Origin of the sequence: Mycobacterium sp. M26 (assembly GCF_001494595.1) — a bacterium.
In the GTDB taxonomy this organism is placed as follows: Bacteria; Actinomycetota; Actinomycetes; order Mycobacteriales; family Mycobacteriaceae; genus Mycobacterium.
Genome location: NZ_LN929907.1, coordinates 1121148 through 1235004, shown reverse-complemented (window position 1 = coordinate 1235004; position 113857 = coordinate 1121148). Strand labels below are relative to the sequence as shown.

Sequence of the window (113857 nt, the reverse complement as noted above, 5' to 3'; positions counted from 1 at the left end):
CAGTGCGAACCGGCGACACCGGCGGCGATCATCGCCTTCTGCAGTTCGTAGACGTTGAGCGCGCCACCGAAGCCGGCCTCACCGTCGGCCACGATCGGGGCCAGCCAGTTCTCCACCGAGGTGTCACCCTCGACCTTGGCGATCTCGTCGGCGCGCAGCAGCGCGTTGTTGATGCGACGCACCACCTGCGGCACCGAGTTGGCCGGGTAGAGGCTCTGGTCGGGGTAGGTGTGGCCGGACAGGTTCGCGTCACCGGCGACCTGCCAACCCGACAGGTAGATGGCCTTCAGGCCGGCACGAACCTGCTGGACGGCCATGTTGCCGGTCAGCGCACCGAGGGAGTTGACGAACTCCATCTCGTGCAGCTGCTTCCACAGCACCTCGGCGCCGCGGCGGGCCAGGGTGGCCTCCTCGACAACGCTGCCCTGCAGGGCGACGACGTCGGCCGGGGTGTAGGTACGGGTGACACCCTTCCAGCGGGGGTTGGTGTCCCAGTCCTTCTGGATTTCTTCTGCGGTCTTCGGCTGGCCAACGTTGGACATCGCCTACTCCTTTTGCTAACTCCGGTACAGCTGGGCTGTTCTGCTGCCATGAGCATGCCTCGGGGCATTAGTGCACTTCAAGCGGTTGCGCCTGCCAATTTTCGCCAAGCAGTACGCTCATCTTGCGAAGTTTGCGAAGGTCACCACGGGCTGAACCGGTTCAGAAGTTACCGGCGGGTAACGCCTTTTCGCAGGTCAGTACGCTTGTACTGTTAAAACTCCCGGATCAGAGTTGGAAGATCGAGGCGAGGGCTTTGACTTCGTCGCCGACGACGTATGTGAGCGTTCTAACAGTCCGGTCGGTGAGCTCCGGACCGAACTTGTCGGTCGATCCGGGCGGGTACACGTGCGAGAGGATCTCCAGCTTGTCGCCCAGCGCGACGGGGGCGTCGTGCTCGATGGTCACGCGAAGCGGGGACTCGAACAGTTCCGGGTAGGGCGCCAGGAACTCCTCGACGACCTTCCAGTACACCGAGTTGTTGACGTGGTCGAACAGGTCGATATCGCTGACCCGGATCGGGAAGTCGCGGATCTCGTCGGCGTCCTCCCGCGACCCGGCGCTCAGGTAGGACTTCCAGCGCAGCCGGTTGACGTCGGTGGTGCGCTGCAGTGCCTCCATGAAGTCATCCGCGATGCGTGACGGGCCCTGCGTCTCGCGGTTGATGTTGATCCAGAACGCCTCGGATTCGATCAATCCGCCCTTGCGGCCGTCGATGCGGACCCGCATCTCACACCACCGGTTGGAGGTTCCCGAGCACCAGCGGCGCATCCGCAGCATGTCCTGGAATTCGATCGGACGGATCAGGTCGACCATGGTGCGCCGGACGATCCACAGCGGGTGAGTTTCCTCGTGGCCCATCTCGCGCAGCTGGTCCTGGCCGATGTCCTGGATGTGACGGCAGGCGGCGTCCAGTCGCAGGCGGCCGGCCCGGTCGATGTCGCCGACCCGGAGCGGCCACTGCCGATCGAAGACGTCAGGATGCGGATCGGGAACGGGCATCAGCACCTTGGCCAGACCGGTTCCGGCCGTGTCGTTCTCGGTGGTACTCATCTCGCCTCTCCCAGTCCTCCCCCCACGCGCGATCATGCCAAAGGCCCCAATGAATGCCAACCAGCGTGCTTGCCAATCCTGCGAAGCCCGCCTTAACAGCGCCGGTACGCTGGGTAGCGTGTCCAAGACGTTCGTCGGGTCCCGCGTTCGTCAACTGCGAAGCGAACGCGGATTCAGTCAAGCCGCGCTGGCCCAGATGCTGGAGATCTCACCCAGCTACCTCAACCAGATCGAACACGACGTCCGGCCGCTGACGGTGGCGGTGCTGCTGCGGATCACCGAAGTGTTCGGTGTGGACGCCACGTTCTTCGCATCGCAGGACGACACCCGGCTGATCGCCGAACTGCGAGAAGTCGTGCTGGACAAGGATTTGGCCGTCGACGTGGACCCGGCCGAGGTCGCCGAGGTGGTCAACACCCACCCCAACCTGGCCAAGGCCATGGTGAACCTGCACCGGCGCTACCGGATCGCCACCACGCAGCTGGCCGCGGTCACCGAGGACCGCTTCAATGACGGCAGCGGCGCGGGCGCGATCACCATGCCGCACGAGGAAGTGCGCGACTACTTCTATCAGCGGCAGAACTATCTGCACGAACTGGACACCGCCGCCGAGGATCTGACGGTGCGGATGCGTCTGCACCGCGGCGACCTGGCCGGCGACATCGGACAGCGGCTGGCCCAGGTGCACGGGGTCCGCCTGGTGCGACGGGTGGACCTCGGCGACACGGTGCTGCACCGCTACAACCCGGAAACCAAGACGCTGGAGATGAGCGCGCACCTCTCCGGTGGCCAACAGGTGTTCAAGATGGCTGCCGAGCTGGCCTACCTGGAGTTCGGTGACCTCATCGACGCGATGGTCGAGGCCGGCACCTTCACCAGTGACGAGTCGCGCCGGCTGGCCCGGCTCGGGCTGGCCAACTACTTCGCTGCGGCAACGGTGTTGCCGTACGGGCAGTTTCACAACGTCGCCGAGAACTTTCGCTACGACATCGAACGGCTCTCAGCGTTCTACCAGGTGAGCTACGAGACGATCTGCCATCGCCTGTCCACCCTGCAGCGACCGTCGATGCGCGGGGTACCGTTCTCGTTCGTCCGGGTGGACAAGGCCGGGAACATGTCGAAACGCCAGTCCGCCACCGGTTTTCACTTCTCGTCCTCCGGCGGTACCTGCCCGCTGTGGAACGTGTACGAGACGTTCGCCAACCCGGGCAAGATCCTGGTCCAGATCGCGCAGATGCCGGACGGGCGCAACTACATGTGGGTGGCGCGCACCATCGAGCGCCGCGCATCGCGGTATGGCCAGCCCGGCAAGACCTTCGCGATCGGGCTGGGCTGCGAGGTGCGCCACGCCACCCGACTGGTGTACTCGAAGGGACTGGACCTGTCGTCGGACAGCGCCACCCCCATCGGCGCGGGCTGTCGGGTCTGCGAGCGCGACAATTGCGCCCAACGCGCCTTCCCGGCCCTCGGTAAGGCGCTGGACCTCGACGAGCACCGCAGTACCGTATCGCCCTACCTGGTCAAGGAGTCCTGATGGCAGAACGCATCCCGCCCGGCGGCCGCCGTGAACTCGGCGTGGTCAACTGGGGCATCGCCCGGGCGGGCGCGCGGGCCATCCGGGCACCGCGGATGCATCTGTTCGAGGTTCTCGGCCAGCATCGGCTGCTGTTCCTGTCATTCCTGCCGTACTCCCATGTGCTGCTGAATGCGGGCAAGCTGTCCAAGCAGGACAAGGAGCTGGTGATCCTGAGGGTGGGACATCTGCGCAATTCGGAGTACGAGTTGCAGCAGCATCGCCGCCTGGCCCGCTCGCGTGGTCTCGACGCGGCGTTGCAGGCCAGGATCTTCGCCGGCCCCGACGCCGACGGCCTCACCGACCGCCAGCGCGCACTACTGCGCGGGGTGGACGAGTTCATCCTTGAACGGGACCTCACCGATGACACGTATACCGAACTCGCGCGGCACCTGAACCGTCGGCAGGTCATCGAATTCTGCGCGCTGGCAGGCCATTACGACACCATCGCCGCGATACTGACCACGCTTCGGGTGCCGATGGACTTCCCGGACTAAACCGCTAGCCGGGGGTCGCGGCGCACCCGCGGTGTCGCGTCGTCGATCAGAACGCCGGGCTCGGCCTGACATACCGGCTCGATGGCGTCGATGACCGAACGCACCGACATCTGGGTGACGGGATTCGGCGGCCCGGAGATCTCGTACTCCAGTTGGGAGCGCAGCGTCGTCGTCTGGTTTCGCACCTCGATGGTGTAGGCGATGAGACCCTGGTTCCAGTTCTCGAACGGCAGGTCCTCGCCGCGGAATGCGTTGGGCGGCCCAAGGAACCACACCTCCTCATTCGTGGCCACGCACGCCGGTCCGACGAAGGCACGGCTCACCAGGTGCAGCGCTCCGACGGTACCCTCCTCGACGGTGATCTGCGGCAGCTCCAGGCGACACGTCGACGGACGGCCGATGAGTTGGCTCTCCACCCGGATGTCATCGCTGGCGGTCAACGAGAACGCCAAATTGGCCACCATGTCCGCGTAGTAGGTGTCCCCGTACTTCGCCAGCATGTTGTCCGATCCGAGCGAATTCGGGTCGGAGCCGAAACCGATCGCGGCCAGGCCGCCCCACATCTCGACTGGCGCCAGGGAAAAGTCCAGTGCCTCAATGGTTCTGACGTGGTCGACGGTGCCCAGTCCGACAGCCAGAGCCATCGCGACCCGCTCGGTCATATAGGACGGATGCACACCCGCGCCGTACAGCGACGCCTGACCGGCGAGCGCGGCCTGCTGCAATCGCTCGGGCGGCGGCCGGTGTGCGGAGGTCCAGTTTGGTCGGGTCACGTCGTGGTACCCGACGGTGGAGATGACGTTCTTACCCGACTCCAGCATCGCGATGACGTCGTCGTCGAGGCCCTCGGTGAGGGCCGAGGCCGCACAGGTCACCACCACCACGTCCGCGTCCAGGGCCAGCAGATCGTCACGTGACCGGGTGGCCGGCACACCGCATGGGTCGAGGCCGACCAGTTCGCCGGCGTCACGTCCGTCCTTGGCCGCGCTGAACACCTTGACGCCGACCAGGTCGAGTTCCGGGTCAGCCAGGACGGCCGCCACAACACCCGCGCCTACCTCTCCCGGTCCCCAGACGATGACTCGACGACGTTTCGACATACATCCTCCAACTTAGTTGTTCTTATACGAACAACTATAAGGAGCCGACCCCCGCTGGGGAAGAGGCTCCGCCGGTTACGGACGCAGCGTCCGGTCGAGGGTGGCGGTCCACGTGTCCAACGTCGCCGGCAGATCGAACCCGTCGGGGTTGACCGTCCAGAGATAGGCGTAGCCGATCACCGTGGCGAGCATGTCCTGGCTCTGTACGCCCGGATCCACCCCGTCTGTCACGGTGCCGTCCCGCTGCCCCGCGTCGAGCGCCTGGCGAATCTGGGTCACCGAGTCAGCCAGCCAGTGGTTGACCCGTTGGCGCAGAAGATCATCGGCCTGGGCGGCCTCGAAGTTCAGCACGAACATCGCCCGCAGCAGCACGGGGTCCTCGACGGCAAAGGCATGAAGCCGCCGGACGACGGACAACACCCGGTCCAGTCCGGTGGCGTGCGGGTCGTCCTCGCCGCGCAGCCGGCTCTCGTACAGCGTGGTCAGGATGGAGTCGACGAGCGCCTCCTTGGTTCCATAGCGCACTCTGACCATGTCGCGGCTGTACCCGGCGCGCAGCCCGATCTGTTGGGCGGTGGTGGCGGCGTAGCCCTTCTCCGCGATGAGCGCGATGGCGGCGTCAGCCAAGCGGCGCGCCGACTCCTCGACTCGTTGCTTCTGCGTCCTCCGCTGTCTCTCCATGGCTCACAGGTAGGTGACGCCGAGGACGATCAGTGTGAACACCACCGGCGAGATCGGCAAGCAGGCCAGAAAAGCCGCCTGCACCAACCGCTTTCGCTGATACAACCGCCAGGCCAGCCATCCGATGACGGCGGACGCGACAGCGATCAGCGCGGCCAGGATCAGCACCCAGAAGTTCACCCGGTAGGCCGACGTCGCGATGGAGATACCGATCAGCCACAGGATGTGACCGATCACGAATCCGCCGATCGCGGCGACGATGGTGGACGGACTCAAAAGTTGATCATGTGGCCGGCGAGGCCGTGGAAGCATTCCTGGAGCGCCTCCGACAGCGTCGGGTGGGTGTGCACGTTGCGGGTCAACTCGTTGACCGTCAGGTCCCACTTCTGCGCCAGGGTGAGCTCCGGCAGCAACTCGGAGACGTCCGGGCCGATGAGGTGGGCACCGAGCAGTTCGCCGTACTTGGCGTCGGCGATCACCTTGACGAAGCCGGTGGGGTCGGCCAGCCCGTGGGCCTTGCCGTTGGCGGTGAAGGGGAACTTGGCGACCTTCACGTCGTAGCCCTCGTCCCGCGCCTGCTGCTCGGTGAGGCCGAAGCTGGCCACCTGCGGCTGACAGAAGGTGGCGCGCGGCATCATGCGGTAGTCACCGAGGGCCAGCGTCTCGGCGCCGGCGATCGTCTCGGCGGCCACCACACCCATCGCCTCGGCGACGTGGGCGAGTTGCAGCTTGCTGGTGACGTCACCGATGGCGTAGATGTGCGGCACGTTGGTGCGCATGTAGTCATCGATGGCGATGGCCTTGCGGTCGGTCAGCGCGACGCCGGTCGCCTCCAGGCCGTAACCCTCGACATTCGGGGCAAAGCCGATGGCCTGCAAGACCTTGTCGGTCTTGATCTCCTCGGACTTGCCGTCCTTGCTGACCACGACGGTGACCGTGGCGCCGTCATCGGTGATGGACTCGACCTTGGTGCCGGTCAGGATCTTCACGCCCAGCTTCTTGTACTGCTTCTCGATCTCCTTGGAGACCTCGGCGTCCTCGTTGGGCAGGGCGCGGGGCAGGAACTCGACGATGGTGACGTCCACGCCGTAGTTCTTCATGACGTAGGCGAACTCCATGCCGATCGCGCCGGCGCCGGCGATGACGATCGACTTGGGCAGATCGCGGGACAGGATCTGCTCTTCATAGGTGACGACGTTCTTCGACAGCGAGGTGCCGGGGACCAGCCGGGTGCTGCTGCCGGTGGCGATGATGGCGTTGTCGAACGTGACGGTTTCGGTGCCACCCTCGTTGAGCGCCACCGAAATGGTGTTGGCGTCGGTGAAGGTGCCGTAGCCGTGGATCTCGGTGATCTTGTTCTTCTTCATCAGGAAGTGCACGCCAGCCACTCGGCCTTCGGCGACCTTACGGCTGCGGTCGAAGGCGGCACCGTAATCGAAGGTGGCCTCACCGCTGATGCCGAACGTCTTGGCGTCCTTGGTGAAGATGTGGGCGAGCTCGGCATTGCGCAGCAGTGCCTTCGAGGGGATGCAGCCCACGTTGAGGCACACCCCGCCCCAGTACTTGGGCTCGACGATGGCGGTGTTCAGCCCGAGTTGGGCCGCGCGGATCGCCGCGACGTATCCACCGGGTCCGGCTCCGAGAACGACGACGTCATAGTGGGTCACGCAGATAACCCTAGCGTGGCCGGAGGGCCGACGATCAGCCGATCGTCGGGCGGGTGACCCATTCGAAGAAGTAGGCGCCGTGCAGCACGGCCGCGGCCGCCACCGATGCCATCGGGGCCGACATCAACGCGATGGCCAGCGCCGTCACAGACGGCCGGTTGGGCACCATCGACACCAGCATGCTGGCCACCGCGCAGGCGATCAGATACAGCAACACCCCGAACACCGCGGGCGTCTTGTCCAGCGAGGTGTACCACCAGAAGTAGAAGCCCAGCCCGGCGGCCGCGGCCAGCACCCACACCGCGGCCACGATGAAAACGAACTGCCAGCGCTTGACGTAGACATGCGTGCTGTCGATGACCGCCGGGGCGGGCGGGACGACCACCGGCTCGGCATGCACCAGACCACTGAGCGGCTGCATGAAGGCGTCGGTGTCGAAGTTCTCGAGCTCGCTGAAGGCATGCGGGGCCGACGGTGCGGATTCGGGAACCGACTCACCCAGCGCCCGCAGCGGATCGGGGTGCGGGCCGGTGTCGAAGATCGGCGCGTGGTGCGGTTCGGTCGAGGGAAGAGAGACTTTGTCAGCCACCGGACACCACCTGAATGAGGACGAGGGTCGCGAGCCACCCGGGGGCCATGGCCAGGATGAACGCGCCCACCGTCGTGAGCCAGCGCCGGCCGGACAACAGAATGGTCAGCATGCCGATCGCACCCGGTACACCGATGACCAGGGCGACCACCAGGTCGGGACGAATCGGGGCTTTGACCAGCAGAGTGGTCACGACGGCGGCGATCAGGCCGGTCACACAGCCGACCAGCAACGCACTTGTGAGCAGCCATGCCCGAGGCAGGGGTATCACCCTTATGACGATACGTGCCTTGCCGCGGACTACGGCTGAACGGCTCCGGCGCGCCGACCAGGGATTGGGCAGGCGTCAGCGGCCTCGGCCACGACGAGATCGGTCCGTTCCGGCGGGCGGGCACCTCGTTCGTAGTCCGCTCCCGTCAGTGGCGGGGAGGCGGTCAGCAACGCGTTCTCAGCGTCGGTGAAGGCTCGCCCGCGGCTGAGAAAGCGCATGCCCTCCGGTGTTTCGAGGCTGAAGCCGCCGCCCCGGCCCGGCACGACGTCGATGACGAGTTGGGTGTGCTTCCACGCCTCGAACTGGGGTCCGGAGATCCACACCGGGGCACCCTCGAGCGTCCCGAGCAGGACGTCACGATCCCCCACGATGAAATCCCCGTCCGGGTAGCACATTGGCGAGGACCCGTCGCAGCACCCGCCGGACTGGTGGAACATCACCGGTCCGTGGCGGGCCTGCAGACGGTGCAGCAGGTCGGCGGCCGCCGCGGTGATCAATGCCCGCGGCGGCGCCGATTCGTTGTTCGTCAGAAGAATCCCTGCGCCTTGTTGCTGTAGGAGACGAGGAGGTTCTTGGTCTGCTGGTAGTGGTCGAGCATCATCTTGTGGTTCTCCCGGCCGATGCCGGACTGCTTGTAACCGCCGAACGCCGCATGCGCCGGGTAGGCGTGATAGCAGTTGGTCCACACCCGGCCGGCCTTGATGTCACGCCCGGCGCGGTAGGCGGTGTTGCCGTCGCGGCTCCACACTCCGGCACCCAGTCCGTAGAGGGTGTCGTTGGCGATCCGCATCGCATCGTCGTAGTCGGTGAACGAGGTGACGGCGACGACGGGTCCGAAGATCTCTTCCTGGAAGATCCGCATGGCGTTGTTGCCCGTGAAGATCGTCGGCGCCACGTAGTAGCCGCCATTGAGGTCTCCGCCCAGTTCGGCGCGCTCCCCGCCGGTAAGGACCTGGGCGCCTTCGCTCTTGCCGATCTCGATGTAGGACAGGATCTTCTCGAGCTGATCGTTGGAGGCCTGCGCGCCGATCATCGTCTCGGTATCCAACGGATCACCCTGACGCACCGCCTTGGTACGGATCGCCGCCATCGCCAAGAACTCGTCGTAGATATCGGACTGGATCAGGCTGCGCGACGGGCAGGTGCAGACTTCACCCTGGTTGAGGGCGAACATCGTGAAGCCCTCCAGCGCCTTGTCCTGGTAGTCGTCGTTGGCCGCCATCACATCGGAGAAGAAGATGTTCGGGCTCTTGCCGCCCAACTCCAGCGTGACCGGGATCAGATTCTGGGAGGCGTACTGCATGATCAGCCGCCCGGTGGTGGTCTCCCCGGTGAACGCGATCTTGGCGATCCGGTTCGACGACGCCAGCGGCTTACCCGCCTCGACACCAAATCCGTTGACCACGTTGACCACACCATCGGGCAGCAGATCAGCGATCAACGAGATCAGATACAGCACCGAGGCCGGGGTCTGCTCGGCGGGCTTGAGCACCACCGCGTTACCCGCGGCCAGCGCCGGCGCCAGCTTCCACACCGCCATCAGAATCGGGAAGTTCCACGGAATGATCTGCCCCACCACACCCAACGGCTCATGGAAGTGGTACGCGACGGTGTCCTCGTCGATCTGTGACAGCGACCCCTCCTGGGCGCGCACCGCGGCCGCAAAATACCGAAAATGGTCCACCGCCAACGGAATATCGGCCGCCAGGGTCTCGCGGATCGGCTTGCCGTTGTCCCACGACTCGGCCAGCGCGATCGAGTCCAGGTTCGCCTCGATCCGGTCGGCGATCTTGTTGAGAATCACCGCGCGTTCGGCCACCGAGGTCTTGCCCCACGCCGGCGCCGCGGCATGGGCCGCATCCAGCGCGAGTTCGATATCGGCGTCGGTGGAACGGGCCACCTCACAGAACACCTCACCGGTCACCGGCGTCGGGTTCTCGAAGTACTGCCCACCCACCGGCGCCGTCCACTGCCCGCCGATGAAGTTCTCGTAGCGCGACTGGAAGGACATCAACGATCCCTCCGAACCCGGCCGTGCGAACACTGTCATAAGTCCTCCTCTACGAGACAATTTCCTGATAACGAACAGCGCGGACCGCGGGTGCGGTGGACGCGGGCAACACCATCGACAGGTCCGTGGGATAGCGCACGGTCACGTCGATTCCGCCGGCGAATCGATACGGCTGGGCGGCGAGCATGCCGGCGAACTGCTTACGCAGCCGGGACAATTCAGCGCGAACGGTGACCACCCGGGTTCGGTCACCGTAAAGATCGGCGGCCAACTCCGGGGCGGTGCGGCCCTGCGGGTTGCGCGCCAGAATGAGCAGGATCTCGGCATGGCGCAGCGAGATGTCGTGGCGCCAGCGACCGAACTGTCCGGACATGTCGAGCACAGGTGCCCCGCTGAGGTCCAGCGACACCTGAGCCGGTGCCGGCGCGTCGTCGTCCTCGGTGGGGCGGACCAGCCACCCGCCGGGCAGCACGTCGACGTCGCACATGCCGAAGGTGGGGATCCACAGCCGGCCCGGTTCGACGAGATCGGGCAACAGGATCCTGTTGTGCAGCGGCAGCGAATCGACCGCAGCCACCCAGCCTTCCGAATCGACGGCCAGCGCCGGCTTGCCGATGCGGGCCAGGATGGGTGCGGCCACCATCCGCAGCCGGTTCAGGGTCCGGTCGTGCTGCTCGCGCAGATGCGACTCGGCGAGCCGGGCGACGGCGTCGACCAGAGCGACCGTAGTGGGGTGCACGGTCGCCGCGGGACCCGAGACGTCGACGACGCCGAGCATATGCCCGGTCCGGGGATCCCGGATCGGCGCCCCGGCACACGTCCAGGAGTGGTGGCTGCGGACGAAGTGCTCGGCAGAGAACACCTGGACGGCGCGGTTGGACACCAGCGCGGTCCCGATGGCATTGGTTCCGACCTTGCCTTCGGCCCAGCGCGCACCTTCGACGAACCCGAGCCGGTCGGCGTTGCCCAGCACCGCCGGTGAGCCGGACCGCCACAGCACGCGGCCCTGCGCGTCGGCGATGACGAGGATGTTGGTGCCGTCGGCGACGATGGATTCCAGTCCGCGCGAGACCTCGTCGAGCACCGCCATCAAGCCCGAGGCCCGGCGCAGTGTCTCCACACCGCTGGACTCCACCACCGGCGGGGTGCGGCCGTCGGGGTCCACACCGGCTGAGATCAACCGGCGCCACGACTCGCCGATGACGTCGCGGGGTCGCGCCGGTGCGCGGTGACCCGACATCGTCGCGTCGTAGACAGCCGACATCAACCGCGCGTAACTACGCGGGTCTTCGCCGACCGCGACCGCGGGCTCAGGCACGTACGCCCCTTGCATCACTGCCGATTGTGCTCCGCATCTCAGCGGTAAACCAGGCCGCCGTCGATTAGACCAGACTGCCCCGTCATGTAGTCGGCATCCGGGCCGGCCAGATAGGAGACAAATCCGGCGACGTCATCCGGCGTCTCGGCCCGGCCGAGCGCGATGCCCCCGACGAACTTGTCGTAGGTCTCGCCCTCGGCGGCCCCGGTGAGTTCGGCGAACCGCTTGTCGATCTCGACCCACATGTCGGTGCCGACGACGCCGGGGCAATAGGCATTGACGGTGATCCCGTCGGCGGCGTGCTCCTTGGCCGCGGCCTGGGTGAGCGCCCGCACCGCGAACTTCGATGCGCTGTAGACACCGAGCATGGCGAAGCCGTCATGCCCGGCGATCGAGGAGGCGTTAATGATCTTGCCCGGCCGGCCCAGTTCCTTGAACTTCGCCGCGGCCGCCTGAATGCCCCACAGCACCCCGTTGACGTTGATCGCCCACACCCGGGCCGCCTCATCGGGGGTGACGTCGGCGATCGGACCGACCAGGGCGATGCCGGCGTTGTTGACCATGATGTCGAGGCCACCGAGGGCCCCTGCGGCATGCTCGACGGCGGCGAACACCTTGTCACGATCGCTGACGTCAGCAGCGAATGTGGTTGTCTTGCTGCCGATATCGGCGATCTCGGCGGCCACGGCATCGATGCCGTCGGTGCGCAGATCGATTAGTGCGACGTCGGCACCGTCACGGGCCAGTCGCAGCGCGATTCCCCGGCCGATTCCGCGGGCCGCCCCGGTAACCAGGGCGACTTTGCCTTCCAATGTCATGGTGATGCTCCGTTCAGATCGTGGGGTCGACGAGGACTTTCATCTTCTTGCCGGCGTGCAGGGCTTCGAACCCTTCGTCGACGACGTCGTCGATCGGGATGCGGGTCACCCAGCCGGTGGTGTCATAGGCACCTTTGGCCATCAGGGCGATGACGGCCTCGAAGTCGGCGCCGGTGTAGCACAGCGAGCCCTGGATGCGACTCTCGTTCATCACGAGGTTCAGAAGTGGTGTCTCCAAGGGCTTTTCGTAGATCGCCACGCTGATCATCGGTTTGCGTGAGCCCACGCAGGCCAGCGCCGTCGTTACCGCCGGCGTCACCCCTGCCGCGTCGAAGACGGCATCGGCACCTGCGCCGCCGGTGTAGTCGGCGATGAACGCCGGAACATCCACGGCGGTGGGATCGAGCGTCCTGGCCCCGAGTGCCTCGATGGCGGCGCGCCGGGTCGGCGAGGGTTCGACGACGAGCACGTCATCAAGTCCCTTGCCGCGCAGGGCGAACCAGAGTCCGATACCGATCGGGCCGGCGCCGAACACCATGGCGGTGTCCCCCGCGCGTACGTCGCCGAGGGTGGCCGCGTGGTAGGCCACCGACATCGGTTCGACCAGAGCGCCGAGTTCGAGCGAGACGCTGTCGGGCAGTTTGTGCAGCATGCTGGTGGGCACCACGGTGTACTCAGCCATGCCGCCGTCGGACATCAGCCCGTGGAAGCCGATCTGCTGGCACACGTTGTAGTTGCCGGCGCGGCAGGGTCCGCAGTGATCGCATTTGTAGATCGGTTCGACGGCGACGCGGTCGCCCTCCGCCCAGCCGGTGACGCCGTCTCCGACCGCGGTGATGGTGCCGGAGAACTCGTGGCCGATGGTCAGTGGCAGTTGAGCGCCGGTGAGCGGGTGGGGTTCGGTCGGCACGAAGATCGGCCCGGCGTAGTACTCGTGCAGATCGGTGCCGCAGATCCCGTTGAACCCGACCTTGAGTTTGACGGTGCCCGGCGCGGGCTCCGGCTCGGCGATGTCGTCGATCTCGACCTTGTTCGGCCCGTAGTAGACAGCTGCTTTCATGGGGCAGTTCTATGTGACCGCGACCACACCCCGAAAGAGTTGCAGAGGGTTGCAGGCCGGGGTTGCAACGCTTCGCAACTCTTGCCGGGCTCCCGGACCGGGGTGTGTCCTGCCTCACATGACATCAACACTGGAACCGCAGACGGACCTCACCCCGCAGCAGCGGGTAGACGCCTGGCTCGCCGACTTCGAGGCCGCCCTGGCTGCCCGCGATATCGACCGCGCCGCAGCGAAATTCGCCACCGACAGCTTCTGGCGCGACCTCGTGTCGTTCACCTGGAACATCAAGACCGTCGAGGGGCGCGACGCGATTGCCGGCATGCTGACCGCCCGGCTCGATGACACCGACCCGTCGGGTTTTCGCACCAGCGAGGAGCCCACCGCCGATGGTGACGTGACCTCGGCGTTCATCGAGTTCCAGACCGCGGTGGGACGCGGGACCGGGCACCTGCGGCTCAAGGGTGACCAGGCCTGGACACTGCTCACCGCACTGCAGGAACTCACCGGCTTCGAGGAGGCCAAGGGGCCGTCCCGGGTGCTGGGCGCGGTGCACGGCGATGATCCGGACCCGCGGTCGTGGGCTGAGAAGCGTGCGCAGGAGGACGCTGAGCTCGGCCGCACCGTGCAGCCCTACGTTCTGGTGATCGGCGGGGGCCAGGGCGGGATCGCGCTCGGGGCGCGGCTGCGCCAACTGCGGGTCCCGGCGATCGTCGTCGACAAGCACGAACGACCCGGCGATCAGTGGCGCAAGCGGTACAAGTCGCTGTGCCTGCACGACCCGGTCTGGTACGACCACCTGCCTTACCTGCCGTTCCCGCAGAACTGGCCGGTGTTCGCGCCCAAGGACAAGATCGGCGACTGGCTGGAGTTCTACACCCGCGTCATGGAGGTGCCGTACTGGTCGAAGACGACGTGCCTGTCGGCGTCCTATGACGACGCGGCCGGCACCTGGACGGTCGAGGTGGACCGCGACGGGGAGCGGCTGACGCTGCACCCGACGCAGCTGGTGCTGGCCACCGGGATGTCCGGCAAGCCGAGCGTGCCGACGATCCCGGGCCAGGACATCTTCACCGGCGATCAGCACCACTCCAGCGCCCATCCCGGCCCGGACGCCTACGTCGGCAAGCGCGCCGTGGTGATCGGGTCGAATAACTCCGCACACGACATCTGCAAGGCGCTGTACGAGAACGGCGTGGACGTGACGATGGTGCAGCGGTCCTCGACGCACATCGTCAAGTCGGACAGCCTGATGGAGATCGGCCTGGGCGACCTGTACTCCGAGCGCGCACTGGCCGCGGGCATGACCACCGAGAAGGCCGACCTGACGTTCGCGTCGCTGCCCTACCGGATCATGCACGAGTTCCAGATCCCGCTCTATGACCAGATGCGCGAACGGGACCGCGAGTTCTACGACCGTCTGGAGGCAGCTGGCTTCGAATTGGACTGGGGCGCAGACGGTTCCGGGCTGTTCATGAAGTACCTGCGACGCGGTTCGGGCTACTACATCGACGTCGGGGCGTGCGATCTGGTGGCCGACGGCAAGATCAAACTGGCCCACGGCCAGGTGGCGCGGCTGACCGAGAATGCAGTGGTGCTGGCCGACGGCACCGAGTTGCCCGCCGACCTGGTGGTGTACGCCACCGGCTTCGGTTCGATGAACGGCTGGGCGGCCGACCTGATCGGCCAGGACGTCGCCGACAAGGTGGGCAAGGTGTGGGGGCTGGGTTCAGACACCCCGAAGGATCCCGGGCCCTGGGAAGGCGAGCAGCGCAACATGTGGAAGCCGACCCAGCAGGACAACCTGTGGTTCCACGGCGGCAACCTGCATCAATCCCGGCACTACTCGCTGTATCTGGCGCTGCAGCTCAAGGCGCGCTACGAGGGGATCCCGACCCCGGTGTACGGCTTGCAGGAGGTGCATCACCTGAGCTGAGGTGGCTGGCGCTCAGGCGGCGGCCGACGACCGCCGGATCTGGTTGCCGCCTGCGCGCTTAGCCCCATACATCGCCATGTCGGCGGCGGCGATCACGCCCTCGATCACCGTGCGGACGTCCCGAGCGTTGTTGGTCACCGTGACATCGGCGACGCCCAGACTTGCCGTGACGCCCCACGGGTTGGCGGCGATCGCCGCGCACAATCGACGGGCGAGCATCTCCACCTCTCGGGCCGACGACGCCTGAGCAATGAGGAACTCTTCACCGCCTACCCGGGCGGCAAGGACGCCCGGCCCCCCGACCGCCTGAATCGTGGCCGCCACATCGACGAGCACCTGGTCGCCGACCGCGTGACCCAAGGTGTCATTGAGGCGTTTGAAGCCGTCGAGGTCGATCATCACCACGCTGAAGCAGATCGGGCCGCGCCGCGCCCCGTCGACGATCAGTGCACGGGCCGAGCGGCGAAACCCTCGCCGGTTCGCCAGGCCGGTCAGCGGATCGGTCGATACGGCGTCGTTCCACAGCAGTCGGACCAGGATCTGCCCGCCGAACGGGACGGTCAGCAGTCCGCCGGTGGCCAACACGAACGTGGCGATCGCCATGGACACGTCGCCGACGGCGACCATGCGCACCGCGCACGCGGCGGCTGTTGCCAGCGCGACGCCGACCGTGAACACCAGCAGGCGTGGGCTGTGGCAGCACGCCACGTAGGCAGCCAGCCCCAAGAAGGCCCAGCAGGTCAGGAGTCCGGCGTGCTCTTCGGTCTGAGTCAGCGCCACCACGGCGACACCTACCGTGCCGAAGACCGAGAATCCCGCCGACACCCGTCGGGTGGGCCATCGCGCGGCGTAGACAACGGCCATCCCGGCAAATGCCGCAGCGATCACCAGCGCGACACCGCGAGCCACACCGCGCGGGCCGACCGCACTGAACGCCATCAACGCCACCGCTCCGGCGAGCACGCCCAGGATCACCGCCAATGCGCCGCGCGCGATTCGGACGAGCCGGCGTGACACGAGATAGTCGGAGAACCACTGATAGCGGTCCGGCTGTTGCCACCAGTCGCGGATGTGCTCCATCTGCGCCCCCGATGCTCGCCTGAGGCGATAGTACTCAGCCGACCCGTCGCGGAGCCCCAGTCGAAAAGAACCAGAGCAGGTGCGCAGAATGTGGGCGTGACCAACTCGCCTGAAACATCGGACCCCTACCTGTGGCTCGAAGAGATCGCCGGCGACGACCAGCTCGACTGGGTGCGCAGGCATAACGAGCCGACGATCGCCGAGTTCCATGACGAGACGTTCGAGCAGTTGCAGGCCGAGGCGCTGGAAGTTCTCGATACCGACGCGCGGATTGCGTATGTCCGGCGCCGCGGCGAGTACCTGTACAACTTCTGGCGTGACGCGGCCAACCCGAAGGGCGTGTGGCGGCGGACCACTCTGGACAGCTATCTCACCGAAGACCCGGAGTGGGACGTCATCATCGACGTCGACGAGCTGGCCCGCACCGACGGCGAGAACTGGGTGTGGGCCGGGGCCGACGTCATCGAACCCGACCACCGCCTCGCGCTGATCAGTCTGTCCCGAGGCGGTTCGGATGCCGCGGTGGTGCGCGAATTCGACATGGTGGAGCGGGAATTCGTTGTCGGCGGCTTCGAGCTGCCGGAGGCGAAGTCCAACGTCACCTGGGAAGACCACGACACCGTCCTGGTCGGCACCGACTTCGGACCGGGTTCGATGACGGAGTCCGGGTATCCGCGAATCGTCAAGCGGTGGAAGCGGGGTCAGCCGTTGAGCGAGGCCGTCACGGTGTTCAGCGGCCCGGTCACCGACGTGATCGTGTCGGCCTCGGTGGATCGCACGCCCGGCTACGGACGCACCCTGCTCTACCGCGCCATCGATTTCTTCAACGACGATGTGTACCAACTGCGTTCGGGTGAACTGGTCCGGATCGATGCCCCGACCGACGCCAGCTTGTCCGTACATCGCGAGTGGCTGCTCATCGAACTGCGCACCGACTGGCACACCGGCAGCGGGTCGTATCGGGCCGGTTCGCTGCTGGCCGCCGACTTCGAGCGGTTCCTGGACGGCACCGCGGAACTGACCGTCGTTTTCGAACCCGACGAGCACACCTGTCTGCACCAGTACTCGTGGACCAGGGAACGCCTGGTGATGGTGACGCTGGCCGATGTGGCCAGTCAGGTCGAGGTGGTGACCCCGGGGACCTGGACACGCGAGCCGGTCCCGGATCTGACACCGAACACCAACACGGTGATCGTGGCCGCCGACAGCGACGGCGACGAAATCTTCTTGGATTCCAGCGGTTTCCTGACGCCGTCACGGCTGTTGCACGGCACCGCGGGCAGCGCACTGACTGAGGTCAAGCGGGCACCGTCGTTCTTCGACGCCGCGGATCTCACGGTGGCACAGCACTTCGCTACCTCCGATGACGGCACGGCGATCCCCTATTTCGTCGTCGGCCACACCCACTCGAAGTCACCCGGGCCCACCCTCCTGGGCGGCTACGGCGGGTTCGAGGTGTCCCGGACGCCGGGATACGACGGGGTGCTGGGTCGGTTGTGGTTGTCGCGCGGCGGTACCTACGTGCTGGCCAACATCCGCGGTGGCGGCGAGTACGGACCGTCGTGGCACACCCAGGCGATGCGGGAGGGCCGGCACAAGGTGGCCGAGGACTTCGCCGCGGTGGCCCGCGACCTAGTGGAGCGCGGTGTTACCACCGTCGCGCAACTCGGCGCACAGGGTGGCAGCAACGGCGGATTGCTGATGGGCATCATGCTGACGAAGTACCCGGAGCGATTCGGGGCGCTGGTGTGCCAGGTGCCACTGCTGGATATGAAGCGGTTCCATCTGCTGCTGGCCGGGGCGTCGTGGGTGGCCGAGTACGGCGACCCGGACGACCCAGAGGACTGGGAGTTCATCTCCGAGTACTCGCCGTATCAGAACGTCACGGTCGACAAGCGTTATCCCCCAGTGCTGATCACGACCTCGACGCGCGATGACAGGGTGCATCCCGGCCATGCCCGCAAGATGACGGCGCTCCTCGAGGAGACCGGCCACGACGTCTGGTACTACGAGAACATCGAGGGCGGACACGCCGGGGCAGCCGACAACGCGCAGACCGCCTTCAAGTCGGCGCTGAGCTACTCGTTCCTGCACCGGATGCTGGCTCCTCGGGTGAATTGACCAGCAAACGATCCGTAGTACCCTCAAGCTAACAGCTAACTTCGGAGGGGTACAGCGGTGCAGGTCGACGTCGGTGAGATGCGGTCAGGTGCAAACCGGTCGTACAACGCGGCCTGGCTCGCTATGGAGGGTGCAAAACGGCTGGCACGTGGGAACGTGGCGGCGGGGATTTTCGGGGACTTCGACGCGGCCGAGACACTCTGCGGGGCGCTCGACGATGCGCACACCGCTCACGTGCAACGCCTGCGCGATCAGGAGAATCGGCTCGGGGTGCTCGGCGACAAGGCGCACACCACCGCCTCGGCGTTCGTCGCGATGGAGGAACGCAACGCCGAAGCGCTGCGTTCGGTGCTGTGAGCGGATACCCAAGCCTGACGCACATCAGCGTCGCAGCGCTGATCGGCGAGGCCGGCGGCGACCCCTGGAAAGTCGACGCGACGGTTCAGAGCGGAGATCCCGGGGCGATTTCGCAACTGGGCCGCGCATTCTTTGACGCCGGTGCCTGCACGGCCGAGACCTACAAGGAGTTCAGCGAGGCGCAAGCGCGGTTCCGCGCATCGTGGAACCGCGAGGGCGGCGAGCACCCGATCAACGACAGCGCCGAGGTCCAGCGGGCGACGACCCGCTTGATGGTCCAGCAGGACCAGTTGCCCGCGATCGGCGCGGATCTGGCTGGCATCGCGGCGACTCTGGCTGAGACACAACGCTTTTCCGGTATGGAGGTGGAGAACCTCAATACGCAACTGCACTACATCGATGCGTTGATCGGCCAGGCGTTGGCCCATGATCAGGACACCTCGGGGTTGGAGGACAGTGCGATCGCCGCCACGGCCGCCGTCCTGCAACAGGTGACGACGTTGCGTGACGACTACTCGGGCAAGCTCGATGCGTCGCTGACAGAATTGCGCGCCGACCACGGTTACGACCCCGCGCCCATCGAGGATGTCGACGGTGATGGCGAGTTGGGGCCGGAGCAGCGAGGCCGGGAGGCCACCGACTGGTATGAGGCCAACCAACGCGCCAAGGACGAGGCCCTGGCGAATGCCGGTGGTCCGATGACGCCGGAAAAGGCAGCGGCCGCAGCACGATTGCGCGATCTGGCCGCGACCGCCGATCCCGCTTCAACCCCCGATGCCCGACGGCTGGCCGGTGAGCGACTCGACGACTTCCGGATGGCCAATTTCGTGGGTCCGCTGCCGACGGACTCTGTGCTCGGTGGTGATGCACGGAGTCGGGCACGATCGCGGCTCGAGATGCAGCAGCGTCTGGAACAAGGAACCTACGGCCTGCCGCCGATGACAGCAGATCAGGCGACACAGGCACTGGACGAAGGTGAGCAGTTTGGGCGGGTGGTCGCGGTCGATCGTGCGATGGCCGCGCTGAGAAGTCAGGGGATGTCGGAGGACGGCGCCAAGCTGGTGATCGGCGATGTGCTCAAGCGACTGGGCGGTGTCACTGACATAACTGGACCGATATCCGAGGGCGTCGAGGCCTACGCCGAGCGGATACCGAGTGGACGCCACGCCAAACTCGAGGACCTGCTATCGCCCGCCGACGCCGAGAAGTGGGCTCATATCGCTGGCAAGGTAGGAAAGATCGGCGACGTGATCGAACTAGCTACGGCAGCAAACGATTTTACCCACGGCGGCAGCGCAGAAGAGTTTGGCAGCGCACTCGGTGGCGTCGCCGGCGGTTCCGCGGCGGCATGGGGCGCTGCAGCGCTGGCCGGATCGTTCACCGGCCCGTGGACCACCGCGGCCATTGTTGTTGCTGCCAGCGTGCTCGGCGGTCTGGGCGGCGAACAGCTGGGCGGTGGAATCGGGGCAGCATTGGATCCCGCCGGTACCGGCGGCTGATAAGGGCGGTGAGGGTGCAAGAGATCTTCCGGTATCTGACACTTGGCGCACTCGGTTGCGCCGCGATACTCAGCGGCTTCCCGCTCTGGAAGAGCGCGACACTGTCGCCAGACTCGATCAAACGGCGAGTATGGTGGACCTGCTGCTTAGTCGCGGTGGGATCTCTTTTCCTCTCGCAATGGCCTGCCTGGGGGCGGGGATTCTTCGGGTCAATCATGTTGGCACTAGCGCTGATCGCCGTCGCTGGCCGTTGGACGACTTTCATTAAAATCAACGGACGGATCTATAGCGCCTCTAGCCGTCCTGACCGGCCGCCGGTGCTTGAGAACCCAGACCACGCCGAGTAGGTAAGAAGCCACGCGCCGGTACAGAGGAGCGCGATCGCCCGGGAGTGATCGCTTAGCTCGACTTCGCCAGCCCCGCCAGCAGCGTCACGATCACCCCGATCACCACCAGTCCCCCACCGACGATCAGCGAGATGTTCAGCCACTGATGCATGCTGTTGACCGCAGCGCTGACCATCGCCTCGGCGATCCGCCGAACATTGCCCGAGGAATTGTCCAGCACCGTGTTGAGGTGCCGCCGCCCGAATTCGATTGCCGCCCAGCCTAGTCCGCCCACCAGCAGGCCCGAGACACCCAAACCGACCAGCATCTTGCCGCGGCTTCGGGCCATGAACAGGGTCAGTAGCGCCGACAACGCGGTCAGCACGGCCAACCCCACACTGGCCCAGGGTCCGAAGGTGGCCACCTGTCGCAGCGCACCCGGGCGCAACATCGATGGGGCGTTGTCCGTCAAGGGGATTGGCACTGAGGTCGGCACCGTGATGTTGTAGTCGCTCAACGTCTCCTTGAACGACGCATCGGAGAGCATCGGCGCGAAGTCGATCACCCACCGCCCCTGCGGGTCGACGCTGGATTGCACCGAATCGGTGAACAGCCATCGGTGCGCGAAGCGGTTCGCCTCGGCGAACTGCCCGGGGAATGCCGAACTCGCGGTATAGGTGGCCGCCACCAGGCTCACGGTGCCGGTATTGACGCCCGTACCGAGCCGCGCCACCTGGGTCGTCAGCTCACCGGCCACGGCCGACTTGAGGCCGGGATCGGCGGCGGCCTTCTGCGCCAGCGCGGCATACCCGTCGCCGTCGACCAGATGCTGCTGCACCCACGCCGCCGGCACCGCAATGGCCAGCAGGACAGTGGTGACGAGCCACATCAACAGTGTGGCCACAAACCGCACGCGTCCTCCTTATGGACGCGCCCGGTCTCAGTCGGAATGAGACGTCGCGCGGCCCACGATCAGGGGATCAGGATTGCCGACCACTTCATGATCCTTGTTCTCGTAGTTGAACTTACTCAGGACATGCCGCATGGCGTTGATTCGGGCGCGCTTCTTGTCATTGCTCTTGATGACCGTCCACGGCGCGATCTCGGTGTCCGTCCAGGCGAACATGTCTTCCTTGGCCGCCGTGTAGTCGTGCCATTTGTCCAGCGACGCCAGGTCGGTCGGCGAGAGTTTCCACTGCCGCACCGGGTCGACCTGCCGGATGGTAAACCGGGTGCGCTGCTCGGAGACCGACACCGAAAACCACAGCTTGGTCAGGCTGATGCCGTCGTTGACCAGCATCTGCTCGAACAGCGGCGCCTGCCGGACGAACTCCGCATGCTGCTTGGGCGTGCAGTACCCCATGACCCGTTCCACCCCGGCCCGGTTGTACCAGGACCGGTCGAACAGCACGATCTCACCTGCCGCCGGCAGGTGGTTGACGTAGCGCTGGAAGTACCACTGGGTGCGTTCCTTCTCCGTCGGCTTCTCCAACGCCACCACCCGGGCGCCCCGCGGATTGAGGTGTTCCATGAACCGCTTGATGGTGCCGCCTTTGCCTGCGGCGTCGCGGCCCTCGAAGACGATCACGTGCCGATGCCCGTGTGCCTGGCTCCATTTCTGCAGCTTCAGCAGCTCGATCTGCAGCAGGCGCTTCTGTTCCTCGTACACGCTGCGCGACATCCGCTCGTCGTACGGGTAGTTCTCCCGCCAGGTGTCGACGGCCATCCCGGCAGCGTCGAGCAGCACCGGATCGTCATCATCGTCGTCGTAAACCTTGAAGCCGTTCATCTCCAGTGTCACCGGCGCAAATTAGCTCCTGCGGCCGACGCGGGGGTGACGACGGAGTGAACGAGCGGTGCTCGATGAGTGCGGCGACGCAGACCACCGACGATCCCAGCAGCAGCGCACCCAACGCGTCGGTGAAGTAGTGGTAGGACACCGCCTGGCCGACCACACCCAGCAGCGCCCAGACCGACGCTCCGATCATCGCCCACAGCCGCGGACCCACCAGCACGATCACCATGCCGAGCACCACCACCATCAGCGTCGTGTGACCGCTGGGATAGGCCAGCGCCCCTTCCTTCTCCCGCTCGAACAGCCGCTTGAACGCACGTGCAATCATCACCGCCGCAACGGGACTCACCATCATCAACAGCGCGAGCAGCCATCGTTTGGTCACCAGCGCCGCGCCGACGGCGATCAGCAGGATCACCGCCATGGTCCGCAGATCGGTGAAGAACAGCAGATGCCCCAGAGCGCTGCCGCGCGCCCGTTGGAACCAGTCGTCGACCGGCGTCGACCCGTCGCCCACCGCGACACCGAGCGCCACCATCAACGGGACCGCGATCAGCGGCCACCACGTCAGCGCCCTCAGCGGGAGATCCCCCGGACGTAGGCAGCCTGACCAAGGTGCTGCATGCAGTCGTCGAAAATGCTGACCAGCCGCACGCTCGCCGTCACCGGCGGGTCCCAGTTCTCGTCCACCACGCGGGCCAGTTCTTCGGCGCTCACGGTGGCGATGTACTCCAGCGTCATCTTGTGCACCGCGTGGTAGTAGCCGGCCAGCAGGTCCGCCGGGGCGCGCACCTTCCCGACCTCCTCGGGCGTATGGCCGTACCCGTGCGCGTCGCGCGGCAGGTCGAGGGCGAACTGGTCCACCCATCCCCCGCTGAACCACACCTGGTCGGTTCCGGTGATCGCGGCAAGCTGAGCGTCCTGGATGCGCGCACTGTGCCAGATCAGCCAGGCGATGCTGTTGGCCGTCGCAGTGGGGCGGAAGAAGGACACCTCGTCGGTCAGGTCATCAGTGAGGTCGTCGACATGTTCGATGATGCGGGTGAATGCGTCGCGCAGCAGTTCGCGCGCGGCGCCGGCATCGGTGGGTGAGTCGGCCATGCTCTCGACGCTACGCGGAGTTGGTCGCAACCTGGGCTGCGGGCTGGGCGCCGTGAAAGACCGCCTCGACATTGTTGCCGTCGGGGTCGCGGACGAACGCGCCGTAGTAGCCGGGGTGGTATTCAGGCCACAGCCGCGGCGCGTGCAGGGATTCCGCGCCCAGGCTCACCGCGGTCTCGTGGAACGCGTTGACCGCATCTTCGTCGGCGGCGGCGAAGGCGATATGTACCTCACGATTGGGGCCCATTCCCGCTCCGTCGGCGATCCAGAAGCTGGGATGACCGTCGCGGCCGTAGCCGATGGCGGGGCCGACGTCCATGGTCCGCTGATACCCGAGCACCGACAGCACCCGGTCGTAGAACTCCTGTGCTGCGGCGTAGTCCACGCAATTGATTCCGAAGTGATCGATCACAGCCTCCATCATGCAGGCCGGGACGACGTAATCTCGATGCCATGACTTACGACCTCGTCATCCGCAACGGCCTCATCGTGGACGGTCTGGGCGGCGAACCCTTCCCCGGTGACGTCGCGGTCTCCGATGGCGTCATCGCCGCGGTGGGCACCGTGCCGGAGAAGGGCACCCGCGAGATCGACGCCACCGGCCTGCTCGTCACCCCCGGATTCGTCGACCTGCACACCCACTACGACGGCCAGGCGATCTGGTCGGATCGGATGACGCCGTCATCCGCGCACGGGGTGACCACCGCGGTCATGGGCAACTGTGGCGTCGGCTTCGCACCGTGCCGACCGGAGGACCACGACGTCCTCGTCGATGTCATGGCCGGAGTCGAGGACATCCCCGGCGTGGTGATGGTCGACGGACTGCCGTGGACCTGGGAGACCTTCCCCGAGTTCCTCGACGCACTGGATTCGCGGCAGCGGGATATCGACGTCGCCGCATTCCTGCCACACTCGCCGCTGCGGGTGTACGTCATGGGTCAGCGCGGTGTCGACCGTGAGTTGCCCACACCCGAGGACCTGGCGATGATGCGCAAGCTCGCAGCCGAGGCGATCCACGCGGGTGCCCTGGGCTTCGCGTCATCCCGGCTCACGCTGCATAAAACCTCTGGCGGACAGCCGATTCCGAGCTACGAGGCGCAGTACGAGGAGATCGAGGCGATCGCCCGGGGCGTCGACGACGCCGGCGGCGGGTTGCTGCAGTTCGTCCCGGATCTGATGGCCGGTGACTACGAAGGAGCGCTCAGCGCGGTATTCGACGTCGCCTCGGAGGTGGGTCTGCCGGTGACCTTCACGCTCGCGATCGGCAACGCCGGACCGCCGATTCACCTCGACGCACTGCGGATGGTGGAGAAGGCCAACGCCAACGGAGGCGACGTCACGGGGCAGATCTTCCCGCGGCCGATCGGCCTGGTTCTCGGTTTGGACCTGTCCGGCAACCCGTTCGTCATGTACCCGTCCTACCGGGAGATCGCCGATCTTCCGCTGGCCGAACGTGTCGCCGAGATGCGCAAACCCGAAGTGCGCGAACGCATCCTGAACGATCAACCGGCCAGCGACGGCCATCCCCTGATGTTCGCCGCGCAGGCATGGAACTACATGTTCCCGCTCGGCGATCCGCCGAATTACGAACCTTCGCCCGAGGATTCGATCGGCGCACGAGCCGCTGCACGTGGCGTCAGCCCGCTCGAGGAGGCCTACGACCGACTGCTCGACGATGACGGTCATGCCATGTTGCTGGTGACACTGGCCAACTTCCGCGACAACTCGCTGGATACGGTGGCCGAGCTGATCCAGCGCGACGATGTCGTCCTGGGCCTGGGCGACGGCGGGGCGCATTACGGAATGATCTGCGACGCAAGCTTTCCCACCTACATGCTGACGCACTGGGTCCGCGACCGGTCGTCGGGCCGGCTGTCACTGCAACGGGTGATCCAGGAACTGACGTCGGTACCCGCGCGGATCGCCGGGCTGGCCGACCGCGGCCGGCTCGCGGTCGGCTACAAAGCCGACCTCAACGTGATCGATCCCGACGCGCTGCGGCTTCACCGGCCGACGGTCAAATCCGACCTGCCTGCGGGCGGCCGGCGGCTGGACCAGACGGCCGACGGCTACGTCGCGACGATCGTCTCCGGTGAGGTCATCTCCGAGAACGGGGTGCCGACGTCGGCGCGGCCGGGCAAGCTGGTCCGCGGCCGTCAGCCTTCGCCGACCTCGTGAGTCGGGTCGCGCCGCTCGCTCAGCCGTGGAGTGATTCCGACGCCGCCGACATCGGTAGCTGGGGTCACCCAGACCGCAGCTATGAGCCGCTGCTGCTGGTGCGCTGCCTGCAACGACACCCCGATATGGCGCGCAAGTTGCGCAAGCTGGGCGAGTCGCTCTATGTGGACACCAAGCTGCCGCCACGGGTGCGCACGGTGGCGATCCTGCGCATCTGCGGTGTGCTGCGCTGCGCCTACGAATGGGGCGGACAGGCGGCGTTCTGGGGTCCGCTGACCGGGGTGAGTGGCGAGGAGGCTGATGCGCTGGCCGTCGGCGCCGCCGACGATCCGCGGTGGAATACCCAGGAGCGCACCCTCATCAGTGCGGTCGACGAACTGGAGCACACCGGAACCTGGTCGGCGCACACGTGGGCCGCGCTGGGCGAGACGCTGGACGACGAGCAGCGGATGGAACTGCTGATCGCCGTCGGCTGGTACCGCACCGTGTGCACGCTGTGCAACGGTCTCGACCTGCCGGTCGAGGGCTGGATGCGGGCGTGGCCCGAGTTATCGACGTGAGATATCGCGCTTGAGCGCCGGGTGCTGACTGGCCAGCAGCGGCAGCAGAACCCGGTGTGGCAGCGCCTGGAAGATGCGCGTACTGACCACGTTCTGCACGCCGGCGATGACGTCCCCGCGATCCCCGGCGAGGGCGTCGATGCCGATCTTGGCCACCGTGCGCGACGGAATCCACATGAATTTCGGGAATGCTGAGGCGAATTCGCGTTCGTCGATGCCGGCGGCTTCGAGGAACTCGGTGCGCACCGGGCCGGGGTGCAGCACCGCCGCGGTGACACCGGTACCGGCGAGCTCGCCGCGCAGACCTGCGGTGAAGGATCGCACGAACGCCTTGGTGGCGGCGTAGCCGGCCTGGCCGGGGAAGGGCTGGAAGGCGGCCGTCGAGCCGACGTTGAGGATCGCGCCGCGCCCGCGCGGGACCATCTGCTGAACAGCCCGCGAGGTGAGGTCGATGACGGCCTCGACATTGACCCGAACCTGGGCGATCTCGTCTTCGACCGGTGCGGTGGCCACTGATCCCACGACCCCGATGCCGGCGTTGTTGACCAGGATGTCAACGGTCAGGCCGCGGCGGGCCACCTCGTCGAGCAGGGCGGCGCGGGCCTCCGGGTCGGCGACGTCGCAGGCGATGACTTCCACGCGCACCTGCGTGCCGAGTTCGTCGGCGAGTGCGCGCAGCTTGTCCTCGCGGCGGGCGACGAGGGTGACGCCGTGGCCGCGGGCGGCCAGCTCACGGGCGAGATCGGCGCCGATTCCCGAGGAGGCGCCGGTGACGACGGCGGTGGATGTGGGCGACGGCGTAGGCAGCGGCATGTCGTCGACAACCTCTCTGTTCGACGGTGGTATTCCCGCCAGAAGAGAAACACTTTGCGTTGTCAAAATGTACAGTTGCCGCACCGCGGCGGAGGGATTGGCTCAGATGGGGATTGCTCAGGTTTGCGCCGGAGTGGCTGTCGGCGCTCTGGTTGCCGCCACAGCGGCCGGGGTCACGCCCATGGGCCCGCACCAGATGGACCGCGAGATTGCACTGACCGCCAGCACGTTTCCGATCATCGATATCGACCAGACCTTCGGTCCGCTGAACCTGGTACGTCAGCTGACCGCCGGTTTCGACTTGCCAAGTTCTGAGCAGGCCGTTGCCACCTTGGAGGCGGTCAGCAAGACCACGCTGACCGGTCCAGACGATTTCTCCGCCAACCTCGACTGGACCGCCCACCTGCCTGTCACGGCAACCTGGAGCCCGAACAACGCGGCCTTACTGCTGTTGTCTCCGTCGCTCAGCGGAGGCTACGGCCTCGACGTCGGCGGCTCCAGCGTTTCAGCTTCGGGCAGCATCTCAAGCCAACTCACCCCGAGCGTGTACCTCGGCGGCGGCAATGGCTACGGAGTGGGTTTCTCGGGTTACCCGGTGTATGGAACGGTGAGCACTACGGTCGACATCGCCGATATCGCCTCCGCCACTGTCACTTTCGGCGGATACCTGCTGTGGGTTCCCGGCGCTAATGCAGTCGTGACGCCGAGCGGCGGGCTCCGAGCGGCCCTCGCCTTTGTCCCGGTATCGGGTGGGACGAACTCCACGGTCACGATGGGAGACACGACACTTTCGGCCTACGCCAGCCTATATACGCTCGGCAACGCCACCCTGTGCACGCGGTCGGCAGACTGTGGCGGGGTGATCGCTCAAAGCACGGCGAACGTCCAGCTCTTCGGCGCTCTCAATCTGTCCCGCCCAGGGGACGTGATCGCCACGGTGCAGATCAGTGTTCCGGACTCCATCTCGGTGGTACTCAAGCCCGACCGCCTGTCGATCACCGGGCAGATCGGTGGAACCCTCACCGTCGGATCCACAACCTTCGGGAACGTCGTGCCGATCGACGTGCAGATCCCCTTCCCCGCCGCCTTGCCGGTGGCAGCTGTGGCACCGGAAAGCCGCACGGCGACAACGTCAATCACCGCGGCCACTGTCCGCGCGGCGGCCGCCGAGGAGGCCACCACCGACGAGGCCGTGATCCAGGACGGCGCCGGACAGGAGCGGTCCACGGCGAAACCGCGGGCCGGCTCACGCGAATCGCACGCCGCGAAGGCAGACACCACGCGCCAAGACAGCGGCAGCACCGGCCGATCGGCGCGAGCCCAGCGCTAGCCTGGCGGGATGAGCATTCCCGTCGAGATCGAGCGCCTCGCCGAGGCGTTGACGGACTTCACCTTCGCGTACCTGATCACCGTGGGTGACGACTTCCGCGCGCATGCGGTGGCGGTGGACCCGTTGCTGGGCGATGGCAGATTCACGATCGACAGCGTGGGACGGACCACTCGGCGCAATGCAAGCGCGCACGCTAACGTCACGCTGGTGTGGCCGCCGTCGTCACCCGGCGGCTACTCGCTGATCGTGGACGGCCGCGGATCGTGTGCGTCCGACGATGCGCCGCTGATGGTCGTTCCCGGCCGCGCTGTGCTGCACCGGCCTGCGGTACCCGGCGTGCCGACGGCATCGGGCTGCGGCGACGACTGCGTACCCCTGTAACTCGCGAGCGTGGGCCCTATGCACGGGAATTCGCCAGTTTCTGTGCACAATGCCCACGGTCGTCGGCTAGATGGGGCAGCCCGCCGCGCGCAGTTTGGCGCGGACACGGTCGACGATGACGTGCGGCCTCGCCATCATCTCCGCGCTGACCCGTACCACCACCCAGCCTGCCGCTTCGAGTAGCGCGATGCGGTCGATATCCCACGACCGCTGCCGGCCATTGCTCCAATGCTGCACCCCGTCGTACTCGACGGCGACTTTCCATTCCCGCCAACCCATGTCGACCCTGATACGCAATTCGCGGAACTGAATCTGGGTTTCCGGGGCCGGTAGTCCGCCATCGACCAGGATGAGGCGCAGTCTGCTCTCTTGGGGAGACTCCGCTCCGCCGTCCACCCGTTGAAGAGCCCTGCAGAGGGTGGCGACACCTCGACTGCCCGGATGCCGACTGGCCAGTTCGACCACATCGGCGGGTTTGATTCCCGTGGCATTCAAGAGCGCATCCAAAACCGGAATCGGCTGCGGATGCAATCGGCCGATGTCGAACGCGGTGCGCGCAGGTGTAGTGGCTCGCATACTTGCGACTAGGCCCACCTCTTCGGGCAGCACGCTCCACGAGCGCACGACGATCCCTGGCGGTGCATGCCGGTCGGCGCGCAGAATTTCCGCCGGCGTGGACGGGTCGAGCCACTTCGTCAGATGTGCTGCAGCAGCAGACAGACCGCACAATGGGGCACCGGTCGATAGCCACGCTGCTCGCGCGCGGAGATGGGCGGTCAAGGTGACATCCCGTCTCAGGTAGACGTCGCGATAGATGGGTGTGTAATCCCGGGCAAGCCCGCGCCTAGTGATGTCGCCGCCGCGCACTGCAGCACTACCGATGATGAGTTCCATGGGCCGACCGTCACGGTCAGTGCCGACGAGTGTGGGCCTCGTGCACGGCTTTCCGGTCAATCCTGTGCATAACCCCCACAGTGGGGATAACGAAAAAGCCCCGGCGTGCGGAGCACGCCGGGGCTTTTCTCGTACAGGGACTTAGAAGTCCATACCGCCCATGCCACCGGTGGGGTCGCCGGCGGGTGCGGCGGCCTTCTCCGGCTTGTCGGCGACGACGGCCTCGGTGGTGAGGAACAGCGCCGCGATCGACGCCGCGTTCTGCAGCGCCGAGCGGGTGACCTTCACCGGGTCGGCAACGCCGGCCTTGAGTAGGTCCTCGTACTCACCGGAAGCGGCGTTCAGGCCATTGCCGGCGGGCAGGTTCGAGACCTTCTCGGCCACAACGCCCGGCTCCAGGCCGGCGTTGAAGGCGATCTGCTTCAGCGGGGCCGACAGCGCGACGCGCACGATGTTGGCACCGGTGGCCTCGTCACCGGTCAGCGACAGCTCATCGAGAGCCGGAGCCGACTGCAGCAGAGCCACGCCGCCACCGGCGACGATGCCCTCCTCGACCGCGGCCTTGGCGTTGCGCACGGCATCTTCGATGCGGTGCTTGCGCTCCTTGAGCTCCACCTCGGTGGCAGCGCCGGCCTTGATCACCGCAACACCGCCGGCCAGCTTGGCCAGGCGCTCCTGCAGCTTCTCGCGGTCGTAGTCGGAGTCGCTGTTCTCGATCTCGGCACGGATCTGCGCCACGCGACCGGCGATGGCCTCGGAGTCACCCGCGCCCTCGACGATGGTGGTCTCGTCCTTGGTGACGACGATCTTGCGGGCCTGGCCCAGCAGCGACACGTCAGCGGTCTCCAGGGACAGGCCGACCTCTTCGCTGATGACCTGGCCACCGGTGAGGATCGCCATGTCCTGCAGCATCGCCTTGCGGCGGTCGCCGAAGCCCGGGGCCTTGACGGCCACAGACTTGAAGGTACCGCGGATCTTGTTGACCACCAGGGTCGACAGGGCTTCGCCCTCGACGTCCTCGGCGATGATCAGCAGCGGCTTGCCGGACTGGATGACCTTCTCCAGCAGCGGCAGCAGGTCCTTGACGGTCGAGATCTTCGAGCTGACCAGCAGGATGTAGGGATCCTCCAGGACGGCTTCCTGACGCTCGGCGTCGGTCACGAAGTAACCCGAGATGTAGCCCTTGTCGAAGCGCATACCCTCGGTGAGCTCCAGCTGCAGGCCGAAGGTGTTGGACTCCTCGACGGTGATGACACCCTCGTTGCCCACCTTGTCCATGGCCTCGGCGATCAGGTCGCCGATGGTCTGGTCGCCCGCGGAGATGCCGGCCGTGGCCGCGATCTGCTCCTTGGTCTCGACCTCCTTGGCGCTCTTCAGCAGCGTCTCGGTGATCTTCTCGACGGCCTTCTCGATGCCGCGCTTCAGACCGAGCGGGTTGGCGCCGGCCGCGACGTTGCGCAGACCTTCACGAACCAGAGCCTGGGCCAGAACGGTGGCGGTGGTGGTGCCGTCGCCAGCGACGTCGTCCGTCTTCTTGGCGACTTCCTTGACCAGCTCAGCGCCGATCTTCTCGTACGGATCCTCGAGCTCGATCTCCTTGGCGATGGACACACCATCGTTGGTGATCGTGGGGGCGCCCCACTTCTTCTCCAGGACGACGTTGCGGCCCTTGGGGCCCAGCGTCACCTTGACCGCGTCGGCGAGGCTGTTCAGGCCCCGCTCGAGGCCGCGGCGAGCCTCTTCGTCGTAAGCAATGATCTTGGACATTGCGAAGTAATCCTCCGGTTGGGGGTTACACGTTTCTGGCCGGACGCAGTGCCCGCGACGGACGACCGCTGCTGTGTTGGCTGCGGTCTCACCGTCCCGACCTAGCACTCACCGGTCGCGAGTGCCAACGTCATTCTTAGCACTCGACCATGGCGAGTGCAAGGTTGCGCGGAGGTTGTTCACGCTGCGCGTAGACCGTCGAGGACCACCTCGATCAGCCGGTCGGCCGCGGCTTCGTTGTAGCCCTGCATGGCCTGCAAGCCGACCAGGAGCGCTTTGACGTCCGCCACCCCGACATCGGCCCGCACCACGCCGCCCTTCTGAGCCGCCACGAGAAGATCGGCCAGCAGGCCCAGGAAGTCACTCTCCGCCTCGGGCATGACGGCCTTGATGTCGACGCCCATGCCGCCCAGCGCCTCGCTCAACCCGCGATCCGTCGCCCCCCAGGTCAGCACCATCGAGCGGATGAAGGAGAACAGCGCAGCACCGGGATCCCCGGCGGCCAGCAGCCCGCGCCCCTCCTCGACGATCTCGCCGAGTCGGTGTTCGACCACCGCCCGGTACAGGTCTTCCTTGGTCGGGAAGTGGCGGTAGACAGTGCCGGCCCCGACCCCGGCGCGACGGGCGATCTCGTCGATGGGCACCGACAGTCCATCGGCGGCGAACGTCTCGTAGGCGACCTCGAGCACGCGGGCGCGGTTGCGCATCGCGTCGGCTCGCATGGGCCTGGACAATGGTCACCACCTCGGGGAATAGATAAACGGGGCGCACGTTCCGTATAACTGAAGCAACCGGAGCGCCCGCCCCGCATAATCCATCGTAGGAGACCAGATGAGTACGTGGACCGCCGCCGACATTCCCGACCAGAACGGCCGCACCGCCGTGATCACCGGTGCCAACACCGGCCTGGGCTACGAGACCGCCCGCGCGCTGGCCGCCCACGGCGCACGCGTCGTCCTCGCGGTGCGCAACATCGCCAAGGGCCAGGCTGCCGCCGATCTGATCGGCCGCCGCACCCCCGGCGCCGAGGTCACCGTCCAGGAACTCGACCTGACATCGCTGGCGTCGGTCCGCTCCGCCGCCGAGCAGCTTCACGCCGACTACGACCGCATCGACCTGCTGATCAACAACGCCGGCGTGATGATGACGCCGCGCGAGACCACCCAGGACGGTTTCGAGCTTCAGTTCGGCACCAACCACCTGGGCCACTTCGCCCTGACCGGGCTGCTCCTCGACCGGCTGCTCACGACGCCCGGCTCGCGCGTCGTGACGGTCAGCAGCATGGGCCACCGGCTGTTCGCCCACCGCGGCATCCGGTTCGACGATCTGCAGTGGCAGCGCAGCTACAGCAGGGCCGGCGCCTACGGCCAGGCCAAGCTCGCCAACCTGATGTTCACCTACGAACTGCAGCGCCGGCTGGTCGGCACCACCACGATCGCCGCGGCCGCCCACCCCGGCGCCTCGCGGACCGAGCTGGCCCGCAACCTGCCGCCGCTGATCGACCGGGCGTTCCGGCTGTTCCCGCTGTTCCAGGACACTGAGATGGGAGCCCTGCCGACGCTGCGGGCGGCCACCGACCCCGGCGTCATCGGCGGCCAGTATTACGGCCCCGACGGTCTCGGCGAGCAACGCGGCAACCCCAAGGTCGTGTCCTCCAGCGCCGCCTCCCATGACACCGCCGCACAGCGCCGGCTGTGGTCGATCTCCGAGGAGCTGACGGGGGTGGTCTTCCCGGTGTGACGGCGGCAGACTGGGTGGGGTGTCACTGATCGTGCCGCCCTACCCACCGCCCCGCTACACCGAGGACGAGCCAGAGGTCAGCGCGTGGCTCAAACGCGGTGACGAACCCCCGGACTACGACGCGTTCGGCGTGGTGAAGTACCACTACCTCGCCAGCCAGCAGGCCACCGGCGGCGACTACGGTCTCTACCGCGTCGAGATCGCCCCGCGCGGCGGCGGACCCGGGCCGCACTTCCACCGCGCGGTGTCCGAGGCGTTCTTCGTACTGTCGGGCACCATCTCGCTCTACAACGGGACCGACTGGGTCGACGGCAACCCCAACGACTTCCTCTACGTCCCGCCGGGCGGCATCCACGGCTTCCGCAACGAGGCTGACGCACCGGCCTCCATTCTGATGGTGTTTGCTCCGGGCGCGCCGCGCGAGTACTACTTCGAGGGCCTGGCCACGCTCAGCGAACTGTCCGACGACGAGCGCCGCGAGTTCTTCATCCGCAACGACAACTTCTTCGTCTGACGACACGCCGCACCGAGGTGCGTGGGCGGATCCGCTTGCACTAGAGTCCATCTCGGTCAGGAAGGAGTCCCACGGGTGCGGGCAGAGGATGCGCCCAGCACCCAGGCTTTGCGGGGCTGGCAGCGGCGAGCGATGGTGAAATACCTGACCGCCAAGCCGCGCGACTTCCTCGCCGTGGCCACCCCCGGGGCCGGAAAGACCACCTTCGCCCTGCGAATCGTCGCCGAACTTCTGGCCGAGGGCACCGTCGAGACGGTCACCATCGTGGTGCCCACCGAGCACCTCAAGATCCAGTGGGCTCAAGCCGCCGCCCGGCACGGCATCGCGCTGGACCCCAAGTTCTCCAACTCCAACTCCCGCACCTCCAGCGACTACCACGGTGTCGTCGTCACCTATGCGCAGGTTGCCAGCCACCCCACCCGACACCGGGTGCGCACCGAGAACCGCAAGACCCTCGTCGTCTTCGACGAGATCCACCACGGTGGTGACGCCAAGAGTTGGGGCGACGCCATGCGCGAGGCGTTCGACGACGCCACCCGCCGGCTGTCGCTGACGGGCACGCCGTTCCGCAGCGACGACAGCGCCATCCCGTTCGTCACCTACGAAACCGGACCCGACGGGTTCGCCCGCTCGCAGGCCGACCACGTCTACGGCTACGCCGAGGCGCTGGCCGACGGCGTGGTGCGCCCGGTGATGTTCATGGCCTACTCCGGAGAGGCCCGATGGCGTGACAGCGCCGGCGAAGAACACGCCGCCCGCCTCGGCGAACCGCTGACCCAGGAGCAGACGGCGCGCGCGTGGAAGACGGCGCTGAACCCGGCCGGTGAGTGGATGCCCGCGGTGATCGCCGCCGCCGACACCCGGCTGCGCGGTCTTCGCGAGCACGTCCCGGACGCCGGCGGCATGATCATCGCCTCGGATCAGACCGCCGCGCGCGCCTACGCCGACCTGCTGCTCAAGATCACCGGCGAGACCCCGACGCTGGTGCTCTCCGATGACCCAGGCTCCTCGGAGCGGATTTCCCAGTTCTCCGACGGCACCTCCCGCTGGCTGGTGGCCGTGCGCATGGTGTCCGAGGGGGTGGACGTGCCCCGCCTGGCGGTCGGCGTCTACGCGACCAGTGCCTCGACACCGCTGTTCTTCGCCCAGGCGATCGGCCGGTTCGTGCGATCCCGGCGGCCCGGCGAGACGGCCTGCATCTTCCTGCCGTCGGTGCCCAATCTGCTCCTGCTCGCCAGTGAGATGGAAGCCCAGCGCAACCATGTGCTGGGCAAGCCGCACCGCGAGACCGAGGATGATCCGCTCGACGCGGAGCTGGCGGCCCAGAAGCGCGACGAGCCCGACGACACCGAGAACAAGATCGAATACCTCGGCGCCGATGCCGAACTGGATCAGGTGATCTTCGACGGCTCGTCGTTCGGTACCGCGACCCCGGCGGGCAGTGACGAGGAGGCCGACTACCTCGGTATCCCCGGCCTGCTCGACGCCGAGTCGATGCGAGATCTGTTGCGGCGCAGGCAAGAAGAACAGCTGACCAAGCGGACGGCCAGCGGTGAGGTGCCGCGACCGTCGACGCACGGCCAGCTGCGCGATCTGCGCCGCGAACTCAACACCCTGGTATCGCTGGCCCACCACCGCACCGGCAAGACGCACGGGCAGATTCACAACGAATTGCGGCAAATCTGTGGCGGGCCGCCGGTCGCGGCCGCCACCCGTGATCAGCTCAAGGCCCGCATCGAGGCGGTGCGCGGTCTGACCGCGCGGCCCGGCTAAAGGCCCAGCAGCCCGGGCAGGTCGGCCACCGAATCGACGACGTGGGTCGGTTGCATGGCGAATTCGTCTGCCGCCCAACGGTCCAACGTGTCCTGCCGGAACTTCCCGGTGCGCACCAGCACACCGGTCATGCCGACCACCTGGGCGGCCAGCACGTCGTTGTTGAGGTCGTCGCCGACCATGTACATCTCATCGGGGTCCACTCCGAGCCGGGCGGCGGAGGCCAAGAACCCGGCCGGCGCCGGCTTACCCACCGCGGTGGCCTTGCGCCCGGAGGTCTGCTCCATCCCGATCAGATACATGCCGGTGTCGATACGCAGTCCCTCGGTGGTGTTCCACGCGGTGCTGCGATGCATGGCCACCACCGGCACGCCCTGGGCCATCCACTCGTAGACCCGCGACAGCGTGCGGTGGCTGTACTCCGGCCCCGCCCCGCCCAACAGTATGACATCGGGCGTTCCGGGGTCCACCCCGTCGTCGTAGATCACCGAGTCGATGATGTCGATGCCCGGCATGTCGTCGGTGATCTGCCCGTTGTTCACCAGGAAACATCGGGCGTCGGGATAGTTGGCCCGCACATAGTCGGCGGTCAGCACCGCGGCGGTGATCACCTCGTCGGGCCGCACATCCATCCCCGCCTGGCACAGCGCCGAGGCGATCTGCTGACGGGTGCGGGTGGTGGTGTTGGTCAGGTACGACCGCGCGACCTGATGGTCAGCGAGCACCGCCAGGGCCTCGGCCGCACCGGGAATGGGTTCCCAGGACGTGACCAGGACGCCGTCGATGTCGAACAACACCCCACCGATCGCCATACCGCGACAGTAAACGGCCCCAGCATGGATGCAAGTTGGACCGACGTATCGTCTGACACATGACCGGCAGCAGATGGACCGCGGCCGACGTTCCCGAGCAGCAGGGGCGCGTCGTGGTGATCACCGGCGCCAACAGCGGGATCGGTTTCGAGACCGCCACCGTGCTGGCCGGCCGAGGCGCGAAAATCGTGATGGCGGTGCGCAATCTCGACAAGGGCCGCGCGGCGCGCGACCAGATCCTGGCGGCCAGCCCGGGTGCCGACGTGGCTCTGCAGCAGCTGGACCTCACCTCGCTGGAGTCCGTACGCGCCGCCGCCGGCGCGCTGCGGTCGGACTATCCGCGCATCGATGTACTGATCAACAACGCCGGCGTGGCGTGGACCTCCAAGCAGACCACCCGGGACGGCTTCGAGCTCCAGTTCGGCACCAACCATCTGGGCCACTTCGCGTTCACCGGGCTGCTGCTCGACAGCGTGCTGGCCGCCCCGGACTCGCGGGTGGTGACGGTGTCCAGCCTGGCTCACGGCACACTGGCCGACATCGACTTCGACGATCTGCAGTCGACCCGCCGCTACAGCCGCATCCCCGCCTACGCCCGCTCCAAGCTGGCCAACCTGCTGTTCACCTACGAACTGCAGCGCCGGCTCCAGCAGGCGGCCTCCGACACGATCGCGGTCGCGGCACACCCCGGAGTCTCCTACACCGAGCTGGGCCGCAACCTGCCGACGCTGCTGCAACCGGCCACCCGGCTGATCGGTCCGATGATCCTGCAGAGCGCCGCCATGGGTGCGCTGACGCTGCTGCGCGCCGCTACCGACCCGGCCGTCAGCGGCGGTCAGTACTACGGCCCGGATGGCTCCGGGGAGCGGCGCGGCTACCCCGTCGTCGTGCAGTCCAGCACCCAGTCCCACGATGTCGATCTGCAGCGCCGGCTGTGGGCGGTGTCCGCAGAGCTCACCGGAGTGAGGTTCCCGATCTGATGCGCACCGTCGAAGAACATCAGCGAGTCGTCGCCGAGCTCATCGCGGCCGGGCGACCGGTCACCGTCGGGCTGGCCGAGGCCGAGGGCCGGGTGCTCTCCGGTGACGTCGCCGCCCCGCTGTCCTTGCCGGTCTTCGACAACTCCGCGATGGACGGCTATGCCGTGCGCGCCGAGGACATCGCCGGCGCCGACGCCAAGAACCCCGTGAAACTGCCTGTCGCCGAGGATATTCCGGCCGGTCGCACCGATCCGCTGACGCTGGTGCCGGGCACCGCGCACCGCATCATGACCGGGGCGCCGGTGCCCACCGGTGCCACCGCCGTGGTCGCGGTGGAGCTGACCGACGGCGGTACCGAGACCGTCGAGATCCGGACGTCCGCCAAGGACGGTCAGCACATCCGGCTGGCCGGTGAGGACGTGGCGGCGGGGACGACGGTGCTGCGCGCCGGTCACGTCGTCACCCCCGCCGCGTTGGGATTGGCGGCCGCACTGGGCCTGGGCCAGCTGACCGTGCTGCCGCGGCAGCGAGTGCTGGTGATGTCCACCGGCTCCGAACTGGTCTCGGCGGGCACCGAACTCAAGCCCGGGCAGATCTACGAGTCCAATGCGATCATGCTGGCCGCCGCGGTCCGTGAGGCGGGCGGCGAGGTGATCGCCACCCCCACCTCCAGCGATGACGTCAACCAGTTCAGCACCGTGCTCGAGGGTTATGCCGGGCAAGCTGATCTGATCATCACCTCCGGCGGGGTCAGCGCCGGTGCCTACGAGGTGGTCAAGGATGCCTTCGGGGGAGGTGGCGTCGAGTTCGTGAAGGTGGCCATGCAGCCCGGCATGCCGCAGGGTGCGGGACGGTTACACGGCACGCCGATCATCACGCTGCCCGGCAATCCGGTCAGCGCCCTGGTGTCCTTCGAGGTGTTCGTCCGCCCCGCACTGCGGGCGGCCATGGGTCTGCCCAATCCGCACCGGCCGCTGCGCAGCGCCGTCCTGACCGAGGGGCTGACTTCGCCGAACGGTAAGCGGCAGTTCCGCCGCGGCGTGTACGACGCGGCGACCGGCACCGTGACCACCTACGGTCCACCTGCCTCGCACCACCTGCGCTGGCTGGCCTCGGCGAACTGCCTGCTGGAGATCGCTGAGGACGTCACCGAGATGGCTGCCGGCGAGCAGGTGCAGCTGTGGGACCTTTCGTAGCCGTCCACACGTAGAATCACGCCGATGGCCAGACGCCCCCGCACAGCGGAAGACAACATGAAGTCCGGCCCGCAGCGGCTGGTCGCGCTGGTGCGCTCCTCGGTTCCGCCGGTCCACCCCGCCGGTCTGCCGTTCATTTCGGCCGGCCTGGCGGTTGCCGCTCTGGGCCGCAAGAAGCGATGGGTGCGCCGCGCCGGCCTGGCTGCCGCCGCGGCCAACGCCGGGTTCTTCCGGCATCCCCCGCGCACGCCACCGACCCGGGCCGGTGTGGTCGTCGCACCCGCTGACGGGCTGATCTGCCTGGTGGAAGAAGCCGAACCGCCGGCCGAGCTGGGCCTGCCCGCCGGTCCGGTACCCCGAGTGAGCATCTTCCTGTCGCTGCTGGACGCCCACGTACAGCGCACACCTGTCGGCGGCGAGGTCGTCGACGTGCAATACCGGCCGGGCAGCTTCCATTCGGCTGATCTGGCGGCGGCCAGTGCGGACAATGAACGCAACAGTGTGCTGATCCGGACGCCGGAAGGACAGAACGTGGTGGTCGTACAGATCGCCGGGCTGTTGGCGCGTCGCATCATCTGCGACGTGCACGCCGGAGACAAGGTCGCTATCGGCGACACCTACGGGCTGATCCGGTTCGGGTCGCGCCTGGACACCTATCTGCCCGCAGGCTCCCAGATTCTGGTCGAGCCCGGCCAGCGGACGCTGGCGGGCGAGACGGTATTGGCTACGCTGCCGTGACCAGGGCCGGGCGTCCGTCAGCGATGCGCATTCTGCCCAGTGCCACCACGGTATTGGCGATTTGCGCGGGGCTTACCTCCATCAAGTTCGCGCTGGACGACCGCCCGCACATCGCCCTCGCCCTGATCGGTGCTGCGGCGGTGCTCGACGGTATCGACGGTGGTATTGCGCGCGCCCTGGACGCCCAGTCGCGAATGGGCGCCGAGATCGACTCGCTGGCCGACGCGGTGAACTTCGGTGTCGCGCCGGCTCTGGTGGTCTACGTGACGTTGGTGCCCACGTCGCCGGTGGGCTGGATCTTCGCTCTGCTCTACGCCGTCTGCATCGTGCTGCGGCTCGCACGGTTCAACGCGTTGCTCGACGACGACACCCGGCCCGCCTACACCCGTCAGTACTTCACCGGTATGCCTGCCCCGTGCGGCGCGGTCGGCGTCATCGGGCCGTTGGCCGCCATGCTGCAGTTCGGGCAGGGCTGGTGGACCTCGACGTGGTTTGTCTGCTTCTGGTTCGCCGCCAACGCCGCCCTGCTGATCAGCCGGGTTCCGACCCTCGCCCTGAAAGCGGTGTCGATGCCGCCCAATGCCGCACCCATCCTGCTGATCCTGATCGCGGCCGCAGCAGCGGCATTGTTGCTGTTCCCCTACATCCTGGTGCTGCTGATCATCGTCGGTTATCTGTGCATCATCCCGTTCACGGTCTACAGCCAACGCTGGGTCGCCGCTCGGCCGGAGGCGTGGAACGACGCCCCCAAGCAGCGGCGTGCGGCACGGCGCGCGAGCCGTCGCCAACCCAACAACCGCCGCTCCATGGCGCGGCTTCGTCTCCGCAGGCCGGGTGATTAAGCGATGTCCGATCTCGATGTGGCGGGCCCGCCGCCGCCGGCCTCCAGCCTGGCCCTGACCGCACGGCTGAACACCTCGGCGCTCGATTCCCGTCGCGGAGTCGTGCGGCTTCATCCGGAAGCGATTGCGGCCTTGGGCATCCGGGAGTGGGATGCGGTGTCGCTCACTGGTTCTCGCACCACGGCGGCGGTCGCCGGGATCGCGCCGGCGGACACCCCGGCCGGCACCGCCCTGCTCGACGACGTCACGCTGTCCAACGCGGGCCTGCGGGAGAACACCACCGTGCTGGTATCGGCGGTGACGGTGTACGGCGCGCGCTCGGTGACGTTGCGCGGGTCGACGCTGGCCACCCAGTCGGTGTCGTCGGCCACGCTGCGGCAAGCCTTGCTGGGCAAGGTGATGACGGTGGGTGACACCGTCTCACTGCTGCCCCGCGACCTGGGACCTGGCACGTCGACGTCGGAGGCCAGTTCGGCACTGGCGTCCTCGGTGGGCATCACCTGGACCTCGGAGCTGCTGACGGTCACCGGCACCGATCCGGCCGGACCGGTGAGCGTGCAACCGAATTCGTCGGTCACCTGGGGTGACGGTGTGACCCCGTCAGCGCCGCCCGCGGGCCACGGCGCCGCAGTGAGCCCGCCGATGGTGTGGCCCGAGGCGCCGCCGGTGTCGATGGACGACCTCAAGGGCCAGCACGTCCAGGCCGGCCGGCTCACCGAATGGCTCAAGCTCGCCCTCGACGAGCCCGCCCTGCTGGAAAAGCTTGGCGCCAAGCCGAATCTGGGTGTCTTGATCACCGGGCCGGCCGGTGTCGGCAAGGCGACGCTGGTGCGTGCGGTCTGCGCGGGCCGCCGACTGGTGGAACTCGACGGCCCCGATACCGGTGCGCTGGCCGCCCCCGATCGCCAGCGCGCGGTGGCCGAGGCAGTGGCCACGGTCTGCGACGGCGGCGGCGTGCTGCTGGTCACCGACATCGACGCACTGCTGCCCAGTCCGCCCGAACCGGTCGCCACGATGATCCTCGCCGAGTTGCGCAAGGCCGTCGCCGCCCCGGGGGTGGCCCTGGTCGCCACCTCCCAACAGCCCGATGCCCTCGATGCCAGGCTGCGGGCACCGGACCTGTGCGACCGCGAACTCGGCCTGAGCCTGCCCGACGGGGCCACCCGCAAGGCACTGCTGGAGGTGCTGCTACGCGACGTCCCCGCCGAGGACCTCAACCTCGACGAGATCGCTGACCGCTCACCGGGTTTCGTACGAGCCGACCTGGCCGCCCTGGTGCGCGAGGCCGCGCTGCGGGCGGCGGCGCGGGCCAGCGAGGACGGCAAGCCACCGGCGCTGGTCCAGGACGACCTCAAGGGTGCGCTCAGCGTCATCCGGCCGCTGTCCCGGTCAGCCACCGAGGAGGTGTCCGTCGGGTCGGTAACACTCGACGACGTCGGCGACATGGTGGCCACCAAACAGGCGCTCACCGAGGCCGTGCTGTGGCCGCTGCAGCATCCGGACACCTTCGCCCGCCTCGGTGTGGAACCGCCGAAAGGCGTTCTGCTCTATGGCCCGCCGGGGTGCGGAAAGACGTTCGTGGTGCGCGCACTGGCCAGCTCCGGCCGGCTCAGCGTGCACGCCGTCAAGGGCGCCGAGCTGATGGACAAGTGGGTGGGCTCGTCGGAGAAGGCGGTCCGCGAACTGTTCAGGCGGGCACGGGATTCCGCACCCTCGCTGGTGTTCCTCGACGAGATCGACGCACTGGCACCGCGGCGCGGGCAGAGCTTCGACTCCGGGGTGACCGACCGGGTGGTCGCCGCGCTGCTGACCGAACTCGACGGGATCGAACCGCTGCGCGACGTCGTCGTGCTCGGGGCCACCAACCGTCCGGACCTGATCGACCCCGCCCTGCTGCGGCCGGGCCGGCTGGAGAAGCTGGTGTTCGTCGAGCCGCCGGATGCCGAGGCGCGCAAGGAGATTCTGCGCACCGCCGGTAAGTCGGTGCCGTTGTCCCCGGAGGTGGACCTCGAGGCACTGGCAGGCGAACTGGACGGTTACAGCGCCGCCGATTGTGTGGCACTGCTGCGTGAGGCGGCGCTGACCGCGATGCGCCGCTCGATCGACGCGGCCGACGTCACCGCCGACGATGTGGCCAAGGCCAGGCAGACCGTGCGGCCCTCGCTGGATCCGGCGCAGGTGGAGTCGTTGCGGGAGTTCGCCGCGGGGCGTTAGGCGCCGTCGCGAGTGTGCGTCCTCATCCGCCGGAACCGGCGTGTTGCGAACGACATCGCACACTCGCGGTCAACTCGGCGTTAGGCGCCTTCGGCGATCGCGGCCAGCCGGTCGATCGAGGCCTGCAGCCGGTCGGCGGTCGTGGCCCTTGCCCGCTCCATCCGCTTGGTGTCGGTGAGCCGGGTCCAGTCGTAGGTGTGGGTGACCAGGGTGTGGCCGTCATCGATCGGCTGGAGCTCCCAGCGCCAGAGATGGCCCGGCGGTGGCGTGCCCACTTCGGACGGTTGCCAGGCGATCAGCCGGCCCTCGGTGAACTCGACCACCCGGTTCTCCCGGACCGCGCCGTGGTTGAGCGTCATGGTGAAGACCTCACCCTCGGCACGGACGCGCTGACCGGCCGGGGCGTGGCCGAGGTTGTCGTTGCCGTCCCAGGCCGGCTGCTGGGCCGGATCGGCGATGAGGTCGAAAATCCGGGCCGCGGGGGCGGCGATCTCTCGGCTGGCGCTGACGACGCGTTGTTCGGACACCAGATCATTCAACACAACCGTTGACAGTCCACTAGTGACCTGTCAAAGTTGGAAGGTATGACCACCACGATCGCCCGCGTCGGAGACCACGACCGCGCCGCCACCGCGAATCTGCTGTCACTCGCCCTCGCCCAGGGATACTTCGACCTCGGCGAATACGACACCCGGGTCCAGGCCGCCTACGCCGCCCAGACCACCGATGACCTGCGTCGCGTCGTCTCCGACCTGCCAGTCGGTCAGCTGCGCCGCGCCGACCCCCAGCGTGCCGCAGCCGTCAAGAGAGCCGCCCGCGCCTCGGTACGCATCCACCTGACCGCCTACGCCGCCATGGTCGTGATCGTGCTGACCGTCTGGCTCGCGGTGGCGCTGACGGCCGGCGCCTGGTACTTCTGGCCGATCTGGCCGATTCTCGGCGGCGGCATCGGCCTGGTCGGCCACAGCCTCCCCGTCCGCAGCTACTGCCGCTCCAGATAGCGAAAAACTCTGCTACACAAGGGCTTTAAGCAGAACAGGCGAATCGCCCCAACAACCGACAATTATGCGGCAGGGTCAACAACGTAGACTGGCCCCCAAGACCTAGCCGAAAAACTTGGCTGACACCCCGACCGACCACACAGATCGGAGTGCCATGCTCGTCATCCTGCTCGCGCATGCGATCGCCGCCGCCGTGGCGCCGGTCCTTGTGCACCGCTGGGGACGGCTGGCCTTCTACCCGCTGGCGCTGGTCCCGGCGGCCTCGCTGATCTGGGTGGTGCTGAACTGGCCGCCCGCCGGCGGACCGGTCCCCACCGTCGACATCCCGTGGGTGCCGGAGCTGTCGATGAACATCACCCTGCGCTTCGACACCCTCTCCGCGGTGATGAGCGTGCTGGTGCTCGCCATCGGCGCGCAGGTGCTGATCTACTGCGCGGAGTACTTCCACCACCGCGACGGGCACACCGAGAACCGGCTACCCAGCTTCGCCGCCGAACTGGTCGCCTTCTCCGGGGCGATGTTTGGCCTGGTGGTCTCCGACAACATGCTCCTGCTCTACATGTTCTGGGAGCTGACGACCGTGCTGTCGTTCCTGCTCGTCGGGCACTACGCGGAGCGGGCCACCAGCCGGCGCGCGGCCATGCAGGCGCTGTTGGTCACCACCGCGGGCGGTCTGGCGATGCTGGGCGGCATCATCGTGCTCGGCCACTACTCCGGAACGTATCTGCTCTCCGAACTGGTGGCCGCCCCGCCGCACGGGACCGCCGTCGCCGTCGGCGTGGTTCTGGTCCTGGTCGGCGCGGTATCCAAGTCGGCGCTGGTGCCGTTCCACTTCTGGCTTCCCGGCGCGATGGCCGCTCCCACTCCGGTCAGCGCCTACCTGCACGCCGCGGCCATGGTCAAAGCCGGCGTCTATCTGATCGCCCGGCTCACCCCCGGCTTCGCCGATTCCCCGGGCTGGCGGCCAACCGTCATCACGCTCGGTGTCATCACCATGCTGCTGGCCGGGTGGCGCGCTGTGCGCGAATACGACCTCAAGCTCATTCTGGCGTTCGGCACGGTCAGCCAACTCGGCTTCATCTCGGTGATGGTGGGCGCTGGTGGGCAGGACATGATGCTGGCCGGTCTGGCCATGTTGTGCGCCCACGCTCTGTTCAAGGCGACGCTGTTCATGGTCGTCGGCGTCATCGACCACTCCACCGGCACCCGCGACATCCGCCGGCTGGCATGGCTGGGCAGGCGGATGCCGGCGCTGTTCGTCATCGCCGCCGGAGCCACCGCCAGCATGGCGGCGCTGCCGCCGTTCCTCGGCTTCGTCGCCAAGGAAGCCGACTTCGAGACTCTCGCGCACAGCGAGTCCCTGGGCGCGTGGGCGCCCGTCGTCCTGGCCGGAGTGGTGACCGGCTCGGTCTTCACCACGATCTACAGCCTGCGGTTCCTCTGGGGAGCGTTTGCGCGCAAGGGATCTCAGGCGCCCAGTGTCCTGGTGGCCAACCTGCACCGGCCCGCGACGGCCTTCCTGGTCTCCCCCGCGATCCTGGCCGCGGCAGGCCTGTTCTTCGGACTGGTTCCCAGCCCGCTCGACCACACCCTCGACGACTACGCCGACACCCTGCCCGCCGCCGGCGTCGCCGACGGCGGCTACACCCTGGAGTTGTGGCACGGCTTCGGACTGCCGGTGCTGCTGTCGGCGGTGGTGCTGGCCGTGGGCACGGTGGCGTTCTTCGGCCGTGACCGGTTGCAGCGCGCCCGGCTGGGCCGTTACCAGCCGCTGGCCAACGCCGACCGGGTGTACGACGCGATCATCCGCGGCGCCGATGTGCTCTCGGTCCGGCTGACCGCGGTCACCCAGCGCGGCTCGATCCCGGTCACCCAGTCGGTGATCCTGTCCACCCTGGTCCTGTTGCCCATCACCGTGCTCATCTTCGGCGCCCGCGACCACCCCGATTTCCGGCTGTGGGACTCGCTGGTCCAACCTGTGGTGGGCCTGCTGATCCTGGCTGCCGCAGTGGCGGCGACCGTGATGCGCAACCGGCTGGCGGCCGTGCTGCTGGTGGGTATCACCGGCTACGGCTGCGGTGTCATCTTCGCGCTGCACGGTGCCCCCGACCTGGCACTCACCCAGTTCCTGGTGGAGACGCTCACCTTGGTCATCTTCGTGCTGGTGCTGCGGACCCTGCCTGCCGAAGCCGAGGAGTCGGCGGTCAAGCGCTACCGGCTGCCCAAGGTGCTGATCGCGCTGGCGGTGGGGGCGACGGTCACCACGCTGGCGGTATTCGCCAAGGCCGCCCGCAGCACCACCCCGATCGCCGAGCTGCTGCCCGATGCCGCCTACTTCCGCGGCCACGGCGCCAACACCGTGAACGTCCTGCTGGTCGACATCCGGGCCTGGGACACCCTCGGTGAGATCTCGGTGCTGGTGGTCGCCGCCACCGGTGTCGCCTCGCTGGTGTTCCGCAACCGCCGGTTCGGTTCGGCGCCAAGGGTTTCCGATGCCGGTCAGCCCGATATCGGGGTGCTGCCGTCGGTTCCGTACAGCCCGGCGGTCAGTGACACCACCTGGTTGCGGGGCAGCGAACTGCGTGACCCGCGCTACCGCTCACTGGTGCTCGAGGTCGCCACCCGGCTGATCTTCCCGCTGATCATGGTGCTGTCGGTGTACTTCTTCTTCACCGGTCACAACACTCCGGGCGGCGGGTTCGCCGGCGGGTTGACGGCCGGGCTGGCCCTGGTGCTGCGCTATCTGGCCGGCGGCCGCTATGAACTCGGTGAAACGCTGCCGCTGGACGCCGGCAAGATCCTGGGTGCGGGTCTGGTGCTGTCGGCAGGAACCGCGGTGGCCTCGATGCTGCTGGGCGCACCGGCACTGTCCTCGGCGGTGATCACCCTCGATGTGCCACTGCTCGGCACCGTCAAGTTCGTCACCGCACTGTTCTTCGACCTCGGGGTGTATCTGATCGTGGTGGGCCTGGTGCTCGACGTGCTGCGCAGCCTCGGCGCGCGCATCGACGTCGAGATGGCGGAGACCGAGTCCGCGAAAGTGGGTGCCCGATGAACACCTATCTTGTGCCCCTGATCATCATCGGCGGACTCACCAGTTGCGGTGTCTATCTGCTGCTGTCGCGCAACCTCACCCGAATGTTGTTGGGGCTGTTGCTGGTCGGCAACGCCGTGAACCTGTTGATCCTCACCGTCGGCGGCCCCTCCGGTAATCCCCCGGTCCGCGGACGCACCAGTGGATCGGAAACCACGACGGCGGATCCGTTGGCGCAGGGCATGATCCTGACGGCGATCGTCATCGCGATGGGTATCGCCGCGTTCGTCCTCGCCCTGACCTACCGGTCGTTCCGGTTGACCACCGAGGAGGACGTCGAGAACGATCCCGAGGACACCCGGGTGTCCAAGCTGTCCGACGAGGAAGCTTCATCCATCGACGAGGACGCACCGGTGCCGGTGCCGGCCCGCGACACCGACGAGCCCGACGAATTGGACGCCCTGCCCGGACACGAGGGGTCGCGATGAGCCTCTCGGGTGTGCTGATGCCGCTGCCGGTGCTGATTCCGCTCATGGCGGCCGCACTGACGCTGGTGGCCGGTCGGCGGCCGCGGCTGCAGCGGCTGATCACCGTGGTCGCGCTGAGCGCGGTGCTGGCGGTGTGCGCGGTGCTGGTCTACCTCACCGACCGGGACGGCACCCAGGCCCTGCACGTCGGCGGCTGGGGTCCGACCGACGCCGGCCTGGGCCCACTGGGCATCACGCTGGTGGCCGACCGGCTGTCGGCCCTGATGCTGGTGGTCTCGGCGGTCGTGCTGCTGGCCGTGGTGTTCTACGCCATCGGGCAGGGTATTCGCGACGGTGACGACCGCCAGCCGGTGTCGATCTTCCTGCCCACCTATCTGGTTCTGTCCGCAGGGGTCTGCACCGCGTTCCTGGCCGGTGACCTGTTCAACCTGTACGTCGGTTTCGAGGTGCTGCTGTCGGCCAGCTTCGTGCTGCTGACCATCGGCGCGAGCAAGGAACGCGTCCGGGCTGGGATCTCCTACGTGATGGTCTCGATGGTGTCGTCGCTGATCTTCCTGATCGGGCTGGCTTTGGTCTACGCCGCCACCGGGACGCTGAACATGGCCGAACTGTCGCTGCGACTGGACGACGTCAGCAGCGGCACCCGTGGCGCCCTGTTCGCGGTCCTGCTGGTCGCCTTCGGGATCAAGGCGGCGGTGTTCCCGCTGTCGGCCTGGTTGCCCGACTCCTACCCCACCGCGCCCGCTCCGGTCACCGCCGTCTTCGCGGGCCTACTGACCAAAGTCGGTGTGTACGCGATCATCCGGACGCACTCACTGCTGTTCCCCGGCGGAGGCCTGGACAACGTGCTGCTCGTCGCCGCGCTATTGACCATGGTGGTGGGCATCCTCGGCGCGATCGCACAGAGCGACATCAAACGGCTGCTCTCATTCACCCTCGTCAGCCACATCGGCTACATGGTGTTCGGGATCGCGCTGTCGAGCCGGCTGGGCATGTCGGGGGCGATCTACTACGTGGCCCACCACATCATCGTGCAGACCACCCTGTTCCTGGTGGTCGGACTCATCGAACGCCAGGCCGGGGCGTCGACCCTGCGCCGCCTCGGCGGACTGGCAGCAGCCAGCCCGCTGCTGGCGTTCGTCTTCATTGTGCCTGCCCTCAATCTCGGTGGCATACCGCCGTTTTCCGGGTTCATCGGCAAGGTCGCGCTGCTGGAGGCCGGTACCCAGAGCGGTTCGGTCCTGGCGTGGCTGCTGGTCGGCGGGTCGCTGTTGACCAGCCTGCTGACGCTGTATGTGGTGGCCCGGGTGTGGACCAAGGCGTTCTGGCGGGCCCGGGTCGACGCCCCGGAAGGGGCGATGGCCGACTCGGCGCCGTCGGTGCTGCTCGACGACTACTCGCAAGATGTCGCGTTCGTCGACCGTGACGACGTCGGCCGGATGCCGATCGGAATGCTCGCTCCGACAATGAGTTTGATCGCCGTCGGGCTTGCCCTGACAGTGGCCGCCGGTCCGATCTTCAGCTACAGCGACCGGGCGGCCGACGAGGTGCTTGACCGCGGCCAGTACATCAGCGCGGTATTGGGGACGCGGCTATGAGGACATGGTTGCTCAAGGTCTGGGTGATCGTCTGGCTGACCCTGGTGTGGCTTCTGCTGTGGGGCACGATCTCGGTGGCCAACGTGCTCTCCGGGCTTGCGGTGGCGTTGCTGATCACACTGCTGCTGCCGCTGCCCGCGGTGCCGGTGCAGGGCAAGCTGCATCCGCTGTCACTGCTGTGGCTGGCGCTCAATGTGGCGTGGTGGCTGGTGGAATCCTCAACCCAGGTGGCGTGGCTGGCGCTGCGGCCGGGCCGCCCGCCATTGTCGGCGGTGCTGCGGGTGCGCCTGGCGCTCAAGTCGGATCTGGTCTTGGCGTTGGGCGTCAACATCATGAACCTCACCCCGGGCACGATCGTGCTGGAGATCGACCAGACCCGGCGCCTGCTGTACGTGCACGTGCTCGACGTGGGGTCGCAGCGGTCGGTGGACCGGTTCTACCGGCAGGCGGCCAAGCTGGAGCGGCTCCTGGTGGCCTCGTTCGAGCGCGATTCCGAATGGCGCCCGGCGGCAACCGAATCCGAGGAGGCGGCACGATGACGTCCACACTGTCAACGTCGACTTGTTGTCGCCGATGGGCCCCATTCTCCGCAACAACTCGACGTTCGGGGGCACAGTCATGACGATCGTGTGGGTGCTCGCCGGCGCGATGCTGATCGCGGCCGCGGCAGTGACGATGATCCGGCTGCTGGCCGGCCCCAGCACGCTGGACCGGCTGGTCGCCGTCGACACCATGGTGGCGGTGACCATGTGCGGGATCGGCACCTGGGCGGCCTACACCCTGGACACCACCGTCACCTACAGCCTGGCCGCCCTGGCTCTGATCAGCTTCGTCGGATCGGTTAGCGTGGCCCGCTTCCGCGTGCCCGACATCGAACGGCCGGACCGATGACGACAGCGTTGGACATCCTGACCGCCATCCTCGTGCTCGGCGGGTCGGCGCTGGCGCTGACGGCGGCCATCGGTGTGGTGCGCTTCCCCGACACGCTCACGCGCATGCACGCCGCCACCAAACCCCAGGTGCTCGGGCTTCTGTTGGTGCTCGGCGGGGCCGCGATCCGTCTTCGCGGCAATGTCGACATCGGCATGATCATCCTGACCGGAATCTTCACCCTCATCACCGCACCGGTGGTGGCACACCGGGTGGGTCAGCTGGCCTACCGTGAGCAGAACATCCGCGATGATCTGCTGACCACCGACGAGATGCGAGAACTGGCGGCCGACGACAAGGACAACCGGCCATCGCACCCTGTCGACGATTGACGCGATTTCAGTCCAAAGGCGAGAACTTCCCCCTGCAATCAGGTTGAATGACCTGTGTAGCCAGAGCATGGGAGCAGACCATGGACATGCGCAACAGCACATCGATCGCCGCCGGGGTTCTCGTCGCCGCGGGACTTGCCAGCACAACTGTGGTCGGCGCCCCTCCCGCGAACGCCACCTGCGCTTCGTTTTTCGGGATCGGCAATAGCGCCGATTGCACCAGCAGCCTTACCAGTTTCGCGATTGCGCTCGGAACCAACGCCAAAGCCAACGCCAACGGGTTGTTCGGCAGTGCGTTCGCGGTCGGCAACTCCAGTACCGCCACAACTGCGAGTACAGGACTGTTCGAAACCGCAATTGTGCTGGGGGACAACTCTTCTGCACAAGCGTCAGGCATCTTGTCGCTGGCCGTCGTTGCTGGCTCAAACGCACTCGCGAAAGCGGGTCAACTGCCCTCGGACGTGGGTAATGTCGCCGTGTCGCTCGGAACCAACGCCATGGGTTCAGCTGTCGCCATGGGCAACGGAAACATTTCGGTGAATCTCCTCGGCGACGGCACCGCGCTCAGTTCGGGCAACGGCAACCTTTCGCTGAACGCCTTCGGGTCGAGCGCCGTACAAGCGCAGGGCACCCTCAACACAGCGTTCAACGTGCTCGGCAGCGCCAACAACGTCAAAGCCGGAACCGGGCCACTAGCGATCGCCGGAGCCATCGGCGTCAACGGATCGACGATCCTCAAGTCCGGACCGGGTTTCAACATCAATGGCCTCGTGGTCGGTGGAGCGTCCGCCGTCAGCGGCAAGAAGACCGGCACCAACACCGCCACCCGGAGCACGGCGTCCGCAGGCTCGGCTAAGAGCACTGGCGGCAGCGGTCGCAAGTAGTCGCCTTGCGTGGGAGGCATGTCGCACGGCTTGACCGGGTAGAAAAGAACTCGTGAGCCGACACGACGATGACACCTGGGATATCACCGAGGGAGTCGGTGCCACCGCCCTGACCGTCGCGCGGGCCCGGGCCGCGGAGTCGGAGGCGGAGTGTCCGCTCTACACCGACCCGTACGCACACTTCTTCATCGAGGCGGCCACCGAGGCCGGTTGGCGGCCGTCGTTCACCGAGGAGACCCTGGCCCACATCGGCAAGGCCGACGATCAGGTGATCGCCCGGATGAAGACGATGGCCGCCTATATCGCCTCCCGCACCAAATACCTCGACGAGTTCTTCACCACCGCCGGCGCCAACGGCCTGGATCAGGTGGTGATCCTGGCGGCCGGGCTCGACACCCGAGCCTGGCGGCTGCCGTGGATCAGTGACACCACCATCTATGAACTCGACCAGCCGAAGGTGCTCGAGTTCAAGGAGCGGGTGCTGGCCAGTCACAACGCCCGTCCGGCGACGGCCTACGTCTCGGTGCCGATCGATCTGCGTCATGATTGGCCAACGGCATTGCGCCAGCACGGTTTCGACGAGTCTCGACCGACGGTGTGGTGCGCGGAAGGCTTGCTGCCCTACCTGTCTGCCGACGCACAGGATCTGTTGTTCGAGCGGATCGACGCCCTGAGCGCCGAGGGCAGCCGGCTGGCGGTGGAGGCCTTCGGCCGCGACTTCTACTCGCCCGAGATCATGGAACGGCGTCGCGAGCGGATGGCGCAGGCCCGGCAGGCTGCCGCCGAAGCGGGCATCGACGACATCCCCGATACCGCCGCGCTGTGGTATGTCGAGGCCCGCACCGATGTGGCCGAATGGCTCACAGACCATGGCTGGGAGGTCGAGACCATCGATGCACCCGACCTGATGGAGCACTACCAGCGGCCCCCATTCGACGTCGATGTGGTGCCGGATACGACGTTCGTCGCCGCCACCAAACTCTGACCACGAATCGCGCGCGCCGACTGGTCTCTTCTGCAAACATTGGCCCGTCCGCAGTGAAATTTTCCGCTGCGTCACATCCGAGGGCGATGGGAGCAGCCATGGGCTCGCAGCGTGCACTGTCCGGGAAAAGGCTGACCGGCGGAGTGCTGGCCGGCGCACTCGCCACCGGCGCGCTGGCCGGCGCCGGGTTGGGGTCGGCCCCGCACGCCAACGCAACCTGCGCGGCACTGTTCGGCATCGGCAACAACAAGGAGTGCAGCAGTACCCCGACCACGATCGCCATTGCGCTGGGTACTGGTGCCACGGCGACAGCAGGCGGCATCTTCGGTGTCGCGTTCTCCATCGGAGACGGTGCGAGCGCGGCGACGGGAGCCAATCTCGCGTCCACTCCGCAGTCGAGCGGCTTCGCCGTTGCCGTAGCCCTCGGGACCGGTACCCAGGCCGCGTCCTACGGTCTGTTTTCCACCGCGGTCGTCACCTCGGGATATGGCGCGGGCGGCGTCCGCGCCGAGTCCGCTGGAAACTTCACCTTCTCGATCAACGTGAGCGGGCCGACCGCCAACGGGCACATCTCCCAGACACAGGCGTTCGGCCAGGGTTCGACCGCGCTCAACCTGTTCGGCACAGCACAGGGGTTTTCGAACTTCATCTCCGCCGACGGCCTGGGGGCACTGAGCGCAAGCATCCTCGGTGACGGCAATGTCGTGGAGGCCGAGAAGGGGCCGCTGTCGATCGCAGCCTCGCTGTTCCAGAGTGGCCAGAACAGCGGTCAAGGGGTGAATGCCGTCAACCAGACCGGGCCAGGATTCAACATCAATAACCGGATTACGCTGCCCCTGCAGACACCGCAGAAGAAGAAAAAGACGGCTGCCGCGGCGGCGGGCGCGGCCAAACCGGCCAAGTCCACCGGCGGCAGCGGGCGTGCTTCGTCGTCGGAGTAACCCGCGGTCCGCATATTCACTGAATTGACCCCGGCGTCGATTCAGCCCACCTGAGCAGCGCATGCGGGGTTGAATACTTGCGAACACAACTTTCTAGCGGAGGAAGCCCGCAGATGACGACATCCATCACCCGCCCTCGAAGCACCGCCGCCGTCATCGCCAGCACTCTGCTGGCCGGCGGTCTGGCTGCCACCGCCCTGGGTTCGGCACCCACGGCAAGCGCCACCTGCGCCTCGTTCTTCGGTCTGGGCAACGGCCCTGACTGCACCAGCAACATCACCAGCTTCGCCATCGCGATCGGCACGAACGCGCAGGCCCGCGCCAACGGCTGGTTCGGTAGCGCGCTGGCCGTCGGCACCTCGAGCTCAGCCGAGACCCCCAGTGGTGGATTCCTCAACACGTCGATCGCGCTGGGCGATTCGGCGACCGCCCAAGCGGGCGGCATCCTGTCCCTTGCCGCCATCGCCGGGTCGAACGCGACCGCGAACGCGGGGGCCTCCGGCGAGTTTTTGAATGTGTCACTGACGGTGGGTAATTCGGCGACCACCAACGTGGCCACCTTCGGCAACGGCAACCTCGCCGTCAATCTGTTCGGGAGTGCGACTGTTCAGAGTGTCGGCAATGTGAACACCGCCGTGAACATCGGTGGCACCGGATTCCTCTTCTCCCAGGGCTCGTTCAACAGCTCGTACAACCTATTCGGCACCACCACCGTTGTTCGCGCCCAGAACCCCGCGGCGCCGCCGGAAGCCTTCGGAAGCACGGCGTTCAACATCGGCGGATCGGGCAACGTCGTCACGGCGGGACCCGGTCCGCTGGCGATCGCCGGGGCGATCTTCCAGAACACCAAGATCATCACGAAGAACGGACCGGGCATCAACATCAACGGGCTTGTCGTCGGCGGGGCATCGGCGGTCAGCGGCAAGAAGGCAAAGAGCTCGACATCCACCGGCAAGAAGTCCAGCACCTCGGCGAAGTCCACGGGCGGCAGCGCGCGCAAGTAGCGCGCAATTTGACGAATACGGCAATTTTTCATCCAGCAAGGTTCCTGAAGCGTTCAATGCGTCCTACAGGAACCCCACAGGAAGGGCTGCCCATGACTGCCGTCCGTATCAGCCGAGTCGCCATCTCGGCCGTTGCTGCGGCGTTGGTAGGTACGGCCGTGGGCACACCGCCCGCCGCCAACGCCACCTGCGCCTCATTCTTCGGCCTCGGCAACACCGCCGACTGCAGCAGTAACATCACCAGCTTCGCCATCGCTATCGGCCCAGCCGCGCAGGCCCACGCCGATGGATGGTTCGGGAGTGCCCTGGCGATCGGCACCTCCAACGAAGCGAGAACCGACACCAACGGCGTCTTGAATACTGCGATCACCCTCGGCGACTACAGCACGTCCCGGGCCGGTGGCATTCTCTCGCTCGCGGTTCAGGCCGGATACAACTCAGACGTTCAGTCGGGGCTCAATCCCACGGATGTGCTGAATGTTGGCATATCGCTGGGCAACACCAGCGGCGGATTGATCAATACCTACGGAGCGGTGAACCTTGCCGTCAATCTCTTCGGCGATGCCAGCGTGGCGGCCTACGGCTTCGGCAACTCCGCCCTGAACGTCACGGGGTCGAACAGCGTCTCGGCGATCGGTGGGTTCAACAATGCGGTAAGCCTTTTCGGCACCGGTAACAGCCTTCTGGCCGGTGGGAGTTCTACCGCAATCCTCAACTCCGCCGCCAACATCGGGGGTTCAAGCAACGCTGTCGCATCCGGGCCGGGGCCATTCGCCATCGCGGCGGCGATCTTGCAGAACGGGAGGACGATCACCAAGTCAGGTCCCGGCTTCAACATCAATGGTGTTGTCGTCGGCGGTGCCTCGGCAGTCAGCGGCAAGAAGGCCAATAGCTCGACTGCGAAGAGCACCAGCAAGAAGTCGGGCGGGTCCGCCGCCAAGAGCCACGGCGGCAGCGCCCGCAAGTAGTCCGCTATTCCTCGGCGATCTGAAACTCCACCATCGCCGCAACCGTTTCTAGCGCATCAGTGAAGACGTCGACCCGCTCGGCCAGGGTCGGCGCGGCCAGTAGCGCGTAGCGGTCAGCCTGGCCCATCGGCACCCGGGACGCCAGGGCGTAGATGTGGCGCGACGGGTCGTCGGCCACCTCGGGTTCGACAGCCAGCGCGTCCGGACGCAGCTGGGCCCCACGAGAACTGACGATCCGCTCGAACAGCTCCAGAATGCGGTCGACCACCTCGCCGATGCGCTGGGGACCGACCGGTGGGCCCGGCTCATCGGGCCACAGCTCGATGGCGGCCCTCGGATACGGGTCGTCGTCGAGCCACTGCGTCACCCGGATACGTTCGCACACAACAGCATTCAGCTGATACTGGCCCATGCCGTGATCGGCGTACTCGGCGATGCGGGCCAGCGCGCCGACATCGCTGCGGATATCCCCGCCGCCGACCTCCCGACCGCGGGTGATCAGCACGACGCCGAAGGCCGGATCGTCCATCGCCAGGCAGTCCCGGACCAACTGGGAGTACCGCGGTTCAAAGATCCGCAGCGGCAGCACCTCGCCCGGCAGCAACGCGGACTGCAGCGGGAACATCGGTTGCGCGGTCATCGCAGGCCCTGGCCGACGAGGATGTCGCGCACCGGTGCGCTCGGGTCGACGAAGGTGCACAACGCGCTGGCCACCCCGACCCACAGGTCGGGGTTGATGCCGATCAGCTGGTTGCCCTTCTCGCCAATGGCTTTGATGACCTCGCGGCGGGTGGCGTCGTCCATCGCCAGGTACTCGCGGCAGGTAGCGGTGGACAGATCGGCAGGCGCCAGCGGCTTACCGGCCTGGCCCGGTACGGCGACCGGGGTGCCGGGAATCGGCTTGGCACAGCCCGCGCCGGTCAGCACGAGCACAGCCGCCAGCACTGTGAGTCCCACCCGCCGGATTGCCATGCCGCGCCTCCTCATCACGCTAGATGTCGAGCTCGGCCACCAGCGAGTCGACCACGGCATGCAGGTCGCCGCCGTTCTCATCGGCTACCCGGTGCTGGCGCTGATAAGACGCGCCACGGCGCGGAATCTCGGCCACCGCCGCCAGTTCGTCTGCGCAGTGCAAAGATTCGGCCACCGGCTGCAGCCGGGTCAGCAGGTCATCGAGATCCTCGGTGACCAGCCGTTCGTTGCTGTCGGCATCGAGGATGATGATGGCGTCCAGGCCGTACCGCGCCGCGCGCCACTTGTTCTCCTGCACATGCCACGGCGGCATCACGGGCAACTGCTCACCGGCGTCCAGCCGACGGTCCAGGTCGACGATCAAGCAGTGCGTCAGCGCCACCAGCGCCGAGAGCTCGCGCAGATTGGACACCCCGTCGAAGATGCGGACCTCGACGGTACCGAGGTGCGGGGAAGGCCTGATATCCCAACGCACTTCGTTGATGTGGTCGATGATGCCGGTCTTCTTCTGGTCATAGACGAACTCTTCGAACTGCCGCCACGTCTCGAACTGGAACGGCAGCCCGGCGGTGGGCAGCTGCTGGAACATCATCGACCGGTTGCTGGCGTAGCCGGTGTCCTCCCCCATCCAGAACGGGGACGACGCGGACAGCGCCAGCAGGTGCGGGTAGTGGTTGAGCAGCGAGGAGATGATCGGCATGACCTTGTGCGCCGACGAGACCCCCACGTGCACATGCACGCCCCAGATCAGCATCTGCCGACCCCACCACTGCGTGCGCTTGATCAGTTCGGCGTAGCGCGGGGCGTCGGTGAGTTTCTGCGCCGACCACTCGGCGAAAGGATGCGTGCCGGCACAGAACAGTTCCATCCCGCGGTCTTGCACCGCACCGCGGACATCCCGCAGCGTCGAGCGCAGATCGTCCATTGCCTCTCCGACGGTGTCGCACACGCCGGTGACGATCTCGACGGTGTTGCGCAGCAGTTCCTTGTGCACGTGCGGGTTCTCACCCAAGTCGGCGATCACCGCGGCGGCCTCGTTACTCAGGTCGCGGGTCGCCGCGTCGATGAGGGCGAACTCCCACTCGACACCGAGGGTCGGCCGGGGGGACCCGGCGAAGTCGATGCGCGCGGCGGCGCGTCTGCTCGCTGAACTGCTAGCCGGAGCTGAGGACACCGCACGCCACCCGCTTGCCGGCGGCCACAGCGGTCTGGTCGGCGGCGATGGTGTCGGACTTGTCGTAGATGACGATGGCCGACTTGTCGCCGTCGAGCAGCTGCTCTTCTTTGAATGCGTCGGTGGTGGTGACGAGCATCCCGGTGCCGTCGGCTTTCACCTGCAGCGGCACCAGCGGGCCGGTCGGGCTGGCGGGGGCGATCGGGTCACCGGCGGACAGGAAGTCGCCGGGGTTACCGCCGGCCGGGCCGACCGAGTTGGGCTCGCACTTGCCGACGGCGGTCAGCTGCAGGTTGTGCAGACCGGGGGCGAGCTTGCCTGCACCGGTGGTCTGCACGGTGACGGTGGCAAACTTCTCGGTGAACTCGACGGTGGCCGCGGCCAGCTGGGAGCCGTCCACGCCGGTGATGATCGCGTTGAGCGTCTTGGTTTCCTCGGTGACCTGCTCTTCGCCCGCGTTCTGGGCCTCGGCCTCGGCCGACGGGTCCGGCGAGCCCGTCCACACCGGCGGGGTGGTGCCGGGCTGCGTGGCAATGGGCTCATTGGGCGAACAGGCCGTCAGCAACGCGACGGGAGCAACGAACAGGACTGCGGTGGCGATCTTCGCCTGGCTGACGGGCTTAACCATGCCCCGAACTCTATCCCGTCACCAGAACGATCACGCCCGGTGGTTGCTCGGCGATTTCCGGAATTCGTGGCTCGACAGGTGCGTCGAGCACCTTGGCCACGGCTTCGGCCGCCGCCTGCTCACCCTCGGTGGTGCCGAAGTACACGGTGGTTGCGGTGACCGACGGGGCGGCCAGGTTACTGGTCTCGGTCACGTTCCAGCCGGCCTCACGCAGCCGGTCACCGATGCGGCCCGCGCCACCTTCCTCACCGCCGACGTTGAACACCCGGACGTCGGCCTTCGCCGCGGCCGCCGAGGTCTTGGTGGTGCTCGTGGTGGTGGTCACGGTGCGCACCGACGACGTGTCGTCGCTGGAGTCGTTACCCGAGCCCATCGCCTGGAATCCGACGAGCAGGAAGATGACACCCAGGAACAACAGGACCATCACCATCGCCCGCAGGGGCAGGCCCGAGGAATCGGGAACGCGCTCGTTCATCGGCCCCACCTTAACCAGCGACGGCGGTCAACCCGAAAAATCAGGGAACCTCGAAGCCCAGTCGACGGGCCGCACGCGCCTTCTGGCGGCTGGCCCGAAGCCTGCGCAGCCGCTTGACCAGCATCGGGTCCGCGGCGAGCGCTTCTGGACGGTCGACCAGCGCATTCAGCACCTGGTAATAGCGAGTGGCCGACATCGAAAACAGTTCCTTGATGGCTTCTTCTTTGGCTCCGGCGTACTTCCACCACTGCCGTTCGAAGGCCAGGATGTCGTATTCACGGCGAGTCAAGCCCTCAGGCAGGTCAGCGTCGTCGTTGGAGCGCTCAGCCCGTGCCATGGCGCCGTCCATTTCGCTCTGTGGACCCTTTCGCAAAGTTCTGACCGTGAGACATCCGTGTGATGGCGTCATTCAATCACGCTCACGTCAGTTGGGACGGCAGCCGAGCCCGCGCGTCGGCTGACTTAAGCTTGCCGATCATGGCAGTCAGACCAATTGTGATCTTGGGTGATCCCGTCCTGCACAACCCGACCAGCCCGGTGCCGGTCGGCGACGACGGATCCCTGCCCGCCGATCTGGCCGATCTGATCAAGGACATGTACGACACGATGGACGCCGCCAACGGTGTCGGCCTGGCGGCCAACCAGATCGGGGTGGGCAAGCGGCTGTTCGTCTACGACTGTGCCGACGACCGCGGCCAGACCACCCGCCGGCGCGGCGTGGTGATCAACCCGGTGCTGGAGACCTCAGAGATCCCCGAGACGATGCCCGATCCGGACAACGACGACGAGGGGTGCCTCTCGGTGCCGGGTGAGTCTTTCCCCTGCGGGCGCGCGACCTGGGCCCGGGTCACCGGCCTGGACGCCGACGGCCAGCCGGTCACGCTGGAGGGCAACGGGCTGTTCGCCCGGATGCTGCAGCACGAGACCGGCCACCTCGACGGTTTCCTCTATGTCGACAAGCTCATCGGCCGGCATGCCCGGGCAGCCAAGAAGGCGGCGAAGAAGAACGGCTGGGGTGTCCCGGGCCTGTCGTGGATGCCCGGCGAGGTGCCTGACCCCTTCGGTCAGTGATGGCCAGCGTCCCGCCGGTCGGCGCCCGGGTGAGCATCCGCTACCGGCTGCCGGCGGGCAGTTCGCCGCCGATGACCGACGTGATCGGCCATGTGCAAGCCCTGGACCCGGTGGTGCTGCGGACCAAATCCGGCGAGCTGGTCTCGATCAGCCCCGCCGACGTGATCGCCGTGCGCGAGCTGAGCGACCGGCCGGTACGGGCCTCGGAGATCCGGGCTCTGGAGCATGCTGCCGCGCTGGCCTGGCCCGGCACCGAACAGCACTGGCATGACGGCTGGTTCCTGCGCGCCGGCGGCGGCTACACGAGCCGGGCGAATTCAGCTGTGCCACTGGATGTCTCGGCCACGATCGCCGGCTTGGACGGCGTGATCGACTGGTATCGCGAGCGCGGCCTGGACCCCTGGCTGGCGCTGCCGGACCGGCTGGTTCCGGTGCGCACCGCCGGGATCAAGCACACCCGGGTGATGGTGGCCGACCTTGCATACGCGAATCCTGATGGGGCCGTGACGTTTCAGGATCGGCCCGACGACGACTGGCTGACCCGCTACGAGCGTGACGTGCCGGTGCCGGTGCTGACCGCGGTCGTCGACGGTGAGCTGGTCTTCGCCTCGACACCCGGTACGGCGGTGGGTCGCGGGGCGGTGACATCCGCACCGGACGGCACCCGGTGGCTGGGCATCTCGGCCGTGCACGTCACCGCCGGTCAGCGTCGCAGCGGCCATGCCCGCTCGCTGTGCCGGGCCCTGCTGGGCTGGGGTGCGCAGCAGGGTGCGAGCCGCGCCTACGTCCAGGTGCTGGAGGACAACGCCGCCGCGATCGCGCTGTACAGCGGGTTTGGGTTCGTCCTGCACCATCACCACCGCTACGTCGATGCGCGGTCGGTACTCGGTCGTACGCTGTAGCCCATGCCCGCCGACGCCCTGCGCATCGCCACCTGGAACGTCAACTCCATCCGTACCCGGGTGGGCCGTGTGGTGGATTGGCTGCAACGCGGCGACGTCGACGTGCTGGCGATGCAGGAGACCAAGTGCTCCGACGACCAGTTCCCCACCATGCCGTTCCTGGAGGCCGGCTACGAAGTGGTGCACTGCGGGTTCAACCAGTGGAACGGGGTGGCGATCGCCTCCCGGGTCGGCCTCGACGCCGTCCAGGTGGGTTTCGACGGTCAACCATCCTGGAGCAAGGACGGGGTGGACGCCAAGGCCGAGGCCAGGGCACTGGCGGCCACCTGCGCCGGTGTGCAGGTGTGGAGCCTGTACGTGCCCAACGGCCGCACCCTGGATGACCCGCACTATCAGTACAAGCTGGAATGGCTTGCCGCCCTACGTAACACGGCTGATTCGTGGCTGCAGCAGGATCCGGCCGCGCAGATCGCCCTGGTCGGCGACTGGAACATCGCGCCGACCGACGAGGACGTCTGGGACATCGGAGTCTTCGAGAACTCCACCCACGTCTCGGAGGCGGAACGCACGGCGTTCAACGCCATCGTCGACACCCGGTTCACCGACGTGGTGCGCCCGTTCACCCCGGGCCCCGGCGTCTACACCTACTGGGATTACACGCAGTTGGCGTTTCAGAAGCGCCGCGGCATGCGCATCGACTTCATCCTGGGCTCACCGGCTCTGGCGGATCGGGTGGTGCACGGCGAGATCGTGAAAGACGAACGGCGGCCGGGCAAGAAGGGTGACCCGGCGCCCAGCGACCACGCGCCGGTGCTGGTCGATCTGCGCACCTGACGGCCGCGCCGTCAGCTCGGGTCGTTGACCTTCACCAGCATCTTGCCGATGTTGGCTCCGGTGAACAGACCGTTGAGGGCGTCGACGCAACTCTCGAGTCCCTCGAAGACGGTCTCGCGGTGCACCAGCTTGCCTTCGGCCTCCCAGCGGCGAAGGTCGGCGTAGGCCTGCTCGAAGCGGTCCCACATATCGAGGGCGTTGAAACCCTGCATCGAGGCGGTCTTGGACAGCAGGTTGACGTAGTTCGACGGGCCGGGATGCTCACCGGTGAGGTAGCTGGAGATGACACCGCACAGCACCACCCGCGCCTTCATCGCGAGCCGGCCCAGCACCGCATCCAGGATCGGGCCGCCGACGTTGTCGAAGTAGACGTTCACACCCTTGGGGCAGTGCTCTTTGAGCGCGGCGCGCATGTCGTCGTTCTTGTAGTCGATGCAGGCGTCGAAGCCGAAATCCTCGACCACGGCCTTGCATTTCTCCGGCCCGCCGGCGATCCCGATCACCCGGGCTCCGGCGATCTTGGCGATCTGCCCGGCCACCGACCCGGTGGCACCGGCGGCCGCCGACACGACGACGGTCTCTCCCGCCTGGGGCCGCCCGATATCGGTCATGCCGAAGTACGCGGTGGCCCCGGTCGGGCCGTACATGCTCATCACCGCCAGCTGGTCGCTGCCGGCCTGCACCGGGGTGCTGAAGATGTCGTCGCGGATGACCTGGTAGTCCTGGAAACCCGTCAGGGTGGTGACGACGTCCCCGACCTCGAACGCGTCGCAGCGGGTCGCGACCACCTCGCCGATACCGGCGGCGCGGATCACCTCGCCGATCTGGACCGGCGGCAGATAGCTCGGCTGGTCGTTGAGCCAGGTGCGCGCGGCGGCATCCAGGCCGACGTAGGTCGTACGCAGCAGTGCCTCACCCTCGGCCAGTTCCGGTGCGGCGGTGGTCACGAGCTCGGTGTCGTCAGGCTTCACGAGACCGTTTGGGCGGCGGCGCAGCAGGATCTGGCGATTGGTCAGCGCAGGCACGGCTGTGAAGCTACCGAAGGCGACGAGGCCGTCGTGGGCGGTTTCCACACATCGAGACGGCCGCGAACTATGGCCGCGAGGTAAACATTGGGCTAATCGCGTGGCCGTCATCGGGCCGGGACGCAAGGATCGTGGGGTGGGATCGTTTGTTTCCGTCTATGTCGATTGGGCGGCCACCATCGAGCAGGTCAGTTCGGCCGCAGCCGAACTGCAGCTGCCTGACGGTGTCCTGCGGGCCGAGGTGGTGTCGGCGGGTGACACGTTCGGCTGTCGCGTCGCGGTCGATCTGACGGGTGACTTCGACGAACAGCGCGACGGCCCCCGGATCGCGCGAGCGTATGCGGCGCAGCTGTCGCAGGCGGTCGGCGTTCCGGTGTTCGCGCTGCACGACCTGATCCTCGCCGGCCGTTCGGATTGGTGAGTTGACGTCGTCTCCCTGACGTCATGTCGTGTTCGCTCTCGCATGATCTGCTGTCGGCATAGGTCAGTCGCCGTGCGAAGTGGGGACTTTGATGGGTTCGGACATCCTCATTCCGAAGAGCACCGCACATCAGACGCTGACGTGTCTCGAGGCGCTCATCGAGTTCTACCGCCGGCAGCCGCCGGAACCGGCCGCCCGCACGATCGGTGATCTCGTCGAATTCCGGGACGTCATGTCGCAGAGCGTGCGGTCATCCCGGGATCGCACCACCCGGGTCGCGGCGGTGACGCTGGTCAGGATTTCCGATCGGCTGGCCGCCTGCGCGCAGGCCGAGATCGGCCCGGACGAGATGCAGGCCGCGCTGTGGCGGATGGCCGGACGCCTCGACCGCTGGGTCATCGAAGCCACCCCGGCGCCGCCGAAGAAGTAGCGACTCAGCCGCGCAGCACCGCGACGGTCAACGCGCCGGCGAACACCAGCGCAGGCACGGCCATCGCGGCGACGAAGCCCACCCCGAAGCGGCGGCCTCCGGCGGTGAACGCCAGCACCATCTTGACGATCAGGTTGGACCCCAGGGCCGCACCCACCGACAGCAGTGCGGTGTCGACGCTGATGTCGCCCTTGGCGGCCAGACTCGCCGCCGCCACCGATCCGGCGTGCGCATCCGCGAGACCGGCTGCGAAGGCGGCCAGCACGGCACCCTGGGGTCCGAAAACGTCTGCCCCCCAACGCCCGACGAGCAGGGCGAAGGTGAGCAACGCGGCCAGGATGAGCGCGGGGCGCAGGGCGAACGGCCGGCTCGCCGGTGCCGCGTCGGGAGCGGGAGCGGGCTGGTCGCGGGCCGCGCCCCGGTACACCAGAACCGCGACACCCAGCAGGACGACAAGTCCTGCCACCACCGGTATCCACAGTCGGCGTAGCACGTCGAGGTCGACGAGCCCGATCACCACCAGCAGTTGCACAAAGGTCGCCAGGCTGGCCAGCAGCGCACCAGCCAGAGGAGCACGCAGGCCGGTTCCGGTGCGGCTGACCCGTCCCATCGAGGCCGTGGTGGCCGACGCGGAGACGAACCCGCCGGCCAGCCCCGTCACCAGCAGACCCCGCTGTGGGCCGAGCGCGCGTACACCGATGTAGCCGACCCAGCCGATTCCGGTGAGAAGGACGACGAGCAGCCAGATCTTGGCCGGATTGAGCACGCCGTACGGCCCGATTCCCTTGTCGGGCAACAAGGGCAGCACCACGAACGCCACCACGAAGAACTTGATGGCGTCCTCGAGTTCGACCTCGCTGACGATCTCCCGGGCGAACCGGTGGATCCGGGACTTGGACACCAACAGCGCGGTCACCACCACGGCGAGCGCGACGGCGATGGCGGGCCTGGTGTAGGCGAGCGCGCCGAGCAGGTAGGCGACGATCGCGGCGATCTCCGTCGTGGTGCCCGGATCGTCCTCGCTGGTGCGGAAATAGGCCAGCGCCAGCAGTGCCCCGACGCCGAGGAGCCCGACCACCACGAGCCAGATATCGACACTCGCGGCCAGCGCACCGGCGAGGGCCAGCAGAGCGAAGGACCGCGACCCGGCGGGCAAGGTGCGGTTATGGCTGCGTTCGCGCTCGAATCCGAGCAGCAGCCCGATGGCCAGCGCCACCAGGAACGGCTGCAGCTGCTGCCACGTCACAGCGGGTCGCAGACGACCCGGCGGACTTCTCGGCCCACGGCGCCGTCCTCCCTCATGCAGCCGACCTGCGGGACAGCCTAGCGTGCTCGCTGCAGCGAGAGGCAGAGTCGAAAGTCACCACGATCAACGGTGATTCGACACAGCGCAGCTAGTCCTCGGCGTAACGACCGGGGTTGAACAGCGAGGCGATCGCACCGACCACCATCATCAGTGCCGCCGCCCCGAACACCACCACCAGCCCGGCGTGGAACGGTTCGATGATGAGGTTCGGGAAGAACGTCTTGCCGGTCAGCACCTCAGCGTTGACGCCCGGCTGATTCAGCGCGTTGTAGGGCGCCAGCAGTTCGGCGATCGGGTTGTAACCGAGGAACGCCGCGAACAGACTGCCCACCGGTGGCATGTTGGCCACCTCGTGGGCCACTGAGGCTGAGACTCCTTGGGCCTGAAGGCCTTTGCTCATGGCGTCGGGCAGGGTGTTGGCCAGGCCGACGATCATGAGCGAGAAGAAGATACCGATGGACAGCGACGATCCGGCGTTGAAGAACGTCGCGCGAACACCGGATGCCGCACCGCGCTGGGCGGCCGGGACGCTGGACATGATGGCCGCGGTGTTGGGCGCGGTGAAGATGCCGCCGCCGAGGCCGTTGAGGAACACCAGAACCGCGAACACCCAGTAGTTGAAGTTGACCGGGATCAGCAGCAGCGCGACGAAGGTAACTGCCATCAGCACCATGCCGCCGACGGTGAACGGCCGGGCCCCGAAGCGGTCGGCCAGTGAGCCGGCGATCGGCGCGGCAGCCAGGAACCCGAACGTGGCCGGCAGCAGATAGATACCCGCCCACAGTGGAGTCGACTCAAAGCTGTAGCCGTGCAAGGGAAGCCAGATGCCCTGCAGCCAGATGATGAGCATGAACTGCAGCCCGCCACGACCCACCGACGACATCAGGCCGGCGAGGTTGCCCATGCCGAACGCTGCCGAGCGGAACAGCCGGATGTCGACCATCGGCTCCGGGACCCGCAATTCGATCAGGCAGAACACCACCAGGAGTAGCAGCCCGGCGCCGATCGAACCGAGGACCATCGGATTGGTCCACCCGGTGGTGGAGTCGCCATAGGGCTGAATTCCATAGGTGATCCCGATCAGCAGCACGGTCAGCCCCACCCCGAAGGTGACGGTGCCGGCCCAGTCCATCCGGCCGGGGTTGCGCACCCCCAGTTCCTTGAGCGACCGCACACTCCACAGGGTGCCGATGATGCCGATTGGTACGCCCACCCAGAACACGGCCTGCCAATGGATTTCGGAGAGCACGCCGCCGATCAGCAGGCCCAGGAACGAGCCGGCCACGGCGGCGACCATGTTGACACCCAGCGCCATACCGCGCTGGTTGGCGGGGAACGCGTCGGTGAGGATGGCCGACGACGATGACATCAGCATCGCGCCGCCGATTCCCTGGATCACCCGCCAGGCGATCAACCAGATAGCTCCGCCGTCGAGGTGGAACGGATCGAACGACAAGGCGATGGCGGCCAGGGTGAACACCACGAAGCCGATGTTGTAGATGCGGACCCGGCCGAACATATCGCCCAGCCGCCCGAACGGCACCACCAGCACGGCGGTGACCACCAGGTAGCCCATCAGCATCCACAGCAGGTAACTGACGTTGCCGGGCGCCAGCGGGTTCAGGCCGATCCCGCGGAAGATGGCGGGCAGCGAAATGAGCACGATCGAGGCGTTGACGGCCGCCAGCAGGATGCCCAGCGTGGTGTTGGACAGGACCACCCACTTGTAGTGCGGGTGGTCGTGGTCCATCCGCCGCCGGCGGCGGTCGGTTTCGATCTCGGCAGCGTCGATCTCGGTGGTCACGGGCACGTCTCGTTTCGTGAGCAATCAATCAGTAGCAGCATCGGGCGCCGACGGCGCAATAACGCATATGTTAGCTATACAAATCTTTTCAGGCCAATCCGCATCGAATTTCACCTTGTGCAGCGAAAAGACGAGTACATCCGCGCAAAACGTGAAACTCGATCCCGGCGCGCGCCGCTCAGGGCTTCCAACCGCGGGACAGAAGATGGCGCCGGGTGCGTTCGACGATCTCGTCATCGCGGTCTTCCTTGATGACGTGATCGACCGCCCACCCGAGACTGTCCATCACCGGGCGTAGTCGCGCGTCCTTCACGTAGGAGCGGCGGTCGGTGCGGTGTACATCGCCGTCGTACTCCGAGCCGACCCGAAAGCGCTCCCACCCCAGGTCGAGAAGGCGCACCGACCGCCGGCCGTCGAACACCGGTACCTGGGTTTCAGGACGCGGCAGGCCCGCATCGATGTACAACAGCCGCAGCCGGGTCTCCTGCGGCGAGGCCGCGCCGCCGTCGACGAGTGGCAGCGCCTCGGCCAGCCGCTTCAGACCGCGCACTCCGGGATACCGCTTGGCGAGGAGCGCAACATCTTCGGTTGAGAACACTTGGTTGCGCATCAGCGCGTCCAGCCGGGCGATCGCGTCACCACGGGCCAAGTGCCTGCCGAGATCGAATGCCGCTCGGGCGCGCACCACGACGGGGATACCCGCAACGGTGGTGACCTCATCCGGTGCGATCGACTCCTGCCGGACCACCAGGCAGGGTTGGGACCGCGCGTGCCGCGGTGAGATCAGTTCGACGGTGGTGTTCGCGTCGACCCAGTTCGCGCCGTACAGCCCGGATGCCGCCACACCGGTGACCACGGCCTGACGACCCGTCGCCAACCATGCCGCCTTCGCCCGGTCCCACAGCGTGATTGCCGAGTCCTTGGGCATGTACACGCCGCGGAACAGCGGCTGGTACCAGCGGACCAGCTCACTCCTGGTGAGCCTGCCAGCCGTCAGCGCCTCGCGTCCGAGGAACACCTCCCGCTTGGGCATGGCGGGAGCGTGTCACCGGGCACCGACAAAGATCGACTTTCACGTTTCGCAGCGGAAGATCGAGTGGACCGCTGCAAAACGTGAAACTCGTGGCTCGGCCGCGCGCCGCGGCGTGGGCTACTGTGGGGAACTGACAACTACACACACGGGAGCGCACACCCAAGTGCGCTGAGAGGACGGCTGAATCAGGCGCCGTCGACCGTAGGAACCTGTCCGGGTAATGCCGGCGTAGGGAGTGAACGATGACCGAGCTGTTTGTCGACCCCACCGTCACCACGGGCCCCATTGCGGGCAGCACGAAGGTCTACCGCGACGTCGGCGGCGGCGCCCGGGTGCCGTTTCGCCGGGTGAGCACCACCGACGGCGAGCACGTCGACCTCTACGACACCTCCGGGCCCTACACCGACCCGCAGGCGACGATCGACCTGCGCGCCGGGCTGCCGGCCCGACCGGGGGTGATCCGGGACCGGGGCACCCAGCTGCAGCGCGCCCGGGCCGGGGAGATCACCGCCGAGATGGCGTTCATCGCTGCCCGCGAAGGCGTGCCCGCCGAACTGGTCCGCGACGAGGTCGCCCGCGGCCGCGCGGTGATCCCGGCCAACCACCACCACCCCGAGTGTGAGCCGATGATCATCGGCAAAGCCTTCGGGGTGAAAGTCAATGCCAATATCGGCAATTCGGCCGTCACGTCCTCGATCGCCGAGGAGGTCGACAAGATGGTGTGGGCCATCCGCTGGGGTGCCGACACCATCATGGACCTGTCCACCGGCGCGGACATCCACACCACCCGGGAATGGATCCTGCGCAACTCCCCCGTCCCGGTCGGCACCGTGCCGATCTACCAGGCACTGGAGAAGGTCAAGGGTGACCCCACCCGGCTGAGCTGGGAGGTCTACCGCGACACCGTGATCGAGCAGTGCGAGCAGGGTGTGGACTATATGACCGTGCACGCCGGGGTGCTGCTGCGCCACATCCCGCTGACCGTCAAGCGTGTCACCGGCATCGTCAGCCGCGGCGGCTCCATCATGGCCGCCTGGTGCCTGGCTCACCATCAGGAGTCGTTCCTGTACACCAACTTCGGCGAACTCTGCGAGATCCTGGCCCGCTACGACGTGACGTTCTCCCTCGGTGACGGGCTGCGGCCCGGCTCGATCGCCGATGCCAACGACGAAGCCCAGTTTGCCGAACTGGCCACCCTCGGCGAGCTGACCACCATCGCGAAAAGCGCTGGCGTGCAGGTGATGATCGAGGGGCCCGGCCACGTGCCCATGCACAAGATCGTCGAGAACGTCCGCCTCGAAGAGGAGCTGTGCGACGAGGCGCCGTTCTACACGTTGGGACCGCTGGCCACCGATATCGCGCCCGGCTACGACCACATCACCTCGGCCATCGGCGCGGCGATCATCGCCCAGGCCGGTACCGCCATGTTGTGTTACGTCACCCCGAAGGAGCACCTCGGCCTGCCCAACCGCAAGGACGTCAAGGACGGGGTGATCGCCTACAAGATCGCCGCCCACGCCGCCGATCTGGCCAAGGGGCACCCGCGGGCACAGCAGCGTGACGACGCGTTGTCCAAGGCGCGCTTCGAGTTCCGCTGGAACGACCAGTTCGCACTGTCGCTGGATCCCGACACCGCCCGCGAATTCCACGACGAAACCCTGCCGGCCGAGCCGGCCAAGACCGCGCATTTCTGCTCGATGTGCGGGCCGAAGTTCTGTTCGATGCGGATCACGCAGGACATCCGTGACGCCATGGCGGCCAAGTCGCAGGAGTTCGCCGCACACGGCAACCAGGTGTACATCCCTCTGGAACACTCAGTGCCGTGAACTTCCTGCCGCTGACCCCGCCGACCCAGACTCCGCCGCGGGTGCTGACGATCGCCGGCTCCGACTCCGGCGGCGGTGCCGGCATCCAGGCCGACATGCGAACCTTCGCCCTGCTCGGCGTGCATTCACTGGTGACGGTCACCGCCGTCACCGTCCAGAACTCGCTGGGCGTCAAGGGTTTTCACGAGATTCCCACCGAGGTGATCGCCGGACAGATCGAAGCGGTGGCCACCGACATCGGAATCCAGGCCGCCAAGACCGGCATGCTGGCGTCCTCGGCCATCATCGAGACGGTGGCCGGCACCTGGCGCGATCTGGGCCTGGCGGGCACCACCCCGTTCGTCGTCGACCCGGTGTGCGCCTCCATGCACGGCGACCCGCTGCTGCATCCCTCAGCGCTGCAGACCCTGCGCAGCGAGCTGTTCCCGCTGGCCAGCCTGGTCACGCCCAACCTCGACGAGGTCCGGCTCATTGTCGGTATCGACGTCGTCGACGACACCACCCAGCGTGACGCTGCCAAGGCACTGCACGACCTGGGCCCGCAGTGGGCGCTGGTGAAGGGCGGTCACCTGCGCGGGTCGACGCACAGCCCGGACCTGCTCTACGACGGGACGGACTTCCACGAATTCGACGCGCCGCGGATCGACACCGGCCACGACCACGGTGCCGGCGACACCCTGGGTGCGGCGACGGCGTGCGCACTGGCACATGGCTATTCGATGCCCGAGGCGGTGGCGTTCGGTAAGGCCTGGGTCACCGAATGCCTGCGGGCGGCCTACCCGCTCGGCGGCGGGCACGGACCGGTATCGGCGCTGTGGCGGCTGCAGGCATGACCGGGCTCGACGACATCGCTGGTGTTGCGCACGAGCCCGACGGCACCCCGGCCGGGGTGGTGGTGCTCACCCACGGCGCCGGCGGCAGCCGCGAGTCACCAATGCTGATCCGGATCTGCGACCACTGGGCCTCGCAGGGGTGGTTGGCGGTGCGCTACAACCTGCCGTATCGCCGCCGACGGCCGAAGGGGCCACCGTCGGGATCGGCGGCCGGTGACCGCGACGGCATCGTCGAGGCCATCGCGGTGGCGCGCGGGCTGGCCGATGGGCCGGTGATCGCCGGTGGTCACTCCTACGGCGGCAGACAGACCTCGATGGTGGTCGCGGAGAACCCCGGCCTGGTGGCGTTGCTTACCCCGTTCTCCTATCCCCTGCATCCGCCCGGGAAGCCGGACCGGCTGCGCACCGAGCACTTCGGTGCCATCACCGCGCCGACGGTGTTCACCCAGGGCACGGCCGACCCGTTCGGCACCATCGACGAACTCCGGGAGGCGGCCCGGCTGATCCCGGCCCCGGTGCGGATCGTCGAGATCACCGGCGCCCGCCACGACCTGGGCTCCAAGACGCTCGATGTGCCCGCGCTCGCAGTCGAGGCTGCGCTGGCGGCGTTGACCAGCGCGGGGGACCTTGGTCCCACCGGTTGAGGCTCCGCTGGTCCGCGGAGGTTACCGGCCGGTCAGGTACGGTCTTTTCATGACCGAGCAGCAGTTCGACGCGATAATCGTCGGCGCCGGTTTCGGGGGAATCGGCGCAGCGATCCAGCTCAAGAAGCTGGGTTTCGACAACTTCGTCATCCTCGACCGCGAGGACGATCTGGGCGGCACCTGGTACGTCAACCACTACCCCGGCCTGACCGTCGACGTCCCGACCACCACGTACTCGTACTTCTTCGAGCCGAACCCGAACTGGAACCGGCTGTTCTCCACCGGTGCCGAGATCAAGCAGTACGCCGACGACGTGTCGGCCAAGTACGACATCCGCCGGCACATGAAGTTCAACGCGACGGTGGAGAGCGCGCGCTGGGATGAGGACGCCACCTTATGGCGGGTCACCCTGGCCGGCGGCGAGACGATGGCCGCCCGGTACCTGATCACCGCGACCGGGTTCCTCTCCCAGCCGAAGACGCCCGAGATCCCGGGTATCCACACCTTCGAGGGCACGGTCGTGCACACCGCCGACTGGGATAATTCCTACAACCCGGTCGGCCGCCGGATCGGCGTCATCGGCACCGGCGCCACCGCGGTCCAGGTCATCCCGGAGCTGGCCAAGGACGCCGCCGACCTCACGGTCTACCAGCGCACGGCCATCTATGTGGTGCCCAAGGTGGACATCAAGTTCTCGGCCCGGGCCAAGCGCCTGTTCGCGCGGGTGCCGCTGACCCAGCGCGCCCTGCGCGCGGTGACCGATGCACTCTACGAGTGGATGGTCTACGTGGGGGTGCTGCACCAGAAGCACTTCGGGCGGATCACCATCGCCGCCGCCGACCTGGCCAAGATGTGGCGCTTCGCCACCATCCGGGACCCCGAACTTCGCCGCAAGCTCACCCCGGACTACGACTTCGGCTGCAAGCGCCCGACGTTCTCCAACAAGTACTACCGCACATTCACCAAGCCCAATGTGCACCTGCAGACCAGCGGGATCGACCACGTCGAGGCCGACGGCATCGTGGCCAACGACGGCACCAAGGCCGTCATCGACACCCTGGTCCTGGCAACCGGTTTCGACATCTGGGAGGCCAACTTCCCGGCCTTCGAGGTGATCGGCCGCGACGGCCGCAACCTCGGAAAGTGGTGGCGGGAGACCCGGTTCCAGGCCTACCAGGGCGTGGCGGTGCCCTACTTCCCCAACTTCCTGAGCCTGGCCAGCCCGTATGCCTTCCTCGGGTTGAACTTCTTCAACTCGATGGAATACCAGATGCGGCACATGGACCGCCTGCTTGGCGAGGTCAAGCGTCGTGGCGCAAGCACATTCGAGATCACCGAGGACGCCAACAACCGCTACCTCGACCGGATGACCGAACTGCTCGGGGACACGTTGTTCACCAACGGCAACTGCACCTCGGCCCGGTCGTACTATTTCAATCCCAGCGGTGAGGCGACGTTGTTGCGGCCGATGTCCACGCGCGCCGCGGTGCGCGAGGCCTCGACCTATCCGATCAGCGACTACCGCATCAACTAGCACTACGAGAGGACGTCGATGGCTGCAGAGGGTTTGATCAAGCTGGCCGGAGCGGTCGTGGCCGCCACCGGGCTGTCGCACTTCGTGCGCCCGGAGCTCTACGAGTCGGTGTCCGCACAGGCCTTCCCCGAGAACACGCTGCAGCACACCTACATCAACGGCGGTATCGAAACCGCCATCGGCGTGGCCCTGGTGGTGCCGAAGACCCGTAAGCTCGCGGTGGCCGGATTGCTGGCGTATGGCGCCTATCTCGGCGCCAACATCGCTCGCAACCGCTGAATCCGAAGGTCACAACTTCAACAAGTTTGACGACCTCGTCAGATTTCTGACATACCCTGATCGGGCACGGCGATGCCGTAAGCCGTTGGCTCATGAGGATGCCACGCTGATCCGGGTCGGGGGACCGTGCCGGACCGGCATGGGGGCGGATTCCGCTCCCACGCCGGTCCGCATTCATGTCCAGCGCCTAGCATGCCCGCCGTGAGCACACTGCACCGCCGGCTCGGCACGGGCGACGCCGTCGTGATCGGCCTGGGCTCGATGATCGGCGCCGGCATCTTCGTGGCATTGGCGCCGGCGGCTGCCGCGGCCGGATCCTGGCTGCTGGTCGGCTTGGCGCTGGCCGGGGTGGTGGCCTACTGCAACGCCACGTCCTCGGCGCGGCTGGCCGCGTTGTATCCGCAGTCCGGTGGCACCTACGTCTACGGACGCGAACGCCTCGGGCCATTCTGGGGTTACCTGGCCGGCTGGAGTTTCGTGGTCGGCAAGACGGCATCGTGTGCGGCCATGGCGCTGACCGTCGGGCTGTACGTCTGGCCTCCCTACGCCCACGCGATCGCGGTGGCCGCGGTGGCCGCGCTGACGGTGGTGAACTATCGCGGGGTGCAGAAGTCCGCCCTGCTCACCCGGATCATCGTGGCGGTGGTTCTGGCGGTCCTCATCGGAGTCGTTGCTGCCGTGGCCTTCTCGGGTGCGACCGACCCGGCCCGGCTGGCACTCGGAGATGCCCGACCACTGGGCGTGCTGCAGGCGGCCGGGCTGTTGTTCTTCGCGTTCGCCGGCTACGCCCGCATCGCGACACTCGGCGAGGAGGTGCGCGACCCGGCCAGGACCATCCCGCGGGCCATCCCGATCGCTCTCACGCTGACCTTGGTGATCTACGCCGTGGTCGCGGTGACCGTGCTCAGCGCGCTGGGTCCGGACCAGTTGGCCAGTGCCGCAGCACCGTTGGCCGACGCGGTGCGCGCAGCGGGTGCCGCCGGGTTCGAGCCGGTGGTGCGGGTTGGTGCGGCCGTCGCTGCGCTGGGATCGCTGCTGTCACTGATCCTCGGAGTCTCTCGAACCACCCTTGCGATGGCGCGCGATCACCACCTGCCGGCCGGTCTGGCCGCGGTTCATCCGCGCTTCGGAGTGCCGCACCGGGCCGAGGTGGCTGTTGGTGTGGTGGTCGCTGCGGTGGCCGCTGTGGCCGATGTGCGTGGGGTGATCGGCTTTTCGTCGTTCGCGGTGCTGGTGTACTACGCCGTCGCCAACGCCTCGGCATGGACGCTGAGGGCGGGTGTGATTCCCGCGGCGGGCCTGCTCGGCTGCGTGGTGCTGGCGTTCGCCCTGCCGTTACCTTCGGTGCTCGCCGGCGCTGCCCTGCTGGCGATCGGTGCCGTCGTCTATGCGGTGCGCCGGTTGCGGTAGGCCTCCACCGCGGTGGGCAGCGTCGGGTAGATGTGGTCCTCGCCGATCTTGTCCAGCAGGCCCGCGGCTTCGAGCAGGACCTTCAATTCCTGCTTGACGCGTGCCATGGCGAAAACGATGCCACGAGCGGCCAGATCGGCACGCAACTGGTCCAGCGCGTCCAGGGCGGTCAGATCGACGTCGACGTTGGCTTCGGAGTTCAGCACGAACCACTCGACGGGGTCCGGGTTTTCGTCGACGGCGGCCATGGCCCGGGCCCGGAAATCCTGGGCATTGGCGAAGAACAGCGGAGCGTCGTAGCGATAGACCAGAAGTCCCGGCTCGAGGTGTGCCTCAGGGTAGTCCGTGATGTCGTGCATCCCGGCCAGACCCGGTACGAAACCCAGCACGCTGTCATGGGGGCGGGCCACCCGGCGCAGCAGGTCGAGGATCGACAAGCCGATCGCGGCCAGCACCCCGTAGAGGACACCGAGGCCGAGCACGGCGACGGTCGTCAGCAGCGCCAGGATGAGCTCGCTGCGCCGGAAGCGGGCCAGCCGCCGGAACTCGCCGAGGTCGATGAGCCGCAACGCGGCGTACACCACCAGCGCCCCGAGGGCCGCGGTGGGGAACTCGGCGAGCAGACCGTGCGCGGTGAGCATCACCACGAGCAGCAGGCCCAGTGCCACAAGGGAATACACCTGGGTCCGGCCACCCACCAGATCAGCCAGCGCCGTGCGGCTGGCACTAGAGCTCACCGGGAAGCCGTGGCTGAGGCCGGATCCGATATTGCAGACGCCCAGCGCCCGCAGCTCCGCATTGGGGTCGACGTACCCGCGTTGCCGGGCGGCGAAGGTGCGGGCGGTCAGCACGGTGTCGGAGTAGGCCACGATCGCGACGCCACCCGCGACGGCGGCCAGCGTGCCCACGTCATGCCACGGGATGAGCGTCAGACCCAAGGCGGGTAGCCCTTCCGGTACCTGGCCGACCACCCGGATTCCCTTGTCCTCCAACGAGAACACGGCCACCACCAGAGTGGCCAGCAGCACCGCGATGAACGGCCCCGGATACCGGGGCAACCAGCGGGCCAGCGCGAGCAGCGCCGCCAGCACCGCCGCCGAGAAGGCGAGGGTGGTCCGTGCACATGGTCGAGCGAGGACACCAGCGAGCGCACCTGATCGACGATGCCGTCGCCGGTGACCGGTGCGCCGGTGAGCTTGCCGAGCTGGCTGCCGATCATGATGACGGCGACCCCGGTCATGTAGCCGATCAGGACCGGCCGCGACAGCAGGTCGGCGAGGAAGCCGAGGCGGATCAGCCCGCCGACCAAGCAGAACACCCCGACCAGGACGGCGAGCATCGCGGCCAGCGCCGCATAGCGGCCCGGGTCGCCACCGGCCAGCGGGGCCAAAGCCGTCGCTGTCATGAGTGCCGTCGTGGATTCCGGACCCGCGGACAGTTGGCGCGAGGTGCCCAGCACGGCGTAGATCGCCAGCGGCAGCACGGCAGCCCAGAGTCCTGCCACCGGTGACAGCCCGGCGATGGTGGCGTAGGCCATCACCTGCGGCACCAGATAGGCGGCCACGGTCAGGCCCGCCGCGATATCACCGCGCAGCCAGGACGGTCGGTACCCCCGGAACTGCGCCAGCCCAGGTGCCAGGGCCGTCCAGTTCATGACTGCAGGCTAAGCCGCTCCGGTCACCAAGACGGACGCCGCGCCGGACATGTGTTCGGCAACAGCCGCGGCGGCCTCGTCGGCATCGCCGGATTCGATGGCGTCGACAATCACCAGGTGCCGTTTGGAGTCCATGTTCTTGATCGCGCGGTCCACCCCGGCGAACATGATCGACATCCGGATGCTGCCCTCCAACGACGACCACGAGTGCAGCAGCGTCTCGTTACCCGACATCTGGCACATGGTCCGATGGAACTTCAGGTCGGCTTCGATCCGGTCCTCGAGATTCGCGGCCGCCCAGCGGTCCATCTCGGCCACCGCCTGCCGCAGCGTCTCAGCGGCCTCCGCCCGGTCCGGACGGTTGGCCAGCTCCCGAGCGGCCAGTGATTCCAGCGCGGCCCGGACCGTGAAGATGTCCTTGATCTCCTTGGCATCGAGATGGCGCACCGAGAGCCTGCCGCGTGGTCCGGCCGAGATCAGGCCCTCCTGCTGCAGTTGGCGCATGGCCTCGCGCAGTGTTCCGCGGCTGATCTGCAACGCCTCGGACAGCTCGGTCTCCACCAGGTGGGTGCCCGGGCGAAGCTGGCCGGTGGTGATCGCCCGGCGCAGAGCGGTCAGCGCCTGCTCACGCAGGCTGGTCTTCTCCAGCCGCAGCAACGACGTCGATTCCACCGACATTCGACGCTCCTTCGACTGTTGACAACTGGCTGTCAACACCTTACAGCCGCTCGAGCACCGTGCTGACGATCCGCGACGTCGACAAGCCGTAGCGTTCGTGCAGCGTCGGCAGCGCACCGGCGGCCAGGAATTCATCGGGCAGACCGACCGGGTGGATCGCGCGGTTCAGTCCGGCCCGCACCACGGTGCCGGCGACGGTCTCGAACAACCCGCCGACCACGGTGTGGTTCTCCAGCGTCAGCACCAGCCGGTCGGCGGCCAGTTCGGCCAGCGCGGTCGCGGTGTCGAACGGCTTGAGCGTCGGGGTGTGCAGCACCGCGACGTCCACCCGGTGGGCGGCCAACTGCTCGGCGGCCTGCAGTGCCCGCATCGTCATCAGCCCGCTGGAGATCAGCAGTACGTCGGCGCCGCCGCGCAGCAGCGCGGCCTTGCCCAGCTCGAAGCGGTAGTCGTATTCGTCGAGGACCGTGGGTACCTGGCCGCGCAGCAGGCGCAGATAGGTCGGCCCAGGGTGCTCGGCGAGCTGCGGGACGGCCTGCTCGATATCCACCGAGTCGCACGGGTCGACGATCGTCAGGTTCGGCATGCCACGGAAGATCGCCACGTCCTCGGTCGCCTGGTGCGACGGACCGTAGCCCGTGGTCAGTCCGGGCAGCCCGCCGACGATGTTGACGTTGAGGCCCGGCTCAGCAATGTCGAGGCAGATGAAGTCGTAGGCGCGGCGCGCGGCGAACACCGAATAGGTGGACGCGAACGGCACCAGGCCGACCTCGGCCATCCCGGCCGCCGCACCGAACAACAGCTGCTCGGCCATCCCCATCTGGAAGAACCGCTCGGGGAAGGCCTGAGCGAAGATGTGCATATCGGTGTACTTGCCGAGGTCGGCGGTCAGACCGACGATGCGGTCATCCTGCTGGGCGGCGGCCACCAGAGCGTGACCGAACGGGGCAGGTGTGGTGCGCTGGCCGGGGTCGGCGAACGAGGCGATCATCGCCGACGTGCGCAGGGGCGCTGCGGAAGTCACGCGGGGACTCCTTCATATCCGAGGGTCAATTGGTCGCGGCACAGCTGCCACTCGTCGGCGTCGATGCGCATGAAGTGGGCCTTCTCGCGGGTTTCGAGCATGGGCACACCGCGCCCGATTCTGGTGTCGCACAGGATGACTGACGGTGCGCCGGTGCTCTGGGCCGCAGCGCCGGCGGCGTCGAAGGCCGCCAGCAGGGCATCGACGTCGTTCCCGTCGACGCGCTGGGTGAACCACCCGCATGCCTGCCACTTCTCAGCGACCGGTTCGGTGCGCAGCACCCCGACGGTCGGACCGTCGGCCTGCAGCGCGTTGATGTCGACCATGGCGGTCAGGTTGCCCAGCTGATGGTGGCTCGCGCCCATGGCGGCCTCCCAGGTGGACCCCTCGTCGAGTTCGCCGTCGGACAGGAAGTTGAACACCCGGGCTTGCGAGCCGAGGTGGCGCAGGCCCAGGGCCATCCCGACGGCCACCGTCAACCCGTGGCCGAGGGAGCCGCCGGAGATCTCCATTCCCGGTGTGTAGCTTGCCATTCCGGACATCGGCAGCCGGGACTCGTCGCAGCCGTAGGTGTCGAGTTCGTCGACCCCGATGATGCCGGCCTCGGCCAGTGCCGCGTAGAGCCCGATGGCGTAGTGACCGGTCGAGAGCAGGAACCGGTCCCGGCCCGGCCAGTGCGGATCCTCGGCGCGGTAGCGCAGTTGATCGGCGTAGACGCAGGCCAGCATATCGGCGGCACCGAGGGCCTGGCCGACATAGCCCTGGCCCTGGGCCTCCCCCATGTTCAGCACATGGTGGCGCATCCGGTAGGCGGCATCCGCCACCGCCTGGGCCCGGCTCATGCGGCAACCTTCCTGGTGTCCAGGGTGCTGGCGGCGGCCAGGTCGGCCAGTTCGCGCTCCCGCGGGCCCCAGGTCTCGCGGGTCAGCAGTGCAGCCACCAGTCCGATGGCGGCGTAGAGGCTGAACAGCAGCGCCGGGCCGAACCATCCGAAGGCCTCGTAGAGCAGCGTGGTGATGAACGGGGTGAAGCCCGAGACCATCGCCGAGATCTGGTAGGCCAGCGAGGCACCCGAGGTGCGGGTGTGCGCGGCGAACAGTTCGGGGAACCAGGCGCCCTGCGCACCGGCCAGCGCGTTCTGGCACACGCCGTAGGCCACCACGAACGTGGCGATGATCAGGATCATCAGCCCGGTGTTGACCAGCAGGAACATCACCACGCCGAACGGGATGCCGAACGCGCATACCCACAGGTACACCTTGCGTCGGCCGATGGTGTCGGTGAGCCGAGCCCACCCCATGGTGGCGAAGATGCCGATGGCCGAGGCAATGCACAGTGCCACAAGGGTTTCCGTCTTGGTGGCCAGCTGGGCGCTCTTGAGGTAGGAGATCATGTAGGTGATCGAGACGGCGTAGCCGGCGGTCTCGGCGATACGCAGGCCGATACCGCGCAGGATGTTGCGCCAGTCGGTCTTGAACACCTCGACGATCGGCGCGCGAACGATGCTGCCCGACTCCTTGACGTCTTCGAACACCGGGGACTCCGGAACCCGGGCCCGGATGATCAGGCCGACAGCGACGAGCACGATGCTGGCCAGGAACGGGACCCGCCAGGCCCAGTCACCACCGAGGTGAACGCTGACCAGGAAGACCAGGTTGGCCAGCAGCAGGCCGACCGGGAAGCCGGCCTGGACGATGCCGGTGTAGCGCCCCTTCTGCTTCCACGGGGCATGCTCGTAGCTCATCAAGATGGCACCGCCCCATTCGGCACCGAACGCCAGGCCCTGAATGATGCGGACCGTCACGAGCAGCGCGGGCGCCAGCACACCCACTGCGGCGTAGGTGGGCAGTAGGCCGATCGCGAACGTGGCCAGGCCCATGATGATCAGCGAGGCCACCAGGACGGGCTTGCGGCCGACCTTGTCGCCGAGGTGGCCGCCGATGATGCCGCCGATCGGGCGGGCGGCGAAGCCGACGCCGAGCGTGGCGAAGGCGGCCAGTGTGCCGGCTACCGGGCTGGAATGCGGGAAGAACGCGGTGCCGAAGTAGAGGGCCGCCGCGGTCCCGAACCCGATGAAGTCATAGGTCTCGATCACGGCACCGACACCGGAGCCGATCGCTACCCGGCGGGCGTCCTTGGTGCCGTGCACCGGGCCCCGCATCGTCAGAGCGTCATCGCTCATGAGCCTGATCCTTTCAAACCGTGAGGTCAAAGTCACTGTCGACGGTTGACAGTGCCCCAGGCCACTCAGTGTGAGCCGCATCATATTCATTGTCAACAGTCAACATCAAAGTTCCGTCGCCAGTTGACTGTCAACAGTCAACGCTATACCCTGTGGTGGCGATCACATCTGACTCAAGGACGCGTTCATGACTTCCACGCACACCCGGCTGGGCTGCTCGACGATCAGTTTTCGTCACCTGCCCCTGCCTGCGGCCCTGGACGTCATCGCGGACCTGGGCTTCGGCGAGATCGACCTGGGCGCACTGCCCGGCGTGTGCGACCACGTTCCCTATCACCTGGACGCCGCCGCGGTGCGGGCCGTCGCTGGGGTGGTCACCGACTCCGGGTTGCAGGTGCGGTCGATCAACGGCGACATCGGCGATCTCAACCAGCCGGTCGACGGCGAGGCGCGGGAGCGGCGCGACGAGCACCTCGATGCTCTGCTGCACCTGGCCCAGCTCACCGGCGCCCGCGCACTCGTCCTGCCGTGCGGCGCCATCAGCCACACTCCCCTGGCACGCCTGGAGGACGACCTCGACCTGGTGGCCGCCGAGTTGATCCGCGCCCAGACCGCAGCCCGCGCATGGGGCGTCGAAATCTGGACCGAGTCGCTGCACTTCCATCGGCTGTGCTGCGATATCGACCGGGCCGCACTGCTCACCGAGCGGCTCGAAGCAAGCGCGGTCGGCGTGGTCATGGACTTCAGCCACATCGTGGCATCAGGCGGGCATCCGTCGGATTTCGTCGCCCGGTTCGCCTCCCGCATCGCCCACGTCCACCTGCGGGATGCGGTGCCCGGCAACATCAACCTCTCGATCGGCCGGGGCGAGGTGGACTTCCGCGGCGGTCTCAAAGCCCTCGCCGACGTCGGCTACGCCGGGCACTTCGCCCTCGAACTCGAAACCCGAGACATCACCGACGACCAACGACCTCGCGCCACAGCAGAAGCGGCGCAGCTGATTTCCGATCTCATCTAGAAGGAGCACCACCATGTCCCAGCTGACCGCAGTCATCACCGGCGCCGCCTCCGAGCGGGGCATCGGGGCCGCCACCGCCCGCCGCTACGCCAGCGAGGGCTGGGCCGTGGTGATCCTCGATCTCGACGGTGAGCGTTCCGAGAAGATCGCCGCCGAGATCGGAAACCAGTACGCGGTACCGGCTTTCGGCTACACCGTCGACGTCACCTCCGAGGATTCGGTACGGGAGGCCCAGCAGGCCGTCGCCGCCGAGGTCGCCGCGGGTAACCTGCCGCCGGTCGGCGCGCTGGCCAATATCGCCGGCATCACCTCGCCGGTCCCCTTCCTGGAGACCACCCTGGACATCTGGAACGCCGTGATGGCGGTCAATGCCACCGGCACCTATCTGGTCACCAAGGCATTCCTGCCGGACATGATCGAGCGCGGCTGGGGCCGCATCGTCAACATGTCCTCGGTGTCGGCACAACGCGGTGGCGGCGTGTTCGGCAAGGTGCCCTACTCGTCGGCCAAGGCCGCGATCCTGGGCTTCACCAAGGCACTGGCCCGCGAGATCGCCGAGACCGGGGTGACGGTCAACGCCGTGACGCCGGGTGCCGTCGACACCGATATCCGGGTGGGCTCGACCGACGAGCAGGAAGCCAAGCTGGCCAAGGACATTCCGGTGGGCCGCACCGCCACCACCGAAGAAGTCGCCGCCGTCATCACCTTCCTGTCCAGCCGCGACGCGAGTTACCTCACCGGTACCACCGTCGACATCAACGGCGGCAGCCACATCCACTGACGGCCATGACGCATCTCTTCAACGACCCGGCCACCTTCACCGAGGACATGCTGGGCGGCTTCCTCGACATCTACTCGCGCTATGTGATCGGCGTGCCCGGCGGTGTGGTCCGCGCAGCCGAAACCCCTTCTGGCAAGGTGGCTGTCGTCGTCGGCGGCGGGTCGGGCCACTATCCCGCGTTCTGCGGTGTGGTGGGTCCGGGCTTCGCCGACGGGGCCGTGGTCGGCAACATCTTCACCTCACCGTCGGCCCAGCAGGCCGCATCGGTGGCGCGGGCCGCGCACGGGGACTCCGGGGTGCTGCTCATCACCGGCAACTACGCCGGTGACGTGATGAATTTCGGTCTGGCCGTCCAGCAGTTGCGCGCCGACGGGATCGACGCCCGCTACGTAGCGGTGACCGACGATATCGCCAGTGCTCCCACCGAGGAGACCACCAAACGGCGCGGGATCGCCGGCGACTTCACCGTCTTCCGCTGCGCCGGCGCGGCCGCCGAGGAAGGTGCCGACCTCGACGAGGTCGAGCGAATCGCCCAGTCCGCCAACGCTGCAACACGGACGCTGGGCGTGGCCTTCGACGGATGCACGCTGCCTGGTGCACAGCGGCCGCTGTTCAGCGTGGCCCCCGGAACCATGGATCTCGGACTGGGAATCCACGGCGAGCCCGGAGTGTCGACGAGCACGATGCCGGCCGCCGCCGACCTCGCTGCCCAGCTGGTCGCCGGGGTGCTGGCCGAGAAGCCGGCCGACGCCGGTGACCGCGTGGCGGTGATCCTCAACGGGCTGGGCCGCACCAAGTACGAGGAACTGTTCGTGCTGTGGTCGACGGTGTCGCGGTTGCTCGCCGACTCCGGCCACACCGTGGTGCACCCGGAGGTCGGCGAGCTGGTCACCAGCCTCGACATGGCGGGCTGCTCGCTGACCGTGATGTGGCTCGACGACGAGCTCGAAAGGCTGTGGACCTCCCCCACCGACACCCCGGCCTACCGCAAGGGTCGAGTAGTCAACGGCGACAGCGCAACCCGTCGCACCACCGCCGTCGAAACCCGTCCGATCGCCGCGGTGCGCACATCACACACCGATTCCCAATCCCAGCTCTGCGGAGCCGCGATCGCCTCGACCATGGGGCGGATCGCCGCCCGGATGGTCGATGCCGAGGCCGAACTGGGCCGCATCGATGCCGTCGCCGGTGACGGCGACCACGGCCGCGGCATGGTGAAGGGCACCGGGGCGGCTGCGCACGCCGCAGCCACCACCGCCGCCGCGGGGGGCGGCGCGGCAGCCGTGCTGCGCGGCGCCGGGGAGGCCTGGGCTGCCCAGGCCGGCGGCACCTCCGGGGTGCTGTGGGGTGCCGCGCTGACGGCGGCCGCGGATCGGTTGGGCAATTGGGGGATGCCCGACACCGCCGCCGTCACCGCGGCACTGCGCGCCGGGCACGACGCGCTGGTGCAACTCGGTGGCGCCCAGCCCGGGGACAAGACCATGCTCGACGCACTGGCCCCGTTCGTGGCGGCGGTGGAATCGTCCGTGAGCGCCGGAAAAGACTGGCGCACAGCCTGGTTGACCTCAGCCGAAGTGGCCGACAAAGCAGCGGCAGCGACCGCCGACATGCGGCCCAAGACCGGTCGGGCTCGCCCGCTGGCCGACCGCAGTGTCGGCACCCCGGATGCCGGCGCGATCTCACTGACCATGTGCATCCACACCATCTGTGACCTTCTGGAGGAGCTCCCGTGAGCCTGCGCATCGTGATCGGCTGCGACGACGCCGGTCTGACCTACAAGAACGTGCTGCGCCGCGATCTCGAGCAGGACGACCGCGTCGCCTCGGTCGTCGACGTCGGGGTCGGACCCGACGAGCACACCGCGTACCCGCACGTGGCCGTCACCGCTGCCCGCATGGTGGCCGACGGCTCGGCCGATCGGGCCCTGCTGATCTGTGGCACCGGGCTCGGGGTGGCCATCAGCGCCAACAAGGTGCCCGGGGTGCGCGCCGTCACCGCGCACGACAGCTTCTCGGTGGAGCGGGCGATTCTGAGTAATGACGCCCAGGTGCTGTGCTTCGGCGAGCGGGTGATCGGCATCGAACTGGCGCGCCGCCTGGTACGGGAATGGCTCGGCTACCGGTTCGACCCGTCCTCGGCGTCAGCGGCCAAGGTCGCGGCGATCTGCGAGTACGAGCCGGTCTGACCAACCGGGGTGCGCGGCGGGTCCGCATGCGGTTGAGTGCTGACCGTGATTCCGCTGACTTGGACGCGCGTCGACACTAACCCCGACGAGGACTTCGTCGTCGCCCCCGACCAACGGCTGAGCTGGCCGCGAACGCTGGGGATCGGGGCCCAGCATGTGGTCGCGATGTTCGGAGCGACATTCCTGGTGCCCGTGCTGACCGGGTTCCCGCCGGCCACCACCCTGCTGTTCTCCGGGATCGGCACCTTGCTGTTCCTGGTGATCACCGGCAACCGGCTGCCGAGCTATCTGGGGTCGAGCTTCTCGGTGATCGCCCCAGTCACCGCCGCCGTCGCCTCGCACGGCGCCGGGAGCGCCCTCGGCGGCCTGGTGGCCGTAGGTCTGCTGCTCATCCTGATCGGGGTGACGGTTCACGTGGTGGGCACGCACTGGATCGAGGTGACCCTGCCGCCGGTGGTCACCGGCGCCATCGTCGCGCTCATCGGGTTCAATCTGGCGCCGGCGGCCAAGTCGAACTTCGAGAAGGGGCCGCTGGTCGGCATCGTCACGCTGGTGCTTCTGGTCGGGGCACTGGCGTTCTTCCGCGGGATCATCGGCCGGCTGGCCATCTTCCTGGCCGTAGCAGCGGGCTACGTGCTGGCGCTGGCACTCGGCGAGGTCGACACCTCCGGGATCGCGGCGGCCGGCTGGGTGGGGCTGCCGACCTTCCAGACACCGACCATCAATCTGGCTGTGCTGCCGATGTTTCTGCCCGCGGTGATCGCGCTCGTCGCCGAGAACATCGGGCACGTGAAGTCGGTCGGCCAGATGACCGGAGTGGACACCGACCCGCTGACCGGCCGGGCGCTGGCCGCCGACGGGGTGGCCACCGTGCTGGCCGGCATCGGCGGCGGTTCGGCCACCACGACCTACGCCGAGAACATCGGCGTGATGGCCGCCACCCGGGTCTACTCCACCGCCGCCTACTGGGTTGCCGGGGTCACCGCGATCGTTCTGGCGTTGTGCCCCAAGGTCGGTGCGGCCATCTCAGCCATCCCGGCGGGCGTCCTCGGCGGGGCGACGATCGTGCTCTACGGTCTGGTCGGGGTACTCGGTGTGCGGATCTGGCTGACCAATCACGTGGACTTCGGCCTACCGGTCAACCAGATGACCGCCGCGATCGCGCTGATCATCGGGATCGCCGACTTCACCTGGAAGATCGGCACTCTCACGTTCACCGGGATCGCGCTGGGTTCCATTGCGGCGCTGGTGGTCTACCACGGGATGAGGGCGCTGAGCGCGTTGCGCGGCGCAGCCCGAACGGGGTGACGTCGGGCATCGTCGATCGGCTCTACGAGACCTTCGACGCCTACTCGCTACCGTCCGACCTGGCGGTCTGCCCGCAGTGCGGACCGGAGTGGTCCGAAGCCGACATCCGGCGCACACCACTGCACTCGCTGTCGCTGCCGCAACTGGAGGCAGTGCATCTGATGTCGATGGATGACAACGCCTTTCGACATTTCTTTCCCCGCCTCATCGAGTTGCTGCTCGACGAACAGTCCCCAGTGTTCGCGTTCGACCTGTCCAGGCTGAAAGGCCGGGTACCGTCGTGGCCGACAGCAGAGAACGCGGTCGTGACGGCGCTGGTCGATGATCTGTGGAGCGGCCTGCTGGCAGGCTTTCCCGCCGACCTCGGCTACTTCTCCGACAGCCCGACCCTGATCGACTTCACCTACTGGTGCGACCGCCCGCTACGCCCGCAGCTGGATCGCTGGCTGGTACTGGACACCGAACCGGCCGCCCTGCACCTGGCCGACCTGGTGGTGTACGTCTTCACCATCGGCGAGCCGGCTGAACCTGCCGTCATGCCAACGGTGCTGGAGTGGCTGCGCCAGCCCGCCGTCGGGGAACGTCTGCTGGCAGCCAACTGCGAAGCAGCCCTGGATCTCTGGACGCTCTGATCAGGATTCAGTGATCACATGGCGGGTGCGGTCATCACGCACCGGCACCCCGTTGCGACCCGAGATGTCCTGGGCGTAGAGCCCGACCGCGAACGCCACACCGCCGCCCTGGATACCCAGGCAGTCGCGGTCGATGCGATCGAGGGTGTCGGTGGCCTTGTGATAGTTCGGGTCGAACGGCGCATCGGCGGTTCCGCCCCACAGCTTCTGCTGATCGACGGTCTTGTTCTCCTCGGCTCCGGAGAACAGGCCGCCGGCCGGGATACCGGCCATCGTGAACGCGTCGTAGTCTGAGCGCCCGTCGAACGACGTGTCCTGCGCGGTCTTTCCGGCCGACGCGAGGTAAGCGACCAGCGTGCGTTCGATCCCCGGAGAACCTTCCGGCACCCGCGGCACATTCTGGTCGCGGCCCGGCGCCGTCGACTGATCCCCGTCGTAGGTGAAGTAGCCGGGGTTGGGCGATCCGATCATGTCGAAGTTCAGATACAGCGCAATGTCCTTGAGCTGATCGACATTCAGCGATTCGATGTACTTCTTCGATCCGACGGTGCCGATCTCCTCGGCGCCCCAGAACGCGAACCGAACGGCGTTCTTCACCTGCGGATCGGGGCCGAGTTGTTGAGCCGTCTCCAGGACCGCGGCCACGCCCGAGCCGTTGTCGTTGATACCGGGACCGTCCGGAACGCTGTCCAGGTGTCCGCCGACCACCACGACATCCTGGGTGGAGCCGGTCTTGGTCTGGGCGATCACATTGCGGGCGTTGATGGTCTTGGTGGACGCCTCGAGTTTGATCGTGGCGGGTCCCGGGTTGGCCCGCAGCCGTGCGCCGTCAGCCTTGCTCACGCTGACCACCGGGATCGTGACCGTGGTGTCCTCGCCGAGAGTGGCACCCATGCGCTCCTCGTCGACGTTATTGGCCACGATCATCCCGATCGCGCCCTCTTTGGTGGCGATCGCCTGCTTCTCGGCGAACGGGCAGCTGCCCCGATCCACCAGGACGATGGCGCCCTTGACCGGCAGGCCGGCGTAGTCGGCGGCCGCGCAACCGGGCGTCTCGTCGGCCGGCGCCGCCACCAGCGGACCGCTGACACCGGCGGGCGGAGTACCCGCGCTGAACTCCAGCGGACGTGCCTCGACGCCGGCCCCGCCGACGGTCACCTCGGGTTTGCCGGTCTGGAAGATCCTGGTCTGGAACTCCGGGGTGGTGACGTCGAAGCCGCGTTCCCGTAGCACTCCGGCGACGTAGTCCACGCTGGCGTCGAAGCCCGGCGTGCCCACCGCCCGGGTGCCGTTGTTGGCGTTGGCGATGTCCTGCAGCTTCTGCAGGTGAGACACCATTGCGTCGGTAGTGACCTGCTTGCGCAGTCCGTCGGCGAACTCGGCGGCGGGTTTCGGCGCGATCACCGGGGCGGCGGAGTCGGCGGGCTTGCTGCAGCCGGCCAGGGCGACGACGACGGCGATGACAGCCGGACCGGCCGTCAGAGCCAGGGGGATGCGCTTCACCGCGCCCAGGGTAGCGCTCGCGCCGCAACGGCCCCGCGGTTACGGTCGACGCCGTGGACCGACCTGCGCACTCGGATGCCGCGCTGTCGCGTCGTCATGCGCTCTTGCTGGCCGCCGCCGCGGCAGCGGGAGCGGCGGTCGGGTCATCGGCAACCGCCCACGCCCAGGCCGACCCGATCGTCGACGACGCGTCGTTGGAGCGGGCGCTGCCGGCCCTGTCGAACTGGGGCCGCTGGGGACCGGACGACCAACTGGGCACCCTGAACTACCTCACGCCCGCCAAACGTGTCGAGGCGGCGGCGCAGATCCGCACCGGGCGGGTGGTGCCACTGGGCTGGGAGTTCGGCGTCGGCACACCCAATCTGCGGGACTTCAGCTACGAGATGCGCAGTTACACCGACGAACCGCCGGAAGAGGCGGGCAGCCTCGACGTCGTCCAACTGAACTGCCACGGCTTCGCCGTCACCCACGTGGACGCCCTGTGTCACATCTACACCCCGGGCGGTCGCGACGGGATGTACAACGGCTACTCGGTGGACAACGCCACCGACTCGGGTAGCGCGGTGCTGGGCATCGAGCACGTCGGCGCGGTCGGCATCGTCGGGCGCGGTGTGCTCCTCGACGTGGCCCGGGTTCGCGGCGGACCGCTGCCGGTCGGCAGCGCGATCACCCCCGACGACCTCGAGGCCGCCGAACGCGCCGCCAATGTCGTTGTGGGCGAAGGCGATATCCTGTTCATCCGCAACGGGGCGGGGCCGGCCAACACCTACCGGCACGGCTCGGGCCTGCACGGATCCTGCCTGCCGTGGCTGCATGACCGGCGGGTGGCAGTGCTGGCCAATGACTCCGACGGCGACGTGCACCCGGCGCCCGCAGGTTTCGACATGTGGCCCGAGCCGGTGCACATGGTCGGTATCCCCTATCTGGGTCTGACGCTGCTGGACCAAGCCGAGTTGGACGGCCTGTCTGCCGCGTGCGCCGAGGAGGGCCGGTGGACGTTCTTCGTGAGCGCTGCCCCGTGGCGCTTCCGCGGCGGCACCGGGTCAGCCGTGAACCCGCTGGCAATCTTCTGACGACAGGGGATTGCCGGACTCGAGTGGCAGGATGGCCCGCGTGACCGTCGCCGCACCCCGTCGCCCCCTGGTCACCTCCACCGAGGTGCTGGTGGCGGGCCTGGTGGTGTGCGCCCTGGCGGGCACCTGGATGCGCGACGGCGTGGCGGGCAACGACAAGCTGGCCACCGCGGGCACGGTGTTCAGCGGGGTGTTCCTGCAGGCGGTGCCGTTCCTGGTGCTTGGTGTGGTGATCAGCGGGCTGATCGCTGCCTACGTCTCCACCGAACGGCTGGCGCGCTGGTTACCGCGTCGGGCACCGGCGGCGGTGCTGGCCGCCGGTGTCGCGGGTGCCGCGCTGCCGGGCTGCGAATGCGGATCGGTTCCCGTGGCCCGCCGGCTCTACGGCGAGGGGCCGGTGGGTGCCGCGGCGCTGACGTTCATGCTGTCCGCTCCGGCGATCAACCCGGTGGTTCTGGTCGCGACCGCGGTGGCGTTCCCGGGGCAGCCGCAGATGGTGCTGGCCCGCTGTGTGGCATCGCTGGCCACCGCGGTGGTGATGGGCGCGCTGTGGTCGCGGTGGGGCCGGCCCGGTTGGGTCACTCGCACGCTGCCGCGCACCCACGATGAGGGTGACTCCCGCTGGACGGTGTTCACCGAGGCGGCGCGACATGACTTCCTGCAGGCCGGCGCCTATCTGGTGATCGGGGCCGCCGCAGCGGCGACCTTGCGGGTTGTGGTGCCGCCGTGGGTGTTCGAGCATGTCGCCGGGAATCTGCTGATCGGTGTCGTCACCATGGCGCTGCTGGCGTTCGTGCTGGCGCTGTGCTCAGAGGCTGACGCGTTTGTGGCCGCGAGCCTGACCATGCTGCCGTTGATCCCGCGCCTGGTGTTCCTGGTGGTCGGTCCGGCGGTGGACGTGAAACTCGTGGCGATGCAGGCCGGATTGTTCGGCCGGGCGTTCGCGGTGCGGTTCGCTCCGGTGACGTTGGTGGTGGCCACGGTGCTGGCGACCGCAGTCGGGCTGGTGCTGCTGTGAGGCGCGAGACCGAGAACGTGGTGCTGCTGATCGTGGGGATCGCGGTGGCCATGGTCACCGTCACCGGCGCCTACACCCGCTACGTCAAACCCGGCATGCTGCCCTGGCTGGCAGCCTCAGCGGTGATCCTGATCGGGCTGGCACTGGTGGCGATCACCCGGGATATCCGCGGCGGCGGTGAGCATCACCATGCGGGGCACACCCACCGCAGCGGCATCGTCTGGTTGCTGGTGGTCCCGGTGATCCTGCTGATCTTCGTCGTCCCACCGGCGTTGAGCGCCAAGGCAACTCCCCCGGCCACCATCACCGTGAGCGAGGCCCGGTCGTTTCCGCCGCTACCGCCCGGCCCGGCACCCACGATCTCGCTGCCCGAGGTGTTGATGCGGGTCGCGGTGGGTCAGGTGGGTGGCCTGGACGGCCGGCAGATCACCACGACGGGGTTCACCATGCACGAGGGCGACCGGGTGTATCTGGCCAAGATCGTCATCTTCTGCTGCGCGGCCGACGCACAACTGGCCCGTTTGCAGGTGACCGGCCCGGCGCTGCCGGAGGTGGCGGGGTTGCCGGACAACACCTGGCTGCGGGTGGAAGGCTCCGTGCCTGCGGGGCAACGGTATTCGGGCACCGATTCCATCCCCCGCATCGAGGTGTCCAGCATGGTGCGCATCGACGCACCGGCCAACACCTACGGCTGATCGAAGCTCGTCGCGATCAGCTCGGCCACCGCGCGCATTCCGTCGGCGTTGGGGTGAAATGGTGCCGGCCGCCACGGCAGCGGCAGGCCCGCGCCGACCGTCCACGGCTGGGCTGACCACGCGTGGTGGTCACGGCTGGCCAGTGCGGCCTCAACCACCACACACTCGGTGTCGTGGGCTGCCTGAGCCGTGATCCGGGCGAGCCGGTCAGCGATGTGGCGGCCGAGGTCGGCGATGTCGCCAGGCAGCGGCGGGGCGGGCACACCCGGCGGCGGCAGCAGAGTCAGATAGTCCACGAACAGGATTCGCGCGTTCGGTGAGCGTGCCCGCAGGGCCTGTCCTACCTCGCGCAGTGAGTCGCCGACGGTGTCGAGGGCCCGCTCACGCGCCACCGGCTCCAGCGCCTCGCGTAAGGCGCCGCCCAGGACGGGCAGCGACCGCACGAGCGAGGGCAGGCTCGCGGCGACCAGCAGTGGCACGTAGCCGACGTCGTTGCCGCCGATGGTGACGGTGATCAGTTCCTCGGTGCCGTCCAGGGCATCGATTTGGGGTGGCGCCCCGCGCTGAGGTTCCCGCAGGATGTTGGCGGTGGTGGCCCCGGAGTAGGTGACGTCGACCAGATCCAGACCGAGCGTCGCGGCGGTCAGGTGGGCGTAGTTGCGCGCCGAGCGGCCCGCGGCGACCGGTGACCCCGCAACCCTGGGTGTGATGCCGGGCCCGGCGGCCATCGAACTGCCGAGGGCGACGTAGCGTTTCGCCATCAGGCGAGGGTGGGGCTGGAGGCTTGCGCCCAGAAGCGCTTGGGGATGCGGCCGGCGTGGCGGGCCAGCAGTCCGGCGGTCACCGCCGAGGCCATGGCCGCGGCCATGGCGGGCGGGTCGGCGGCGCGGGTCACCGCGCTGGCCAGAAGGACGGCGTCACAACCCAATTCCATGGCCAGGGCGGCATCACTGGCGGTTCCGATCCCGGCGTCGAGGATCACCGGGACGCCGGCGGCGGCCACGATCATCTCGATGTTGTGCGGGTTGGCGATGCCCAGCCCGGTGCCGATCGGCGAGCCGAGCGGCATCACCGCCGCGCAGCCGGTGTCCTCCAACCGACGTGCCAATACCGGATCGTCATTGGTGTAGGGCAGCACGACGAAGCCGTCGTCGACCAATTGCTCGGCCGCGCGGACCAATTCGACGGCATCGGGCAACAGGGTCCGTTCGTCGGCGATCACCTCGAGTTTCACCCAGTCGGTGCCCAGGGCCTCACGGGCCAACTGTGCGGTCAGCACCGCCTCGGCCGCCCCGCGGCAGCCCGCGGTGTTGGGCAGCGGGGTGATCTCCAGCCGGTTGAGCAGATCGAGGACCCCGGTTCCGCCCTCGGCGTCGACTCGCCGCATAGCGACGGTGGTCAGCTCGGTGCCCGAGGCGATCAGCGCCTCCTCCAGCACGGTCAGGTTCGGCGCCCCGCCGGTACCCAGGATCAGCCGTGAACCGAATGTGCGGCCCGCGATCGTCAATTGCTTGATGTCAGCCACCCTGCACCGCCGTCACCACCTCCACACGTGCCCCCTCCGATAGCACCGAATCCCATTGCGAGCGCGGCAGAACCGCCCAGTTGACCGCCACGGCGATCCCCTTCTCCGGAATGTCGAGACTGGCCAGCAGCGCCGATACCGTGGTGTCTGAGCCGATCTCGAGCTCTTCGTCGTTGACGGTGACCTTCATGCCCGCGCTCCCACCAGCAGTTCGGCGGCGATCTGCTCGGCCGTCCACGGCGCCAGCAGGAAACCCGAGCGGCCGTGGCCGGTGGCCACCAGGGTGTGCTCGTCGAGCCGCCCGACGATCGGCATGTTGTCCGGCGTCATCGGCCGCAGGCCCGCCGCGGCTTCGGCAAGTTCGTACTCGCCAAGGCAGGGCATCACCTCGCAGGCGTCGTCGAGCAGATCCCGCACACCGGTGACCGAGGGCGCGGTGTCGCGGCCGTGCTCGTACTGGGTGGCACCCACCACCAGGCCGTCGGCACGCGGCACCAGGTAGACCGGCCTGCCGTGCACCCGGGCCCGAATGACCCGCTGCGGCACCGGCATACAGCCCGGTCGCCAGCGCAGCCGCAGCACCTCACCCTTGACCGGCCGCACCGGCAGACCCGGCCACAGCGCGGGCGCGTCGATGCCGTTGGCGATCACCACGGTGTCCACCCCTGCGCGGGCATCGTCGACCCGCTCGACCGGCCCGGCCCACTGCACCCCGAGCTGCTCGCAGTGCCCGGCCAGCGCCTCAACCAGCTTGCGGTTGTCCACCGACAGTTCACCCTCGGCCACAAAGCCGTGCCGGATCCCTTGGGCCAGAAGCGGTTCGAGGTCCCGGGCCGCAGTGGTGACGGCCACCGGATGGCCCTGCTCAGCCAGCCAGTCCGCGACCGTCTTCAGATCGGCGGCATCGGCCCGGTCGACGGCGACCACCAGCGACTCGCGGGCGGTGACGACATCGCCGGGCAGGCCGTCGAGGAAGCCGCTGTACCACAGCCGCAGCGAGTCCACCCCGATAGTGAGTAACTGCTCTTCGCCGGGCCAGCCCTCGCTGCGGGGGGCGAGCATGCCGCCCGCCACCCAGGAGGCGCCAGGGCTGAGCCGATCCCCCCGGTCGCTTCGCTCCTGCCCCCAGGGCCCGTCGCGGTGCACCCGCACCGAGAGCCCCGCCTGCGCAGCGCGGCGCGCCACCGCAAGACCGATGACGCCGCCCCCGATGACGGCCAGCGATTCCACCGACATGTCCCTTTCGCTTCCCTTCGCCGGCATGACCCGGATCAGGTGGTGACGGTCTGGAGGGGTCTGGCCTCCACTCTCAGTCCCGCTCCAGGGACTCCCGTGCCGAACCTCCACGCTAGCCGCTACCGTCGCGGTGTGCACGAACGTCGAACCACACTTGCCGCCGCACGGCTGTACCTGTGCACCGACGCTCGTCGCGAGCGCGGTGATCTGGCCGAGTTCGCCGAGGCGGCACTGGCCGGCGGGGTGGACATCATCCAGTTGCGGGACAAGGGCTCGCCCGGTGAGCAGCGGTTCGGGCCGCTGGAGGCCCGCGCCGAGCTGGCCGCGCTGGAGATCCTGGCCGACGCGGCGCGACGCCACGGCGCGCTACTGGCCGTCAACGACCGCGCCGACATCGCCCGCGCCGCCGGCGCCGACATCCTGCATCTCGGCCAGGACGATCTGCCGCTGGAGGTCGCCCGTGACATCGTCGGGCCCGACACCGTGATCGGGCGCTCCACCCACGCCAGCGGCGAGGCCGGCCGGGCGCTGATGGAGGACGTCGACTACTTCTGCGTCGGGCCGTGCTGGCCCACCCCGACCAAACCTGGCCGTCCGGCCCCGGGCCTGGACCTGGTGCGCGAGGTGGCCGGGCTGCACGCCGATAAGCCGTGGTTCGCCATCGGCGGGATCGACGAGCAGCGGCTGCCGGAGGTGCTCGCGCGTCCGGCCCCGGGCCTGGACCTGGTGCGCGAGGTGGCCGGGCTGCACGCCGATAAGCCGTGGTTCGCCATCGGCGGGATCGACGAGCAGCGGCTGCCGGAGGTGCTCGCGGCGGGTGCGCGCCGGGTGGTGGTCGTGCGTGCGATCACGGCGGCCGCCGATCCCGCTGCGGCGGCATCCCGGCTGCGCGCGGCGCTCAGAACTGCTGAGTGACCGGGGCCGGTGCGCACCAGATGAACACGCCGGCCTCGATCTCCACGGTGTGCGGCCCGGGCAGCCGGCATGCGTCGTGCTCGTGCGGCCGTACCTCGGTGATGCGCAACTGCTGCCAGCTGGCGGCGAATCCCGGATGCAGCGGCAGGTCGGCCACCTCGTCCTCGGCCACCCAGCGCAGCTCCGAGCTCTCCCGGTTGGGCACCGTGGTGAGCAGTTCGTGGGCGTCGGCGACGACGGTGGTGTACGTCCAGGAGGTGTCGCCCTGTCCGGTCACCTCGGCAGTGATGACGGTGGCGCGCACCTGCAGGTGCTCGGCGGGCAGACCGGCTTCCTCGTGAGCTTCGCGCATCGCGGCCTGCTCGGCGGTCTCGTGGCTGTCGCGCGCCCCGCCCGGCAGCGCCCAGGTGCCACCCTGATGACTCCACGGCGCGCGGTGCTGGAGCAGGACCGCGGGGGTGCCATCCGGCTGGGGTGCGCGCAACAACAGCCCGGCGGCGCCGTGCCGCCCCCAGTACGGCGTGCCGGTCTCGGACACCACCCAGCCGTCGCCGTCACCTCGCACGCGTTCAGGATAAGCACGCCACGCCGGTACTCGTCGGCCGATCCTGCCCCATCCGTCACAGGTGCTCTTAGAATTCACTCAGGAAGCGCGATTGGGATCCGGGCGAAGGAAATGAGGTCCGCGCGAGGTGACCGTTGAGGTGGCGCACCCGTCGACCGAGCCATTGGCATGGCGGTCGCCGACCGAGCCCGCCCACCCCCGGTGGTGGTTCTTCCGAACCAGCCCGGGACGGATCCTGACCATCGGCATCATCCTGGCCACTCTGGGCCTGCTGAGTGCTTTCGCGACTTCGACGACGATCAACGACCGGCAGCGTCAGCTGACCACCGTGCTCAACCACACCGAGCCGCTGGCCTTCGCCGCCGGCCAGCTCTACACCACGCTGTCGGTGGCCGACGCCGCCGCTGCCACCGCGTTCATCGCCGGATCCGAACCGCGCGCGGTGCGCCAGCGCTACGAGCAGGCCATCACCGACGCCGCCGTCGCCGTGACCCGGGCGGCCAGCGGACTGACCGACGAGCCACTGATCCAGTTGCTCGGCCGTATCAATGCCCGGCTGGCGGTCTACACCGGGTTGATCGAGACGGCGCGGACCAACAACCGGATGGGCAATCCGGTGGGTTCGTCCTACCTGTCGGAGGCCTCGGCGTTGATGCAGCAGCAGATCCTGCCGGACGCCCAGCAGCTCTACGAGCAGACCTCGGCACGGGTGGACGCCGAGACCACCGCCTCGACCCGGATTCCCGCGCCGGTGATCGTCGTCGTCGCCATCACCCTGGTGTTCGGCGCGTTCGCGCACCGGTGGCTGGCCTCGCACACCAAACGCCGGGTCAATGTCGGCCTGATCGCGGGCGGTCTGGCGATCCTGATCATGATCATCTGGGTGGGCTCGGCGCTGGCCATCTCGACCGCCGGGAGCCGCGCGGCCAAAGACACCGCGGCCGAGTCTCTGAAAACGGTGACTAACCTGGCGATCACCGCGCAGCAGGCCCGCGCCGACGAGACGCTGTCCCTGATCCGCCGCGGTGACGAAGACATTCGCAAACGGTCCTACTACCAGCGCGTTGAAACGATGCACCAGCAGCTCACCGAATACCTGGCCCGCGAGGACGCGATCGACAAGAGCGATCTGGCCGACGCCGATCAGCTGCTGATGAAGTGGCGGCAGGCCGACGAGCGGATCAACGCCTACATCGCGGTCGGCAACTACCAGGCCGCCACCCAGGTGGCGCTGGGGACCGGCGAGGACGATTCGACGCCGGCGTTCGACAAACTCGACGCCGCGCTGTCCAGCGGCATCCGGGAGAGCCGCAACCAGTTGCGCAACGACATCCTGTCCGCCCGCCGGGTGCTGTCCGGGACGACGGTCGGCGGGGCGGTGCTGTCGGTCGGCGCGGCGATCGCGGTGGCGTTGGGGCTGTGGCCCAGGCTCAGTGAGTACCGCAAATGAACGCGCGCGCGAAGGCCAACCGACGGACGCTGCGGGCACTGGCCGGCATCGTGGTCATCGCGGCGACGCTTGCCACCGGCTGCGGCAAGACGGAGTACACCGTGGCACCCCCGGTGCCCACCCTCGCGCCACCGACGCCCGCCGGGATGGCCGAACTGCCGCCGGAACCGCCGCAGCCGCCGAATCCCGACGAGAACAACTGCGATCGCACCGCCAGCCTGCGGCCGTTCACCAACAAGGCCGACGCCGACGCCGCGGTGGCCAACATCCGGGCCCGGGGCCGGCTCATCGTCGGCCTGGACATCGGCAGCAACCTGTTCAGCTTCCGCGACCCGATCACCGGGGAGATCACCGGATTCGACGTCGACATCGCCGGTGAGGTGTCCCGTGACATCTTCGGTACGCCCTCGCAGGTCGAATACCGCATTCTGTCCTCGGCCGACCGGATCAGCGCCTTGCAGAGCAACACCGTGGACATCGTCGTCAAGACCATGACCATCACCTGCGAGCGACGCAAGCAGGTGAACTTCTCCACCGTGTACTTCACCGCCTACCAGCGCATTCTGGCGCCGCGGGAATCGGCGATCGCGCAGGCGTCGGACCTGTCCGGTAAGCGGGTGTGCGTGGCCCGCGGCACCACGTCACTGAAGCGGGTACAGCAGATCGCGCCGCCGCCGATCATCGTGACGGTGGTGACGTGGGCGGATTGCCTTGTGGCACTGCAGCAACGGGAAGTCGACGCGGTCAGCACCGATGACTCGATTCTGGCCGGTTTGGTGGCCCAGGATCCGTATCTGCACATCATCGGGCCGAACATGGCCCAGGAGCCGTACGGGATCGGGATCAACCTGGAGAACACCGGGCTGGTGCGCTTCGTCAACGGCACGCTGGAACGCATCCGCCGCGACGGCACGTGGAACACGTTGTACCGCAAGTGGTTGACGGTGCTAGGCCCGGCTCCGGCTCCCCCGACTCCGAGGTATCTGGACTGATGGACACCCCGGAGACCCCCGAAGTCGACGTCGGCACCCAGCCGGCCAGTTTCGACGACCTCGGCATGGATTCGATGTCGACGATGCGGCCGATGGCCACCCAGGCCATCTTCCGGCCCAACTTCGACGACGATGACGACTCGGTCGGCAGTGTGGGGACCGAACCCGAGGAGATGCACCACACCACGGTGGCGCGATTACTCTCCCCGACCCGCCGGCTGGGCGGCGGCCTGGTGGAGATCCCGCGGGTGCCCGAGATCGACCCGCTCGCGGCGCTGATGGTCAATCCCGTTGTCGCCGAGTCGAAGCGGTTCTGCTGGAACTGCGGGCGCCCGGTCGGCCGGTCCTCGAAGGAAGTGGCCGCGGAGTCGGAGGGCTGGTGCCCGCACTGCGGCAGCGCCTACTCGTTCGTGCCGCAACTCTCACCCGGCGACATGGTCGCCGACCAGTACGAGATCAAGGGCTGTGTGGCGCACGGCGGACTGGGCTGGGTGTATCTGGCGGTCGACCACAACGTCAACGAACGCCCGGTGGTGCTCAAAGGCCTGGTGCACTCCGGTGACGCCGAGGCCCAGGCGATCGCGATGGCCGAACGGCAGTTCCTGGCCGAGGTCGTCCATCCGTCGATCGTGAAAATCTTCAACTTCGTCGAGCATCCGGACTCCCACGGTGAACCGGTCGGCTACATCGTGATGGAGTACGTCGGCGGTAAATCGCTGAAACTGCCCAAGGGCGAACGCCTCCCGGTGTCCGAGGCCATTGCCTACATGCTGGAAATCCTGCCCGCCCTGGGCTATCTGCATTCGATCGGCTTGTGCTACAACGACCTCAAGCCGGAGAACGTCATGGTCACCGAGGAGCAGCTCAAGCTGATCGACCTCGGCGCGGTGTCCCGGATCAACTCGTTCGGCTACCTCTACGGCACTCCGGGTTACCAGGCTCCCGAGATCGTGCGCACCGGGCCGACGATCGCCTCCGACATCTACACCGTGGGCCGCACCCTGGCTGCTTTGACGCTGAACCTGCGCACCCGCAAGGGCCGCTACGTCGATGGGCTTCCGGAGGACGATCCGGTACTGGCCAAGTACGACTCGTTCGGCCGGCTGCTACGGCGGGCGATCGACCCCGATCCGCGTCGCCGGTTCGCCACGGCCGAGGAGATGTCGTCACAGTTGATCGGTGTGCTGCGCGAAGTCGTGGCCGAGGACACCGGGGTGCCGCGCCCCGGTCTGTCGACGGTGTTCACCAGGACCCGGTCCACGTTCGGGGTGGAACTGCTTGTCGCCCATACCGATGTCTATCTCGACGGTCTGGCGCACGCCGAGAAGCTAACCGCCCCGGAGATCGTGACCGCGCTGCCGGTGCCGCTAGTGGACCCGAGCGATGTGGCGGCCACCGTGCTGTCGGCGACCGTGCTGTCGCAGCCGGTGCAGACCCTGGACTCGCTGCGCGCGGCGCGGCACGGCTCACTGGATTCGGAGGGGATCGACCTCAGCGAGTCGGTGGAGCTGCCATTGATGGAAGTGCGGGCCCTACTCGATCTGGGTGACGTGGCCAAAGCCAACCGCAAGCTCGACGACCTGGCCGAACGGGTGGGCTGGCGCTGGCGGCTGGTCTGGTTCAAAGCGGTTTCGGAACTGCTGACCAGTGACTATGACTCGGCGACAAAGCATTTCACCGAGGTTCTGGACACCTTCCCCGGCGAGCAGGCGCCGAAGCTGGCCCTGGCGGCGACGGCCGAACTGGCGGGCACCTCCGATGAGCGGCCGTACTACCAGACCGTCTGGCACACCGACAACAACATCATCTCGGCAGGCTTCGGGCTGGCGCGGGCGCAGTCGGTGGAGGGTGAGCGTGAGGCAGCGGTGCGCACCCTCGACGAAGTACCCGTCTCCTCACGGCATTTCACCACCGCGCGGCTGACCAGCGCGGTGACCCTGCTCTCCGGCCGCTCGGCCCACGAGCTCACCGAGGAGCAGATCCGCGACGCCGCGCGCCGGGTCGAGGCGCTGCCCGACACCGAGCCCCGCGTGCTGCAGATCCGCGCGCTGGTGCTCGGTACGGCGATGGACTGGATCGCCGAGCATGAGGCCAGCACGAACCACATCCTCGGTTTCCCGTTCACCGACCACGGCCTGCGCCTGGGTGTGGAGGCCGCACTGCGCAACCTGGCCCGGGTGGCCACCAGCCAGGCGCACCGCTATGCGTTGGTGGACATGGCCAACAACGTGCGGCCGACGAGCACCTTCTAGCACTCGTTGAGTGTGCGTCCAGGGCGGGAATTCGGTCAGATTCCCGCCCTGGACGCACACTCAACGCAGGCCGAAGCGTTCCCGCAGCACCGGATCGCTTTCCCACCACAGCGTCGAGGTCGCTGAATCCGCAGGCGCCGCAGCCAGTTCGGCGTCCACCAGGGCGGCCTTGCGGCGTTCGTCGCGGCCCAGCGCCCGCATCAGCACCAGGACGAACGGAATGCCCACCACGTCGCCGACGATCCAGAGGATTCCCGCCCCGATGGACTGATCGACCCGCTGGCTTGGACCCCAATCCCGCTGCAGGGCAACGTAATAGTCCACGGCGATGATCGGGCCGAGCCACAGCACCACGCCCAGCAGGCCATCGGCCAGCGACTCCATCACGCTGATGCCCAGCGACAGCAGCGGCGAGTACCGCCGCGGCACCGGATCGGCCTGCAGCCGCGCATAGAAGTAGCCAAACCCGACCATCAGCAGGACGAACCGGGTCGACGCGGCCAGGGGCCCGGTCATCGATGCGACGTACCAGGGTGTCAGGTAGAGCAGCCACGGTGTGGCCAGCATCGCGATCGACGTGACCATCGGCGAGGCCGCGAACCGCACCACCGGCGAGCACAACCCACGGTCCACGATCCGCCGGCCCAGCCGTGAGCCGGCCTGCACCACGGCCACCGGACGGCCCAGCGCCAGCAGCAGTGGCGCCCCGAACAGCAACAACAGCACCTGCAGCGCACGCACCCAGAACAGCACCGGTGCGTAAACACCCACCGCGGAGAACGTCGCCAGCGCCCACACCACCAGGCCCGCCGCGAAACAGCAGGCCTGGCCGCGCGTCACCGCAGTCCCGGCCGCGCGGCGGGACCCGAAGTACACCGCGCCGACGATCGTCATCGCGACGAGTGCGCCCACATCCAGAGTCCACGACATCAGGACCATGGCCGCCGACGCTACGTGCATTTCCTGGGAACCCGCCGTGACGTTGCTGGGCTTGCTCGCTTTCCAGCCAGGTCCTTTGTCAGCCTGGCATCATGACCATCCCGGTGCTCGGCGTGCTGTCCCTGTCCGGCTTCCAGCACGGGTGGTTCTTCCTGTACGGGCTGATCGCGGCGGCGGCGCTGGGCGGCTACCTGTCGGTCCAGTTCGCCAAGCGCCGCAACGTCTTACGGTTCGCCAACTTCGAGCTTCTGGCACGCCTGGCCCCCACCCCACCGCGACGGCTGCGCCACCTTCCCGCCATCCTGCTCGTCGTCGCACTGCTGTCGCTGACCGTCGCGCTGGCCGGCCCGACGCACGACGTCCGCGTCCCCCGCAACCGGGCCATCGTCATGCTCGTCATCGACGTCTCGGAGTCCATGGCCGCCACCGACGTCGCCCCCAGCCGGTTGGCCGCCGCCAAGGAGGCCGGCAAAAAGTTCGCCGACGAGCTCACCCCCGGTATCAATCTCGGTCTGGTCGCCTTCGCGGGCACCGCGTCGGTGCTGGTGCAACCGACCACCAACCGGGCGCTGATGAAGGCCGCTATCGACAAGCTCCAGACTGCCGAACGCACCGCCACCGGTGAGGGCATTCTGACTGCCCTGCAGGCGATCTCGACGGCCGACAACGTCCTCGGCGGAGGTGACGGTCCGCCGCCGGCCCGCATCGTGCTGGAGTCGGACGGCAAGGAGACCGTGCCGAGCAATCCCGACGACGCGCGGGGTGCGTTCAGTGCGGCGGAAACCGCCAAGGCCCAGGGTGTTCCGATCTCGTCGATCTCGTTCGGCACCCCGGACGGGTCGGTCGATCTGGACGGCCAGCACATCCCGGTGCCGGTCGACGATGCCACCCTCAAGCAGATCAGCGACATCTCCGGGGGCGAGGTCTTTCACGCCGGAACCCTGCCGCAACTCACCTCCGTCTACGCCACCCTGCAGCAGCAGATCGGATTCCAGTTGATCCCCGGCGATGCCAGTGCGGCGTGGGCGATCCTGGCCTCGTTCCTGGTGGCGGGCTCCGCCCTGGCCGGTGTCCTGCTCAACCGGCGAATCCCGGCCTAGACGACGGTCAGGCACTCCCGGGCGATCGCCAGTTCCTCGTTGGTGGGGATCACCAACACGGTCGTCGGGGATGTATCCGCCGAGATGGTGCGGGCTCTCCGCACCGGGCTCGAGTTTCGCTGCTCGTCGAGTTCGATGCCCAGCGGGGCCAGCCCGGCCAGCGCGTCGCGGCGTACCCGGGCGTCGTTCTCACCCACCCCAGCGGTGAAAGTCAGCACATCGGTGTGGCCGAGGATCGCCAGATAGGCGCCGATGTACTTGCGCAGCCGATGGATGTACACGTCGTAGGCCAATTGTGCGTTCTCGTCGCCGGATTCGATGCGCTGATGAACCACCCGAAAGTCGATCTCACCGGCCAGACCCGACATCCCCGAGCGGCGGTTGAGCATGGACTCGATGTCCTCGACCCCCATGCCGGCCGTCCGCGACAGGTAGCTGATCACCCCCGGGTCGATATCCCCGGACCGGGTGCCCATCACCAATCCCTCCATGGGAGTCAGCCCCATCGACGTGTCGACGGGCCGGCCACCGGCGATCGCCGAGGCCGAGGCGCCATTGCCCAGATGCAGCACGATCTGGTTGAGCGTCTCCGGCGCCGCCCCGAGGTACTCCGCGGCCTGGCCGCTGACGTACTGGTGTGAGGTGCCGTGGAAGCCGTAGCGGCGAATCTGCCAGCGCGCGGCCAACTCCCGGTCGATCGCATACGTGGCGGCGGCGGCGGGCAGATCATGGAAGAACGCGGTGTCGAATACCGCCACATGCGGCAGGTCCGGTAGCACCCGCCGGGCCACCTCGATCCCGAGCAGTGCCGGCGGGTTGTGCAGCGGTGCCAGCGGGGACAGTTCGCGCAACTGATCGAGCACCGCGTCGTCGACGACTGTCGGCCGGAACAGACGCTGGCCGCCGTGCACCACCCGGTGCCCGACGGCGACCAGGCCGAGGCCGTCCAGATCCTTGCCGTCCGCACTCAGCCGCTCGAAGGCCAGGCGCAGCGCGGCCTCGTGGTCGGGAACACCGCCGTCGTCACCGATCCGCTCGACGATGCCGTGCGCCAGCGATTCGCCTGTATCCGGTTGGATCAGTTGGTACTTCAGCGACGACGAACCGGAATTGAGGACGAGAACTGTTCCTGATGTCGCCGACCTACCGGCTCCGGTTCCCACCCCTCAGTCCTCCTGAGCCTGGATCGCCGTGATCGCGACCGTATTCACAATGTCCTCCACCAGTGCCCCGCGGGACAGGTCGTTGACCGGTTTGTTCAGCCCCTGAAGGACGGGCCCGATCGCGATCGCACCGGCACTGCGCTGGACCGCCTTGTAGGTGTTGTTGCCGGTGTTGAGGTCCGGGAAGATCAGCACGGTCGCGCGTCCGGCTACGTCCGAGCCGGGCATCTTGGCCGCCGCCACGGTGGGGTCGACGGCGGCGTCGTACTGGATCGGGCCCTCCACCAGAAGCTCCGGCGCCCGACTGCGAACCAATTCGGTTGCCGCGCGCACCTTCTCCACACCCGCGCCGCTGCCCGAGTCACCGGTCGAGTAGGACAACATCGCCACCCGGGGGTCGATACCGAACTGGGCGGCGGTACGCGCCGAGCTGATCGCGATATCGGCCAGCTGTTCGGCGGTCGGGTCCGGCACGATCGCGCAGTCACCGTAGGCCAGCACCCGATCGCTTAGGCACATCAGGAAGATGCTGGACACCGTCGACACGTCCGGGCGGGTCTTGATGATCTCGAACGCCGGGCGCACCGTGTGCGCGGTGGTGTGCGCCGCGCCGGAGACCATGCCGTCGACGATGTCGTTGTGCACCAGCATCGTGCCGAAGTAGGAGACGTCGTGGATGATCTCGCGGGCCTGCTCCAGCGTCACCCCCTTCTTCTTGCGAAGCTCGGCGTACTGCGCGGCGAACTGGTCGCACAAGTCGCTGGTGCGCGGATTGAGCACGGTGGCAGCGCTGAGATCGACACCGAGTTCGGCTGCGCGGGAACGGACTTGACCCTCCTCGCCCAGGATCGTCAGCTCCGCCACCCCGCGGCGCAACAGCCTGCCCGCCGCCCGCAGGATGCGGTCGTCCTCACCTTCGGGCAGCACGATGCGTTTGAGATTGGACTGGGCCCGCTCCATCAGCTGGTAGGTGAACATCTGCGGGGTGGTCACCGTCGGGATCGGAATGGCCAGCCGCTCAAGCAGATCGGCGATGTCGACATGGCGTTCCATGATGTCGATCGCGGTGTCGATCTTGCGCTGTGACGTCGCGGTCACCCGGCCGCGCGCACCGGCCACCGCGCTGGCCGTCTCGAAGGTCCCCAAGTCGGTGGCGATGATCGGCAGGCGCAGGCCCAGGCCCGTCACGAGTTCGGCGATGCTGCGGTGCAGGGGCAGGCCGCCGTTGAGGATCATCGCCGACAGCGACGGAAAGCCCTCCGCCGCATGGGCGCTCGCGACCGCCAGCACCACATCCGAACGGTCACCCGGGGTGATGACGGCAACGCCCTCGGTCAGCCGCTCGACCACGTGCTCGGCGGTCATCCCGGCGACCAGGACGTCCATCACCTCACGGCCCAGCAGCGATTCATCACCGTGGATGAGGACACCGTCGACCGCGGCACTGAGATCGGCGACCGTCGGCGCCACCAGCAGCGGCTCCTCCGGCAGCACGTAGACGTGCGGGCCCAGGTCTTTGCACGCGTCGGCGACGGCCTGCATCTGGGCGGGGTCGCACCGGTTGGCCACCACCGCGGCGGTGTGGGCGTGCTGCAGCGCGAGTTCGGCCAGGCACAGCTCGACCACCTGGGCCACTTCCTGCGGGGTGCGGTCGCGGGCCCGCACCGACAGCACCACCGGCGCGCCGAGGTTGACCGCGATGCGGGCGTTGACGCTCAGCTCGGTAGGGGTGGCGACGTCGGTGTAGTCCGAGCCGACGATGACGACAGCATCGCAGCGCGCGGCCATCGCGTGATAGCGGTCGACGATGTCGACGATCGCACCCTCGGGGTCCTCGTGCAGTCGCTGGTAGGTGACGCCAACGCACTCGTCGTAGCTGAGGCCCGCGTTACTGTGGGCCAGCAGCAACTCCAGGATGTAGTCGCGGTCTTCCCGCCGGGTGATCGGCCGGAACACCCCGGCCTTGGGGACCGTGGCGGTCAGCCGGTGCAGGATGCCCAGCGCGACCGTGGACTTGCCGGTGTCACCTTCGGGTGAGGCGATGTAGATCGAGGTGGCGGCGCGCGGGGAGGTCACGGCTCCAGCATTCCCTAGTCCGCCGCGGTGCCGCCCGCTGTTAACCGAGTTTTCGCAGTCTCGGCGCCAGATCCTTCTCGAACAGTTCCAGGAACCGGCGCTGGTCGTGGCCGGGGGCGTGGAAGACGAGGTGATTGAGCCCGTACTTGACGTAGTCGCCCACCTTCTCGACGGCCTCGTCGGGATCCGAGGAGACGATCCAGCGCTTGGCCACCTGCTCGATGGGCAGCTCGTTGGCCGCCTTCTCCATCTCCATCGGGTCGTGGATGCTGTGCTTCTGCTCGGCGGTCAGCGACAGCGGCGCCCAGAACCTCGTATTATTCAGCGCCAGTTCGGGATCCGGATCGTAGGAGATCTTGATCTCGATCATCTTGTCGATCGCGTCGACGTCGCGGTCGGCGGCTGCGGCACCTTCCTTGACCGCCGGGATCAGCTTCTCGGTGTAGAGCTCCTCGCCCTTGCCGGAGGTGCAGATGAAACCGTCGCCGGCGCGGCCGGCGTACTTGGCCACCGCCGGGCCGCCCGCGGCGATGTAGACCGGGACGCCGTCGTCGGGCACGTCGTAGATGGACGCGCCCTTGAGGTGGTAGTAGTCGCCGTCGAAGTCGACCCGGTCACCCCGCCACAGCTCACGCATCAGGCGCACCGACTCGCGCAGCCGGGCGAAGCGCTCCTTGAACTCGGGCCACTCCCCGATGAAACCGGTGGCGATCTCGTTGAGCGCCTCACCGGTGCCGACACCGAGGAACACCCGGTTGGGGTACAGGCAGGCCATCGTGGCGAACGCCTGGGCGATCACGGCCGGGTTGTAGCGGAACGTCGGCGTCAGCACCGAGGTGCCCAGGATGAGCCGCTCGGTGCGCTCACCGACTGCCGTCATCCACGCCAGCGAGAACGGTGCGTGGCCGCCTTCGTGCCGCCACGGCTGAAAGTGGTCACTGACCGTCGCACTGTCCATCCCGTGCGCCTCGGCGAGGACCGCCAACTCCACCAGCTCACGCGGCGCGAACTGCTCCGCCGACGCCTTGTATCCCAGTTTCAGTTCAGCCACGCTTTCGTTTCTACTCCAATGGCCGCCAACCCGTCGGAGCAGGCTGCCTAAACTGAGACATGCCTGCGGCCCTGCACGCCATCACCGACTCGGTGCACGTCGCCACCACCGAACTGGTGAACTGGACACTTGTCGCCGACGACGCCGGTGTCATGCTCATCGACGCGGGATTTCCCGGTAGTCGTGACGATGTTCTGACATCACTGCGCCAGTTGGGATTCGGGCCGCAGGACGTCACCGCGATCCTGCTCACCCACGCCCACGTGGATCATCTCGGCTCGGCGATCTGGTTCGCCAAGACCCACGGCACGCCGGTGTACTGCCACGCCGACGAGGTCGGCCACTCCAAGCGCGAATACCTGCAGCAGGCCTCCCCGGTGGATCTGCTGGCGCACGCCTGGCAGCCACGCTGGATCAAGTGGTCCCTGGAGATCGCCCGCAAGGGCGCACTGGTGCGGGCCGGCATCCCCACCACGCAGGCGTTGACCGAGGATGTCGCCGAAACTCTGCCGGGCAGGCCGCTGGCGGTGCCGACCCCCGGTCACACCGGCGGGCACTGTTCCTACCTCGTCGACGGCGTCTTGGTGTCCGGGGACGCGCTGGTGACCGGCCACCCACTGGCCCGGCGCTCCGGTCCGCAACTGTTGCCGGGGGTGTTCAACCATGACGAGCAGGGCTGTGTGCGCAGCCTGGCCGCACTGGCGATGCTCGAGACCGACACGCTGATCCCCGGCCACGGCGCGGTGTGGAAGGGCCCTATCCGTGAAGCGGTACGTCAGGTATCGGCGGGCTGAGCCAGGGTTTTCAGGAACGCGATGGGATGAAAGTCAGGTTCGGGTTCCAGCGCTTCGTCCAGTCGGGTGTATCCGGCACTCTCGTACAAGGCTTCGGCCTCAGGCTGGCGGGTGCCTGTCGTCAGATAGATCCGCCGGTAGCCGCGCCGGGCAATCTCGGTCTCCAACTCAGCCAGGAGCATTGCCCCGTATCCCCGCCTTCGGTGTCTGCTGTCGGTCCAGATCCGCTTGAGTTCGGCCGTGTCGTCATCGAAACGGCGGAAGGCACCCCCAGTGACCGGCTGTCCGTCAAGCACCCCGATGAGCATTCCGCCACTGGGAGAGGCGAATTCGCTGACCGTATGACCGCGGAGCCACTTCATCACGCCCGCCTCGGTGCCGCCGTAGCGGGTCGAATACTCGACGGCGAGTTCAGCTAACAGTGGCTGGGCCAACTCGTCGTCGACAGTGACCGGGACAAAGCGCATGCCTTCCATCATGGCGGAGGCAGCTGGGCTTCGATCAACGGCAGGATTCGCTGCGCCAGGTATTCGTTGCCAGCCCGGTTCGGGTGCACCCGGTCCCACCCGATGAGGTTGGGGTCGTCCCACCACCAGCGCTGCGCCAGGGGGTCGACGAAGGTGGCGCCGACGGCGGCGGCCTCCGCGCGAACGATGTCGCGAACCTGCCAGACCGGTGGCTGCGGATCCGGTTGCGGCCAGGCCGGACCGATCACCAGCAGGTGTGCGGCGGGTCCGGCGGCACGCGCACCGGCCAGCGTGCGCCGCACCGCGGCGCGCAGGTCGTCCGGCGGAGTCCCGACATCGTTGGGGCTGCCGAAGATGACGACGAGATCGGTTGACGGCTGGATCGCGTCGAGCCGGTCGGCGAACACCCCGCCGCGGGTGCCGATGTGGGCATAGCCGCCGCCGCCCTCACCCTCGACGGTCGGCTGGATCTCGTAGTGCCGCTCGCGTAGCTGGCTCCACACCATGGCCGGCCACAGATCGGGGTCGTCGGGGTCGTTGTTTACCCCCACGGTGTAGGAGTCGCCGATCACCACGATGTGGTCACCGGGCAGCGCGGCCTGCTGCGCCGGGGTGAGGCGGGGCGCCGAGGCGCAGGATGCGAGCAGGAACGCCACCGCCACCGTCAATAACGCCCTGCTCACGGCGCCTCAGCCTAGGCGACCATGGCCCCTTCCCAGCCAGATTTGACACCTGTAAAGTTTGTCGGCATGGACAACATCCGAGGCAAGACCATCGCCATCACCGGCGCCGCCCGCGGCATCGGGTTCGCCACCGCCCGCGCCCTGCTGCAGCGCGGCGCCCGGGTGGTGATCGGCGATCGTGACGTCGCCCTCGAGGAGTCCGCAGTCGCCCAGCTCAGCAAGATCGGACCGGTGTCGGGCTACCCCCTCGACGTCACCGACGCCGAGTCGTTCGCGACCTTCCTGGACAAGGCTCGCGCCGACGGCGGCGGCCACATCGACGTCCTGATCAACAATGCCGGCGTGATGCCGGTCGGCCCGTTCCTGGACCACAGCGAGCAGGCGATCCGCACCGCTATCGAGGTCAACTTCTACGGCGTGCTCACCGGCTGCCGGCTGGTGCTGCCGGAGATGGTCAAGCGCCGCAACGGGCACATCATCAACATCGCCTCGATGGCCGGCATGCTGGCGGTGCCGGGACAAGCCCTGTATGCCGGCACGAAGTTCGCCGTCGTCGGGCTGTCCACCGCGCTTTCCGACGAGTTCGCACCGCAGGGTGTTCAGGTCAGCTGCGTCATGCCGACCTTCACCAACACCGAGCTGATCGCGGGTACCAATGCCACCGGCGCCAACAAACCGGTGCAGCCCGAAGACATCGCGGCCGCGGTGGTCAAGACCCTCGATAAGCCGAAAACGACTGTCTCCGTTCCCTATCCGCTGCGCTTCATCGCGATAGGCACGGCATTCCTGCCGCCGCGGGCGCGCCGGTGGCTGAGCAGGAAATCGGGCACCGATCGGGTGTTCCTCGACTTCGACACCGCCGCACGGGCGGCCTACGAGCAGCGGGCGCAGGAGGCGACCGGGGTCGTCGAACCGCCCAAGGGCGACTAGAGGACCGGGACGGCGTCCCCGGGCCGGTAGGCCTCGATCGGCTCGATGTTGCGCATCAGCGCTTCCGGTTCGACGGTGTAGAGCCTGCCCTGATCTCCCCCGGTGCCGACCAGCACCGCGGTGGCCCGATCCGGGAAGTCGTCGTCGCTGCCGGCGGAGGTGATCCAGATCCTGGTCACCGGTTCGAACTGTTCGTCAGCGAACTCGGCCGCCGACGGCGCGAAGAACCAGCTGAGCAATGTCTCGGTGGAGAACTCCTCATCGAAGGCCCATCCGCGATCGACCAGCCAGCCGTCGAACGCCTCGACGGCCTTCTCGAGTTCGCTTGGCCCGTCGTCGAATTGGTCTCCGAGCAGAGCGTCCAGCACCGGCTCCGGAATCCACCTCGCATCGCGGGCGGCCTGCCGCTTCTTGCGGCGGGCCTTCTTGGCGTCGGAGTGCCGCGACACCGCTAGCCCAGCGCCCGATCCAGATCGGCGATCAGGTCCTCAGTGCCTTCCAGGCCCACCGAGATCCGGACCACGCCGTCACCCAGGCCGATCGCGGCACGCCCTTCGGGACCCATCGCCCGATGGGTGGTGGTGGCCGGGTGGGTGATCAGCGACTTGGCGTCGCCCAGGTTGTTGGAGATGTCGATCACCTGGAGCTTGTCGAGCACCTCGAACGCACGGTCCTTGCCCCCGTCGAGCTCGAAGGTCACCACCGTGCCACCGCCGCGCATCTGACGCTTGGCCAGATCGAACTGCGGATGAGACTCCAGGAACGGGTATCTCACCCAGTTCACGCCCGGCTGGCTCTCCAGGAACTCGGCAATCCGGTGCGCCGAACGGTTGGAGTGGTCGACCCGGACCGACATGGTTTCGAGGCCCTTAAGCAGCACCCAGGCGTTGAACGCGCTGAGTGCCGGGCCGGTGTGGCGCATCAGCTTCTGCACCGGGCCGTCGATGTACTCCTTGTCGCCCAGGATGGCGCCGCCGAGCACCCGGCCCTGACCGTCGATGTGCTTGGTACCGGAGTACACCACCACGTCGACGCCCAGCGGGATGCCCTGCTGCAGCAGCGGAGTGGCAAAAACGTTGTCCAGCACCACCTTTGCTCCGGCCGCATGCGCCAGCTCGGAGACCGCGGCGATATCGACCAGCGACTGCATCGGGTTGGACGGGGTTTCGAAGAAGACCGCCTGGGTGGGCGTGCTGAGTGCTTCTTCCCACTGGGAGAGGTCGTCGCCGTCGACGAAGACGGTCTCCACACCCCAGCGCGGCAGGATCTCGCTACACACCACGAAACAGGAGCCGAACAGGCTGCGCGCGGCCACCAGCCGATCACCGGCGCCCAGCAGCGCACCCAAAGCGGTGAACACCGCCGACATGCCCGATGCGGTGGCGAAGGCGGCCGGCGCACCCTCGATCAGCCGCAGCCGTTCCTCGAACATCGAGATCGTCGGGTTGCCGTAGCGGGAGTAGACGTAGCGGTCGATCTCACCGGTGAACGCCTTCTCAGCCTCCGCTGCCGAGTCGTAGACATAGCCGGACGTCAGGTACACCGCTTCGGCGGTCTCCTCGAAGCCGGAGCGCAGCAGTCCGCCGCGCACCCCGATGGTGGCCTGGCTGACGCCGTCGGGCAGCGGTGCGGGGATCCGCACCGACGGGACGGACTCCTGCTCGCTCACGACTGCTTCCAGGGCAGGCCAAGGGCGCGCCAGCCGTTGACGCCGCGGTGGCCCTGTTCGTCGAGTTGTCCTTCGAAGCCGTCGAGCATGTTGTAGGACGGCGCGATCCCGGCGGCCGTGGCGGCCTCGGCAGCGGGGATGGAGCGGTTGCCCGACCGGCAGAGGAAGACCACCGGCCGTTCGCCGGGGGTGACACCGGCGGCGATCAACTCATCAACGAAGTCGTCGTTGTGCCGTCCGTTGCTGCGGTTCCACTCGACGAACACCACGTCACGCCCGAGGCCGGTCAGATCGGGTACGCCCACCCACCGCCATTCGGCGTCGGTCCGGCAGTCCACCAGCACCGCGTCCGGGTTCTCGTTGAGCAGTTTCCAGCTCTCCTCCGGGGTGATGTCACCTGCATAGCTCACGGCCGTGAGTCTCGCACATGCGCCTGAGATGAATCGAGCGGTGGCTAGGCCGGACTCGGTGAGCAGACCTTCCATTCCCCGCTCTCGCGGACGAACGTCATCGGGGTCTCCAGCCGCTTATCCGGGGTGCGCTCGAAGTGGTAGACGACGGTCGCCGTGGCCCGCTCCCCCTCGATCTTGACCGCGGTCACGTCGTCGACGAACCGCGCGCCATGGGACGACTTCGACTGTTGTTGGCGGGCAATGACTTCGGCTTCGGTCCCCTGCTGCTGGGCGCAGGTGTACTTGCGGAAGTCCGGATAGTTCTCCCGTTGCAGGGCGTCGTTCTGGCCCACAGCGGCCCGGCCCACCCGGTTGTCCTCGGTCAGGCCGTCACCGCGGACCAGCCAGGAGATGCCAAATCCGATCAGGACGATCGCAGCCACCCCGAGGGCGATCAGGATCGGCATCGGGCTCGAGCCGGTGTTCTCGTTCTCGGTCATGTCTGCCAGAGCCTCCGCAGGGTGGTCGAAACCTGGCGCACCCGGTCCCGGGCCATCGTCACGTCACCGGCGGTGGCCAGCGCCAGCGTCAGTCGCCGCCGCGAAGCCCCCTCGTGGCGGCCGAACAGCCGGACGTCGCTCTCGGGCACGGTGAGCGCCTCAGCGAGCACCGCGGCCGGTTCGGGCCGGCGCTCCGGGTTGCCGTCGGCCTCGTCGGCGTAGGCGACCTCGGCCGCTCCCGGCGAGATCATGATGGTGTCGACGGGCAGGCCGAGCACTGCGCGGGCGTGCAGTTCGAACTCCGAGAGCCGCTGGGTGCGCAGGGTCACCAGGGCGCTGTCCGACGGGCGCACCCGCACGTCGGAGAAGTACACCTCGTCACCGCGAACCAGCAGTTCCACGGCGAAGACGCCGCGGCCGCCGAGGGCCCGCACGATCCGCGCGGCCACCGACTTGGCCGCGCCCAGTGCGGCCAGCGTCATGTGCTGGGGCTGCCAGGATTCCAGTACGCCGCCGTCGAGCTGGCGATAGCCGATGGGCTCGCAGAAGTGCAGCGCCGGACCGGCGGGGCCGTCGGTACGCACGGTTAGCAGGGTGACCGCGTAGTCGATCTCCACGACGGTCTCGGCCAGCACCCGGTTGTGCGGCACCCGACCGCCCGCGTCGACGGCCCGCTGCCAGGCCGGTTCGACGTCGTCGGGGCGCAACAGCACCGACTGGCCCGCACCCGGCACCCCGACCACCGGTTTGACGACGAGGGGAAACCCGGCGTGCTCGGCGATCGCGGTCAGTTCGGCCACCGACCCGGCGAACCAGAATGGCGCCGTCGGCAGGCCCAGCTCGTCGGCGGCCAGTTTGCGGATACCTTCGCGGTCCAGGCTGAGCCGGGTGGCGTGCACCGAGGGCACGACCTGGGCGGCGCCGCTCTCCTCGACGGTGCGCAACGCGTCGATGGCCACCGCGTTGGTATCGACGACGACGTAGTCGGGTTCGACCCGGGTGATCGCGGCGGCGAGTTCCTCCGGGTCGGTCATCTTGACCACCAGGGCTTCGTCGGCGACGTCGTGCGCCGGGGCGTCGGCGTAGCGGTCGACGGCGGTCACCTCCGCGCCCAGGCGCTGGAAGGCCAGCACCAGCTCGCGGCTCAGTTCACCGGACCCCACCAGCATCACGCGCATGATGCCCAAGGATAGGTGCGCTCAGCCCCGGGTAGGCCAATGCCAGGACGGCTCGTCGAGCAGACCCTGCCCCACGATCTCCGTCCGGCCCTCGGCCTTGGTCAGCTCGATGGTGCTGACGTCGCGCCGGCGCGCCAGCGCGGACACCAGGGGCGCGGCGTGGGTGACCACGACGATCTGCGAACCCTGCGCGGCCCGGGAGATCAGGGCGGCCAGCGCGGGCAGCAGATCGGGATGCAGGCTGGCCTCCGGCTCGTTGAGCACGGTCAGCTCGGCGGGCCGCGGGGTCAGCAGGGCGGCCACCCAGAGCAGGTAGCGCAGCGTCCCGTCGGACAGCTCGGCCGCGGTGAGCGCCCGCAGCATGCCGGGCTGGCGCAGCCGCACCTCGAAGCGGGTATCGGTGCAGTCGATCTCGACCGTGCTGCCGGGGAAGCCTTCGTCGACCGCCTCGGCCATCGCCTCGGCGTCGCCGATCTCAGCAATGGTCTGCAGCGCCGCGGCGAGGTCGGCGCCGTCGTGGCTGAGCACGGGTGTGCGGGTGCCGATCTGCGGCCGCCGGGCCGGTGCGTCGGCATCGGTTCGGACGTGGTCATAGAACCGCCAGGACCGCACCCGCTCCCGCAGCGCGAGCAGCTCCGGTGCGGCCTGCGGGTCGGCGAGCTCACTGAGCATGCTGTCGAACGGGCGCAGCGTGGTCGGCAGCATGCGCCAGCCGTCGTCGGCATCACGGATGCGCACCGACGGTCCGCCGCGTTCTGCCAGCAGAGTGGCGGGCCGCAGCACCGGTCCGGCCCACACCGACTCCGACTTGATCTCCGGATCCAGGTTGAACGCGGTGCGGCCGGGCACCGGCATGCCGAAGTCGACGGCATAGCCGAAGTCCTCCCCCGCGAAGCCCAGCTTGAGAGTGGCAGGCCCGGTCCGACCTGCGCCGGCCCACATCGTCGACGTCAGGCCGCCCTCGCGGGCCAGCGCGTTGACCGCACCGTTGCGTGCCGAATCGGCCAGCAGGCGCAGAGCGCGATAGAGGCTCGACTTGCCGCTGCCGTTGGGACCGGTGACCACGTTGCAGCGGCTCAACGGGACGACGAGCCGGCGCAGCGATCGATAGTTCTCCACAGCGACGGTGTCGAGCACGGCGCCAGCTAACCAGGCGGTGCCGACAGGTCGGCGCGGAACCCGCCCATGGCCGCCAGCACCGCGCTGAACACCCGGTGGGCAGCCTCCAGGTCGGAGTCCGACAGCTGCGCCAGCGCGCGATGAGTGTGGTCGGCCAACGGGGTGAAGAACGCCTTACCCACCTCGATGCCGTGGTCGGCGTAGCGCAGGATCACCTTGCGGCGGTCCTCGGGATGGGGTTCGCGGCGCAGGTGGCCGGACTCGATCATCCGCTCGACCAAGTAGGTGATCGCCGCCCCGGACAAGCCCATCCGGGTTTTCAGTTCGCCCGCGGTCAGCGGGGTGCCGGCGTTCTCGGCAACCATGATGAGGGTCAGCGCGCGGAAGTCGTTGGCCGACATGTCGTGCACACCGGCGAAGGCCCGGCCGATCTGGTCGGATTCGGCCGAGAGCGCCTGCACATCGGCGACCACAGCCGATTCCAGGGCTTCCCGGCGCGAGTCATCCATACGACCAGCATATCCCTTAAGTAGATGAACTGTTAAGAAAATGAAGCTATGCTGTCGGGCATGCGCACACAGCCTCACTCCACCCCGCCGATGTGGGATCGCATCGGCGAGCTGCTCGCCGTCCGCTTCTCCTGGGTGATCGCCGTGCTCGTGGCCCTGATCGGCGTCGGGCTGATGGGCGCTCTCGGGGAGAGCGCCTCGGCCGACAAGTCACCGGTCTCACTGCCGCCGGGTGCGGAGTCGGCGAAGGTTGCCGCCCTGCTCAAGGAGTTTCCGGGTGGCGATCAGGCCCCGGTGATCCTGGTGGTCACCCGCGGTGACGGCGGCACCTTGTCGCCGGCGGATCTGGCCGCCGCCGATGACGCACGCGGCCGGATGCTGACGGTCGCCGGTGGCCCTGGCGGTCCGCCGATCCCGGTGGTGCCGTCCACCGACGGCCAGGCCGCGCTGGCGCCGGTGCCGCTGGATTCCACCCTGTCGGGCTTCGCGCTGTCCGACAAAGTGAAGGAACTTCGCGAAGCCGCCAAGGACGGCCTGCCGGGCGATCTGGTGGTCAACGTCACCGGCGGGCCGGCGTTCGGCGCCGACATCGCCAACGCCTTCTCCGGCGCCAACGTCACGCTGCTCGCGGTGACCGGCGCGGTGGTGGCGCTGCTGCTGATCGTGACCTACCGCTCCCCCGTGTTGTGGTTGGTCCCGCTTCTGGTGATCGCGTTCGCCGACCGGGTGGCTGCCGTGCTGGGCTCGGCCATCGCCGACGCCAGCGGGATGACGGCGGACGGGTCGACCTCGGGAATCACCAGCGTGCTGGTGTTCGGCGCGGGCACCAACTATGCGCTGCTGCTGATTTCGCGCTATCGCGAGGAGCTGCGCCGAACGGACAACCATCGCCTGGCGCTGCAGACCGCGGTGCGGCATGCCGGCCCGGCGATCGTGGCCAGCAACGCCACCGTGGTGCTGGCACTGCTGACCCTGTTGTTCGCCTCGTCGCCGAGTACCCGCAGCCTCGGTGTGCAGGCCGCCTCCGGCCTGCTGGTCGCCGCGGTGTTCGTGCTGCTGGCGTTGCCGCCGCTGCTGGCGCTGTTCGGCCGAAAGCTGTTCTGGCCCTTCATCCCCAAGGCCGGCGCCGAGGAGATCACCACCACCGGCGCATGGCACCGGGTGGCCGACTGGGTGTCCCGGCATGCCAGCCGGGTGGCGGTCGCCTCGATCGCGGTGCTGGCGGTGCTGGCCACCGGACTGCTCGCCACGCCGGTGGGCCTCAACCAGATCGACCAGTTCCGGGTCAGCGCTGACTCCGTCACCGGATTCAAGACGCTCGCAAAGCACTACCCCAGCGGCCTCACCGACCCCACCCGGGTGATCGGCAGCACCGACAAGACCGATGCGATCACGCAGGCGATCCAGGCCACCCCGGGTGTGGTGTCGGCCAACCCGGCCGGCCAGACCGCGACCGGGCTGACCCAGTGGCAGGTTGTCACCGACGCGGCACCCGCGTCACAGAAGGCGTTCGATACGGTTGCCGCCCTGCGGGATTCGGTCAAGAAGGCCGACCCGGGTGCGCTGGTGGGCGGATCGGACGCCCAGGCCCTGGATGCCAAGAACGCAGCAGTCCACGACCGCTGGGTGGTGATCCCGGCGATCCTCATCGTGGTGCTGGCCGTGCTCTACGTGCTGCTGCGGGCGGCCATCGCGCCACTGGTGCTGGTGGCC

116 protein-coding genes, 1 pseudogene and 2 riboswitches (2 of these 119 only partly in view) are annotated in these 113857 nt (G+C 67.8%); of the genes and pseudogenes, 58 read left to right on the top strand and 59 right to left on the bottom strand.

What is annotated here, in order from left to right:
• On the bottom strand, positions 1–542 hold the start of the coding sequence (aceA, locus tag BN3385_RS05820) for an isocitrate lyase (protein WP_059015649.1). 745 nt of this gene lie to the left of the window's left edge; 542 of the gene's 1287 nt are visible here — the first part of the coding sequence; its start codon is at positions 540–542; its stop codon lies off the left edge, out of view.
• A gap of 226 nt (positions 543–768) precedes the next feature.
• A complete protein-coding gene (locus tag BN3385_RS05815) occupies positions 769–1593 on the bottom strand; it encodes an acyl-[acyl-carrier-protein] thioesterase (protein ID WP_059015648.1) in 825 nt (274 codons plus the stop codon).
• Between the two features lie 118 nt (positions 1594–1711).
• Here BN3385_RS05815 and ramB point away from each other — a divergent pair, with 118 nt between their 5' ends.
• Both ramB and BN3385_RS05805 read left to right on the top strand, forming a co-directional pair.
• Complete coding sequence (gene ramB, locus BN3385_RS05810) at positions 1712–3127, top strand: acetate metabolism transcriptional regulator RamB (protein WP_059015647.1); 1416 nt, start codon at positions 1712–1714, stop codon at positions 3125–3127.
• A complete protein-coding gene (locus tag BN3385_RS05805) occupies positions 3127–3663 on the top strand; it encodes a carboxymuconolactone decarboxylase family protein (RefSeq protein ID WP_059015646.1) in 537 nt (178 codons plus the stop codon). Before ramB ends, BN3385_RS05805 begins: the two co-directional genes overlap by 1 nt.
• On the opposite strand, the gene BN3385_RS05800 is transcribed toward BN3385_RS05805, so the two are convergent.
• The 11 genes from BN3385_RS05800 to BN3385_RS05750 all read right to left on the bottom strand — a co-directional run bounded on the left by BN3385_RS05800 (position 3660) and on the right by BN3385_RS05750 (position 13178).
• Positions 3660–4763, bottom strand: coding sequence for a hypothetical protein (locus tag BN3385_RS05800; protein ID WP_082690298.1), 1104 nt, complete (start codon positions 4761–4763; stop codon positions 3660–3662). The two genes, BN3385_RS05805 and BN3385_RS05800, sit on opposite strands and share 4 nt — an antisense overlap.
• A gap of 75 nt (positions 4764–4838) precedes the next feature.
• Entirely contained in the window at positions 4839–5444 is a 606-nt protein-coding gene (locus tag BN3385_RS05795) for a TetR/AcrR family transcriptional regulator (RefSeq protein WP_082690297.1), read from the bottom strand.
• 3 nt (positions 5445–5447) lie between these two features.
• On the bottom strand, positions 5448–5720 hold the full coding sequence (locus BN3385_RS05790) for a hypothetical protein (protein ID WP_353612219.1): 273 nt from the start codon (positions 5718–5720) through the stop codon (positions 5448–5450).
• Positions 5717–7111, bottom strand: a complete 1395-nt coding sequence (gene lpdA, locus BN3385_RS05785) for a dihydrolipoyl dehydrogenase (RefSeq protein ID WP_059015642.1) — start codon at positions 7109–7111, stop codon at positions 5717–5719. The genes BN3385_RS05790 and lpdA overlap by 4 nt, the downstream gene beginning before the upstream one ends.
• Before the next feature lie 34 nt (positions 7112–7145).
• Positions 7146–7700 (bottom strand): hypothetical protein, encoded by a 555-nt coding sequence (locus tag BN3385_RS05780; RefSeq protein WP_059015641.1) that lies wholly within the window; start codon positions 7698–7700, stop codon positions 7146–7148.
• On the bottom strand, positions 7693–7971 hold the full coding sequence (locus BN3385_RS05775) for a putative holin (protein WP_059015640.1): 279 nt from the start codon (positions 7969–7971) through the stop codon (positions 7693–7695). The genes BN3385_RS05780 and BN3385_RS05775 overlap by 8 nt, the downstream gene beginning before the upstream one ends.
• Positions 7972–8000: 29 nt before the next feature.
• Positions 8001–8501 (bottom strand): DUF779 domain-containing protein, encoded by a 501-nt coding sequence (locus BN3385_RS05770; protein ID WP_059016439.1) that lies wholly within the window; start codon positions 8499–8501, stop codon positions 8001–8003.
• Positions 8498–10021 carry an aldehyde dehydrogenase gene (gene adh, locus BN3385_RS05765; RefSeq protein WP_059015639.1) on the bottom strand — a complete coding sequence of 508 codons (1524 nt, stop codon included), beginning with the start codon at positions 10019–10021 and terminating at the stop codon, positions 8498–8500. The genes BN3385_RS05770 and adh overlap by 4 nt, the downstream gene beginning before the upstream one ends.
• 10 nt (positions 10022–10031) lie before the next feature.
• On the bottom strand, positions 10032–11315 hold the full coding sequence (locus tag BN3385_RS05760; RefSeq protein ID WP_059015638.1) for a GAF domain-containing protein: 1284 nt from the start codon (positions 11313–11315) through the stop codon (positions 10032–10034).
• A 23-nt stretch (positions 11316–11338) separates the two neighbouring features.
• On the bottom strand, positions 11339–12118 hold the full coding sequence (locus BN3385_RS05755) for an acetoin reductase (RefSeq protein WP_059015637.1): 780 nt from the start codon (positions 12116–12118) through the stop codon (positions 11339–11341).
• A gap of 13 nt (positions 12119–12131) precedes the next feature.
• On the bottom strand, positions 12132–13178 hold the full coding sequence (locus tag BN3385_RS05750; RefSeq protein WP_059015636.1) for a 2,3-butanediol dehydrogenase: 1047 nt from the start codon (positions 13176–13178) through the stop codon (positions 12132–12134).
• 118 nt (positions 13179–13296) lie between these two features.
• On the opposite strand from BN3385_RS05750, the gene BN3385_RS05745 reads away from it, so the two are divergent.
• The gene (locus BN3385_RS05745; protein WP_059015635.1) at positions 13297–15111 is read left to right on the top strand and encodes a flavin-containing monooxygenase; all 1815 of its coding nucleotides are present in this window, start codon (positions 13297–13299) and stop codon (positions 15109–15111) included.
• Between the two features lie 12 nt (positions 15112–15123).
• Here BN3385_RS05745 and BN3385_RS05740 read toward each other — a convergent pair whose 3' ends face one another.
• Complete coding sequence (locus tag BN3385_RS05740) at positions 15124–16191, bottom strand: GGDEF domain-containing protein (protein WP_059015634.1); 1068 nt, start codon at positions 16189–16191, stop codon at positions 15124–15126.
• Positions 16192–16287: 96 nt separating this feature from the next.
• Here BN3385_RS05740 and BN3385_RS05735 point away from each other — a divergent pair, with 96 nt between their 5' ends.
• From BN3385_RS05735 to BN3385_RS05725, 3 genes are read left to right on the top strand one after another with little or no spacing between them, the layout of a single operon-like run.
• On the top strand, positions 16288–18312 hold the full coding sequence (locus tag BN3385_RS05735; protein ID WP_059016438.1) for a prolyl oligopeptidase family serine peptidase: 2025 nt from the start codon (positions 16288–16290) through the stop codon (positions 18310–18312).
• A 57-nt stretch (positions 18313–18369) separates the two neighbouring features.
• Positions 18370–18669 carry a DUF2563 family protein gene (locus BN3385_RS05730; protein ID WP_082690295.1) on the top strand — a complete coding sequence of 100 codons (300 nt, stop codon included), beginning with the start codon at positions 18370–18372 and terminating at the stop codon, positions 18667–18669.
• Complete coding sequence (locus BN3385_RS05725; protein WP_059015633.1) at positions 18666–20168, top strand: putative alpha/beta hydrolase; 1503 nt, start codon at positions 18666–18668, stop codon at positions 20166–20168. Before BN3385_RS05730 ends, BN3385_RS05725 begins: the two co-directional genes overlap by 4 nt.
• A gap of 399 nt (positions 20169–20567) precedes the next feature.
• Here BN3385_RS05725 and BN3385_RS05720 read toward each other — a convergent pair whose 3' ends face one another.
• From BN3385_RS05720 to BN3385_RS05700, 5 genes are read right to left on the bottom strand one after another with little or no spacing between them, the layout of a single operon-like run.
• Positions 20568–21407 carry a hypothetical protein gene (locus tag BN3385_RS05720; protein WP_059015632.1) on the bottom strand — a complete coding sequence of 280 codons (840 nt, stop codon included), beginning with the start codon at positions 21405–21407 and terminating at the stop codon, positions 20568–20570.
• Positions 21408–21434: 27 nt separating this feature from the next.
• Positions 21435–22283: a polyphosphate kinase 2 gene (ppk2, locus tag BN3385_RS05715; RefSeq protein ID WP_059015631.1), complete on the bottom strand. Its 849-nt coding sequence runs from the start codon at positions 22281–22283 to the stop codon at positions 21435–21437.
• A complete protein-coding gene (locus tag BN3385_RS05710; protein ID WP_197415128.1) occupies positions 22252–22827 on the bottom strand; it encodes a phosphatase PAP2 family protein in 576 nt (191 codons plus the stop codon). The genes ppk2 and BN3385_RS05710 overlap by 32 nt, the downstream gene beginning before the upstream one ends.
• 38 nt (positions 22828–22865) lie before the next feature.
• Positions 22866–23390, bottom strand: a complete 525-nt coding sequence (locus BN3385_RS05705; RefSeq protein WP_059015630.1) for a mycothiol transferase — start codon at positions 23388–23390, stop codon at positions 22866–22868.
• Between the two features lie 10 nt (positions 23391–23400).
• Positions 23401–23802: a VOC family protein gene (locus tag BN3385_RS05700; protein ID WP_059016436.1), complete on the bottom strand. Its 402-nt coding sequence runs from the start codon at positions 23800–23802 to the stop codon at positions 23401–23403.
• Between the two features lie 41 nt (positions 23803–23843).
• Here BN3385_RS05700 and BN3385_RS05695 point away from each other — a divergent pair, with 41 nt between their 5' ends.
• Both BN3385_RS05695 and BN3385_RS05690 read left to right on the top strand, forming a co-directional pair.
• Complete coding sequence (locus BN3385_RS05695; RefSeq protein WP_059015629.1) at positions 23844–25568, top strand: N-acyl-D-amino-acid deacylase family protein; 1725 nt, start codon at positions 23844–23846, stop codon at positions 25566–25568.
• Entirely contained in the window at positions 25565–26128 is a 564-nt protein-coding gene (locus BN3385_RS05690; RefSeq protein ID WP_059015628.1) for a carboxymuconolactone decarboxylase family protein, read from the top strand. The genes BN3385_RS05695 and BN3385_RS05690 overlap by 4 nt, the downstream gene beginning before the upstream one ends.
• Here BN3385_RS05690 and BN3385_RS05685 read toward each other — a convergent pair.
• A complete protein-coding gene (locus BN3385_RS05685) occupies positions 26117–26941 on the bottom strand; it encodes an SDR family NAD(P)-dependent oxidoreductase (protein WP_059015627.1) in 825 nt (274 codons plus the stop codon). The two genes, BN3385_RS05690 and BN3385_RS05685, sit on opposite strands and share 12 nt — an antisense overlap.
• Here BN3385_RS05685 and BN3385_RS05680 point away from each other — a divergent pair.
• Positions 26898–28271: a hypothetical protein gene (locus BN3385_RS05680; RefSeq protein ID WP_156432587.1), complete on the top strand. Its 1374-nt coding sequence runs from the start codon at positions 26898–26900 to the stop codon at positions 28269–28271. The two genes, BN3385_RS05685 and BN3385_RS05680, sit on opposite strands and share 44 nt — an antisense overlap.
• Positions 28272–28280: 9 nt before the next feature.
• On the top strand, positions 28281–28652 hold the full coding sequence (locus BN3385_RS05675; protein ID WP_059015625.1) for a hypothetical protein: 372 nt from the start codon (positions 28281–28283) through the stop codon (positions 28650–28652).
• 66 nt (positions 28653–28718) lie between these two features.
• Here the strand turns inward: BN3385_RS05675 and BN3385_RS05670 are convergent, their stop codons facing one another.
• From BN3385_RS05670 to BN3385_RS05660, 3 genes are all read right to left on the bottom strand, one after another.
• A complete protein-coding gene (locus BN3385_RS05670; RefSeq protein ID WP_059015624.1) occupies positions 28719–29546 on the bottom strand; it encodes an endonuclease domain-containing protein in 828 nt (275 codons plus the stop codon).
• A gap of 141 nt (positions 29547–29687) precedes the next feature.
• Positions 29688–31313: a chaperonin GroEL gene (groL, locus tag BN3385_RS05665; protein WP_059015623.1), complete on the bottom strand. Its 1626-nt coding sequence runs from the start codon at positions 31311–31313 to the stop codon at positions 29688–29690.
• 179 nt (positions 31314–31492) lie between these two features.
• The gene (locus BN3385_RS05660) at positions 31493–32035 is read right to left on the bottom strand and encodes a TetR/AcrR family transcriptional regulator (protein WP_059015622.1); all 543 of its coding nucleotides are present in this window, start codon (positions 32033–32035) and stop codon (positions 31493–31495) included.
• A gap of 109 nt (positions 32036–32144) precedes the next feature.
• Here BN3385_RS05660 and BN3385_RS05655 point away from each other — a divergent pair, with 109 nt between their 5' ends.
• From BN3385_RS05655 to BN3385_RS05645, 3 genes are read left to right on the top strand one after another with little or no spacing between them, the layout of a single operon-like run.
• Entirely contained in the window at positions 32145–33053 is a 909-nt protein-coding gene (locus BN3385_RS05655; RefSeq protein WP_059015621.1) for an SDR family NAD(P)-dependent oxidoreductase, read from the top strand.
• Positions 33054–33072: 19 nt separating this feature from the next.
• Positions 33073–33567 (top strand): cupin domain-containing protein, encoded by a 495-nt coding sequence (locus BN3385_RS05650; protein ID WP_059015620.1) that lies wholly within the window; start codon positions 33073–33075, stop codon positions 33565–33567.
• Positions 33568–33588: 21 nt separating this feature from the next.
• On the top strand, positions 33589–35340 hold the full coding sequence (locus tag BN3385_RS05645) for a DEAD/DEAH box helicase (RefSeq protein ID WP_502688040.1): 1752 nt from the start codon (positions 33589–33591) through the stop codon (positions 35338–35340).
• Here BN3385_RS05645 and BN3385_RS05640 read toward each other — a convergent pair.
• Positions 35337–36152 (bottom strand): HAD-IIA family hydrolase, encoded by an 816-nt coding sequence (locus BN3385_RS05640; RefSeq protein WP_059015618.1) that lies wholly within the window; start codon positions 36150–36152, stop codon positions 35337–35339. The two genes, BN3385_RS05645 and BN3385_RS05640, sit on opposite strands and share 4 nt — an antisense overlap.
• Positions 36153–36211: 59 nt before the next feature.
• Between BN3385_RS05640 and BN3385_RS05635 the strand changes: the two genes are divergently transcribed.
• The 5 genes from BN3385_RS05635 to BN3385_RS05615 are packed head-to-tail and all read left to right on the top strand — an operon-like array spanning position 36212 to position 42122.
• Positions 36212–37132, top strand: coding sequence for an SDR family NAD(P)-dependent oxidoreductase (locus BN3385_RS05635; protein ID WP_059015617.1), 921 nt, complete (start codon positions 36212–36214; stop codon positions 37130–37132).
• The gene (gene moeA / locus BN3385_RS05630) at positions 37132–38328 is read left to right on the top strand and encodes a molybdopterin molybdotransferase MoeA (RefSeq protein WP_059015616.1); all 1197 of its coding nucleotides are present in this window, start codon (positions 37132–37134) and stop codon (positions 38326–38328) included. The genes BN3385_RS05635 and moeA overlap by 1 nt, the downstream gene beginning before the upstream one ends.
• A 24-nt stretch (positions 38329–38352) precedes the next feature.
• Positions 38353–39066 carry a phosphatidylserine decarboxylase gene (locus tag BN3385_RS05625; RefSeq protein WP_059015615.1) on the top strand — a complete coding sequence of 238 codons (714 nt, stop codon included), beginning with the start codon at positions 38353–38355 and terminating at the stop codon, positions 39064–39066.
• A 23-nt stretch (positions 39067–39089) separates the two neighbouring features.
• Complete coding sequence (locus tag BN3385_RS05620; protein WP_059015614.1) at positions 39090–39908, top strand: CDP-alcohol phosphatidyltransferase family protein; 819 nt, start codon at positions 39090–39092, stop codon at positions 39906–39908.
• A 3-nt stretch (positions 39909–39911) separates the two neighbouring features.
• Positions 39912–42122, top strand: coding sequence for an AAA family ATPase (locus BN3385_RS05615; protein WP_059015613.1), 2211 nt, complete (start codon positions 39912–39914; stop codon positions 42120–42122).
• Positions 42123–42202: 80 nt separating this feature from the next.
• On the opposite strand, the gene BN3385_RS05610 is transcribed toward BN3385_RS05615, so the two are convergent.
• A complete protein-coding gene (locus BN3385_RS05610) occupies positions 42203–42652 on the bottom strand; it encodes an SRPBCC family protein (RefSeq protein WP_059016435.1) in 450 nt (149 codons plus the stop codon).
• A gap of 54 nt (positions 42653–42706) precedes the next feature.
• On the opposite strand from BN3385_RS05610, the gene BN3385_RS05605 reads away from it, so the two are divergent.
• From BN3385_RS05605 to BN3385_RS05550, 12 genes are all read left to right on the top strand, one after another.
• A complete protein-coding gene (locus BN3385_RS05605) occupies positions 42707–43123 on the top strand; it encodes a DUF1707 SHOCT-like domain-containing protein (protein WP_059015612.1) in 417 nt (138 codons plus the stop codon).
• A gap of 154 nt (positions 43124–43277) precedes the next feature.
• Positions 43278–46178: a Na+/H+ antiporter subunit A gene (locus tag BN3385_RS05600; protein ID WP_059015611.1), complete on the top strand. Its 2901-nt coding sequence runs from the start codon at positions 43278–43280 to the stop codon at positions 46176–46178.
• Positions 46175–46645, top strand: coding sequence for a Na(+)/H(+) antiporter subunit C (locus BN3385_RS05595; protein ID WP_059015610.1), 471 nt, complete (start codon positions 46175–46177; stop codon positions 46643–46645). The genes BN3385_RS05600 and BN3385_RS05595 overlap by 4 nt, the downstream gene beginning before the upstream one ends.
• Complete coding sequence (locus BN3385_RS05590) at positions 46642–48243, top strand: Na+/H+ antiporter subunit D (RefSeq protein ID WP_059015609.1); 1602 nt, start codon at positions 46642–46644, stop codon at positions 48241–48243. The genes BN3385_RS05595 and BN3385_RS05590 overlap by 4 nt, the downstream gene beginning before the upstream one ends.
• Positions 48240–48782, top strand: a complete 543-nt coding sequence (locus tag BN3385_RS05585) for a Na+/H+ antiporter subunit E (protein ID WP_059015608.1) — start codon at positions 48240–48242, stop codon at positions 48780–48782. The genes BN3385_RS05590 and BN3385_RS05585 overlap by 4 nt, the downstream gene beginning before the upstream one ends.
• Before the next feature lie 79 nt (positions 48783–48861).
• Positions 48862–49134 carry a monovalent cation/H+ antiporter complex subunit F gene (locus tag BN3385_RS05580; RefSeq protein ID WP_059016434.1) on the top strand — a complete coding sequence of 91 codons (273 nt, stop codon included), beginning with the start codon at positions 48862–48864 and terminating at the stop codon, positions 49132–49134.
• A complete protein-coding gene (mnhG, locus tag BN3385_RS05575) occupies positions 49131–49505 on the top strand; it encodes a monovalent cation/H(+) antiporter subunit G (protein WP_059015607.1) in 375 nt (124 codons plus the stop codon). The genes BN3385_RS05580 and mnhG overlap by 4 nt, the downstream gene beginning before the upstream one ends.
• A gap of 80 nt (positions 49506–49585) precedes the next feature.
• Positions 49586–50389, top strand: a complete 804-nt coding sequence (locus BN3385_RS05570) for a hypothetical protein (RefSeq protein ID WP_059015606.1) — start codon at positions 49586–49588, stop codon at positions 50387–50389.
• A 52-nt stretch (positions 50390–50441) separates the two neighbouring features.
• On the top strand, positions 50442–51374 hold the full coding sequence (locus tag BN3385_RS05565; protein WP_059015605.1) for an SAM-dependent methyltransferase: 933 nt from the start codon (positions 50442–50444) through the stop codon (positions 51372–51374).
• A 98-nt stretch (positions 51375–51472) separates the two neighbouring features.
• Positions 51473–52315, top strand: a complete 843-nt coding sequence (locus tag BN3385_RS05560; protein ID WP_156432586.1) for a hypothetical protein — start codon at positions 51473–51475, stop codon at positions 52313–52315.
• A gap of 113 nt (positions 52316–52428) precedes the next feature.
• Positions 52429–53319 carry a hypothetical protein gene (locus BN3385_RS05555; RefSeq protein ID WP_059015603.1) on the top strand — a complete coding sequence of 297 codons (891 nt, stop codon included), beginning with the start codon at positions 52429–52431 and terminating at the stop codon, positions 53317–53319.
• A gap of 92 nt (positions 53320–53411) precedes the next feature.
• Entirely contained in the window at positions 53412–54287 is an 876-nt protein-coding gene (locus BN3385_RS05550; protein WP_156432585.1) for a hypothetical protein, read from the top strand.
• A gap of 4 nt (positions 54288–54291) precedes the next feature.
• Here BN3385_RS05550 and BN3385_RS05545 read toward each other — a convergent pair whose 3' ends face one another.
• From BN3385_RS05545 to napA, 6 genes are read right to left on the bottom strand one after another with little or no spacing between them, the layout of a single operon-like run.
• Complete coding sequence (locus tag BN3385_RS05545) at positions 54292–54927, bottom strand: LON peptidase substrate-binding domain-containing protein (protein ID WP_059015601.1); 636 nt, start codon at positions 54925–54927, stop codon at positions 54292–54294.
• Positions 54924–55259: a hypothetical protein gene (locus BN3385_RS05540; RefSeq protein WP_059015600.1), complete on the bottom strand. Its 336-nt coding sequence runs from the start codon at positions 55257–55259 to the stop codon at positions 54924–54926. The genes BN3385_RS05545 and BN3385_RS05540 overlap by 4 nt, the downstream gene beginning before the upstream one ends.
• A 19-nt stretch (positions 55260–55278) precedes the next feature.
• Positions 55279–56433 carry a glutamate--cysteine ligase gene (locus tag BN3385_RS05535; RefSeq protein ID WP_059015599.1) on the bottom strand — a complete coding sequence of 385 codons (1155 nt, stop codon included), beginning with the start codon at positions 56431–56433 and terminating at the stop codon, positions 55279–55281.
• Entirely contained in the window at positions 56414–57061 is a 648-nt protein-coding gene (locus BN3385_RS05530; protein ID WP_059015598.1) for a superoxide dismutase family protein, read from the bottom strand. The genes BN3385_RS05535 and BN3385_RS05530 overlap by 20 nt, the downstream gene beginning before the upstream one ends.
• Before the next feature lie 10 nt (positions 57062–57071).
• On the bottom strand, positions 57072–57536 hold the full coding sequence (locus BN3385_RS05525; RefSeq protein ID WP_059015597.1) for a LytR C-terminal domain-containing protein: 465 nt from the start codon (positions 57534–57536) through the stop codon (positions 57072–57074).
• Between the two features lie 40 nt (positions 57537–57576).
• The gene (napA, locus tag BN3385_RS05520; protein WP_059015596.1) at positions 57577–57885 is read right to left on the bottom strand and encodes a nucleoid-associated protein NapA; all 309 of its coding nucleotides are present in this window, start codon (positions 57883–57885) and stop codon (positions 57577–57579) included.
• A 128-nt stretch (positions 57886–58013) separates the two neighbouring features.
• Between napA and BN3385_RS05515 the strand changes: the two genes are divergently transcribed.
• From BN3385_RS05515 to BN3385_RS05505, 3 genes are read left to right on the top strand one after another with little or no spacing between them, the layout of a single operon-like run.
• A complete protein-coding gene (locus tag BN3385_RS05515) occupies positions 58014–58607 on the top strand; it encodes a peptide deformylase (RefSeq protein ID WP_059015595.1) in 594 nt (197 codons plus the stop codon).
• Complete coding sequence (locus tag BN3385_RS05510; protein ID WP_059015594.1) at positions 58607–59509, top strand: N-acetylglutamate synthase, CG3035 family; 903 nt, start codon at positions 58607–58609, stop codon at positions 59507–59509. Before BN3385_RS05515 ends, BN3385_RS05510 begins: the two co-directional genes overlap by 1 nt.
• Positions 59510–59527: 18 nt before the next feature.
• On the top strand, positions 59528–60343 hold the full coding sequence (locus BN3385_RS05505) for an exodeoxyribonuclease III (protein ID WP_059016433.1): 816 nt from the start codon (positions 59528–59530) through the stop codon (positions 60341–60343).
• Between the two features lie 11 nt (positions 60344–60354).
• On the opposite strand, the gene BN3385_RS05500 is transcribed toward BN3385_RS05505, so the two are convergent.
• Positions 60355–61368, bottom strand: coding sequence for an NADP-dependent oxidoreductase (locus BN3385_RS05500; RefSeq protein ID WP_059016432.1), 1014 nt, complete (start codon positions 61366–61368; stop codon positions 60355–60357).
• Between the two features lie 136 nt (positions 61369–61504).
• On the opposite strand from BN3385_RS05500, the gene BN3385_RS05495 reads away from it, so the two are divergent.
• Both BN3385_RS05495 and BN3385_RS05490 read left to right on the top strand, forming a co-directional pair.
• Positions 61505–61789, top strand: coding sequence for a hypothetical protein (locus tag BN3385_RS05495; RefSeq protein ID WP_156432584.1), 285 nt, complete (start codon positions 61505–61507; stop codon positions 61787–61789).
• Between the two features lie 91 nt (positions 61790–61880).
• Positions 61881–62219 carry a hypothetical protein gene (locus BN3385_RS05490; RefSeq protein ID WP_059015592.1) on the top strand — a complete coding sequence of 113 codons (339 nt, stop codon included), beginning with the start codon at positions 61881–61883 and terminating at the stop codon, positions 62217–62219.
• Between the two features lie 4 nt (positions 62220–62223).
• On the opposite strand, the gene BN3385_RS05485 is transcribed toward BN3385_RS05490, so the two are convergent.
• From BN3385_RS05485 to BN3385_RS05475, 3 genes are all read right to left on the bottom strand, one after another.
• Positions 62224–63465 (bottom strand): MgtC/SapB family protein, encoded by a 1242-nt coding sequence (locus BN3385_RS05485; RefSeq protein WP_059015591.1) that lies wholly within the window; start codon positions 63463–63465, stop codon positions 62224–62226.
• Between the two features lie 148 nt (positions 63466–63613).
• Positions 63614–65329, bottom strand: a complete 1716-nt coding sequence (locus BN3385_RS05480; protein WP_059015590.1) for an MFS transporter — start codon at positions 65327–65329, stop codon at positions 63614–63616.
• A gap of 178 nt (positions 65330–65507) precedes the next feature.
• Complete coding sequence (locus BN3385_RS05475) at positions 65508–66362, bottom strand: hypothetical protein (RefSeq protein ID WP_059015589.1); 855 nt, start codon at positions 66360–66362, stop codon at positions 65508–65510.
• A gap of 135 nt (positions 66363–66497) precedes the next feature.
• A riboswitch (TPP riboswitch) is annotated at positions 66498–66614 on the top strand.
• Between BN3385_RS05475 and thiC the strand changes: the two genes are divergently transcribed.
• From thiC to BN3385_RS05445, 6 genes are all read left to right on the top strand, one after another.
• A complete protein-coding gene (gene thiC / locus BN3385_RS05470; RefSeq protein ID WP_059015588.1) occupies positions 66605–68188 on the top strand; it encodes a phosphomethylpyrimidine synthase ThiC in 1584 nt (527 codons plus the stop codon). (Overlaps the previous riboswitch by 10 nt.)
• Positions 68185–69021, top strand: coding sequence for a bifunctional hydroxymethylpyrimidine kinase/phosphomethylpyrimidine kinase (gene thiD, locus BN3385_RS05465; RefSeq protein ID WP_059015587.1), 837 nt, complete (start codon positions 68185–68187; stop codon positions 69019–69021). Before thiC ends, thiD begins: the two co-directional genes overlap by 4 nt.
• On the top strand, positions 69018–69665 hold the full coding sequence (locus tag BN3385_RS05460) for an alpha/beta hydrolase family protein (protein ID WP_059015586.1): 648 nt from the start codon (positions 69018–69020) through the stop codon (positions 69663–69665). Before thiD ends, BN3385_RS05460 begins: the two co-directional genes overlap by 4 nt.
• 49 nt (positions 69666–69714) lie before the next feature.
• Positions 69715–71199: a flavin-containing monooxygenase gene (locus BN3385_RS05455; RefSeq protein WP_059015585.1), complete on the top strand. Its 1485-nt coding sequence runs from the start codon at positions 69715–69717 to the stop codon at positions 71197–71199.
• An 18-nt stretch (positions 71200–71217) separates the two neighbouring features.
• Positions 71218–71478, top strand: a complete 261-nt coding sequence (locus BN3385_RS05450; protein WP_059015584.1) for a DoxX-related protein — start codon at positions 71218–71220, stop codon at positions 71476–71478.
• Positions 71479–71670: 192 nt separating this feature from the next.
• Positions 71671–72888 (top strand): APC family permease, encoded by a 1218-nt coding sequence (locus tag BN3385_RS05445; RefSeq protein ID WP_059015583.1) that lies wholly within the window; start codon positions 71671–71673, stop codon positions 72886–72888.
• Here the strand turns inward: BN3385_RS05445 and BN3385_RS05440 are convergent.
• From BN3385_RS05440 to BN3385_RS05420, 5 genes and pseudogenes are all read right to left on the bottom strand, one after another.
• Positions 72864–74542 (bottom strand): annotated as a pseudogene (locus BN3385_RS05440) (SulP family inorganic anion transporter). The gene BN3385_RS05445 and the pseudogene BN3385_RS05440 overlap by 25 nt on opposite strands.
• A gap of 9 nt (positions 74543–74551) precedes the next feature.
• A complete protein-coding gene (locus BN3385_RS05435; protein WP_059015582.1) occupies positions 74552–75220 on the bottom strand; it encodes a GntR family transcriptional regulator in 669 nt (222 codons plus the stop codon).
• A gap of 40 nt (positions 75221–75260) precedes the next feature.
• Entirely contained in the window at positions 75261–76211 is a 951-nt protein-coding gene (locus BN3385_RS05430; RefSeq protein ID WP_082690383.1) for a transketolase family protein, read from the bottom strand.
• Between the two features lie 29 nt (positions 76212–76240).
• A complete protein-coding gene (locus BN3385_RS05425; protein WP_059015580.1) occupies positions 76241–77086 on the bottom strand; it encodes a transketolase in 846 nt (281 codons plus the stop codon).
• Positions 77083–78426 (bottom strand): MFS transporter, encoded by a 1344-nt coding sequence (locus BN3385_RS05420; RefSeq protein ID WP_059015579.1) that lies wholly within the window; start codon positions 78424–78426, stop codon positions 77083–77085. The genes BN3385_RS05425 and BN3385_RS05420 overlap by 4 nt, the downstream gene beginning before the upstream one ends.
• A gap of 187 nt (positions 78427–78613) precedes the next feature.
• Between BN3385_RS05420 and BN3385_RS05415 the strand changes: the two genes are divergently transcribed.
• Genes BN3385_RS05415 through BN3385_RS05390 form a run of 6 tightly spaced genes read left to right on the top strand, consistent with a single transcriptional unit; the run spans position 78614 to position 84350 of the window.
• Positions 78614–79444 (top strand): sugar phosphate isomerase/epimerase family protein, encoded by an 831-nt coding sequence (locus tag BN3385_RS05415; protein WP_059015578.1) that lies wholly within the window; start codon positions 78614–78616, stop codon positions 79442–79444.
• A gap of 13 nt (positions 79445–79457) precedes the next feature.
• Complete coding sequence (locus tag BN3385_RS05410) at positions 79458–80225, top strand: SDR family NAD(P)-dependent oxidoreductase (protein ID WP_059015577.1); 768 nt, start codon at positions 79458–79460, stop codon at positions 80223–80225.
• A 5-nt stretch (positions 80226–80230) separates the two neighbouring features.
• Positions 80231–81958 (top strand): dihydroxyacetone kinase family protein, encoded by a 1728-nt coding sequence (locus BN3385_RS05405; RefSeq protein WP_059015576.1) that lies wholly within the window; start codon positions 80231–80233, stop codon positions 81956–81958.
• Complete coding sequence (locus BN3385_RS05400) at positions 81955–82410, top strand: ribose-5-phosphate isomerase (RefSeq protein WP_059015575.1); 456 nt, start codon at positions 81955–81957, stop codon at positions 82408–82410. Before BN3385_RS05405 ends, BN3385_RS05400 begins: the two co-directional genes overlap by 4 nt.
• Positions 82411–82455: 45 nt before the next feature.
• Positions 82456–83718, top strand: a complete 1263-nt coding sequence (locus BN3385_RS05395; RefSeq protein ID WP_059016430.1) for a uracil-xanthine permease family protein — start codon at positions 82456–82458, stop codon at positions 83716–83718.
• Positions 83715–84350, top strand: a complete 636-nt coding sequence (locus tag BN3385_RS05390) for a hypothetical protein (RefSeq protein ID WP_059015574.1) — start codon at positions 83715–83717, stop codon at positions 84348–84350. Before BN3385_RS05395 ends, BN3385_RS05390 begins: the two co-directional genes overlap by 4 nt.
• On the opposite strand, the gene BN3385_RS05385 is transcribed toward BN3385_RS05390, so the two are convergent.
• Positions 84351–85844, bottom strand: coding sequence for a M28 family metallopeptidase (locus BN3385_RS05385; protein ID WP_082690382.1), 1494 nt, complete (start codon positions 85842–85844; stop codon positions 84351–84353).
• A 62-nt stretch (positions 85845–85906) separates the two neighbouring features.
• On the opposite strand from BN3385_RS05385, the gene BN3385_RS05380 reads away from it, so the two are divergent.
• From BN3385_RS05380 to BN3385_RS05370, 3 genes are read left to right on the top strand one after another with little or no spacing between them, the layout of a single operon-like run.
• On the top strand, positions 85907–86926 hold the full coding sequence (locus BN3385_RS05380; RefSeq protein ID WP_059015573.1) for a cyclase family protein: 1020 nt from the start codon (positions 85907–85909) through the stop codon (positions 86924–86926).
• A gap of 40 nt (positions 86927–86966) precedes the next feature.
• A complete protein-coding gene (locus tag BN3385_RS05375; protein ID WP_059016427.1) occupies positions 86967–87944 on the top strand; it encodes a permease in 978 nt (325 codons plus the stop codon).
• Positions 87941–88639: a TIGR03943 family putative permease subunit gene (locus tag BN3385_RS05370; protein WP_059015572.1), complete on the top strand. Its 699-nt coding sequence runs from the start codon at positions 87941–87943 to the stop codon at positions 88637–88639. The genes BN3385_RS05375 and BN3385_RS05370 overlap by 4 nt, the downstream gene beginning before the upstream one ends.
• Here BN3385_RS05370 and BN3385_RS05365 read toward each other — a convergent pair.
• From BN3385_RS05365 to thiO, 4 genes are all read right to left on the bottom strand, one after another.
• Positions 88630–89400, bottom strand: coding sequence for an SGNH/GDSL hydrolase family protein (locus BN3385_RS05365; protein ID WP_059015571.1), 771 nt, complete (start codon positions 89398–89400; stop codon positions 88630–88632). The genes BN3385_RS05370 and BN3385_RS05365 overlap by 10 nt on opposite strands.
• Positions 89400–90155, bottom strand: a complete 756-nt coding sequence (locus BN3385_RS05360) for a thiazole synthase (protein ID WP_502688052.1) — start codon at positions 90153–90155, stop codon at positions 89400–89402. Before BN3385_RS05360 ends, BN3385_RS05365 begins: the two co-directional genes overlap by 1 nt.
• A gap of 1 nt (position 90156) precedes the next feature.
• Positions 90157–90354: a sulfur carrier protein ThiS gene (gene thiS / locus BN3385_RS05355; RefSeq protein WP_059015569.1), complete on the bottom strand. Its 198-nt coding sequence runs from the start codon at positions 90352–90354 to the stop codon at positions 90157–90159.
• Positions 90351–91427, bottom strand: a complete 1077-nt coding sequence (gene thiO, locus BN3385_RS05350) for a glycine oxidase ThiO (RefSeq protein WP_502688039.1) — start codon at positions 91425–91427, stop codon at positions 90351–90353. The genes thiS and thiO overlap by 4 nt, the downstream gene beginning before the upstream one ends.
• Positions 91396–91508: riboswitch (TPP riboswitch) on the bottom strand. It overlaps the preceding gene by 32 nt.
• Before the next feature lie 24 nt (positions 91509–91532).
• Between thiO and thiE the strand changes: the two genes are divergently transcribed.
• A complete protein-coding gene (gene thiE, locus BN3385_RS05345; protein ID WP_059015567.1) occupies positions 91533–92315 on the top strand; it encodes a thiamine phosphate synthase in 783 nt (260 codons plus the stop codon).
• On the opposite strand, the gene BN3385_RS05340 is transcribed toward thiE, so the two are convergent.
• Positions 92299–92880: an NUDIX hydrolase gene (locus tag BN3385_RS05340; protein ID WP_059015566.1), complete on the bottom strand. Its 582-nt coding sequence runs from the start codon at positions 92878–92880 to the stop codon at positions 92299–92301. The two genes, thiE and BN3385_RS05340, sit on opposite strands and share 17 nt — an antisense overlap.
• Before the next feature lie 127 nt (positions 92881–93007).
• Between BN3385_RS05340 and glnX the strand changes: the two genes are divergently transcribed.
• Genes glnX through BN3385_RS05325 form a run of 3 tightly spaced genes read left to right on the top strand, consistent with a single transcriptional unit; the run spans position 93008 to position 97574 of the window.
• Entirely contained in the window at positions 93008–94330 is a 1323-nt protein-coding gene (gene glnX, locus BN3385_RS05335; RefSeq protein WP_059015565.1) for a protein kinase G-activating protein GlnX, read from the top strand.
• On the top strand, positions 94327–95322 hold the full coding sequence (locus BN3385_RS05330) for a glutamate ABC transporter substrate-binding protein (RefSeq protein WP_059015564.1): 996 nt from the start codon (positions 94327–94329) through the stop codon (positions 95320–95322). The genes glnX and BN3385_RS05330 overlap by 4 nt, the downstream gene beginning before the upstream one ends.
• Positions 95322–97574, top strand: a complete 2253-nt coding sequence (locus BN3385_RS05325) for a serine/threonine-protein kinase PknG (RefSeq protein WP_059015563.1) — start codon at positions 95322–95324, stop codon at positions 97572–97574. Before BN3385_RS05330 ends, BN3385_RS05325 begins: the two co-directional genes overlap by 1 nt.
• Before the next feature lie 60 nt (positions 97575–97634).
• On the opposite strand, the gene BN3385_RS05320 is transcribed toward BN3385_RS05325, so the two are convergent.
• A complete protein-coding gene (locus BN3385_RS05320) occupies positions 97635–98513 on the bottom strand; it encodes a cytochrome c oxidase assembly protein (RefSeq protein WP_082690294.1) in 879 nt (292 codons plus the stop codon).
• A gap of 92 nt (positions 98514–98605) precedes the next feature.
• On the opposite strand from BN3385_RS05320, the gene BN3385_RS05315 reads away from it, so the two are divergent.
• Positions 98606–99613 (top strand): VWA domain-containing protein, encoded by a 1008-nt coding sequence (locus tag BN3385_RS05315; RefSeq protein WP_059015561.1) that lies wholly within the window; start codon positions 98606–98608, stop codon positions 99611–99613.
• On the opposite strand, the gene BN3385_RS05310 is transcribed toward BN3385_RS05315, so the two are convergent.
• From BN3385_RS05310 to fgd, 3 genes are read right to left on the bottom strand one after another with little or no spacing between them, the layout of a single operon-like run.
• Entirely contained in the window at positions 99610–100776 is a 1167-nt protein-coding gene (locus BN3385_RS05310; protein ID WP_059015560.1) for an acetate kinase, read from the bottom strand. The two genes, BN3385_RS05315 and BN3385_RS05310, sit on opposite strands and share 4 nt — an antisense overlap.
• A gap of 3 nt (positions 100777–100779) precedes the next feature.
• Positions 100780–102852, bottom strand: a complete 2073-nt coding sequence (gene pta, locus BN3385_RS05305) for a phosphate acetyltransferase (protein ID WP_059015559.1) — start codon at positions 102850–102852, stop codon at positions 100780–100782.
• A gap of 40 nt (positions 102853–102892) precedes the next feature.
• The gene (fgd, locus tag BN3385_RS05300; RefSeq protein ID WP_059015558.1) at positions 102893–103903 is read right to left on the bottom strand and encodes a glucose-6-phosphate dehydrogenase (coenzyme-F420); all 1011 of its coding nucleotides are present in this window, start codon (positions 103901–103903) and stop codon (positions 102893–102895) included.
• A 59-nt stretch (positions 103904–103962) separates the two neighbouring features.
• Between fgd and BN3385_RS05295 the strand changes: the two genes are divergently transcribed.
• A complete protein-coding gene (locus BN3385_RS05295) occupies positions 103963–104697 on the top strand; it encodes an MBL fold metallo-hydrolase (protein ID WP_059015557.1) in 735 nt (244 codons plus the stop codon).
• Here BN3385_RS05295 and BN3385_RS05290 read toward each other — a convergent pair.
• Both BN3385_RS05290 and BN3385_RS05285 read right to left on the bottom strand, forming a co-directional pair.
• Positions 104679–105173 (bottom strand): GNAT family N-acetyltransferase, encoded by a 495-nt coding sequence (locus BN3385_RS05290; RefSeq protein WP_059015556.1) that lies wholly within the window; start codon positions 105171–105173, stop codon positions 104679–104681. The two genes, BN3385_RS05295 and BN3385_RS05290, sit on opposite strands and share 19 nt — an antisense overlap.
• On the bottom strand, positions 105173–105847 hold the full coding sequence (locus BN3385_RS05285) for an SGNH/GDSL hydrolase family protein (protein ID WP_082690293.1): 675 nt from the start codon (positions 105845–105847) through the stop codon (positions 105173–105175). The genes BN3385_RS05290 and BN3385_RS05285 overlap by 1 nt, the downstream gene beginning before the upstream one ends.
• Before the next feature lie 66 nt (positions 105848–105913).
• On the opposite strand from BN3385_RS05285, the gene BN3385_RS05280 reads away from it, so the two are divergent.
• Complete coding sequence (locus BN3385_RS05280; protein WP_059015554.1) at positions 105914–106777, top strand: SDR family oxidoreductase; 864 nt, start codon at positions 105914–105916, stop codon at positions 106775–106777.
• Here BN3385_RS05280 and BN3385_RS05275 read toward each other — a convergent pair.
• Genes BN3385_RS05275 through BN3385_RS05245 form a run of 7 tightly spaced genes read right to left on the bottom strand, consistent with a single transcriptional unit; the run spans position 106774 to position 112144 of the window.
• Positions 106774–107226, bottom strand: a complete 453-nt coding sequence (locus tag BN3385_RS05275) for a hypothetical protein (protein WP_059015553.1) — start codon at positions 107224–107226, stop codon at positions 106774–106776. The two genes, BN3385_RS05280 and BN3385_RS05275, sit on opposite strands and share 4 nt — an antisense overlap.
• A gap of 2 nt (positions 107227–107228) precedes the next feature.
• Positions 107229–108446, bottom strand: a complete 1218-nt coding sequence (locus tag BN3385_RS05270; RefSeq protein ID WP_059015552.1) for an O-succinylhomoserine sulfhydrylase — start codon at positions 108444–108446, stop codon at positions 107229–107231.
• Positions 108443–108856 (bottom strand): rhodanese-like domain-containing protein, encoded by a 414-nt coding sequence (locus BN3385_RS05265; protein WP_059015551.1) that lies wholly within the window; start codon positions 108854–108856, stop codon positions 108443–108445. Before BN3385_RS05265 ends, BN3385_RS05270 begins: the two co-directional genes overlap by 4 nt.
• 44 nt (positions 108857–108900) lie before the next feature.
• The gene (locus BN3385_RS05260) at positions 108901–109338 is read right to left on the bottom strand and encodes an Rv0361 family membrane protein (protein ID WP_059015550.1); all 438 of its coding nucleotides are present in this window, start codon (positions 109336–109338) and stop codon (positions 108901–108903) included.
• Positions 109335–110516 (bottom strand): formate-dependent phosphoribosylglycinamide formyltransferase, encoded by a 1182-nt coding sequence (gene purT / locus BN3385_RS05255; protein ID WP_059016424.1) that lies wholly within the window; start codon positions 110514–110516, stop codon positions 109335–109337. Before purT ends, BN3385_RS05260 begins: the two co-directional genes overlap by 4 nt.
• A 21-nt stretch (positions 110517–110537) precedes the next feature.
• Positions 110538–111653, bottom strand: a complete 1116-nt coding sequence (locus BN3385_RS05250; RefSeq protein ID WP_059015549.1) for an AAA family ATPase — start codon at positions 111651–111653, stop codon at positions 110538–110540.
• An 8-nt stretch (positions 111654–111661) separates the two neighbouring features.
• Entirely contained in the window at positions 111662–112144 is a 483-nt protein-coding gene (locus tag BN3385_RS05245) for a MarR family winged helix-turn-helix transcriptional regulator (RefSeq protein ID WP_059015548.1), read from the bottom strand.
• A 90-nt stretch (positions 112145–112234) separates the two neighbouring features.
• Between BN3385_RS05245 and BN3385_RS05240 the strand changes: the two genes are divergently transcribed.
• On the top strand, positions 112235–113857 hold the 5' portion of the coding sequence (locus BN3385_RS05240) for an MMPL family transporter (RefSeq protein ID WP_082690381.1). The gene runs 495 nt beyond the window's last position; the window shows 1623 of its 2118 coding nt (coding positions 1–1623); it begins with the start codon at positions 112235–112237; its stop codon lies beyond the right edge, outside the window.

Coding starts and splice junctions, on each gene's coding strand:
- BN3385_RS05325 (WP_059015563.1), top strand. CDS start 95,322: ATGGACACCCCGGAGACCCCCGAAGTCGACGTCGGCACCCAGCCGGCC.
- ppk2 (WP_059015631.1), bottom strand. CDS start 22,283: ATGAACGGCTTCAAGGTTTACGACGACGATGATGACGATCCGGTGCTG.
- BN3385_RS05420 (WP_059015579.1), bottom strand. CDS start 78,426: ATGAGCGATGACGCTCTGACGATGCGGGGCCCGGTGCACGGCACCAAG.
- BN3385_RS05545 (WP_059015601.1), bottom strand. CDS start 54,927: ATGACCGCGCAACCGATGTTCCCGCTGCAGTCCGCGTTGCTGCCGGGC.
- BN3385_RS05585 (WP_059015608.1), top strand. CDS start 48,240: ATGAGGACATGGTTGCTCAAGGTCTGGGTGATCGTCTGGCTGACCCTG.
- BN3385_RS05570 (WP_059015606.1), top strand. CDS start 49,586: ATGGACATGCGCAACAGCACATCGATCGCCGCCGGGGTTCTCGTCGCC.
- BN3385_RS05525 (WP_059015597.1), bottom strand. CDS start 57,536: ATGAACGAGCGCGTTCCCGATTCCTCGGGCCTGCCCCTGCGGGCGATG.
- BN3385_RS05405 (WP_059015576.1), top strand. CDS start 80,231: ATGACGCATCTCTTCAACGACCCGGCCACCTTCACCGAGGACATGCTG.
- BN3385_RS05590 (WP_059015609.1), top strand. CDS start 46,642: ATGAGCCTCTCGGGTGTGCTGATGCCGCTGCCGGTGCTGATTCCGCTC.
- BN3385_RS05640 (WP_059015618.1), bottom strand. CDS start 36,152: ATGGCGATCGGTGGGGTGTTGTTCGACATCGACGGCGTCCTGGTCACG.
- BN3385_RS05745 (WP_059015635.1), top strand. CDS start 13,297: ATGACATCAACACTGGAACCGCAGACGGACCTCACCCCGCAGCAGCGG.
- BN3385_RS05515 (WP_059015595.1), top strand. CDS start 58,014: ATGGCAGTCAGACCAATTGTGATCTTGGGTGATCCCGTCCTGCACAAC.
- BN3385_RS05600 (WP_059015611.1), top strand. CDS start 43,278: ATGCTCGTCATCCTGCTCGCGCATGCGATCGCCGCCGCCGTGGCGCCG.
- thiO (WP_502688039.1), bottom strand. CDS start 91,427: ATGCCGGCGAAGGGAAGCGAAAGGGACATGTCGGTGGAATCGCTGGCC.
- groL (WP_059015623.1), bottom strand. CDS start 31,313: ATGTCCAAGATCATTGCTTACGACGAAGAGGCTCGCCGCGGCCTCGAG.
- BN3385_RS05615 (WP_059015613.1), top strand. CDS start 39,912: ATGTCCGATCTCGATGTGGCGGGCCCGCCGCCGCCGGCCTCCAGCCTG.
- BN3385_RS05245 (WP_059015548.1), bottom strand. CDS start 112,144: ATGGATGACTCGCGCCGGGAAGCCCTGGAATCGGCTGTGGTCGCCGAT.
- BN3385_RS05560 (WP_156432586.1), top strand. CDS start 51,473: ATGGGCTCGCAGCGTGCACTGTCCGGGAAAAGGCTGACCGGCGGAGTG.
- BN3385_RS05315 (WP_059015561.1), top strand. CDS start 98,606: ATGACCATCCCGGTGCTCGGCGTGCTGTCCCTGTCCGGCTTCCAGCAC.
- BN3385_RS05750 (WP_059015636.1), bottom strand. CDS start 13,178: ATGAAAGCAGCTGTCTACTACGGGCCGAACAAGGTCGAGATCGACGAC.
- BN3385_RS05295 (WP_059015557.1), top strand. CDS start 103,963: ATGCCTGCGGCCCTGCACGCCATCACCGACTCGGTGCACGTCGCCACC.
- BN3385_RS05260 (WP_059015550.1), bottom strand. CDS start 109,338: ATGACCGAGAACGAGAACACCGGCTCGAGCCCGATGCCGATCCTGATC.
- BN3385_RS05705 (WP_059015630.1), bottom strand. CDS start 23,390: ATGGCCGACTCACCCACCGATGCCGGCGCCGCGCGCGAACTGCTGCGC.
- thiC (WP_059015588.1), top strand. CDS start 66,605: ATGACCGAGCTGTTTGTCGACCCCACCGTCACCACGGGCCCCATTGCG.
- BN3385_RS05685 (WP_059015627.1), bottom strand. CDS start 26,941: ATGCCGCTGCCTACGCCGTCGCCCACATCCACCGCCGTCGTCACCGGC.
- BN3385_RS05320 (WP_082690294.1), bottom strand. CDS start 98,513: ATGGTCCTGATGTCGTGGACTCTGGATGTGGGCGCACTCGTCGCGATG.
- BN3385_RS05425 (WP_059015580.1), bottom strand. CDS start 77,086: ATGAGCCGGGCCCAGGCGGTGGCGGATGCCGCCTACCGGATGCGCCAC.
- BN3385_RS05620 (WP_059015614.1), top strand. CDS start 39,090: ATGCGCATTCTGCCCAGTGCCACCACGGTATTGGCGATTTGCGCGGGG.
- purT (WP_059016424.1), bottom strand. CDS start 110,516: ATGCGCGTGATGCTGGTGGGGTCCGGTGAACTGAGCCGCGAGCTGGTG.
- BN3385_RS05490 (WP_059015592.1), top strand. CDS start 61,881: ATGGGTTCGGACATCCTCATTCCGAAGAGCACCGCACATCAGACGCTG.
- BN3385_RS05755 (WP_059015637.1), bottom strand. CDS start 12,118: ATGACATTGGAAGGCAAAGTCGCCCTGGTTACCGGGGCGGCCCGCGGA.
- BN3385_RS05605 (WP_059015612.1), top strand. CDS start 42,707: ATGACCACCACGATCGCCCGCGTCGGAGACCACGACCGCGCCGCCACC.
- BN3385_RS05530 (WP_059015598.1), bottom strand. CDS start 57,061: ATGGTTAAGCCCGTCAGCCAGGCGAAGATCGCCACCGCAGTCCTGTTC.
- BN3385_RS05660 (WP_059015622.1), bottom strand. CDS start 32,035: ATGCGAGCCGACGCGATGCGCAACCGCGCCCGCGTGCTCGAGGTCGCC.
- BN3385_RS05760 (WP_059015638.1), bottom strand. CDS start 11,315: ATGCAAGGGGCGTACGTGCCTGAGCCCGCGGTCGCGGTCGGCGAAGAC.
- mnhG (WP_059015607.1), top strand. CDS start 49,131: ATGACGACAGCGTTGGACATCCTGACCGCCATCCTCGTGCTCGGCGGG.
- BN3385_RS05410 (WP_059015577.1), top strand. CDS start 79,458: ATGTCCCAGCTGACCGCAGTCATCACCGGCGCCGCCTCCGAGCGGGGC.
- BN3385_RS05815 (WP_059015648.1), bottom strand. CDS start 1,593: ATGAGTACCACCGAGAACGACACGGCCGGAACCGGTCTGGCCAAGGTG.
- BN3385_RS05510 (WP_059015594.1), top strand. CDS start 58,607: ATGGCCAGCGTCCCGCCGGTCGGCGCCCGGGTGAGCATCCGCTACCGG.
- BN3385_RS05550 (WP_156432585.1), top strand. CDS start 53,412: ATGACTGCCGTCCGTATCAGCCGAGTCGCCATCTCGGCCGTTGCTGCG.
- BN3385_RS05445 (WP_059015583.1), top strand. CDS start 71,671: ATGCCCGCCGTGAGCACACTGCACCGCCGGCTCGGCACGGGCGACGCC.
- BN3385_RS05740 (WP_059015634.1), bottom strand. CDS start 16,191: ATGGAGCACATCCGCGACTGGTGGCAACAGCCGGACCGCTATCAGTGG.
- BN3385_RS05450 (WP_059015584.1), top strand. CDS start 71,218: ATGGCTGCAGAGGGTTTGATCAAGCTGGCCGGAGCGGTCGTGGCCGCC.
- BN3385_RS05330 (WP_059015564.1), top strand. CDS start 94,327: ATGAACGCGCGCGCGAAGGCCAACCGACGGACGCTGCGGGCACTGGCC.
- BN3385_RS05800 (WP_082690298.1), bottom strand. CDS start 4,763: ATGTCGAAACGTCGTCGAGTCATCGTCTGGGGACCGGGAGAGGTAGGC.
- BN3385_RS05460 (WP_059015586.1), top strand. CDS start 69,018: ATGACCGGGCTCGACGACATCGCTGGTGTTGCGCACGAGCCCGACGGC.
- BN3385_RS05595 (WP_059015610.1), top strand. CDS start 46,175: ATGAACACCTATCTTGTGCCCCTGATCATCATCGGCGGACTCACCAGT.
- BN3385_RS05675 (WP_059015625.1), top strand. CDS start 28,281: ATGAGCATTCCCGTCGAGATCGAGCGCCTCGCCGAGGCGTTGACGGAC.
- thiS (WP_059015569.1), bottom strand. CDS start 90,354: ATGAAGGTCACCGTCAACGACGAAGAGCTCGAGATCGGCTCAGACACC.
- BN3385_RS05805 (WP_059015646.1), top strand. CDS start 3,127: ATGGCAGAACGCATCCCGCCCGGCGGCCGCCGTGAACTCGGCGTGGTC.
- BN3385_RS05795 (WP_082690297.1), bottom strand. CDS start 5,444: ATGGAGAGACAGCGGAGGACGCAGAAGCAACGAGTCGAGGAGTCGGCG.
- BN3385_RS05435 (WP_059015582.1), bottom strand. CDS start 75,220: ATGTCGGTGGAATCGACGTCGTTGCTGCGGCTGGAGAAGACCAGCCTG.
- napA (WP_059015596.1), bottom strand. CDS start 57,885: ATGGACGGCGCCATGGCACGGGCTGAGCGCTCCAACGACGACGCTGAC.
- BN3385_RS05455 (WP_059015585.1), top strand. CDS start 69,715: ATGACCGAGCAGCAGTTCGACGCGATAATCGTCGGCGCCGGTTTCGGG.
- BN3385_RS05430 (WP_082690383.1), bottom strand. CDS start 76,211: ATGATCGCCTCGTTCGCCGACCCCGGCCAGCGCACCACACCTGCCCCG.
- BN3385_RS05415 (WP_059015578.1), top strand. CDS start 78,614: ATGACTTCCACGCACACCCGGCTGGGCTGCTCGACGATCAGTTTTCGT.
- BN3385_RS05540 (WP_059015600.1), bottom strand. CDS start 55,259: ATGGCAATCCGGCGGGTGGGACTCACAGTGCTGGCGGCTGTGCTCGTG.
- adh (WP_059015639.1), bottom strand. CDS start 10,021: ATGACAGTGTTCGCACGGCCGGGTTCGGAGGGATCGTTGATGTCCTTC.
- BN3385_RS05635 (WP_059015617.1), top strand. CDS start 36,212: ATGACCGGCAGCAGATGGACCGCGGCCGACGTTCCCGAGCAGCAGGGG.
- BN3385_RS05580 (WP_059016434.1), top strand. CDS start 48,862: ATGACGATCGTGTGGGTGCTCGCCGGCGCGATGCTGATCGCGGCCGCG.
- BN3385_RS05670 (WP_059015624.1), bottom strand. CDS start 29,546: ATGGAACTCATCATCGGTAGTGCTGCAGTGCGCGGCGGCGACATCACT.
- BN3385_RS05695 (WP_059015629.1), top strand. CDS start 23,844: ATGACTTACGACCTCGTCATCCGCAACGGCCTCATCGTGGACGGTCTG.
- BN3385_RS05555 (WP_059015603.1), top strand. CDS start 52,429: ATGACGACATCCATCACCCGCCCTCGAAGCACCGCCGCCGTCATCGCC.
- BN3385_RS05280 (WP_059015554.1), top strand. CDS start 105,914: ATGGACAACATCCGAGGCAAGACCATCGCCATCACCGGCGCCGCCCGC.
- BN3385_RS05710 (WP_197415128.1), bottom strand. CDS start 22,827: ATGGTGGCGCTCGGTGTCGCGGTGGGCGACGGGTCGACGCCGGTCGAC.
- BN3385_RS05475 (WP_059015589.1), bottom strand. CDS start 66,362: ATGCCCAAGCGGGAGGTGTTCCTCGGACGCGAGGCGCTGACGGCTGGC.
- BN3385_RS05625 (WP_059015615.1), top strand. CDS start 38,353: ATGGCCAGACGCCCCCGCACAGCGGAAGACAACATGAAGTCCGGCCCG.
- moeA (WP_059015616.1), top strand. CDS start 37,132: ATGCGCACCGTCGAAGAACATCAGCGAGTCGTCGCCGAGCTCATCGCG.
- BN3385_RS05655 (WP_059015621.1), top strand. CDS start 32,145: ATGAGTACGTGGACCGCCGCCGACATTCCCGACCAGAACGGCCGCACC.
- BN3385_RS05365 (WP_059015571.1), bottom strand. CDS start 89,400: ATGGCGAAACGCTACGTCGCCCTCGGCAGTTCGATGGCCGCCGGGCCC.
- BN3385_RS05290 (WP_059015556.1), bottom strand. CDS start 105,173: ATGGAAGGCATGCGCTTTGTCCCGGTCACTGTCGACGACGAGTTGGCC.